At 59.8% G+C, this 114199-nt stretch carries 107 protein-coding genes, 1 tRNA gene and 3 pseudogenes (1 of these 111 cut by a window edge); 56 read left to right on the top strand and 55 right to left on the bottom strand.

Annotated elements, in window-relative coordinates:
• The 9 genes from PVW27_RS11080 to cysQ form a co-directional block, all read right to left on the bottom strand.
• A protein-coding gene (locus PVW27_RS11080; RefSeq protein ID WP_274557681.1) for a sulfotransferase domain-containing protein crosses the window boundary here: on the bottom strand, window positions 1-741 show its 5' portion. The gene continues 696 nt to the left of window position 1, outside the view; 741 of the gene's 1437 nt are visible here — the first part of the coding sequence; the start codon lies at window positions 739-741; the stop codon falls past the left edge of the window.
• Between the two features lie 2 nt (window positions 742-743).
• Window positions 744-2441 carry a DUF5927 domain-containing protein gene (locus tag PVW27_RS11075; protein WP_274557679.1) on the bottom strand — a complete coding sequence of 566 codons (1698 nt, stop codon included), beginning with the start codon at window positions 2439-2441 and terminating at the stop codon, window positions 744-746.
• Window positions 2438-3448, bottom strand: a complete 1011-nt coding sequence (locus PVW27_RS11070; RefSeq protein WP_274557677.1) for a glycosyltransferase family 2 protein — start codon at window positions 3446-3448, stop codon at window positions 2438-2440. Before PVW27_RS11070 ends, PVW27_RS11075 begins: the two co-directional genes overlap by 4 nt.
• Window positions 3449-3498: 50 nt before the next feature.
• Window positions 3499-4389, bottom strand: a complete 891-nt coding sequence (locus PVW27_RS11065; RefSeq protein WP_274557675.1) for a glycosyltransferase family 4 protein — start codon at window positions 4387-4389, stop codon at window positions 3499-3501.
• A gap of 334 nt (window positions 4390-4723) precedes the next feature.
• Window positions 4724-5707 carry a UDP-glucose 4-epimerase GalE gene (galE, locus tag PVW27_RS11060; protein WP_274557673.1) on the bottom strand — a complete coding sequence of 328 codons (984 nt, stop codon included), beginning with the start codon at window positions 5705-5707 and terminating at the stop codon, window positions 4724-4726.
• 21 nt (window positions 5708-5728) lie between these two features.
• Window positions 5729-6622: a UTP--glucose-1-phosphate uridylyltransferase GalU gene (gene galU, locus PVW27_RS11055; RefSeq protein WP_274557672.1), complete on the bottom strand. Its 894-nt coding sequence runs from the start codon at window positions 6620-6622 to the stop codon at window positions 5729-5731.
• A gap of 124 nt (window positions 6623-6746) precedes the next feature.
• On the bottom strand, window positions 6747-8000 hold the full coding sequence (locus tag PVW27_RS11050; protein WP_274557670.1) for a glycosyltransferase family 2 protein: 1254 nt from the start codon (window positions 7998-8000) through the stop codon (window positions 6747-6749).
• Window positions 7997-8797 (bottom strand): 3-deoxy-manno-octulosonate cytidylyltransferase, encoded by an 801-nt coding sequence (locus PVW27_RS11045; RefSeq protein WP_274557668.1) that lies wholly within the window; start codon window positions 8795-8797, stop codon window positions 7997-7999. The genes PVW27_RS11050 and PVW27_RS11045 overlap by 4 nt, the downstream gene beginning before the upstream one ends.
• On the bottom strand, window positions 8797-9594 hold the full coding sequence (gene cysQ, locus PVW27_RS11040) for a 3'(2'),5'-bisphosphate nucleotidase CysQ (RefSeq protein WP_274557667.1): 798 nt from the start codon (window positions 9592-9594) through the stop codon (window positions 8797-8799). The genes PVW27_RS11045 and cysQ overlap by 1 nt, the downstream gene beginning before the upstream one ends.
• 139 nt (window positions 9595-9733) lie before the next feature.
• Between cysQ and PVW27_RS11035 the strand changes: the two genes are divergently transcribed.
• A complete protein-coding gene (locus tag PVW27_RS11035) occupies window positions 9734-10558 on the top strand; it encodes an ABC transporter permease (RefSeq protein WP_274557665.1) in 825 nt (274 codons plus the stop codon).
• On the opposite strand, the gene PVW27_RS11030 is transcribed toward PVW27_RS11035, so the two are convergent.
• Complete coding sequence (locus PVW27_RS11030) at window positions 10559-11167, bottom strand: alpha-ketoglutarate-dependent dioxygenase AlkB family protein (protein ID WP_274557663.1); 609 nt, start codon at window positions 11165-11167, stop codon at window positions 10559-10561.
• 227 nt (window positions 11168-11394) lie between these two features.
• Here PVW27_RS11030 and dnaK point away from each other — a divergent pair, with 227 nt between their 5' ends.
• The 3 genes from dnaK to radC all read left to right on the top strand — a co-directional run bounded on the left by dnaK (window position 11395) and on the right by radC (window position 15409).
• Window positions 11395-13311, top strand: a complete 1917-nt coding sequence (gene dnaK / locus PVW27_RS11025) for a molecular chaperone DnaK (RefSeq protein ID WP_274557661.1) — start codon at window positions 11395-11397, stop codon at window positions 13309-13311.
• Between the two features lie 72 nt (window positions 13312-13383).
• Window positions 13384-14532: a molecular chaperone DnaJ gene (gene dnaJ / locus PVW27_RS11020; RefSeq protein WP_274557659.1), complete on the top strand. Its 1149-nt coding sequence runs from the start codon at window positions 13384-13386 to the stop codon at window positions 14530-14532.
• A gap of 145 nt (window positions 14533-14677) precedes the next feature.
• Window positions 14678-15409, top strand: a complete 732-nt coding sequence (radC, locus tag PVW27_RS11015; RefSeq protein WP_274557657.1) for a RadC family protein — start codon at window positions 14678-14680, stop codon at window positions 15407-15409.
• Window positions 15410-15427: 18 nt separating this feature from the next.
• Here radC and PVW27_RS11010 read toward each other — a convergent pair whose 3' ends face one another.
• The 3 genes from PVW27_RS11010 to secA all read right to left on the bottom strand — a co-directional run bounded on the left by PVW27_RS11010 (window position 15428) and on the right by secA (window position 20988).
• Window positions 15428-17023, bottom strand: coding sequence for a phosphate ABC transporter substrate-binding/OmpA family protein (locus tag PVW27_RS11010; RefSeq protein ID WP_432762052.1), 1596 nt, complete (start codon window positions 17021-17023; stop codon window positions 15428-15430).
• Between the two features lie 23 nt (window positions 17024-17046).
• Window positions 17047-18105, bottom strand: a complete 1059-nt coding sequence (locus tag PVW27_RS11005; RefSeq protein ID WP_274557653.1) for a hypothetical protein — start codon at window positions 18103-18105, stop codon at window positions 17047-17049.
• A gap of 162 nt (window positions 18106-18267) precedes the next feature.
• Window positions 18268-20988 carry a preprotein translocase subunit SecA gene (gene secA / locus PVW27_RS11000; RefSeq protein WP_274557652.1) on the bottom strand — a complete coding sequence of 907 codons (2721 nt, stop codon included), beginning with the start codon at window positions 20986-20988 and terminating at the stop codon, window positions 18268-18270.
• A 178-nt stretch (window positions 20989-21166) separates the two neighbouring features.
• Here secA and PVW27_RS10995 point away from each other — a divergent pair, with 178 nt between their 5' ends.
• From PVW27_RS10995 to PVW27_RS10980, 4 genes are all read left to right on the top strand, one after another.
• Complete coding sequence (locus PVW27_RS10995) at window positions 21167-22027, top strand: peptidylprolyl isomerase (RefSeq protein WP_274557651.1); 861 nt, start codon at window positions 21167-21169, stop codon at window positions 22025-22027.
• A 3-nt stretch (window positions 22028-22030) separates the two neighbouring features.
• The gene (argJ, locus tag PVW27_RS10990) at window positions 22031-23260 is read left to right on the top strand and encodes a bifunctional glutamate N-acetyltransferase/amino-acid acetyltransferase ArgJ (protein WP_274557649.1); all 1230 of its coding nucleotides are present in this window, start codon (window positions 22031-22033) and stop codon (window positions 23258-23260) included.
• A 12-nt stretch (window positions 23261-23272) separates the two neighbouring features.
• A complete protein-coding gene (locus PVW27_RS10985; RefSeq protein WP_274557647.1) occupies window positions 23273-23671 on the top strand; it encodes a (deoxy)nucleoside triphosphate pyrophosphohydrolase in 399 nt (132 codons plus the stop codon).
• Between the two features lie 171 nt (window positions 23672-23842).
• The gene (locus PVW27_RS10980; RefSeq protein ID WP_274557645.1) at window positions 23843-23980 is read left to right on the top strand and encodes a hypothetical protein; all 138 of its coding nucleotides are present in this window, start codon (window positions 23843-23845) and stop codon (window positions 23978-23980) included.
• 74 nt (window positions 23981-24054) lie between these two features.
• On the opposite strand, the gene infB is transcribed toward PVW27_RS10980, so the two are convergent.
• The 5 genes from infB to pip form a co-directional block, all read right to left on the bottom strand.
• On the bottom strand, window positions 24055-26559 hold the full coding sequence (gene infB / locus PVW27_RS10975; RefSeq protein WP_274557644.1) for a translation initiation factor IF-2: 2505 nt from the start codon (window positions 26557-26559) through the stop codon (window positions 24055-24057).
• Complete coding sequence (locus tag PVW27_RS10970; RefSeq protein WP_274557643.1) at window positions 26556-27188, bottom strand: RNA-binding protein; 633 nt, start codon at window positions 27186-27188, stop codon at window positions 26556-26558. The genes infB and PVW27_RS10970 overlap by 4 nt, the downstream gene beginning before the upstream one ends.
• A gap of 22 nt (window positions 27189-27210) precedes the next feature.
• Window positions 27211-28824, bottom strand: a complete 1614-nt coding sequence (gene nusA / locus PVW27_RS10965; RefSeq protein WP_274557641.1) for a transcription termination factor NusA — start codon at window positions 28822-28824, stop codon at window positions 27211-27213.
• 4 nt (window positions 28825-28828) lie between these two features.
• Window positions 28829-29410 (bottom strand): ribosome maturation factor RimP, encoded by a 582-nt coding sequence (rimP, locus tag PVW27_RS10960; RefSeq protein WP_274557639.1) that lies wholly within the window; start codon window positions 29408-29410, stop codon window positions 28829-28831.
• Window positions 29411-29562: 152 nt separating this feature from the next.
• Complete coding sequence (pip, locus tag PVW27_RS10955; protein ID WP_274557637.1) at window positions 29563-30534, bottom strand: prolyl aminopeptidase; 972 nt, start codon at window positions 30532-30534, stop codon at window positions 29563-29565.
• A gap of 48 nt (window positions 30535-30582) precedes the next feature.
• Between pip and ubiG the strand changes: the two genes are divergently transcribed.
• Window positions 30583-31329 carry a bifunctional 2-polyprenyl-6-hydroxyphenol methylase/3-demethylubiquinol 3-O-methyltransferase UbiG gene (gene ubiG / locus PVW27_RS10950; RefSeq protein ID WP_274557747.1) on the top strand — a complete coding sequence of 249 codons (747 nt, stop codon included), beginning with the start codon at window positions 30583-30585 and terminating at the stop codon, window positions 31327-31329.
• A gap of 33 nt (window positions 31330-31362) precedes the next feature.
• On the opposite strand, the gene PVW27_RS10945 is transcribed toward ubiG, so the two are convergent.
• From PVW27_RS10945 to PVW27_RS10930, 4 genes are read right to left on the bottom strand one after another with little or no spacing between them, the layout of a single operon-like run.
• Entirely contained in the window at window positions 31363-31803 is a 441-nt protein-coding gene (locus PVW27_RS10945; RefSeq protein ID WP_274557634.1) for a MarR family winged helix-turn-helix transcriptional regulator, read from the bottom strand.
• Window positions 31796-32632 (bottom strand): carbon-nitrogen hydrolase family protein, encoded by an 837-nt coding sequence (locus PVW27_RS10940; protein ID WP_274557632.1) that lies wholly within the window; start codon window positions 32630-32632, stop codon window positions 31796-31798. The genes PVW27_RS10945 and PVW27_RS10940 overlap by 8 nt, the downstream gene beginning before the upstream one ends.
• A gap of 6 nt (window positions 32633-32638) precedes the next feature.
• The gene (grxC, locus tag PVW27_RS10935) at window positions 32639-32896 is read right to left on the bottom strand and encodes a glutaredoxin 3 (protein WP_274557631.1); all 258 of its coding nucleotides are present in this window, start codon (window positions 32894-32896) and stop codon (window positions 32639-32641) included.
• Between the two features lie 41 nt (window positions 32897-32937).
• Window positions 32938-33669, bottom strand: coding sequence for a ComF family protein (locus PVW27_RS10930; RefSeq protein ID WP_274557629.1), 732 nt, complete (start codon window positions 33667-33669; stop codon window positions 32938-32940).
• A 17-nt stretch (window positions 33670-33686) separates the two neighbouring features.
• Between PVW27_RS10930 and PVW27_RS10925 the strand changes: the two genes are divergently transcribed.
• Both PVW27_RS10925 and hemH read left to right on the top strand, forming a co-directional pair.
• A complete protein-coding gene (locus PVW27_RS10925; RefSeq protein ID WP_274557627.1) occupies window positions 33687-34508 on the top strand; it encodes a methyltransferase domain-containing protein in 822 nt (273 codons plus the stop codon).
• Window positions 34509-34574: 66 nt separating this feature from the next.
• Window positions 34575-35657: a ferrochelatase gene (hemH, locus tag PVW27_RS10920; RefSeq protein ID WP_274557625.1), complete on the top strand. Its 1083-nt coding sequence runs from the start codon at window positions 34575-34577 to the stop codon at window positions 35655-35657.
• Between the two features lie 98 nt (window positions 35658-35755).
• On the opposite strand, the gene PVW27_RS10915 is transcribed toward hemH, so the two are convergent.
• Entirely contained in the window at window positions 35756-35938 is a 183-nt protein-coding gene (locus tag PVW27_RS10915; RefSeq protein ID WP_274557624.1) for a hypothetical protein, read from the bottom strand.
• Window positions 35939-36080: 142 nt separating this feature from the next.
• On the bottom strand, window positions 36081-36683 hold the full coding sequence (locus PVW27_RS10910; protein ID WP_274557622.1) for a L,D-transpeptidase: 603 nt from the start codon (window positions 36681-36683) through the stop codon (window positions 36081-36083).
• 164 nt (window positions 36684-36847) lie between these two features.
• Here PVW27_RS10910 and PVW27_RS10905 point away from each other — a divergent pair, with 164 nt between their 5' ends.
• Window positions 36848-37360, top strand: a complete 513-nt coding sequence (locus PVW27_RS10905) for a CAP domain-containing protein (protein ID WP_274557620.1) — start codon at window positions 36848-36850, stop codon at window positions 37358-37360.
• A 67-nt stretch (window positions 37361-37427) separates the two neighbouring features.
• Here PVW27_RS10905 and PVW27_RS10900 read toward each other — a convergent pair whose 3' ends face one another.
• From PVW27_RS10900 to hslO, 7 genes are all read right to left on the bottom strand, one after another.
• Entirely contained in the window at window positions 37428-37928 is a 501-nt protein-coding gene (locus PVW27_RS10900; RefSeq protein ID WP_274557746.1) for a L,D-transpeptidase family protein, read from the bottom strand.
• 84 nt (window positions 37929-38012) lie between these two features.
• Entirely contained in the window at window positions 38013-38792 is a 780-nt protein-coding gene (locus tag PVW27_RS10895; protein WP_274557619.1) for an ion transporter, read from the bottom strand.
• A gap of 34 nt (window positions 38793-38826) precedes the next feature.
• Entirely contained in the window at window positions 38827-40050 is a 1224-nt protein-coding gene (locus tag PVW27_RS10890; RefSeq protein ID WP_274557745.1) for a class I SAM-dependent RNA methyltransferase, read from the bottom strand.
• A gap of 39 nt (window positions 40051-40089) precedes the next feature.
• Window positions 40090-41925: an ABC transporter ATP-binding protein gene (locus tag PVW27_RS10885; protein WP_274557617.1), complete on the bottom strand. Its 1836-nt coding sequence runs from the start codon at window positions 41923-41925 to the stop codon at window positions 40090-40092.
• A gap of 104 nt (window positions 41926-42029) precedes the next feature.
• Window positions 42030-43184 carry a CCA tRNA nucleotidyltransferase gene (locus PVW27_RS10880; RefSeq protein WP_274557615.1) on the bottom strand — a complete coding sequence of 385 codons (1155 nt, stop codon included), beginning with the start codon at window positions 43182-43184 and terminating at the stop codon, window positions 42030-42032.
• On the bottom strand, window positions 43184-43798 hold the full coding sequence (locus PVW27_RS10875) for a CoA pyrophosphatase (RefSeq protein ID WP_274557613.1): 615 nt from the start codon (window positions 43796-43798) through the stop codon (window positions 43184-43186). The genes PVW27_RS10880 and PVW27_RS10875 overlap by 1 nt, the downstream gene beginning before the upstream one ends.
• Window positions 43788-44786: an Hsp33 family molecular chaperone HslO gene (hslO, locus tag PVW27_RS10870; RefSeq protein WP_274557612.1), complete on the bottom strand. Its 999-nt coding sequence runs from the start codon at window positions 44784-44786 to the stop codon at window positions 43788-43790. The genes PVW27_RS10875 and hslO overlap by 11 nt, the downstream gene beginning before the upstream one ends.
• A gap of 116 nt (window positions 44787-44902) precedes the next feature.
• On the opposite strand from hslO, the gene PVW27_RS10865 reads away from it, so the two are divergent.
• Window positions 44903-45355 carry an NUDIX hydrolase gene (locus tag PVW27_RS10865; protein WP_274557744.1) on the top strand — a complete coding sequence of 151 codons (453 nt, stop codon included), beginning with the start codon at window positions 44903-44905 and terminating at the stop codon, window positions 45353-45355.
• On the opposite strand, the gene PVW27_RS10860 is transcribed toward PVW27_RS10865, so the two are convergent.
• A complete protein-coding gene (locus PVW27_RS10860; RefSeq protein ID WP_432762051.1) occupies window positions 45323-46636 on the bottom strand; it encodes a PP2C family protein-serine/threonine phosphatase in 1314 nt (437 codons plus the stop codon). The two genes, PVW27_RS10865 and PVW27_RS10860, sit on opposite strands and share 33 nt — an antisense overlap.
• A 138-nt stretch (window positions 46637-46774) precedes the next feature.
• On the opposite strand from PVW27_RS10860, the gene PVW27_RS10855 reads away from it, so the two are divergent.
• Entirely contained in the window at window positions 46775-47107 is a 333-nt protein-coding gene (locus PVW27_RS10855) for an Hpt domain-containing protein (RefSeq protein WP_274557610.1), read from the top strand.
• 3 nt (window positions 47108-47110) lie between these two features.
• Here the strand turns inward: PVW27_RS10855 and PVW27_RS10850 are convergent, their stop codons facing one another.
• Both PVW27_RS10850 and PVW27_RS10845 read right to left on the bottom strand, forming a co-directional pair.
• Window positions 47111-47662, bottom strand: coding sequence for an ActR/PrrA/RegA family redox response regulator transcription factor (locus PVW27_RS10850; protein ID WP_274557608.1), 552 nt, complete (start codon window positions 47660-47662; stop codon window positions 47111-47113).
• Between the two features lie 102 nt (window positions 47663-47764).
• Window positions 47765-48394: an SCO family protein gene (locus PVW27_RS10845; protein ID WP_274557606.1), complete on the bottom strand. Its 630-nt coding sequence runs from the start codon at window positions 48392-48394 to the stop codon at window positions 47765-47767.
• 96 nt (window positions 48395-48490) lie between these two features.
• Here PVW27_RS10845 and regB point away from each other — a divergent pair, with 96 nt between their 5' ends.
• The 11 genes from regB to PVW27_RS10790 all read left to right on the top strand — a co-directional run bounded on the left by regB (window position 48491) and on the right by PVW27_RS10790 (window position 63653).
• A complete protein-coding gene (regB, locus tag PVW27_RS10840) occupies window positions 48491-49888 on the top strand; it encodes a sensor histidine kinase RegB (protein ID WP_274557604.1) in 1398 nt (465 codons plus the stop codon).
• Window positions 49889-50002: 114 nt separating this feature from the next.
• Window positions 50003-51595, top strand: coding sequence for a PAS-domain containing protein (locus PVW27_RS10835; RefSeq protein WP_274557603.1), 1593 nt, complete (start codon window positions 50003-50005; stop codon window positions 51593-51595).
• Between the two features lie 52 nt (window positions 51596-51647).
• Window positions 51648-52124, top strand: coding sequence for a tRNA (adenosine(37)-N6)-threonylcarbamoyltransferase complex ATPase subunit type 1 TsaE (tsaE, locus tag PVW27_RS10830; protein ID WP_274557601.1), 477 nt, complete (start codon window positions 51648-51650; stop codon window positions 52122-52124).
• Entirely contained in the window at window positions 52117-53136 is a 1020-nt protein-coding gene (locus tag PVW27_RS10825) for an aminoglycoside phosphotransferase family protein (RefSeq protein WP_274557599.1), read from the top strand. Before tsaE ends, PVW27_RS10825 begins: the two co-directional genes overlap by 8 nt.
• Complete coding sequence (locus tag PVW27_RS10820; protein WP_274557597.1) at window positions 53112-53804, top strand: nucleotidyltransferase family protein; 693 nt, start codon at window positions 53112-53114, stop codon at window positions 53802-53804. Before PVW27_RS10825 ends, PVW27_RS10820 begins: the two co-directional genes overlap by 25 nt.
• On the top strand, window positions 53797-56733 hold the full coding sequence (gene addB, locus PVW27_RS10815) for a double-strand break repair protein AddB (RefSeq protein ID WP_274557595.1): 2937 nt from the start codon (window positions 53797-53799) through the stop codon (window positions 56731-56733). Before PVW27_RS10820 ends, addB begins: the two co-directional genes overlap by 8 nt.
• The gene (gene addA / locus PVW27_RS10810) at window positions 56730-60110 is read left to right on the top strand and encodes a double-strand break repair helicase AddA (protein WP_274557594.1); all 3381 of its coding nucleotides are present in this window, start codon (window positions 56730-56732) and stop codon (window positions 60108-60110) included. The genes addB and addA overlap by 4 nt, the downstream gene beginning before the upstream one ends.
• A 56-nt stretch (window positions 60111-60166) precedes the next feature.
• Window positions 60167-60487: a thioredoxin gene (gene trxA, locus PVW27_RS10805; protein WP_274557592.1), complete on the top strand. Its 321-nt coding sequence runs from the start codon at window positions 60167-60169 to the stop codon at window positions 60485-60487.
• A 120-nt stretch (window positions 60488-60607) separates the two neighbouring features.
• Window positions 60608-61165, top strand: coding sequence for an ATP-dependent protease subunit HslV (gene hslV, locus PVW27_RS10800; RefSeq protein WP_274557590.1), 558 nt, complete (start codon window positions 60608-60610; stop codon window positions 61163-61165).
• A 25-nt stretch (window positions 61166-61190) separates the two neighbouring features.
• Window positions 61191-62498, top strand: coding sequence for an ATP-dependent protease ATPase subunit HslU (gene hslU / locus PVW27_RS10795; RefSeq protein ID WP_274557588.1), 1308 nt, complete (start codon window positions 61191-61193; stop codon window positions 62496-62498).
• Window positions 62499-62549: 51 nt separating this feature from the next.
• Window positions 62550-63653, top strand: coding sequence for an alpha/beta hydrolase (locus PVW27_RS10790; RefSeq protein ID WP_274557586.1), 1104 nt, complete (start codon window positions 62550-62552; stop codon window positions 63651-63653).
• 11 nt (window positions 63654-63664) lie between these two features.
• Here PVW27_RS10790 and PVW27_RS10785 read toward each other — a convergent pair whose 3' ends face one another.
• The 3 genes from PVW27_RS10785 to PVW27_RS10775 are packed head-to-tail and all read right to left on the bottom strand — an operon-like array spanning window position 63665 to window position 65957.
• A complete protein-coding gene (locus tag PVW27_RS10785; protein WP_274557585.1) occupies window positions 63665-64252 on the bottom strand; it encodes a Smr/MutS family protein in 588 nt (195 codons plus the stop codon).
• Window positions 64249-65259, bottom strand: a complete 1011-nt coding sequence (mltA, locus tag PVW27_RS10780; RefSeq protein WP_432762050.1) for a murein transglycosylase A — start codon at window positions 65257-65259, stop codon at window positions 64249-64251. The genes PVW27_RS10785 and mltA overlap by 4 nt, the downstream gene beginning before the upstream one ends.
• A gap of 38 nt (window positions 65260-65297) precedes the next feature.
• Entirely contained in the window at window positions 65298-65957 is a 660-nt protein-coding gene (locus tag PVW27_RS10775) for a Tim44/TimA family putative adaptor protein (RefSeq protein WP_274557582.1), read from the bottom strand.
• A 106-nt stretch (window positions 65958-66063) separates the two neighbouring features.
• Between PVW27_RS10775 and PVW27_RS10770 the strand changes: the two genes are divergently transcribed.
• Window positions 66064-66579 (top strand): FxsA family protein, encoded by a 516-nt coding sequence (locus PVW27_RS10770; RefSeq protein WP_274557580.1) that lies wholly within the window; start codon window positions 66064-66066, stop codon window positions 66577-66579.
• Window positions 66580-66638: 59 nt separating this feature from the next.
• Window positions 66639-67151, top strand: coding sequence for a protein-export chaperone SecB (secB, locus tag PVW27_RS10765; protein ID WP_274557578.1), 513 nt, complete (start codon window positions 66639-66641; stop codon window positions 67149-67151).
• On the opposite strand, the gene dnaQ is transcribed toward secB, so the two are convergent.
• The 4 genes from dnaQ to PVW27_RS10745 are packed head-to-tail and all read right to left on the bottom strand — an operon-like array spanning window position 67152 to window position 69868.
• Complete coding sequence (dnaQ, locus tag PVW27_RS10760) at window positions 67152-67841, bottom strand: DNA polymerase III subunit epsilon (RefSeq protein ID WP_274557576.1); 690 nt, start codon at window positions 67839-67841, stop codon at window positions 67152-67154.
• Window positions 67834-68427, bottom strand: a complete 594-nt coding sequence (gene coaE, locus PVW27_RS10755; RefSeq protein WP_274557574.1) for a dephospho-CoA kinase — start codon at window positions 68425-68427, stop codon at window positions 67834-67836. The genes dnaQ and coaE overlap by 8 nt, the downstream gene beginning before the upstream one ends.
• Window positions 68424-69272 (bottom strand): shikimate dehydrogenase, encoded by an 849-nt coding sequence (locus PVW27_RS10750; RefSeq protein WP_274557573.1) that lies wholly within the window; start codon window positions 69270-69272, stop codon window positions 68424-68426. Before PVW27_RS10750 ends, coaE begins: the two co-directional genes overlap by 4 nt.
• Window positions 69269-69868, bottom strand: coding sequence for a Maf family protein (locus tag PVW27_RS10745; RefSeq protein WP_274557572.1), 600 nt, complete (start codon window positions 69866-69868; stop codon window positions 69269-69271). The genes PVW27_RS10750 and PVW27_RS10745 overlap by 4 nt, the downstream gene beginning before the upstream one ends.
• Before the next feature lie 419 nt (window positions 69869-70287).
• Between PVW27_RS10745 and hemJ the strand changes: the two genes are divergently transcribed.
• From hemJ to PVW27_RS10710, 7 genes are all read left to right on the top strand, one after another.
• Window positions 70288-70737 (top strand): protoporphyrinogen oxidase HemJ, encoded by a 450-nt coding sequence (gene hemJ / locus PVW27_RS10740; protein ID WP_274557571.1) that lies wholly within the window; start codon window positions 70288-70290, stop codon window positions 70735-70737.
• A gap of 122 nt (window positions 70738-70859) precedes the next feature.
• Entirely contained in the window at window positions 70860-72149 is a 1290-nt protein-coding gene (gene rho, locus PVW27_RS10735) for a transcription termination factor Rho (protein ID WP_274557570.1), read from the top strand.
• Window positions 72150-72182: 33 nt separating this feature from the next.
• The gene (gene mnmE, locus PVW27_RS10730) at window positions 72183-73469 is read left to right on the top strand and encodes a tRNA uridine-5-carboxymethylaminomethyl(34) synthesis GTPase MnmE (protein WP_274557569.1); all 1287 of its coding nucleotides are present in this window, start codon (window positions 72183-72185) and stop codon (window positions 73467-73469) included.
• Window positions 73470-73471: 2 nt separating this feature from the next.
• Window positions 73472-75349, top strand: a complete 1878-nt coding sequence (mnmG, locus tag PVW27_RS10725) for a tRNA uridine-5-carboxymethylaminomethyl(34) synthesis enzyme MnmG (RefSeq protein ID WP_274557567.1) — start codon at window positions 73472-73474, stop codon at window positions 75347-75349.
• Window positions 75346-75963, top strand: a complete 618-nt coding sequence (gene rsmG, locus PVW27_RS10720; RefSeq protein ID WP_274557565.1) for a 16S rRNA (guanine(527)-N(7))-methyltransferase RsmG — start codon at window positions 75346-75348, stop codon at window positions 75961-75963. Before mnmG ends, rsmG begins: the two co-directional genes overlap by 4 nt.
• Complete coding sequence (locus PVW27_RS10715) at window positions 75956-76783, top strand: ParA family protein (protein ID WP_274557564.1); 828 nt, start codon at window positions 75956-75958, stop codon at window positions 76781-76783. Before rsmG ends, PVW27_RS10715 begins: the two co-directional genes overlap by 8 nt.
• The gene (locus PVW27_RS10710) at window positions 76780-77688 is read left to right on the top strand and encodes a ParB/RepB/Spo0J family partition protein (protein ID WP_274557562.1); all 909 of its coding nucleotides are present in this window, start codon (window positions 76780-76782) and stop codon (window positions 77686-77688) included. Before PVW27_RS10715 ends, PVW27_RS10710 begins: the two co-directional genes overlap by 4 nt.
• 5 nt (window positions 77689-77693) lie before the next feature.
• On the opposite strand, the gene hemW is transcribed toward PVW27_RS10710, so the two are convergent.
• The 3 genes from hemW to rph are packed head-to-tail and all read right to left on the bottom strand — an operon-like array spanning window position 77694 to window position 80161.
• Window positions 77694-78881: a radical SAM family heme chaperone HemW gene (gene hemW, locus PVW27_RS10705; RefSeq protein WP_274557560.1), complete on the bottom strand. Its 1188-nt coding sequence runs from the start codon at window positions 78879-78881 to the stop codon at window positions 77694-77696.
• Complete coding sequence (gene rdgB / locus PVW27_RS10700) at window positions 78844-79452, bottom strand: RdgB/HAM1 family non-canonical purine NTP pyrophosphatase (RefSeq protein ID WP_274557558.1); 609 nt, start codon at window positions 79450-79452, stop codon at window positions 78844-78846. Before rdgB ends, hemW begins: the two co-directional genes overlap by 38 nt.
• Entirely contained in the window at window positions 79445-80161 is a 717-nt protein-coding gene (gene rph / locus PVW27_RS10695) for a ribonuclease PH (RefSeq protein ID WP_274557557.1), read from the bottom strand. The genes rdgB and rph overlap by 8 nt, the downstream gene beginning before the upstream one ends.
• Before the next feature lie 115 nt (window positions 80162-80276).
• Here rph and hrcA point away from each other — a divergent pair, with 115 nt between their 5' ends.
• Together hrcA and PVW27_RS10685 are read left to right on the top strand one after the other, a co-directional pair.
• The gene (gene hrcA / locus PVW27_RS10690; RefSeq protein WP_274557555.1) at window positions 80277-81341 is read left to right on the top strand and encodes a heat-inducible transcriptional repressor HrcA; all 1065 of its coding nucleotides are present in this window, start codon (window positions 80277-80279) and stop codon (window positions 81339-81341) included.
• Between the two features lie 9 nt (window positions 81342-81350).
• Window positions 81351-81914 carry a nucleotide exchange factor GrpE gene (locus PVW27_RS10685; protein WP_274557553.1) on the top strand — a complete coding sequence of 188 codons (564 nt, stop codon included), beginning with the start codon at window positions 81351-81353 and terminating at the stop codon, window positions 81912-81914.
• A gap of 33 nt (window positions 81915-81947) precedes the next feature.
• On the opposite strand, the gene mutS is transcribed toward PVW27_RS10685, so the two are convergent.
• Window positions 81948-84563, bottom strand: a complete 2616-nt coding sequence (gene mutS / locus PVW27_RS10680) for a DNA mismatch repair protein MutS (RefSeq protein ID WP_274557742.1) — start codon at window positions 84561-84563, stop codon at window positions 81948-81950.
• Window positions 84564-84726: 163 nt separating this feature from the next.
• On the opposite strand from mutS, the gene PVW27_RS10675 reads away from it, so the two are divergent.
• The 4 genes from PVW27_RS10675 to PVW27_RS10660 are packed head-to-tail and all read left to right on the top strand — an operon-like array spanning window position 84727 to window position 89562.
• Window positions 84727-86982 carry an NADP-dependent malic enzyme gene (locus PVW27_RS10675; RefSeq protein ID WP_274557551.1) on the top strand — a complete coding sequence of 752 codons (2256 nt, stop codon included), beginning with the start codon at window positions 84727-84729 and terminating at the stop codon, window positions 86980-86982.
• Between the two features lie 19 nt (window positions 86983-87001).
• Entirely contained in the window at window positions 87002-87880 is an 879-nt protein-coding gene (locus PVW27_RS10670) for a ribokinase (RefSeq protein WP_274557550.1), read from the top strand.
• A 57-nt stretch (window positions 87881-87937) separates the two neighbouring features.
• On the top strand, window positions 87938-88846 hold the full coding sequence (locus PVW27_RS10665; RefSeq protein WP_274557548.1) for a D-amino acid aminotransferase: 909 nt from the start codon (window positions 87938-87940) through the stop codon (window positions 88844-88846).
• 2 nt (window positions 88847-88848) lie between these two features.
• Window positions 88849-89562 (top strand): HAD family hydrolase, encoded by a 714-nt coding sequence (locus tag PVW27_RS10660; RefSeq protein ID WP_274557546.1) that lies wholly within the window; start codon window positions 88849-88851, stop codon window positions 89560-89562.
• Window positions 89563-89616: 54 nt separating this feature from the next.
• Here the strand turns inward: PVW27_RS10660 and PVW27_RS10655 are convergent, their stop codons facing one another.
• Window positions 89617-90843: an argininosuccinate synthase gene (locus tag PVW27_RS10655; protein ID WP_274557545.1), complete on the bottom strand. Its 1227-nt coding sequence runs from the start codon at window positions 90841-90843 to the stop codon at window positions 89617-89619.
• Between the two features lie 120 nt (window positions 90844-90963).
• Here PVW27_RS10655 and ilvA point away from each other — a divergent pair, with 120 nt between their 5' ends.
• Window positions 90964-92202, top strand: coding sequence for a threonine ammonia-lyase IlvA (gene ilvA, locus PVW27_RS10650; RefSeq protein ID WP_274557543.1), 1239 nt, complete (start codon window positions 90964-90966; stop codon window positions 92200-92202).
• Window positions 92203-92204: 2 nt separating this feature from the next.
• Here ilvA and PVW27_RS10645 read toward each other — a convergent pair whose 3' ends face one another.
• Complete coding sequence (locus PVW27_RS10645; protein WP_274557542.1) at window positions 92205-92801, bottom strand: HD family hydrolase; 597 nt, start codon at window positions 92799-92801, stop codon at window positions 92205-92207.
• 176 nt (window positions 92802-92977) lie between these two features.
• On the opposite strand from PVW27_RS10645, the gene ahcY reads away from it, so the two are divergent.
• Both ahcY and PVW27_RS10635 read left to right on the top strand, forming a co-directional pair.
• Window positions 92978-94366: an adenosylhomocysteinase gene (gene ahcY / locus PVW27_RS10640; protein WP_274557540.1), complete on the top strand. Its 1389-nt coding sequence runs from the start codon at window positions 92978-92980 to the stop codon at window positions 94364-94366.
• A gap of 168 nt (window positions 94367-94534) precedes the next feature.
• Entirely contained in the window at window positions 94535-94876 is a 342-nt protein-coding gene (locus tag PVW27_RS10635) for a DUF2853 family protein (protein ID WP_274557538.1), read from the top strand.
• Window positions 94877-95096: 220 nt separating this feature from the next.
• On the opposite strand, the gene PVW27_RS10630 is transcribed toward PVW27_RS10635, so the two are convergent.
• The 4 genes from PVW27_RS10630 to tsaD are packed head-to-tail and all read right to left on the bottom strand — an operon-like array spanning window position 95097 to window position 97839.
• Window positions 95097-95516 carry an EVE domain-containing protein gene (locus PVW27_RS10630; protein WP_274557537.1) on the bottom strand — a complete coding sequence of 140 codons (420 nt, stop codon included), beginning with the start codon at window positions 95514-95516 and terminating at the stop codon, window positions 95097-95099.
• Window positions 95516-95788, bottom strand: coding sequence for a YciI family protein (locus PVW27_RS10625; protein ID WP_274557536.1), 273 nt, complete (start codon window positions 95786-95788; stop codon window positions 95516-95518). Before PVW27_RS10625 ends, PVW27_RS10630 begins: the two co-directional genes overlap by 1 nt.
• Window positions 95789-96745 (bottom strand): NAD(P)H-dependent glycerol-3-phosphate dehydrogenase, encoded by a 957-nt coding sequence (locus tag PVW27_RS10620; RefSeq protein ID WP_274557534.1) that lies wholly within the window; start codon window positions 96743-96745, stop codon window positions 95789-95791.
• Window positions 96742-97839 carry a tRNA (adenosine(37)-N6)-threonylcarbamoyltransferase complex transferase subunit TsaD gene (gene tsaD / locus PVW27_RS10615; protein WP_274557533.1) on the bottom strand — a complete coding sequence of 366 codons (1098 nt, stop codon included), beginning with the start codon at window positions 97837-97839 and terminating at the stop codon, window positions 96742-96744. Before tsaD ends, PVW27_RS10620 begins: the two co-directional genes overlap by 4 nt.
• A gap of 96 nt (window positions 97840-97935) precedes the next feature.
• Here tsaD and PVW27_RS10610 point away from each other — a divergent pair, with 96 nt between their 5' ends.
• The 6 genes from PVW27_RS10610 to PVW27_RS10585 all read left to right on the top strand — a co-directional run bounded on the left by PVW27_RS10610 (window position 97936) and on the right by PVW27_RS10585 (window position 103967).
• Window positions 97936-98649 (top strand): uroporphyrinogen-III synthase, encoded by a 714-nt coding sequence (locus PVW27_RS10610; protein WP_274557532.1) that lies wholly within the window; start codon window positions 97936-97938, stop codon window positions 98647-98649.
• A 98-nt stretch (window positions 98650-98747) separates the two neighbouring features.
• Complete coding sequence (locus tag PVW27_RS10605; protein WP_274557531.1) at window positions 98748-100046, top strand: COG4223 family protein; 1299 nt, start codon at window positions 98748-98750, stop codon at window positions 100044-100046.
• An 11-nt stretch (window positions 100047-100057) separates the two neighbouring features.
• Window positions 100058-101554, top strand: a complete 1497-nt coding sequence (locus PVW27_RS10600; protein ID WP_274557530.1) for a heme biosynthesis protein HemY — start codon at window positions 100058-100060, stop codon at window positions 101552-101554.
• Between the two features lie 44 nt (window positions 101555-101598).
• Window positions 101599-101674 (top strand) — tRNA-Thr (locus PVW27_RS10595).
• 163 nt (window positions 101675-101837) lie between these two features.
• Window positions 101838-103034 carry a tyrosine-type recombinase/integrase gene (locus tag PVW27_RS10590; RefSeq protein WP_274557529.1) on the top strand — a complete coding sequence of 399 codons (1197 nt, stop codon included), beginning with the start codon at window positions 101838-101840 and terminating at the stop codon, window positions 103032-103034.
• Between the two features lie 18 nt (window positions 103035-103052).
• Window positions 103053-103967, top strand: coding sequence for a hypothetical protein (locus tag PVW27_RS10585; RefSeq protein ID WP_274557528.1), 915 nt, complete (start codon window positions 103053-103055; stop codon window positions 103965-103967).
• A gap of 64 nt (window positions 103968-104031) precedes the next feature.
• Here the strand turns inward: PVW27_RS10585 and PVW27_RS10580 are convergent, their stop codons facing one another.
• Window positions 104032-105231 (bottom strand): IS256 family transposase, encoded by a 1200-nt coding sequence (locus PVW27_RS10580; protein ID WP_274557527.1) that lies wholly within the window; start codon window positions 105229-105231, stop codon window positions 104032-104034.
• A 266-nt stretch (window positions 105232-105497) separates the two neighbouring features.
• Here PVW27_RS10580 and PVW27_RS10575 point away from each other — a divergent pair, with 266 nt between their 5' ends.
• From PVW27_RS10575 to PVW27_RS10560, 4 genes are all read left to right on the top strand, one after another.
• Window positions 105498-105710, top strand: a complete 213-nt coding sequence (locus PVW27_RS10575) for a helix-turn-helix transcriptional regulator (RefSeq protein ID WP_274557526.1) — start codon at window positions 105498-105500, stop codon at window positions 105708-105710.
• A complete protein-coding gene (locus PVW27_RS10570) occupies window positions 105703-105933 on the top strand; it encodes a helix-turn-helix domain-containing protein (RefSeq protein ID WP_274557525.1) in 231 nt (76 codons plus the stop codon). The genes PVW27_RS10575 and PVW27_RS10570 overlap by 8 nt, the downstream gene beginning before the upstream one ends.
• 166 nt (window positions 105934-106099) lie before the next feature.
• On the top strand, window positions 106100-107797 hold the full coding sequence (locus tag PVW27_RS10565) for a site-specific integrase (RefSeq protein ID WP_274557524.1): 1698 nt from the start codon (window positions 106100-106102) through the stop codon (window positions 107795-107797).
• Window positions 107794-108846 (top strand): tyrosine-type recombinase/integrase, encoded by a 1053-nt coding sequence (locus tag PVW27_RS10560; protein WP_274557523.1) that lies wholly within the window; start codon window positions 107794-107796, stop codon window positions 108844-108846. The genes PVW27_RS10565 and PVW27_RS10560 overlap by 4 nt, the downstream gene beginning before the upstream one ends.
• 999 nt (window positions 108847-109845) lie before the next feature.
• Here PVW27_RS10560 and PVW27_RS10555 read toward each other — a convergent pair.
• The 3 genes and pseudogenes from PVW27_RS10555 to PVW27_RS10545 form a co-directional block, all read right to left on the bottom strand.
• Window positions 109846-109977 (bottom strand): annotated as a pseudogene (locus PVW27_RS10555) (transposase); the annotation flags it as partial.
• A gap of 197 nt (window positions 109978-110174) precedes the next feature.
• The gene (locus PVW27_RS10550) at window positions 110175-111338 is read right to left on the bottom strand and encodes a hypothetical protein (protein ID WP_274557522.1); all 1164 of its coding nucleotides are present in this window, start codon (window positions 111336-111338) and stop codon (window positions 110175-110177) included.
• Between the two features lie 42 nt (window positions 111339-111380).
• A complete protein-coding gene (locus PVW27_RS10545; RefSeq protein WP_274557521.1) occupies window positions 111381-111761 on the bottom strand; it encodes a hypothetical protein in 381 nt (126 codons plus the stop codon).
• 109 nt (window positions 111762-111870) lie between these two features.
• Between PVW27_RS10545 and PVW27_RS10540 the strand changes: the two are divergent.
• The 3 genes and pseudogenes from PVW27_RS10540 to PVW27_RS10535 form a co-directional block, all read left to right on the top strand.
• Window positions 111871-112257: pseudogene (locus PVW27_RS10540) on the top strand (IS5/IS1182 family transposase); the annotation flags it as partial.
• 987 nt (window positions 112258-113244) lie between these two features.
• Window positions 113245-113937, top strand: a complete 693-nt coding sequence (locus PVW27_RS21595) for a lysozyme inhibitor LprI family protein (RefSeq protein ID WP_432762056.1) — start codon at window positions 113245-113247, stop codon at window positions 113935-113937.
• A gap of 104 nt (window positions 113938-114041) precedes the next feature.
• Window positions 114042-114199 (top strand): annotated as a pseudogene (locus tag PVW27_RS10535) (IS5/IS1182 family transposase); the annotation flags it as partial.

The raw sequence follows: 114199 nt of genomic DNA, 5'->3' as shown, positions 1-114199 counted from the left end.
GGCCGCCCCGCGGCGTGGCTCGAAGTTCGGGGTGCGTGTCAGGTTGAACCGATCCAGCCGCGCCAGCGCATCGGCCATCTGATCAAAGTTCCGCACCTTCTCGGACAATGGCTCTGGGTTCTGCTTCTTGAGGCTTTCATCAAGGCTTTCAAGCTGGTGATCTATCCCCAGGAACCGCGCCAAGCCGTTCATCACAGACACGTCCTGCAGATCCTCATAGGCAACATAGAAAGCCGTCTGCCCGGTGGTCTGCAAGGCGTGCAGCAATCGGACTTGAAACTCTTGCAGGGCAGTCAGATGCGCTTCGAACTCGGCCCGGTCAAAGACGGCCATCGCATCCTTGCGCTTGCTCACATTGGTCAGCTTCCACTGACCCGTGGCCTGCGCGATCTTCCATGAAACATAGCTGTCCACGGGGTTTCTTGTCAGGATGATCTTGGCACAGCGTGGGTCCGGCAGCGACAGATCAAGAACCCGCGGGTCGTGGTCGTGGAAAAAACGGAATCCGCCAAGTCCATCGCTGCCATGCTTGACCGCTTCGATCAGCCGGGCAGGATTGGCATCACGCATGGGCTGCGTGATGCCCAGAATCTCGGTCCTGTTGGGATAGCCGATGAAATGGGGATTGAATGCTTCTCCATGACAGGCCAACCCGGCATAGGCATTCAGGTTCGTCTCAAGGAAATTCGAACCCGTCCGCATCTCGGCAAAAACGATGAAATAATCGAACCGATCTGACATCTTCATCGCACCAGATAAGGTTTGCGCGAGGACTGTGTCGGCGGCTGAATGTCACGCGCCACAGGGAAGTCACCCATCAGATAGGGGTGCATCCCTTGGTTCTTGAGATTTTGCAGAAACTGTCCGAAACCTTCAAGGTCTGCCATCTTGGGCACTTCGGACAGCCGGCGCAGACCACGGTTCCCGATTTCATCCAGGATGGTTTGCAGTGGCTCCATCGGGGCCTCGATGAACTCGGCCATGGTCCAGATCCGCACACGCGCCTTCACATAAGGTGAACGCAAAATATCCAGATGATCGCTTTCCACCTTCTGAAGAAGGGCTGCATCCTTGCGGATATCCGCGAAATTCCGGTTGGACCGAAACAGCGGCACCGCCCAAGCCCCCGAGATGACCGAGATCTGCGCGTTCGGGTCCTTGGCGATCTGCCAGCTGATCGCCTGCGTGTCAGCAGGTCCGAACTGGAAACACTGACGCTCGCCCCGGGTGTTCCAGATCAGATTGCAAAGAAAGGACCGCGGATTGTAGTCGCGCAGCTTTGCGCTGTCAGACAGGCCACCATTCATGACACTGTAACCACCGGCGAATTCGACGCGATCAGGTGCGAACAGATGGCCGTGGACCCGTGCGCCCGTTGCCTTGGTCAGCCAACTCTCGAAATCCTCGAAAAGGTCCGAGAAACCTTCGAACACCGAATAGGGGCCCGAAGTGACGCCATTCTCCCAACCTTCGTTTGGAAAGCGGCTTTGCATATAGAGACCCGCACGCCCGCGCGTCCGCCTGTCTACGGCCTTGGCGAAGATCCGGTCAATCTTGCCGGGGTTCGGTTCCGTCCTCTTCATTGCTCCTGCGGCATCTGTCAGGAACACTTCATAGAGGCGATTGGCATGTGGCCAGATCTTGCGCGCCACGAAACAGTCCGAGCGGCGCAGCAACTGCAAGTGATCATCATAGAAGATATGTGGCTTGCCCTGAAAATCGAACTTGCTCAGCGTCAGGGATCGGCTTTCGATCTGGCTGGAATAGAGCCTTGCGAGGGACTGGAAATAGCTTTCATCCGGGATCCACACGCGTTTGAAGAAACTGTCATAGGTGGCACGCTCAGGGTCCTGCAGAATGGCGGACAGCGTCTGTCGTGTCAGGCACCACCATTGGCTGCCCATATGAGGGACAAGACCGTTCGGCATCTTTCGCTTGAGGCCAAGCCTGCGTTGCAGCTTGACGAAACTGTCGAACAGAAAGCGATGACGTTTCCAAGAGAACGGAAATCGCAGGGTGAAGCGTTCCTGATCAAGACCGCCGACAGTCCAGGGAACATCCGCTGTCGTGGCGCTCTCGATGAAATCCGTCCGGGGGCGCGCTGCAAGGTAATCAATCAACTCCTGCACCGGGCGCAGCGGAAGGCAGGAGCCAGACGCGAGATAGACATGCCGCACGTCCGCAAACTCAGCCAACATCAGTTCCGATGCAGCCTGAGAGGCGGCCACGATCCCCCATGTGCCCCATTCACACCGGTGCCGTTTCGAGAAACGCACACGCGGTAGATCGGACAGGGATTCGACAAAAGCCGTGTAGGTCTTTTTGGGGACTGACCGATCCACATGGATAACCACCGGGCACCCGCTAGCCGACCAGTGCCGTGCCACCTGCTCGGCCCGGCCCAGCGCCGTGTGTACCAGCATCACGATCCCGACGGTCATGCCCAGTTTCCTTTGGACATGAGCCCCAGAATTTCAAGCTGGCGCCAGTTGATGTACTTCTCGGACCACTTGCACCACAGATCCGGGTTTGACTTGAGGTTTTCCGCATAGGCCTTGTATTCGACCGAAGCGGCATAGTGCTGTTTGCGCGACAGTTCCTCTGCCGCCTTGACCGAGAACGTGTCCAGGAACTTGGCATGCAGCAACACACCGCTGGCCTTTTCGCCACCCCATTCGTCATAGACAAGATTCAAGCCCCGCGGCAGCAACATGTGGGTCGAACTCACATAGGCGTAGCGCCGATCCCACTTCACCAGCGGGATCTTGTTCAGAGCGGGTGCTTTTTCCGGTTTGTCGGGAAAGAAGACACGACTGCGCGGCCCGCCCTGAATCCACAGGTTGCCGAAGCGCTTGTTCCGCGAGATGCTGTAATTGCCCGCGTCGAACCAGTTCGCGATTTCCATCGGGTCCTGGCCTGCCTGATAGGGTTGCGCGTCCAGAGGTCCCTTGGGATACATGTCCAGAAGCATGGCCGAAAACGACTTGATGGATGAGGCATCAAGCCAGTCCGTCAAAGCCCTGAGCGGTCGTGTATCGCAGAACGGATAGATCAGGAATTCGTCAGGGTCTACGACCAGCGACCAATGCCCGTGGGCATGGCGGGTCTGTAGCCAGTTGAGCCAATCCACCCCGAAACGCGCGCGCTTGTAGCTGTGCCGCGTGTGCCAGAGCGAGACATCTGGCTGATCCGCCAGATAATCATAGGAACCGTCCGTGCTGTCGTTGTCGACCAGCAGGAAGTGGTTCACCCCCATATCTCGGTAATATTGAAGGAAATACGGCAGACGGATCTGTTCATTCCGCATGGTCGAGAAGAGCAGGATATCACCTGGCTTGATTTTGCCTGTCCGGTCCGTGACAGGGCGCAGTTCCCGCCGCTTGCGCCAGGCACGCAACAGCCAGCGCTTGCGCTGAAGCCGCAGACGATATGACTGCCAGACGCCCAAACCGTGCCTTCCCTACCTCGACGTTGCCCATGTGGGCTCACGCCACTCAATCACAACCGGCTTAACACGGCCTTGAAGTGGGATCTCCAGCACGGCGGCTGGAACCCTTTGCCTGTGACCTGCCTGCCATTCTGGCCAATAGCCAGACGTTCTGTTTCTTGCATCCAAAGATACCTGTCATCGACGCTTGCGTAAACGGGATAATCACCAAGAATTTCAGTATAGATTTCAAGGTGATTGCAGATCACTGGCACACCCAGAGCCAAGGCTTCGGCAGGCGGCAGCCCGAAACCTTCCGCATGACTTGGAAACAGGGCGCCATGCGCGCGTTGCAATAGGGTCGCAATCTGCCCATCGCTCAGGTTTGGCATCTCGAACACATGGCGACCCATCATCGGATCAGAGTCGAGCCGCGCGAAGACATCTTCATTGTTCCAGCCACGCGCGCCGCAGATCAGCAGGTGTGGCACTGCTTCAGGCGGTTGCGTCCTGACCATGTCAGACCAGAGATCCAGCAAGAACATATGGTTCTTCCGCGGCTCTATCGTGCCAACAGTCACGAAATAGGGTCTGCTCCGGTCAAATCCCTTTGGCATTTCAACGGTGGGATCTGGTGTCATGCCCTCGATCCCCAACCATGACACCAGCGTTTCAGGAACTGGACCGCGCGGAGTCATATGGCGGAACACATCGGCGCGCGTGCAAGCAGAGTTGCACAGGATCAGGGTCGCATGACGCTGCACGCGGCCCAACATGGCACGAAAGGCCTCGACAGTGCCCGGTCGCTGATACTGCGGATAATCCAGCGGAATCGTATCGTGCACCATCACCACGATGCGCGCCGCGATAGCTTGTTCAAGGGCACCCAGCACGCGCTCCGTCAGATTTGTGTGCCCGACATTGACGTAAGCCGTGCCCCTCGGCATGTGCTGCTTCAGCATCCGCGCCAGCCCCGCAGGCAAGCAACGCGCTATGGCCACCTGCCGCAGATCAGATTCAGCGCACTGTCTTGCCGGGGAAAGATTTCTACGCAGACGCGACAGCAGATCAGCCTGTCCCCAAGACACATGCCCCGACACACGGTCCAGCAGGGCCTGACACCCCTGCCGGTCTAGCAGCAAGAATCCCCAGGCTGACCGGATCAAGCCGAAAACAGGCACTGTGTCTGCCAGAAACGCTTTCAGATAAGCGAGTTCGACCCGATCAATTCCTGTCGGGCGACGGCCAGCGCGACTGACAAGGCGCGACAGATCAAGAAGTCGCGCGGGGGCGGGATCACGCACTATAACGCCCGGACTGGTGCCAGCGCCAAGCATCGGCGATCATTGTCTGGAGGGTCGAGCGGGTCGGAGTCCAGCCCAGTTCTTCGTTTGCGCGGGAGGATCCTGATACCAATTTGGTACAATCACCAGCGCGACGCGGACCTTCCACGAAAGGGACATCGCGATTGGTCACGAAACAAGACTGCTCGATCACTTCCCTGACCGAAAATCCGGTGCCCGTACCAAGATTGAATACCCTGCTGCCGTGCCCTTGCTCCAGCCATGCCAAGCCCAGGACATGGGCCTCAACCAGATCGCACACATGCACATAATCGCGGATACAGGTGCCATCCGGGGTCGGGTAATCCGTACCATAGATGGTCAGCGCCGCCCGCTTGCCATCAATCGCATCCAGCATCAGGGGAATGAGATGGGTCTCGGGTTGATGAAACTCTCCGATCTCGGCCTCTGGATCAGCACCTGCCACGTTGAAATAGCGAAAGATCACATGGTTCAGACCATAGGCGATGCCGAAATCGTGCAGAATATCTTCGATCGCACGTTTGCTGGCACCATAGGCATTGATGGGACGCTGAATGCTGTCCTCGTCCAGCACGACGTTGTCCTGATCGCCATAGGTCGCGCAGGTCGAGGAAAAGACGAAATTCATGCATCCGGCCGAGACCGCGGCCTCAATCAGGCACAAGGACCCCGTGACATTGTTCGACCAGTACTTCCCTGGGTCTGACATGCTCTCGCCCACCTGACTCAGGGCGGCGAAATGCATCACCGCCACCGGCCTGTGCGTGGCAAACACCTCGTCCAACCGGGCCCTGTCGCGCAGATCACCCTGTTCGAAGGGTCCGAACTTGACGGCATCTCGCCAACCGGTGCTCAGGTTGTCAAAGGTCACGGGCAGGTATCCTGCCTGTCGTAGCGCCTTACACGCGTGCGAGCCGATATAGCCCGCACCACCCGTCACCAGTACTGTCTTCACCCTGACTCCCCCCGGCCGCGTCTACTCTGCGGCCAGATCTTGCGAAATGATCTCGCGCAGGTAGCGCGCCAGATCGTCCCGCAGATCATCGCGTGACAGACCAAAGGACACGGTCGCCTGCAAGAAGCCAGCTTTCGACCCGCAGTCGAAACGCTGACCGCGGAAGCGATAGCCATAGACCTTGCGACCGGCCTCGATCTCCTGCGCGATGGCGTCGGTCAACTGGATCTCTCCGCCCGCGCCGGTTTTCATCTTGTTAAGGTTGTTGAGGACATGCGGCGACAAGATATAGCGGCCGATCACCGCCAGGTTCGAAGGCTGGGTTCCGGCGGCAGGCTTTTCGACCATGCCTTTGACCGAAACGACCGACCCCATGTCCTCATCAATGTCCAGAATGCCATAGGACGAGGCTTTCTCGGGCGCGACTTCCATCGCTGCGACGATATTGCCGCCAGTTTCCGCGTAGGCTTCGACCATCTGCTGAAGGCAGGGTTTTTCGGCGGCAATCACGTCATCCGGCAGGATCACGGCAAAAGGCTCGTCCCCGATCAGACGCCGCGCGCACCATACCGCATGACCAAGGCCAAGCGCCTTGTGCTGACGGATATAGGCAATCGCGCCGCTGTCCATGTTGGTGGTCTTGAGGATATCCAGAAGCTCGGTCTTGCCCTTCTTGCGCAGTTCCGATTCAAGCTGGGGCGCGTGATCGAAGTAGTCCTCAAGTGCACCCTTGCCGCGCGATGTCACGAAGATGAATTCCTTGATCCCGGCGGCGCGCGCCTCGTCGATCGCGTACTGGATCAGCGGCCGGTCCACCAAAGTCATGATCTCTTTCGGGACCGACTTGGTCGCGGGCAGGAACCGTGTCCCAAGTCCGGCAACCGGAAAAATGGCCTTCGTTACTTTCTTTCTCATTACGCAATCCTCAGATCAAACCCGCATTCGTATGAGCGGTATGAGTCTGCCAATACCACTCTTTAGGAGAGGAAATCACGTCAAAAGGTAAAAAATAAGGCTGTCACCGGCGGATCTTCGTCGTTCAGCCGGAAACCGCCTTGTCAGGGTCCTCGAAGCGGACAGCGCCGATCCGTCGAACCTCATGCATGACCCTGCGTTTCAGTGTCCAGACCTGAAAAAACCGATCCTTTCTGTCGCTGCGCCCCCAAAGACCACCTGTCTGTTCCCAATATCCATCAGGATGAAAACGAACATGATGATAAAGCGTGCTATGCGACAGAAGAAACAACGAAACGGTCCGACCTTCGGCAGCGGCACGGGCGGCGTGATCCCGCATCTTGCGCGATTGGATCGCATGGCCGCTGATCACCACACTGTCGCCCGAACACAGACTCTGAAATGGCAAAAACTCTGATTGTGCCGACGGCAGCGGCAAGGGTTCTGTCAAAAGTCTGGCCCGTCCCTCCTCCAGTCCCGCTGCCCAACCGCGCAGCAGCCGTTTGACATCGCTGGGCTCCTGCAAACCAGCCACCATTTGCCTCAACAAGCGCGCCTTCTGCTCCTCGCGGGCCGAAGTCAGAACAGCCGCATGACGCGTGGCAGGACAGTGTTTACGCAGGAATACGACAGTCGAGGCAGCGATCTGGTGCAGATCACGAACAGCCCTGTCGGGCCGACGGATGGCACTGGCGGCATAGCCATGATGCACCACAGCCAATGGCACGATAGCCGTGGCATAGCCAAGCCGCGCCAGACGCATGTTCAGATCCGTCTCGTCCAAATAGAATCGGAAAGCCGGATCGAAGCCTCCGATCCCTGCCAGAATGTCACGGCGAACGGCCATGTTGGTGCCTTCGGTCTTGACCGCACGCCCCGGCGGTGGGGTCAGAACCGTCGGTTTCTGCCGGGATAGAGCCACAAACCGGGCATCGCCGGTATTGTCCACGACCCGGCCGGACCATTGGGTTGAAATGCCGTTGCGGCCCAGAACATAGCCGCCTGCTGCGGCGACACCGGGGTCCGCAAAGACACTCGCCAGATGATCCAGCCACCGTGTTTCCGGAACGGCATCGTCATCCAGAAAGGCCACGATGTCACCTGCGGCCTGCGCGATTCCACGATTCCTCGCCGCCGAAATATTAGCCTCATCAAAGGGAACGGCCTTGATCCGGTCGCCAAAGGGAAGATCCTCGATCTGGCGCAGACCGGCAGGGTCGGCAACGACGATAACTTCGTATCTGGGATAGGACAGCCGGGCGACGGCGGTCAGACACAGCTTCAAGGCAGCGGCGCGATGCCGGCTGACTATGACGATGCTGACCGAGTTTTGGGTCATTCCATGCCCATTTCCGCCATCATCGCCTCTAGTCGCGCGACATCCTCGGGGTTGTTCAATTCCCAGAACTGACGTCCGCGCGCCTCAACCTCGACGCACAGAATGCTGTGGTTGTTCTCGAGAAAGCGAAGCTGCTCCAGACCTTCAAGCATTTCCAATGGGCCAACCGACCAGCCCGTATAGGCGGCCAGTGCCGACGGTCGATAGGCATAGACACCAACATGGTGGAACACGGGCGTCTCATCATGATCCTCATAGCGTCGCGAGGTGAAGGGGATCACTTCCTTCGAGAAGTACAATGCGTGCCTGTTGCGGCTGAAAACGGCCGTTGTGCCACCAACCCGGCCATCCTTGCGGTCAGCCAGAAACCCGTTCAGCGCGCGCCCGTCGCAGCGCAACACGGGCGTCGCCACTTGTGCAGCCATGTCTGCGTCCAGACCTGCGATCAGGTCTTCGACGAACCACGGTGGGGTCAGTGGCGCATCACCTTGCAGGTTCACCACCATGTCGAACTTGCCGCCCAGCGCGGCATGCGCCTCGGCGCAGCGTTCCGTGCCGTTCTGGCAGGTGGTCGAGGTCATCACCACCTCGGCTCCGAAGCCCTCCGCCGCCTCACGAATACGGTGATCGTCGGTTGCTACCACGACCCGGTCCACGCCGCGCACCTGTATTGCAGCCCGCCATGACCGTTCAATCAGACTCTGTTCCTGCCCATTTGCCCCCGTGAGCAGAACAAGTGGTTTTCCGGGATAGCGGGTCGAGGCATAACGCGCGGGAATGACGATCAGAACAGACATCAGGGTTTCTTAAGCTCCACTCCGGGCGCATAGGCGATGAAGAACGGGTTGCCATATCCCGGCTTCCCATAAATCAGCGGGCTGTGATCATCGAACCGCACCACGCGGCCACCAGCACCGGACAGAACCGCATGACCGGCTGCTGTGTCCCATTCCATCGTGCGTCCAACACGCGGATAAAGATCAGCCTCGCCGGTTGCCACAAGGCAGAACTTGAGCGACGAGCCTGCACTTTTCATGTCCCGGACCGCGTATTTCGCGATGTAGTCATCAGTTGCCTGATCACGATGGGACTTTGACGCAACAACCATGAGGGCCGTGTTGTCCGGGGTCGAGACTTTGATCGGGGTCAATGCGCCCGCAGTTTCAAGGTCCAAGGCGCCCGTTTCCTCGACCGACTGACCATCGGCAAGCGTATAGAACATACGGCCCTGAGCAGGGGCATAGACGACACCACGGACCGGCACACCAGACTCGACATAGGCGATGTTCACGGTGAAATCGCCACGCCGGTTGATAAACTCCTTCGTTCCATCCAGAGGGTCGACGATCAGGAATCTGTCGGCCTGCGAAAGATGCGAGGCGGCCTGCTCCTCGGTCACAAGTGTCACGTCCGGAAAGGCGGCCTGCAAGCCAGCCGAGATCAGGGCATCCGCCGCCTCGTCCGCCTCTGTCACCGGGCTGGAGTCCGATTTCACCTTCACCTCGAAATCGTCAGCATCATAGATCTGCATGATCCGGGACCCGGCTTCGATCGCCAGTCGGCGCATGACATTGGTTAGTTTCTGGTAATCCAATCACATTCTCCAAGGAATCCGAGGGCGGGCCAGTTGAATTGTTGTCCTCTTAAGGTCTGACACTTATGGTCAACGAAGGGCAAAACGGCAAGTGTCCCACGATGGGACAAAGCCGGATCAGGCAGGCAGTAGCGCGGCGATGTTTCAGCAGTCCACATTCAGAAGTACGGGCCTTGGCGCGGCGGTCACCATCGCAGAGCTGATTTATCACAGCATTGTCCGCAACATCAGAAAGACCCATGGCAATGCGGTCCTGTCGATCCTGATGAACATGGTGCAAGCCGCGATTTTCGTGCTCGCCTTCTATGTCATGTTCATTGTCCTTGGCCTGCGCGGCGCGGCGTTGCGGGGTGACTTCCTGCTTTACATCATGTCCGGCATCTTTCTTTTCATGACCCATACCAAGACGCTGGGCGCGGTGGTCGGATCAGAAGGACCCGCCTCACCGATGATGCAACATGCTCCGCTCAACACGATCATCGTGATCGCAGCGGCGGCGTTGGGAACGCTCTATATCCAGGTGCTGTCTCTTTGCGTGATCCTGTTCGTCTATCATGCGCTCTTTACACCTGTGGTGATCGACCAGCCCATTCCGGCCTTCGGAATGTTGCTTGTCGCTTGGTATACCGGGTTGGGTATGGGTGTTGTTCTGCTTGCGTTGAAACCGTGGTTTCCCACGGCCGTCAACATGTTCAGCACGATCTACCAGCGGGTGAACATGATCGCGTCGGGCAAGATGTTCGTGGCCAACACCTTGCCAGCCTTCATGCTGGCCATGTTCGACTGGAACCCGCTGTTTCACGCCATTGACCAGTCGCGAGGCTTTGTGTTCATCAACTACACGCCACGCTACAGTTCTTATGAGTATGCGATAATCGTCGGAACGGTGCTTTTGATGATCGGACTTATGGGCGAGTTCTACACGCGCCGTCATGCCTCGGCCAGCTGGAGCGCGCGGCGCTGATCATCCCACGACACGGAGGGTCAGGTTGATGCGCCCACCACGCGGCAAGAGACGGGAAGATCCGAAACGGATCCTGTCCACGCCGTGATAGGCCAGCCGGGCATCGCCGCCCATCCGCAGAACATCTCCCGATTTCAGCCAGACCGAGGATGTCGAGCCACCCTTTTCGACACCTCCGACTCGAAACAGCCCTTCATCCCCCAGCGACAGCGACAGAACCGGCCAGGAAAAATCCACCTCGTCCCTATCCTGATGCAGCCCCATCCGCGCACCCTCTCCATAGAAATTGATCAGGCAACAATCAGGACCCCGCGTCTCGCTGACCAGCTTGCCCCACAAGCCAAGGACAGCCGCCGGGATCGCCGGCCAAGCAATCCCGTCGGGATGCCGCTCCTGATAACGATAGCCTCCCCTGTCCGACACCCAGCCAAGTCGCCCAGCGGATGTCATTCGGACCGACATGGCCTTGCCGCGCGCCGTGACTGGCGCGAAAAAAGGAGCCGCGCGGATCACCTCGCGCAAATCATCCACCAGCGCAGCCTGCGCCTGCGCATCCAGCAGCTCCTGAAAAATATCGATTCCACGCAACGTCATGCTGGGCTGAATCATCTTTTCTCCTTTCAACGGGCGACAGTTCCTAAAATTACCCGTGGAATCCTTAAAACGCTTCAGGTCCGGTGCTTGCAGCGTCTGTGACCCCTCCTTATATACGCTCGGAAGCGCGATGGACGAGCCCTGCCACAGGGTGCGGACATCGCTAACAGGATCGGGGTGCGGATGCCGGAACGGGTCTGAACCTCGTGTCATCGCCTTGAAGTCAGAAGGGATCGAAAAACATGGCCAAAGTCATTGGTATTGACCTGGGAACCACCAACAGCTGCATCGCCATCATGGATGGCAGCCAGCCCCGCGTGATCGAGAATTCGGAAGGTGCGCGCACCACGCCATCGATCGTCGCATTCACCGAAAATGAGCGTCTTGTCGGCCAGCCGGCCAAGCGTCAAGCCGTCACCAACCCCGACAACACGATTTTTGGCGTCAAGCGCCTGATCGGTCGCCGGTTCGATGACGCGGATCTGGCAAAGGACAAGAAGAACCTGCCTTTCGCCGTGATCGACGGTGGCAATGGCGACGCATGGGTGAAAGCCCGTGGCGAGAAGTACAGCCCCTCGCAGATTTCCGCCTTCATCCTTGGGAAGATGAAGGAAACCGCCGAGTCCTATCTCGGCGAAGAGGTGACGCAGGCCGTCATTACCGTGCCCGCCTATTTCAACGACGCCCAGCGTCAGGCCACCAAAGACGCAGGCAAGATCGCCGGTCTGGAAGTGCTGCGGATCATCAACGAGCCGACAGCCGCCGCGCTGGCCTATGGTCTGGACAAGAAAGACAGCCAGATCATCGCCGTCTATGACCTTGGTGGCGGCACGTTCGACGTCACGATCCTCGAGATCGACGATGGTCTGTTCGAGGTGAAATCCACCAATGGCGACACGTTCCTTGGTGGCGAAGACTTCGACATGCGGATCGTCAACTATCTGGCGGATGAGTTCAAGAAAGAGCACGGCGTCGATCTGACCCTCGACAAGATGGCGCTTCAGCGCCTGAAGGAAGCGGCCGAAAAAGCCAAGATCGAACTGTCCTCTTCCAGCCAGACCGAAATCAACCAGCCGTTCATCTCGATGAACAGCGCTACCGGCCAGCCGCTTCACATGGTGATGAAGCTGACACGTGCCAAGCTGGAAAGCCTTGTGAACGACCTGATCAAGGCGTCGATGAAGCCTTGCCAGGCCGCGCTCAAGGATGCGGGCCTGACCACGGCGGATATCGACGAAGTCGTTCTGGTCGGCGGTATGACCCGCATGCCCAAGGTCGTGGAAGAAGTGACCAAGTTCTTCGGCAAGGAACCCCACAAGGGCGTGAACCCTGACGAAGTCGTGGCCCTTGGCGCCGCCATTCAGGCCGGCGTTCTGCAAGGCGACGTCAAGGATGTGGTCCTGCTGGACGTGACCCCGCTGTCGCTGGGGATCGAGACGCTGGGTGGCGTATTCACCCGCCTGATCGACCGCAACACCACGATCCCGACCAAGAAAAGTCAGGTCTTCTCGACTGCCGAGGACAATCAGAACGCGGTGACCATCCGCGTGTTCCAGGGCGAGCGGGAAATGGCGGCAGACAACAAGATGCTGGGCCAGTTCAATCTTGAGAACATCCCCCCGGCACCGCGCGGCATGCCGCAGATCGAAGTGACCTTCGACATCGACGCCAACGGTATCGTGTCTGTTTCTGCCCGCGACAAGGGCACCAACAAAGAACAGAAGATCACGATCCAGGCTTCTGGTGGCCTGTCCGATGAAGACATCGAGAAGATGGTCAAGGACGCCGAGGAGAATGCCGAGGCGGACAAGAAGCGTCGCGAGCTGGTCGAAGCCAAGAACCAGGCGGAAAGCCTGATCCACTCGACCGAAAAGTCGGTGGAAGAGCACTCCGACAAGGTTGACCCGACCACTGTCGAAGCAATCGAACTGGCCATCGCCGCACTGAAGGACGAGCTGGAAACCGACAACACCTCCAAGATCAAGTCGGGCATTCAGAACGTCACCGAAGCAGCGATGAAACTGGGTGAGGCCATCTACAAGGCCAGCCAGGACGCTGAAGATGAGGATTCGATGTCCTCCAAAGGTCCGCGCAGCAGCGACGATGACGATATCGTCGATGCCGACTTCGAGGATCTGGGCGGCGACAAGCGCGCGTAAGCGTTTTACGGAACCTCTGGGGCCGGTCCCGACCGGGCCGGCCTTCACCGTTCCACATGAGGGGGATCCCCAATGGCAAAACGTGACTACTACGACGTGCTCGGCGTTGCGCGCGGGGCCTCTGCGGACGAGATCAAGAAAGCCTATCGCACCAAGGCGAAAGAGCTGCATCCGGACCGCAACGCCGACAATCCTGAAGCAGAGTCGCAATTCAAGGAAGCCAACGAGGCTTATGAAGTCCTGAAGGATGCCGAGAAGAAGGCAGCCTATGATCGCTTTGGCCATGCTGCGTTTGAAGGCGGCATGGGCGGTGGTGGAGGTCGGCCCGGTGGCTATGGTGCCAATCAGGGTGACTTCGCCAGCGCCTTTTCCGATGTGTTCGACGATCTTTTCGGCGACTTCATGGGCGGGCGTGGCGGTGGACGTGGGCGTGCCGCACGCGGTGCGGATCTGCGCTACAACCTGCGCGTGACGCTGGAAGAGGCTTATTCCGGGCTTCAGAAGACGATCAATGTGCCGACATCGGTGTCCTGTTCGTCCTGCAGCGGGTCAGGTGCCGAAGGCGGAGCCGAACCGCAGACCTGTCCAACCTGCTCGGGCATGGGAAAGGTCCGTGCGCAGCAAGGTTTCTTTACGGTTGAGCGGACCTGTCCGACCTGCGGCGGTCTGGGCCAGATCATCAAGAACCCCTGCAAGGCATGCGCGGGGCAAGGGCGTGTCCACAAGGACCGGGCCTTGTCCGTCAACATTCCGGCAGGTGTCGAAACGGGCACGCGGATCCGTCTTGCCGGCGAAGGCGAAGCGGGGATGCGGGGTGGGCCTTCCGGCGATCTGTACATCTTCATCGAGGTGACCAAACACGACCTGTTCGAGCGGGAGAACACCAATCTGTTCTGCCGTGTGCCTGTCTCGATGACGACAGCGGCCTTGGGTGGTGATATCGAGGTGCCGACTATCGATGGTGGCCGCAGCCGCGTGAAAATCCCGGCAGGGAGCCAGTCGGGCCGTCAGATGCGCTTGCGGTCCAAGGGGATGCCGGCGCTGCGCGGTGGGCAGGAAGGTGACATGTTCATCGAACTGGCCGTCGAAACGCCTGTGAACCTGACCAACCGCCAGAAGGAATTGCTGCGCGAGTTCGAGGCGATGTCCGAAGATAACAACCCGGAAAGCAAGAGCTTCTTCTCGTCAGTGAAAACATTTTGGGACAGCATGAAAGGTTAAAGCCTTTCGCAATCCTTGTGTATGGGCGCGCGACCTTGGGTCCCGCGCCCTTTTTTGTGTCCCACCGGTTTGGTTTAACTGTTCGACAACCTTTTCCCGCCATTCTGGCAGAATGCCCAGGTTTTCCACCTTTTCTGAATCCCCTATGCCGCTGTTTGACACTGATGAGGTGCATACAGTTGACGGACTGCCCAACGGCAAATTGCCGTCATATATCGCGGATCATCGCAAACGGTTGAGAGAGCGTTTTCTGACCGGCGGGGCAGCAGCCCTACCGGATTACGAGATGCTGGAACTGATCCTGTTTCGCGCGATCCCAAGACAGGATGTGAAACCTTTAGCACATCAGTTGCTTGATGTTTTTGGTGACTTCAATCGCGTTCTGTCAGCACCCACGTCACGGCTGGCCGAGGTGAAAGGCGTGGGCGACGCTGTCATTGCCGAGTTGAAGATCGTCGAAGCCGCTGCCCAGCGGCTGGCGCGCTCGCGTATCCTGCAACGCCATGTCATTTCAAGTTGGGATGCCGTGCTGGACTATTGCCACACGACCATGGCGCATCGCGACACCGAGCAGTTTCGCGTTCTGTATCTCGATCGGAAAAACGTCCTTGTCGCCGACGAAGCGCAGGCGCAGGGCACGGTGGACCATGTCCCTGTCTATCCACGTGAGGTGGTCAAACGCGCGCTGGAACTGAACGCCTCGGCACTGATCCTTGTTCACAATCATCCGTCGGGCGATCCGACACCATCCGACGCCGATATCGCCATGACGCGTCAGGTCCAGATCGCCGCCGAAGCATTGGGGTTGACCCTGCATGATCATCTGGTGATCGGTAAATCGCGCGAATTGAGTTTTCGTTCGCAAGGGCTTTTGTAGCCCAGCCGGGTTGAAGGGCTACCGCAACCAGACTTCAACCCGGCGATTGACCTGCCGACCCCAAGCCGTGTCATCGCAGGCCATCGGCATCGCCTCGCCAAAGGCTTCAGTCGTCATCTCAACCTGCGTGAAATCGGCGGTTTCAGCCGCCGTCATCACGGCCTGCCGGACAGCTACGGCGCGACGTTCCGCGATCATGCGATTGGCTGACGCCGCACCGTTACCATCGCTGAAACCGACAAACATCAGCTGACGACCATCATAAATTCCCTCTTCAAGGCGGCGCGCCAGTTGATCGACATTGGCACGGGACTGCGCATCCAACCGCGCGGACCCGGCTTCAAACCGAAAGGTCGTGCTCAAGCGCTGCATCTGGCCAAGCACTCCCACCATACGCTGCAACTCGCTCAAGCCCGTTTCCGTCCCCGCTTGCGCAATCGCGTTGACGAAACGGTCGCCCTGGGCTGCAACCGGAATAGCCTCAGGTGCGAGATCGACGAAACCGGCTCGACGCACCACAAGCTGCGCTGGCGCGCTTTGAGTGTAAAACAGAAACTCACGCGCCAGACGCGGAAGCCGGCGGGCCGGGACATAAAGGAACATGGGCGCGGTCAGTGGATAGTCCTCGGTCTTGACGGTTTGCCGCGTCGCGCGCAGCGCAAAACCACACTCCCCGGACAACCCAAGGCGCCGGGCGGGCCCTGTGTCCGCGGCGCTGGCCAGTCCGATGCCGAAAGGGTCGGCAGCCACGGCAAGCGCGAGGCTGATATCCGTATCATGCCGCTCGATCGTATCGCTTAGACCCTGACCCAGAGGTAGAAGGAGCTTGTCCACAGCAGCCTGTGCCAAGCCCGAATCCGCATTGCGCAGATGAAGGCTGATCGGCGCATCGGGGCCACCCAACGCCGACCAGTTGGTAATCTGACCGGCGAACACCCGCGCCAGATCTGCTGTGGCGATCCGATCCAGCGGAATGGTGGCCGGAACAATGGGCACCAGCGCATCAAGCGCCAGAACGCGAAACCGACCGCGCGTACGCAGATCGCCAAAGCCTGCATCTCTGGCCCGTTGCGCTTCTTCGGGACGAATCTCGCGAAGTGACATGGCGATGTCGGCTTCATTGGCCAGAAGATCGGCAAAGCCCTCATCCGAATTCGTCACCCGGAAGAGGAAACGTCCCAGATCCCGCCCGGTTTGGCGATCAAAGAGAAGATACTCGAAGTGACTGGCATCCAGGGATTCGCGCCGCAGGCCATAACCCTCACGCAGGGCAAACCCTTCGACAAGGGCGGGCATCAGCACCTGGGCCATGCTGGCCGCGCCAGAGATGGACAGGCGGGCTACATAGTCCTCAAGGTTGGGACAGGCTGGCCCATCGCAGAGCACGCCGCTGCCATCAACTGTCAACTCACCATAGACTGTCTCGATGCGGTAATATTCACCATCAAATCCGAGCAGCGTTCCTGTCAGGGCGACCGCCCCATCCCGCGAGGTGAGGGTGATATCCTGCGCTGCCACAGCTCCCACCATGCCAAGCCAGAGCCAAGCAGATAGTGTGAGACGAGCCGCAGATGCAAAAAGTGCGGCTGGTTTGGCCGCACAAACCTTGTACATGGAACTGCCCCGAATTCTGCGCGCTAGTTACGCGCGATCTTCAGGTCTTGAAGCAGGTTTTTCAACACAAGAAAACCGCCAGCGGCATCACATTCGGGAATATCAATGGTCAGATCCTTGACGCTCAAGGCTCCTCCGCCAGTAATCTGCAGCGCCTGACCCTCCAAGCGGCGTCCGCAGATCTCGGATGTGACTTCGGTTTCGACGGTCAAAGCGATATCTCCGGTCTGAGCCGTAGTACCCGAGGGAAATGTATAGACCTGCGCGCGCAGATCCTGATCCGGCATCGTCCGGCCATGCTCTGTGACAAAGCCTCCCTTACCGAGTGCGGCTACATCCATGCTGCGAGGTGCCTCAGACCAGACATGCCCTTCATCGCCATAATCAGCGCCAAACTCCAGCGCGTGAATTTGCATTTTGCCCGGACCTTGCCATTGCACGACAACACGGTCGTAGATGTCCAGCGACGTCACTTCGGTCTGCGCCATGGCGGTCATGCCACTGTCGAAGGCTGCCATGAAGATCGCGGTCTGAGACAATACCGGAAGTTGCAGGGTCAACTTGCCGTTCGGATCCATTTGCTCGGTGATCATCATGCCATTGTGGTGCAGGGTTACCCGCGCATTCGCCTCGCACGGGGCGGAGAGGGTCAGGTCCACCATCGCCGCCGCCATCGGGCGCGCGGCCAGTTCCGCCGCACAGGTCGCCGCATCACCTTCCGCAAGCTCTACGGGTGCGGAGGCGCGGGTCACCGTATCGGCCGGGTTTTCATACCTTGCAGTGTCATCCACCAAAAGATCAGGGGCAACACGCGGCAGAACAAGATCTGTTCCCGCTGTCAGCGCCCGCTGAACAGGTGCCGACGTATAGGCAATGGATGTCAGTTCAAGCGATGTGATCCCCGAGAAGGGATTCACGCCCGAATAACGCGGCTCGACAGGCGTGGGCGATGTCGTCGCCATATTCTTGGACGGAGCGCCATATCGTAGCTCGGCAACAGGTGAAGATTGCATCACAAAGCCTGTGCCCAAAGCGGCAAATATTGTCGCACTCGCCAGAAGCGTATTCTTAAATCGTGCCATGGAACTCTCCACAATCACACAAGGATTGCTGCATTCATGACAAATCAAGCTGGCATCACTGTGGCCAAGGTCTGGTCAGTTTCTGTCTGACGGCCTCATTTGCCCCCAAACATCAAGAATGACCTTAAAACACGCCAAACATTGCGGCGGGAGTATGACCAATCAAGCGAGACGACCGTGGCAATGTTTGAACTTCTTTCCAGAGCCGCAAGGACACGAATCGTTCCGACCGGGGTTACCCCAGGTCGACGGGTCGGCCTCGTCAAAGCCTTCCAGAGCGGTTCCAGCCGCCTCTGACTCTGCTTGCGGCATCGTTGCGGCGTCCTGTGCTGCCTTCATCTGAGCGGCAAGCGCCGCCTGCTGAGCCGCGTACTGGCGAACCATCTCCTGCTGTTCTTCTTCGGTCAGGGGACGGATCTGGGCCAGTTTGCGGGTCACATCCTCGCGCAGGCTGTCCAGCATCGACTCAAACAGTTGGAAAGCTTCGTTCTTGTACTCGTTCAGCGGATCGCGTTGCGCATAGCCGCGGAAGCTGACGACCGAGCGCAGATGTTCCAGCATCAGCAGATGCTCTCGCCATTTCGCGTCGATGGTCTGCAACAGGATCTGCTTTTCGATCTGGCGCATGTTTTCCGCACCAAAAGCTGCGGCCTTCTCGTCCATCGCCTTTGTGGCGGCGGCTTCAAGGCGCTCGGTGATCTGCTCGTCGTCGACGCCTTCCTCGGCGGCCCAATCGACGACGGGCACATCAATACCCAGCTTGTCGATGCAAGCGGCGTGAAGACCCTCGACATCCCATTGATCTGCATAGGTCTTGGGCGGCATGAATTCTTCGATCAGGTCGTCGATCACCTGACTGCGCATGTCGCTGATCGTCTCGGACAGGTCCTGCGCTTCCATGATCTCGCGGCGCTGGCCAAAGATGACCTTGCGCTGCTCGTTCATGACGTCGTCGAACTTCAAAAGCTGCTTGCGGATATCGAAGTTGCGGCCTTCAACCTTGGCCTGCGCGCGTTCCAGCGACTTGTTTACCCACGGGTGGACGATCGCCTCACCTTCTTTCATGCCAAGGCTGGACAGAACCTTGTCCAATCTCTCGGACCCGAAAATACGCATCAGGTCATCCTCAAGGCTGAGGAAGAAGGAGGACCGGCCCGGGTCACCCTGACGGCCCGAGCGGCCGCGCAGCTGGTTGTCGATCCGACGGCTTTCGTGACGCTCGGTGGCCAGAACGAACAGGCCCCCGGCTTCTTTGACGCGGGCTTCCTCGTCGGCGTGCTCAGCCTCGATCCGGGCGCGCAATTCGTCGGGATGCGCCTCGGGATTGGCGGCCAAAGCCTCCATGACCTTGAAGTCGACATTGCCACCCAGCTTGATGTCGGTTCCGCGGCCCGCCATGTTGGTGGCGATGGTCACTGCGCCGAACTTGCCCGCATCAGCGACGATCTGGGCTTCTTTCTCGTGCTGGCGCGCGTTCAGGACGTTGTGCGGAATGCCCGCGTCCTTGAGCAGATTGGAAAGCGACTCCGATTTCTCGATCGAGGTGGTGCCGACCAGAACCGGCTGACCCTTGGCATTGGCCTCGCGGATGGTTTCGACGATGGCATCATACTTTTCACGCGCCGTCCGATAAACCGCGTCATCCTCGTCCTTCCGGGCGATGGGGCGGTTTGTCGGCACTTCGACCACACCCAGACCGTAGATTTCCGCGAATTCATCGGCTTCTGTCAAGGCCGTGCCGGTCATGCCGGCAAGCTTGTCATAAAGACGGAAGTAGTTCTGGAATGTCACCTGCGCGAGTGTCACGTTTTCGGGCTGGATCTTGCAGCCTTCCTTGGCCTCGATCGCCTGATGCAGACCGTCCGACAAACGCCGTCCAGACATCATGCGCCCGGTGAATTCGTCGATCAGGACAACTTCATTATCGCGAACGATGTAGTCCTTGTCCTTGGTGAACAGCTTGTGCGCGCGCAGGCCCTGATTGACGTGGTGCACGATGGTCGTGCTTTCGGGGTCATAAAGCGATTGATCGGCGGGCAAGATACCCCGTTCTTGCAACAGTTGCTCCAACGCCTCGTTGCCCTCGTCGGTGAAGGTCACGTTGCGCGTCTTTTCATCAAGCGTGAAATGCTCGTCGTTCAGCGTCGGGATCAGCTTGTCCACAGCCTGATAGAGTTCGGATCTGTCCTGCGATGGTCCCGAGATGATCAGAGGAGTCCGCGCTTCGTCGATCAGGATGCTGTCCACCTCGTCGACGATGGCATAGTAGTGTTCGCGCTGGTTCATCTGATCCAGGCTGGATTTCATGTTGTCGCGCAGATAATCGAAGCCAAGTTCGTTATTGGTGGCATAAGTAATATCCGCACCGTAGGCGATCTTCTTGTCAGCTTCGGGCTGCTGGGGATAGACCACACCTGTCGTCATGCCCAAGGCACCATAGACCTTGCCCATCCAGTCTGCGTCGCGGCGGGCCAGGTAATCGTTCACGGTCACGATATGCACACCGCGCCCGGTCAGCGCGTTCAGATAGGCCGGAAAGGTCGCGACAAGGGTCTTGCCCTCACCAGTCTTCATCTCGGCGATATTGCCTTGGTGCAGAAAAATGCCACCCATCAACTGCGTATCGAACGCACGCAGGCCCAGCGCGCGGCGGGCCCCCTCACGGCAGTTGGCAAAAGCTTCGGGCAGGATCGCATCAAGCGTTTCGCCCTGTGCAATCCGCTCCTTGAACGCGGCTGTCTTGTCGATCAGCCCTTGATCTGACAGGGCCTGAAACTCTGGTTCCAGCGCGTTGATCTTTTCGACAAGCGGACGCACCGATTTGATCTTGCGGTCATTGGGGGTGCCGAACACCTTCTTGGCAAGAGTTCCGAGTCCCAGCATATCAGTTCCGTTCCGCTCATTGACAGAGTTGTGCAAGCCATCTGCTTGCCCGCTCTTTCCGCAGCACATATGAAGAGGCGGGAAAAGACAGCCAAACCTGGCCTCAGGGCGATGTAAGGGGCGGCTTCATGACTGTCAACGCCGGGGGCCGGATGCGCCCGTTACAAAGGACGAATCCATGCGGAAACCGAACCGAAACACCTTCACTTCATTGTCAGCGGCCATTTTCGCGGTCTGGGCCGCAAGTCCAGTGCTGGCACAGGACACACCGGATGCCGATAGCGTGGTCGCAACCGTAAACGGAACCGAGATTACACTTGGTCAGATGATCATGGCGCGCACGACCTTGCCACAGCAGTATCTGTCGCTGCCTGACGATGTGCTGTTCAACGGGATCCTCGATCAGTTGATCCAGCAATCCGTTCTGGCCCAGACCATGGGCGAAGCAGCCCCCCGCCGGGTCGAGATCGCGCTTGAGAATGAGCGGCGCGCGCTTCTGGCTGCCGCTGTGGTCGATGACATCCTGGAAGGTGCCGTTACGGACGAAGCCTTGCAGAAGGCCTATGACGAGACTTTCGCGAACGCTGAACCTGCCCGCGAATGGAATGCCTCGCATATCCTCGTCGAGACCGAGGAAGAGGCGACCGCCCTGATTGATCGGCTGAACGCTGGCGAAGAATTTGCAGCACTTGCGCAAGAGGCATCCAGCGACTCCTCGGCCGCCAATGGCGGCGAGTTGGGCTGGTTCGAGTCCGGCATGATGGTGCCTGATTTCGAAGCGGCTGTCGTTGCTTTGGAGGTCGGTGCCGTTTCTGCTCCTGTGCAGACACAGTTCGGCTGGCATGTCGTCAAGCTGAACGAGACGCGCCTGCGCGACGTGCCGACGCTGGAGGAGGTGCGCGACGAACTGCGCCCACAAGTTGAACGTGCCGCTGTGCAAGCCCGTCTGGACGAGCTGACAGCCGCCGCAACCGTGGACCGGGCAGATTCCGAGATTGATCCTGCCCTGATCAAGAACCTCGACCTGCTGGAGAATTGAAGCATGGGAAAGATCACCAAGGTCTCACCGTTGGCGCCTAAGGCCTTTCCGAGCCTTCCGGTGATCGAAGGCGTGGCATTTTCTGCCGCGCAAGCCGGTGTCCGCTATCAGGGGCGGACCGATGTGATGTTGGCACGGCTTGCGCCGGGCACTACCATGGCGGGCGTGTTCACACGCTCGGCCACGCGGTCGGCCCCGGTGCTGGATTGTCAGGCCAAGATCGGTCTGGACAGCGCAGACGGGGCCGCGATCATCGTGAACTCCGGCAATTCCAACGCGTTCACCGGCAAGAACGGCGTGGTGTCGACCCGCGCTGTCACCTCTGCCGTAGCCGAAGTTCTGGGTCTGCCCGAGACGCGGGTGTTTTCCTCGTCCACGGGTGTGATTGGCGAGCCGTTGCCACATGAGCGCATCACGGCCAAGCTGGCTGAACTTGCAGGCGGGCTGGACAAGGGGGCCATTGCCTCCGCCGCGCGGGCGATCATGACGACGGATACCTTTCCCAAGGGGGCTTCGGCCGAGGTCGTGATCGACGGAAAACCCGTCAAGATCGCAGGCATCGCCAAGGGCTCGGGGATGATTGCGCCAGACATGGCCACGATGCTGGTCTACATTTTCACAGATGCGGCGGTGGAACGTAGCGATCTTCAGGCCATGTTGTCGGAGCTGACCGATGTGACCTTCAACTGCATCACCGTGGACAGCGACACCTCGACCTCGGACACACTACTGCTGGCGGCAACAGGGGCATCCGGTGTGCAGGTGACACAAGAGTCCGGCGCATTCCGAGAGGCGCTGCACAGCGTGATGCTGGATCTGGCGCATCAGGTGGTGCGGGATGGCGAGGGTGCCACCAAGTTTGTGGAAGTGGCCGTGACCGGCGCGGCATCGGATGCTGATGCCAAGACTCATGGCATGGCCATTGCCAATTCTCCCCTCATCAAGACGGCCATTGCAGGCGAGGATCCGAACTGGGGACGTGTTGTCATGGCCATCGGCAAGTCGGGTGCTGCGGCTGACCGTGATCTCTTGACGATCCGCTTCGGTGATCTGCTGGTGGCCGAGAACGGCTGGGTGTCACCCGCCTATGACGAGACGAAGGCTGCGGCTTATATGAAAGGTGAATACCTGCGGATCAGTGTCGATTTGGGACTGGGGCAAGGCAAATGCACCGTTTGGACCTGCGACCTGACGCATGGCTACATCGACATCAACGCAGACTACCGGTCCTGACGGGTGACGGCGGTGAAGGTTGTTCTTGTTTCTGCGGTCGCACTGATTGATCCAGACGGACGCGTGCTTCTGGCGCAGCGTCCCGAAGGCAAATCCATGGCCGGCCTGTGGGAATTTCCGGGCGGGAAGGTAGAGCCTGGCGAAACCCCCGAGGCGGCCTTGATCCGTGAATTGCACGAGGAGTTGGGGATCGACACCTGGGCCAGTTGCCTTGCCCCGTTGACCTTTGCCAGTCACAGCTATGACGACTTCCATTTGCTGATGCCGCTGTTCGCCTGTCGGAAGTGGGAGGGGATCGTCACTGCGCGCGAAGGGCAAGGCTTGAAATGGGTCAGGGCCGCAGACCTCAAATCCTATCCGATGCCCCCTGCCGACATCCCTCTGATTCCCATTCTTCGGGACTGGCTTTGATCGAAAACACGCTTGGGTTGGGCGCATCGAGCCAAAGGCCACCGTTCGCAGCAACTGCTTTAAGCCGAGACGCAATTTTCGGTCAGTTTCCGGTTACAATGCATAAATTATATTACACATTGTTAACAAAATTGATGTAGCTTTCAATTGTGCATTCTTGGGAGGATGTGAATGCTGCGTACAATCATTTTGGGAAGCTGCGTCTCGGTTCAGGGCACCTATGTCCGCACTTTGTCGGATGGTCGTGTCTTGGTTCGCGTCGGAACGCGTGAGTTTGCCGGTCTTCCGGTGATCAAACAGGCGGCCTGACAGGCTGGTTCGAAAAAGAAAAAGGGGCAGCTTAGGCTGCCCCCTTTTTTTGTTCGTGCGCTGTGGGCTCTGACTTACGTCAGGTTCCGCACAACTTCCTCGCGCTCGAAAATTTCGATGACGTCGCCTGGGCGCACATCTTCGTAATTCTCGAATGCCATACCGCATTCCTGGCCGGAGGTAACTTCCTTGACCTCGTCCTTGAAACGCTTGAGCGTCTTGAGGTTACCTTCGTGGATCACGACATCGTCGCGCAGCAGGCGCACGCCTGCGGACCGGCGCGCGATGCCTTCGGTCACCAGACAGCCGGCAACCTTGCCAACGCCCGAAACCTTGAAGACTTCCTTGATCTGCGCATAACCGATGAACTTCTCGCGGATTTCGTTGCTCAGCAGACCGCTCGCGGCCTTTTTCACATCATCCACAAGATCATAGATCACCGAGTAATAACGGATCTCCACACCCTTCTGGTTCGCGGTGTTGCGAGCCGACGCATTGGCACGGACGTTGAAACCCATGATCGGCGCACCTGACGCTTCGGCCAGACCGACATCGGTTTCCGTAATGGCGCCGACACCGGAATGAAGCACGCGAACGCGTACCTCGTCGTTCCCGATCTTCTCCATCGCCTGCACGATCGCTTCGGCAGAACCCTGCACGTCGGCCTTCACCACGATCGGCAGTTCGGCCACCGACTGATCCGCCTTGGCCTTGGCCATCAGCTGATCCAGAGTCGTCGCAGCACCCACGGCGGCGCGCTTCTCCTTGGCGGCATTGGCCCGATACTCGGCGATTTCACGCGCCTGGGCTTCCGTCTCGACCACGTTCAACACGTCACCGGCTTCAGGTGTGCCGTTCAGGCCCAGAACCTCAACCGGAACCGATGGGCCGGCTTCGGTGATCCGTTCGCCCTTGTCGTCGATCAGCGCACGCACCTTGCCCCACTGTTCGCCGACAACGAAGATATCGCCCTGCTTGAGCGTGCCTTTCTGGACCAGAACCGTTGCCACGGGGCCACGGCCAACATCCAACTTGGCTTCGATGACAGCGCCTTCGGCAAAACGGTTCGGGTTGGCCTTGAGTTCAAGGATCTCAGCCTGAAGCGCGATGGCCTCCAGCAGTTCATCCAAACCAAGCCCGGTCAGCGCGGACACTTCAACATCCTGCACATCGCCCGACATCGCCTCGACGACGACCTCGTGCTGCAACAGGTCTGTGCGCACCTTGGTTGGGTTGGCTTCCGGCTTGTCGATCTTGTTGATCGCGACAATCATCGGGACCTTGGCAGCCTTGGCGTGATTGATCGCTTCAACCGTCTGCGGCATCACAGCATCGTCCGCTGCGACCACCAGAACCACGATATCTGTCACATGCGCGCCACGCGCCCGCATGGACGTAAAGGCCGCGTGTCCGGGCGTATCAAGGAAGGTCAGCAAGGCACCCTTGTCGGTTTTCACCTGATAGGCACCGATATGCTGCGTGATCCCGCCCGCTTCCGAGGCAACCACCTTTGCATTACGGATGGCGTCCAGAAGGCTGGTCTTGCCGTGATCGACGTGACCCATGATCGTTACGACCGGGGGACGCGGTTTCAGGTCTTCGGAACGATCCTCGACCGATGCGATCACGTCCTCCACATCCGAGTCAGACACACGGACGGCACGGTGACCGAATTCCTCGATGATCAGTTCGGCGGTATCAGCGTCGATGGTCTGGTTCTGCGTGACCATCATACCGTTCTGCATCAGCGCCTTGACGACGGCACCCACACGCTCGGCCATGCGGTTCGCCAGTTCCGACACCATGATGGCTTCGGGCAACTGGACATCGCGCACGATCTTTTCCCGCTCGACATTGCCACCCATTGCCTTTTGACGCGCACGCTCCTGCTTGCGCTTCATGGCGGCCATGGACTTCGTGCGACCGCCTTCACCACCAGACAGAGCCTGGTTGAGGGTCAGTTTGCCCGAGCGGCGGCTGTCTTCACGCACCTTGGCGGCGCGTGCGTCACGCTCCTGCGCCTCGGTCTCGCGTTCCTTCTTGCGCGGCGCAGCGGCCGGCGCCTTGGAGGCAGCACGGCCGACCGGCGCGTCGTCTGCCGGAGCAGCCGCAGCAGCGGCGGCGCGTTTGGCCGCCTCTTCGGTTTCACGAGCCTTGCGCTGCTCTTCCTCGGCCTTGGCCTTGAGGGCTTCCTCGCGCTCGCGCTCTTCGCGCTCCTTGGCCTCGGCCTCCTCGCGGCGGCGCGCGCGCTCTTCTTCGCGGGCCTTCTCTTCGGCTTCGCGTTGAATGGCTTCCTCGCCTTCACGGGCCTTGGCGGCCTGAAGTGCCTTCAGGCGGCGCTCCATCTCGGCGTCAGAGATACCCGCGGGACGCTTTGCCGGATCGCCCAGCGCCGGGTTGGGCACCGCTCCGCCAGCCGCGGGCTTGCCCGCGCCGGGTTTCGGCACCACAACGCGCTTGCGCTTGGTTTCCACGACGACATTCTTGGTGCGCCCGTGGCTGAAGCTTTGCTTCACATTACCCGGACGCGCGCCGGGGCCTCGTACGCCCAATGTCTTCTTACCGTCGTTGTCGTTCATATGGCTCTTCTATCCTTCTTGACGGTCTTGCCGCCTTCCGGGGCGCGCAGACCTTTCAGTCTTGCCGCCTCCTCTACAACACGCGGGGCCAAACCTCCAGCGGCAAGCACAACGTGTATGACAGTTTGTCGGCCAAAGGCCAAACCCAGTTCATCTGCTGTAAGCCACCCGATAAACGTCCCATCGGATGGGGTACTCAGTTTCGACTTGCCGCGCTCGGACCCGTCGCTGGCCTGGATCAATACCTCGGCATAATCCTTGACCAGCCAGTCCTTCACCTTCTCATAACCGCTGACAGCCTCACCACCCTTGCGGGCCAAGCTGATCAGTTCGACGATACGCCGCACCAGCTGCGCCTCGACCTGAGCGAGCAGATCATCGGGCACGATCACAGCCTGTTTCGCGGCGCGGGCAAAGAGACCCTTTTTCACCGCTTTCTCAAGCGCCGACCGTTCTGCCGACACCCAGATACCACGCCCAGGCAGCTTGCCCATGATATCGGGCACGACCTGCCCATCCGGGCCAATGACAAAGCGGATCAACCCGAACTTGGGCTGCACCTCGCCCGTGGCGATACATTTCCGTTCTGGACCGTCTTCCCGATCCTTGGTGTGTCCGCCACGTGTCATTCCGTCAACCGGACGCCTGATATCAGGCGTCCGCCTCCTCTTCGTCGCTGCCGTCAGCGTCCGCATCACCTTCAAGCTCGGTCGGGTCGACCCAGCCCAGCATCACGCGCGCCGTCATGATGAGGCTCTGCGCCTCGCTCAGGGACATGTCAAATTTCTCCAGCAAGCCTTCGTCCTTGACGCGCTCGCCGTTCACCGTGGTCCAGCCACCGGCAAGTTCCCAATCCGCGCAGGTTGCGAAATCTTCCAGCGTTTTCACGCCATCTTCGGCCAATGCTTCGATCATTTGGGGTGTCAGACCCTCGAATTCAACCAGGCTGTCCTCGACGCCCAATTCGCGGGCGTGGTCAAGGGCGGCCTTGGCGGCGGCTTCCAGATACTCGCGGGCGCGCATCTGCAACTCTTCGGCGGTGCTTTCATCCACACCGTCGATCACCAGAAGTTCGTCGCGGTCCACATAGGCCACTTCTTCAAGGTTCGTGAACCCTTCAGCGACCAGAAGCTGTGCAAAGAACTCGTCCAGATCCAGCGTGTCCATGAACAGGCGTGTGCGCTCTTCGAATTCCTTCTGGCGACGCGACGATTCCTCGGCTTCCGTCAGGATGTCGATGTCCAGACCTGTCAACTGGCTGGCCAGACGCACGTTCTGACCGCGGCGACCGATGGCAAGCGACAGCTGCTCGTCGGGCACGACGACTTCGATCTTGCCGGCTTCCTCGTCGATCACGACCTTGGACACTTCAGCGGGCTGTAGCGCGTTCACAAGGAAGGTCGCCTGATCCTCATTCCACGGAATGATGTCGATCTTTTCACCCTGAAGCTCGTTCACGACGGCCTGCACACGGCTGCCGCGCATACCGACGCAGGCACCCACGGGGTCGATCGAGTTGTCATAGGAGATCACGGCAATCTTCGCACGCGAGCCCGGATCACGGGCCACGGCCTTGATCTCGATGATGCCATCATAGATCTCGGGGACTTCCATCTTGAACAGTTCCGCCATGAACTGCGGGTCGGTCCGGCTAAGGAAAATCTGCGGTCCGCGCTGTTCGCGGCGCACATCCTTGATGTAGCAGCGGATACGGTCGTTCGGGCGATAGGATTCGCGGCCGATCTTCTCGTTCCGGCGCAGGATGGCTTCCCCACGGCCCACATCAACGATGACGTTGCCGTATTCCTCGCGCTTGACCACGCCATTGATGATGGTGCCCTTGCGGTCCTTGAATTCTTCGAACTGGCGGTCACGCTCGGCTTCACGCACCTTTTGCAGGATCACCTGCTTGGCGGATTGCGCGGCAATCCGGCCCATGTCCACGGGGGGCACTTCCTCCACGAACTCATCACCGATCTTCGGGTCGGCCATGTATTGCTTGGCCTGCTCCACGGTGAACTGTGCCTGATAATTCTCAAGCTCGTCATCAGCCACGACGGTGCGCACGCGGGTAAAGGTGGCGCGACCGGTCTTGCGGTCGATCTTGACCCGGATGTCCATTTCCGAGCCGTAGCGGGACTTGGCCGCGCGGGCGAGGGACTCTTCCATCGCCTCGACCACCAGACCGGGGTCGATCATCTTTTCACGGGCAACGGCCTCTGCGGTCTGCAAAAGCTCCAGCTGGTTGGCGGAAGTGATTGCCATTGTCTCAGTCCTCCTCGGAACCGGTGTCGGTGTCTGTTTCTATCTCGTCAAATTGCTCTTCATCGATGATGCCGGCCGCCTTGCGCTGCCGCAGCATCTCGCGGATCAGCTCGTCGGTCAGGATCAGCTTGGCGTCGGACAGCCAGTCGAACTTCAACCCGACAGTGCCTTCTTCGATGTTGATAAGGACTTCATCACCCTCGACACCCGCCAGGACGCCTTTGAAGCGGCGGCGCCCGTCGATCAGCTCATCTGTCTCGATCCGCGCTTCATATCCTTCAAAGGTCTCGAAATCTTTCAGGCGGGTCAGGGGGCGGTCGATGCCGGGGCTGGACACTTCAAGCGTGTACTCGTCCACGATCGGGTCCTCCACATCCAGAATGGCGCTGACGGCGGTGCTGATCTCGCCGCATTCGTCGACGGAAATCCCGCCTTCGGGGCGCTCTGCCATGATCTGCAGGGTCGAGGTCTTGCCACCCATCAACCGGATTCGCACCAGTTCGAACCCCAGATCCTCGATCACGGGGGTCACGATCTCGGCCAGACGTCGGTCTATGGCGGCTTTGGCGATCAAGTCGTTGGTCATCAGTCAGGCTTGCCTTTCAGGCACAAAAAAACGGGCGCGCGGCCCGTTGATCTTTCCCGGTGGTACGGTGGGAGTGGACCCCAGCGCGCCGCTGTTGAGGGCCATATACGCCGCATGGCCCGAGTCTGCAAGGGGCAATGGGTGCGGCGCAATCAGCCTTCGCCGATGCGGTCCATCACGCGGACCAGTTCGGCGCTGATACCCGGCTCGGACAGCGCGTGGCCCGCGTTGCGGACCATGTGCAACTCGACGTTGGGCCAGCGCGCGGCAAGGTTCCACGCAGATTCCGGCGGGCAGATCATGTCATAGCGACCCTGCACGATAGCGCCGGGGATATGGGCAATGCGATCCACCCGGTCCATGATCTGGCCGTCATAGTCCAGAAAGGCACCGTTCATGAAGTAATGGTTTTCAAGCCTTGCAAAGGCGCGGGCATATTCGCCGGGACTGTCTCCACCGACGCCGTTGGAGTGGAACGACGCCAGAGCATTCTCCCATGACGACCAGGCGCGGGCATATTTCGTCTCGACCATCAGGTCGCCGGAAAACAGGCGCTTGTGATAGGCGGCGATTAGGTCGCCGCGCTCGTCCTCGGGGATCAGGTCCACGAAACGGGCCCAGGTTTCGGGCCAGAACTTTCCTGCACCGCCCCCATAGAACCAATCCAACTCGGCCTTTGTCGCCAGAAATACCCCACGCAGGACAAGCCCTGCCACGCGGTCCGGGTGTTCCTGCGCATAGATCAGGGCAAGGGTCGCCCCCCAGCTACCGCCGAAAACCGTCCATTGGTCGATGTCCAGATCGCTTCTGATCCGCTCGATATCGCGGACCAGATGCCATGTGGTGTTGTCCTTGACCGAGGCATGAGGACGCGAGCGCCCACAGCCGCGTTGGTCAAACAGGATTACCCGGAACACCTTGGGATCGAAATACCGCCGCATCGCCGGGCTGCATCCGCCACCCGGCCCGCCATGCAGAACAACGACCGGCATTCCTTGAGGATTGCCAGACTGCTCCATATAGACGGTATGGCCATCGCCCACGTCGATCATTCGCTGGTCGAAAGGATCGACCGGCGGGTGCAGATAGTGGACTGCGCTTTTTTGGCCCAAGTATTTGTCCATGACGATCCTATATACCGGATGGAGGTAAAAGAGCACATGGAGAGCAGAATGCAAGCCGGTCAGACCACAGTTGATCCTGCGGAAGTCGCCAAGTTCGAGGCAATGGCCGCTGAATGGTGGGATCCGAAGGGCAAGTTCAAGCCGTTGCACATGCTGAACCCATGCCGTCTTGACTATATTACCCGGCAGATCGCGGGCGAGTTCGGGCGCGATCTGAATGGACCGGCGCCTTTCAGCGGACTCAGAATTCTGGATATCGGCTGCGGTGGAGGGCTTTTGTCGGAACCGATGGCGCGACTTGGCGCCGATGTGGTGGGCGCGGATGCCGCGCCGCGCAACATCCCGGTGGCGCAGGTGCATGCGGAACAATCCGGCCTGACCATCGACTATCGTCACACGACGGCCGAAGATCTGGCTGCCGCCGGCGAACAGTTCGACGTGGTGCTGAACATGGAAGTGGTCGAGCATGTCGCCGATCCGCTGGCCTATCTGACTGCCTGCCGGGAATTGCTCAAACCCGGTGGTCTGCACATCTGCTCGACCATCAACCGCAACCCGAAAAGTTTCGCCATGGCGATTGTCGGGGCGGAATACGTGATGCGCTGGCTGCCCAAGGGCACGCATGAGTGGAACAAGTTCATCACGCCGGATGAACTGTTCGATCTGCTGCGGAACGCGGGTCTGGATCCGGTGGATCGCAAGGGCTTTGTCTTCAACCCGATCCTGTGGACATGGTCTCTGTCCGAGCGCGATCTCAGCGTGAACTACGTCACGGCCAGCCTGAAACCGGCCTGAGCATGAGTATTTGGGGAACGATGAAAGGCAGGTTCAGTCTTCTTCCAGTTTGAGCCTTAATTCGCGCAGGATCGGAATGGCGGCGCGGACCTTTTCGTCACCCAGCTCCGAAATCAGCTCGGCAATCATGGGTGAAATCGCATCCAGTGCCGCATCCCGCGCGCGTCGTCCGGCCGGGCTGATCGCCACCATCTTGCGGCGCGCGTCATCCCAATCGGGGCGGATATGGACATATCCGGCCCATTCCAGCTTGCCCAATGTATTGGTCATGGCACCGCGCGTGACGTGAAAACTTTTCGCCAATTGCGCGGGCGTCCTTTCTGCACCGTAACGGGCCAGATGGTTCAGCACCGAGAAATGCGAAATCTCCATCCCTTTGGGCAATACCTTGGACAGACGATTCCGGACCAGTTGATCTGCGGTCAGGATCTCGCTGAACAGGGCTACGGCAAGGGAATTGCTGCTGTCAGACATCTGGCGGAGTGAACTTTCGGTCATGCATCAGCGCAGGAACGCGCGCCCGTGCTTGTGCCACGGTGTCCATGTCCAGATCAACAAATGTGATGCCGGGTTTCGTTCCCGCATCAATCAGAACTTCGCCCCAGGGCGAAATCGCCATACTGTGCCCATAGGTGCGGCGAGTCCCGCCAGTTGCGGAGGGATGCTGCCCGGTCTGCGCGGGGGCCAGGACATAGCAGCCTGTCTCGATCGCGCGGGCGCGCAGCAGCGGCTCCCAATGGGCGGCACCTGTCACCGGCGAAAAGGCGGCTGGCACCGTCAGGATCTGTGCCCCGGCCTGCGCCAGCCCGCGATGCAGGTGAGGGAAGCGGACATCATAGCAGACGGTCATACCGATCCGGGCGAACCCGGCATCCGCCAACACCGCGCGTTCACCGGGGCGAAAGCCTGCGGATTCGCGATAGGTCTCGGTCTCGGACACCTGCACATCGAACATATGGATCTTGTCATACCATGCCCGGATGGTCCCATCCGGCCCAATCAGAAACGAACGGTTGGCAAATCGCCCGTCCGCATCTGTGGTTTTGAGCGCAAGAGACCCGATCAACAGCCACAGGCCCAAGCGTGCCGCCTCGTCACGCAAACCGGCCAAGGTTGGGTCATCATCTTGCGTGGAAAGCACGCGTGACTGATGCGCGCGATCGGACGAGACGCAGTTCGTCACTTCAGGAGTCAGCACGAACCCTGCGCCCTGTTCCGCCGCCTGCCGCATCATCTTCTGCACGATCCCGAGGTTCTCGGCCGGATCGTCGCTTGACGTCAGTTGCAGCAAGGCAGCCTTCATCGGGTGTTATCCTTTGAGCAGCGCGTCAAGCTTGCCCGCGCTTTCCAGCGCAAAAAGATCATCACAGCCGCCCACATGGGTGGTGCCGATAAAGATCTGCGGCACGGTGCGCCCGCCATTGGCGCGCTGGATCATCTCGGGTTTGCGATCAGGCTGGGCCAGAACGTCAATCTCGGAAAAGCTTACACCTTTCTGGGTCAGCAGGCGTTTGGCCGCGTGGCAATAGCCACACAGCGGCGAGGTGTAGATTTCAACGGATTGCATTTTATTGGTTGTCCTTTGATCACGTCCAACTTGTCCGTGATTTAAGCGTCCTTTGCAACGCGCGCCAGTGTAAGCACGAAAACTTGCGCGGCTCCGGACGCCAGACACGCCTCCGCACAGGCGGCCAGAGTCGCGCCCGATGTCATGACATCATCCACAATCAGGACCTTGCGACCGATGACCCGGTGTCTGCGCGCGGGTGTGACGCTGATTGCTGCATTCAGGGTGGCAAAGCGGGTGTCCCGGCTGGCCCCGTCCAGCGATGGTGTCCGGCGAATGCGTGTCAAAAGATCGGGGCAATGGGACAAACCCGTTGCACGCGCCACAGAATCTGACAGCAGTACAGACTGGTTGTAGCGTCGCTTGAGAAGCCGCATCCAGTGCAGCGGTACTGGCGCGACCAGCATGTCAGGCAAAAGAATGGGCCGCGCCGCTTTTGCCATCCATGCGGCCACGGGTTTTGCAATATCAAGTCGGTCCCCATGTTTCAGAGACAGCACCAGTTTGCGCGCCGTATCGCGGTAAAGGAACGTGGCCCTTCCGCGCGACCAAGGGCGTGCGATGGTCATGCAATCGTCGCAATGCACGACATCGGTCGGATGCGCCTCACCGGGCAGCGGCGTGCCGCAGAGATCGCAGACCAGCCCGGTAATGAAAGCCGCGTCACGCCAGCATGTGGCGCAGAGGCCGAACTCGGTCTCCACAAGCCCGCCACAGCACAGGCAGCGCGGCGGATAGACAAGGCGCAGTGCCGTTTGAAACTTCGCCACCATCCGCTTATATGCCGCCCATGACCCAGACTCCCAAGTTGACCGACCGCGCAGCCCTGATCCGCAACCGTGCCCGCGCGGCGCGGGCACCTGCATTGTTCTTGCAGGAAGAAGCTGCCCTCGAGGTCAAGGATCGTCTGGAACTGGTTAACAGGTCATTTACGAAGCCTGCCGTGGTGACCGGATTTCCGCAGCTTTGGAAATCCGTTCTGCCGGATGCGCAAATTGTCGCGGATAACGAGGTTCTGGAGCTTGAGGAAGGTGCCCATGATCTTGTGATCCATTCGCTGGCATTGCACTGGTCCAGCGATCCGGTGGGTCAGCTTATTCAGGCGCGCCGGGCTTTGCGACCTGATGGATTGTGTCTTGTGTCGCTGTTTGGCGGGCAGACCCTGCACGAGTTGCGCAGCGCCCTCGCCGAAGCCGAAGTGCGTGTGAATGGCGGCCTGTCGCCGCGTGTCCTGCCGATGGGCGAAATCCGGGATCTGGGCGGTCTATTGCAGCGTGCGGGCCTTGCTTTACCTGTTGCCGACAGCATCAGCCTGACGGCGAGCTATAGCGATGCCTTCGCTCTGATGCGCGATCTGCGCGCGATGGGCGAGGGCAATGCCCTGCACGCGCGCTTGCGCCGCCCCACAGGTCGCGGTGTCCTGCATGAAGCGGCGCGGATCTATGCCGCCCAGCATGCCGATGCCGATGGTCGTATCCCTGCGACCTTCGAAATGATCTTTCTCAGTGGCTGGGCACCTGATGCCAGCCAACCCCAACCACTGCGCCCAGGATCTGCACAGACACGGCTTGCAGATGTTCTGGGAAGCGTCGAATCGAAGCTGCAAGATTGACGATCCGTTCAGAACCTTTATGTCCCGTGCTGACCCATTCAAAAAACACTATGAACGAGGGCCCAGATGCTGGATGCCACCGCGACCGAAACGACTGATGCGAACGCCGTAAGACCACCCATGTCGCAGCCCGACCATCCCCGCGTTGCGATGGGTAAAGTGGGTATCCTGCTGGCCAACCTTGGAACGCCGGACAATTACGACTACTGGTCGATGCGCCGCTATCTGAACGAGTTCCTGTCGGACCGCCGGGTAATCGACTACAGCCCGTGGCTCTGGCAGCCACTGTTGCAGCTGATCATTCTCAGCAAGCGGCCCTTCAGCAGCGGCAAGAACTATCAATCGATCTGGAACCACGACAAGGGTGAAAGCCCCTTGATGACGATCACCAAGGATCAGACCGCCAAGATCACCGAGACGATGAAGGCGCGTTATGGCGATCAGGTCGTTGTGGATTTCTGCATGCGATACGGCAATCCGTCCACCAAGTCGAAGGTGCGCGCGATGGTGGATGCCGGTTGCCGCAAGATCCTGTTTTTCCCGCTTTATCCGCATTATGCCGGGGCAACGTCCGCCACCGCGAACGATCAGTTCTTCCGCTCCCTGATGGAGGAGAAGTGGCAGCCGACCGCCCGTGTCGTCGATCCCTATTACGAGCATCCGTTGTATATCGAGGCGCTCGCGCAGTCGGTCGAACGGGCCTATGCCGCCGAAGAACACAAACCCGAGGTTCTGGTCTGCTCTTACCACGGGGTGCCCAAGCGCTACCTGCTGGAAGGTGACCCCTATCATTGCCAGTGTCAGAAAACGACGCGCCTTTTGATGGAGCGGCTGGGATGGGACAAGACGCAGATCGTGACGACCTTTCAGTCGCGTTTCGGCCCTGAAGAATGGCTGAAACCCTATACGGTCGAAGAAGTGGCGCGTCTGGCCAAGGAAGAGGGCAAGAAGCGCATCGCGGTCATCGCGCCAGCCTTTTCAGCCGACTGCATCGAAACGCTGGAAGAGATCAACGAAGAGATCAAGGAAAGCTTTGAAGAGGCGGGTGGTGACCATTTCACCTATATTCCCTGCCTGAACGATGACGATGCGCATATCGCGGCGCTCAGTGCGGTCATCGAGGACAACCTCAAGGGGTGGCTGGACTGACAGCCTCTCTTCGTAACTGTCTCGGTGCATGAGACAATCGCAGACATAAAAAAAGGCGGTGAAACATCACCGCCTTTTTCTATTACACGTTGGTCAGATCAGCTTGCGACAGCTGCTGCAACCACTGCCAGGATCAGCAGGGGAATCAGAACGCCGCCACCGGACGAACCAGCGGTTTCTTCAACAACAACAGGTGCTTCGATGACGGGCTCAGCCAGGTTGCCAGCGTAAGCGGTCGAAGCGGCAGCAGTCACGGCAGCTGCGAGAACGAGTTTCTTCATATTAACCTCCAGATATTCGGCCGGCGTGTCACCAGTACACGCCAAGCGCCCAAGACGTACCTCGTATTATTGTCTAAAGCAGTAATCCGAAGCAAATGCAAATCCACTCGCAAGCGTTTTTCCCACCAGCGAGAGAATGTCGTCAAATTAGCAACACCTGCGTGCCGACCTGCGTCATTGCATACAGTTCAGCGATATGTTCGTTGTACAAACCGATGCATCCGTTGGAGGATCGCCGCCCGATTTTGCGCGTGTCATGAGTCCCGTGGATCCGATAATAGGTCCAGCTCAGATACAGGGCATGAGTGCCAAGCGGGTTGTCCGGCCCCGGCGGCACGAAGTCCGGCCATTCGGGATTGCGCTGCTTCATCGAGGGCGTGGGGGCCCAACTTGGACCCTCAACCTTGCGAATCACCGACGTGCGCCCGCGACGCGTCAGGTCCTCGGAAAGAGGAACGCTGGACGGGTAAAGCTTGTAGGTCGAGCCGTCCGCAGACCAGTAGTGCAAGGCGCGCGAATCGATATCCACTAGGACCGCGCCATTGCGCAGATCCGAGAAATAGGGCCGCCAATCCAGCGTGCGGAAGCTCGAGGCGTTGCGCCGCACAACTTGCGACAGGTCGCGTTCAACCTCGACAGTATCGGCTCCGTTCACATTCTGGGCGAAGGCCGGTGCCGCCAGAACCGCAGCGCTTCCGGCAAGGAATGCACGCCGATTGAAGGCATTGTTGTATTTATCAGTCATCGTACTACTCCACGACAGGGCTACTGCCAATCGGACTCGAATTTATTGCGTGAAAGACGCAGTCGCAAATCAAACCGGCGTCATTTGGCGTACTCACGCCGAAGTGGGTTTAATATAGCACCTGACCGGGATAAAGCATGCTCAACTGACCAGGATTATGCCAAATGCTTCGAATTCCCGCTCTTTTTGCCGCAATTGCACTTGTGCTCGCAGGGTGCGCGACCCCTCCACCCCCGACCATGGGTCCAGATGGACGCCCGTTGCCGCGAGTCTATCGCATTTCAGCAGGCGAGACGGCTGAAGTTCAGTTCCGCATGCTCGATTCGGTCAATGCGCTGCGGCAGGCTGCCGGTGCCGCACCTGTCGAGTTGAACGCACAGTTGACGGCAGCGGCCGCAACGCATTCTCGTGACATGTCGGTGCAGAACCGGCCTTGGCACTTCGGTTCGGATGGCTCGTCGCCGATCGACCGGGTGCAGCGCTCCGGATATGCCGGGCAACTTGTTGGTGAGACGATCTCGGAAACCTACGAGACCGAGCTTGAAACATTGGCGGCCTGGATGGATCAGCCCGACACACGCCGTGTCATTCTTGACCCTCAGGCGCGCAGTATGGGTTTCTCCTGGTATCAAGAAAACAATGGCAAGCTGTGGTGGACTCTGATCCTGGCCAAGTAAGCCCGAGGCTCTGTGATCTACAAAAACCCCGGACGCTGATCCGGGGTTTTGTGTGCCGCCAAACCTTTCAGGGAAAGATCGAGATCGGCGTGCCGTCCTGCACCATCGAATAGATGACCTCCATTTCCGCGTCAGTCACCGCAATGCAGCCCCAGGTCCAGTCTCTTTGGCCGTTCTGATACAGGCGCGGACGCCCATGGATGAAGATGTCACCGCCAGGTTTCTTGCCTGCGGCCAGCGCACGGGCGATGTCTTCCTCGTTGGGATAAGAGATGCCCAGCGACAAATGAAAACGGCTGTTCGGATTGCGACGGTCGATCAGATACTCACCTTCGGGTGTGCGCCCGTCACCCTCAAAATTCTTGTGACCGACCGGCGCGAAACCCAGATCAATCTCGAAAGACGCAAGTGCTCGGTCGAAATGCATCAGATGCATGCGCCTGGCCTCCTTGAAGACCAGAACACGAGTCACCTGAGGCCCCCTGTAGACAAGGAACTTGCTCGGGGTGCGCCCGCACGCCGCCGCCACCAAAGGCAGCGCGAGTAAAAGAAAACGCCTGTTTATCATGTCCGCTCGATCATGTTTTTTGTCCATGGAATACACGGAAAACGATCAGGCAGATAGGTTAAACTTCTCTCTTTGAAGAATCCGTTACACCTTGTCGCGGGCGTTCATGCGCTCTTCGATCGCCCTCAGACGGGCCAGAACCTCTTCGCGGTAGACATCCGTCTTCTCGTTGCTTTCCTCGGCATGGGCGTCCTGCATCGAGTTCACGACCAGACCGACCAACAGGTTGACCACCGCGAAAGTCGTCACAAGAATGAAGGGCACGAAAAAGGCCCAGGCATAGGGGTAGACTTCCATCACGGGGCGCACGACCCCCATGGACCAGCTTTCCAAAGTCATGATCTGGAACAGCGAATAGGCGCTGGCACCCAGAGTGCCGAACCATTCGGGGAAGCTGTCACCGAACAGCTTTGTGGCCATGACAGAGCCGATATAGAAGATGATCGCCATCAGCAGAAAGACGCTGCCCATGCCGGGCAGCGCGGTAATGAACCCTTCCACGACCCGACGCAGACGCGGCGCGACCGAGATGACCCGCAGCACCCGCAGGATCCGCAACGCCCGCAGAACGGACATGCCCTGGGCATTGGGAACAAGGGCGATACCGACGATCACGAAATCAAACAGGTTCCACGCCGACCGGAAAAAATGTCGTCCGTGCGCGATCAGCTTGAGGATGATCTCGACCACAAAGATCGACAGGCAGATACGGTCTATCATCAGGATCATCGGGCCCGCCGCAGCCATGGCCGTATCCGAAGTTTCAAGTCCCAGCGTGACAGCGTTCACAAGAATGACGGCAATCACAAAATTGGTCACAATAGGGCTGGCCAGCCAATCGGCCAGACGGGTCTGAAAAGTCATCACATGCTCCGGTTGGAAACGATCCTGCGCGGCGTCAGATATGTGGGGCGGCAAAGAAGGCTGCAAGCTCTACATGCGTGGACCAGCGAAATTGATCCACAACCTGCACCCATTCAAGGCGATAACCTGCGTCCAGCAGGATTTTCGCATCTCTGGCGAACGTCACGGGGTTGCAGGAGACAAAGGCAATCCGCCCGATCCGGGCCTTGGCCAGCTCGGCCACTTGCGCCTCGGCCCCGGCGCGGGGCGGGTCAATCACCGCAGCGTCAAAGCGCTTCAACTCGTCCGGCAGCAGGGGCCGGCGGAACAGATCACGCGTCTCGGTCGTCACGCGCTTCAACCCTTCGGCCTGCCGCCAGCCCTGATCCAACGCCTTCAGCATGGCTGAATCGCTTTCCACGGCAAGAACTTCAGCATTTGACGCCAATGGCAACGCAAAGGTGCCACAGCCCGCGAACAGATCCACAACCCGTGCGGCACCGCCGACAGCTTCGGTCACGGCCGCCAGCAAGGCCGCCTCCCCCTCGGCCGTGGCTTGCAGAAAAGCACCGGGCGGCGGCACGACACGGGCTGCACCAAAGCGCTGCATCGGGGGTTGGCGCATCCCGACCAGCTCATCCTCCCAGACCAGACGGGCCAGGCGAAAACGCTCCGCCTCGGCGGCAATCGCGATGCGCAGGGGTCCATCCAGCGGCTTGCCGCCTGTGACCAACACATCCAGACCATTGTCGCTCTGCGTGACTTGAACCGTTAGCTCACCCTTGCGGCTGCCGCCCGCCACGGCCAGTGCTTCGGCCAAGGGCAGGGCGACCATCAATTCAGGCAACAGCAACTGGCAATCGGGGATTTCGATCAAAGTGTCCGAGGCGCGGGCATGAAAACCAGCCATGGCGCCTTTCTTGGTGCGTCGCACGGACAGGGACGCGCGCCGTCGCGACCTCGGAGAAGAGGTCAGGATCGGACGAAACTCCGCCTCGATCCCCTGCGCGAACAAGGCCGCCCGCACCACATCGGTTTTCCAGCTGGCCACGAAGTCGTCAGAGGCATGCATGACCTGACAGCCACCACAGGCCTTGTAGTGACGGCACGGCGGGGCGACGCGTGACGAAGACGGTTTGACGATCCGCACCTCGCTCAGCCGGTCACCGTCAAGCGTGCCAGTCACAACCTCGCCGGGCAGGGTCAAAGGGGCAAAGACCGGACCTTGGGCGATCCCGTCGCCCTGATGTCCCAGCCTGATGATGCGATGCTCTGTCATGTTGCGGGGGATACCCCGCCGCAGGGTCTGCATAAAGCCCTATTCGGCGGCATCCTTGAGGCCGATGAACCCACCTGACTGCCGATCCCAATAGCGCGCATAAAGCCCGCCTGCCGCCAACAGGTCATCATGAGTGCCCTGCTCGACGATCCGGCCCCGGTCCAGCACCACGATCCGGTCCATCTGACTGATGGTGGACAACCGATGCGCCACGGCCAGAACGGTTTTGCCTTCCATCACGCGCTCCAGCGCCGTCTGGATCGACGCCTCGACCTCGCTGTCCAGTGCGCTTGTCGCCTCGTCCAGCACAAGGATCGGCGCGTCCTTGAGGATGGCGCGGGCCAGTGCGATCCGCTGGCGCTGACCGCCCGACAGTTTCACACCACGTTCGCCCAGATGCGCGTCATACCCGCGCCGGCCCTTGTGATCCTGAAGCTCCTTGATGAATTCATGCGCTTCGGCCTTGGTCGCAGCGGCGATCACCTCATCCTGCGTGGCATCAGGGCGCCCATAGAGGATGTTGTCGCGGGCCGAGCGATTGAACATCGCGGTTTCCTGCGTCACCATCCCGATCTGGCGGCGCAGGCTTTCCTGCGTCACGTCGCGGATGTCCTGCCCATCAATGGTGATCCGCCCTTCTTCGGGATCGTAAAGCCGCAGCAGCAAAGCCACGAGCGTGGATTTCCCTGCCCCCGAAGCCCCCACGATGCCCAGCTTTTCCCCCGGCTTCACCTCCAGATCAATGCCACTGATCCCGCCCGCATCACGGCCATAGGCAAATCCAAGACCTTCAAACCGGATACGGCCCTCAGGCACCTGCAGGGCGGGGGCCGTTTCTGCATCATCGACACGGGTCCGCGGCGTCAAGGTGCGGATACCGTCCTCGATCTCACCGATGTTGGAATAGATGGCCATCAGCGTGAAACTGACCCAGCCGGTCATCTGCGCGATGCGGATCGACACGGCCCCGGCGGCGACGATATCGCCTTCCGTGGCTGTGCCTTGGGACCAGAAGATCAGCGTGCCACCGATCAGCAGAACCGGCAGAATACCGGCCAGCGTCATCAGGGCCACCCGGAACACCGCTGACAGCTTGCCGAAATGCAGCGAGCTGTCCCTGAACTTCTGCATCGCGCCCAGTGCTGCGCGATCCTCGTGGTCGGCATGGGCGAACAGTTTCACTGTCTTGATGTTGGTGATCGTATCCACAACCTGCCCCGACACCATCGCCCGCGCTCCCGCGCGCTTCCCCGCCAATGTGCGGATTCGCGGCAGGAAGACGCGGATCAGAATGAAATACGAGGCAAGCCACAGCACGAACACCAGTGCGACACGGGTATCAATGGCCAGCAAAAGGAAGATCGACCCGATCAGCGAGGCCAGCGCAAAGGCAACGACGTTGATCATCTCGACAGCGACATCCGTGATCGCTCGGGCCGTCTGCATCTGTTTTTGCGCGATCCGCCCCGCGAAGTCATCGTCGAAGAACTTGACCGACTGTCCCAATGTCCAACGATGCAGACGGCTGAGGACCAGCGGATTCACGTTGGGTTGCACGATGATCGAGTTTGCCGCCGAAGACAGACCAAAGGCCAGTGGGCGCAGGATGATGAAAAAGCCCAGCGCAACAAGGATCGTCACCACATTCGACATCGAAAAGAAGGCATCGGGTCCGCTGGCGATCGCGCCGTCGATCACCATGCCAAGGATCAGTGCCGTCCCTGCCTCCAGCGCCCCGGCCGCGGCCGACAAGACTGTCGCCAGCCACAGCGCAGGCCATGATCCAGAAAGCGCCCAACGGAAGAATGCGCCCAGCGATTGCGGCGGCGGGCCCTCGGCAGGGCGAAACGGGTCGATATGGGTGGCGGCGTTCATCATGGGTCTTTCTGGGTCTGTCATGTCCTGGGTCTGAACCTAGCCCGCAGGAGTGGTGGTCAAGAAAGACCCGATTGCCCCGGACCGCAAGGGCAGGGGAGGCATCAGCAGCCTTTCAGCAGATCTTCGCGTGAAAGGCGGAAACCCGACTCGATCCAGAGGGACTTGAGCCTCTCAAGCTCGCGACCCAGCGCGGGTCCGGTAAAGCCGGGCATCAGATCGGCGGCGGCAACAGGAAAAACAGCCGCCGCGCCCTCTTCAGCAGCGTGCAGGCTGGACGGATCAATCGGTATGCCCATCACGGCTGCGCGCAACAGAAGAACTGCACGCGCATCATCATACCCCAGACGGAAACCCAGTTCACCCGCCCCGCGCATCGAGCCTATGCCGTCGCGTAACGTGCAAAGCCGGGCTTCCTCTGATCGGGACAGCCGCAACCGGGGCGCAGCCTCCGGACCGGACAGCGCGGCCAGCCGTGCCAGCCAATCCGGCTGAAGGCCGCTCTCGACCTCAAGATGAATCAGGGGTGCCAGCGCGCGATCATCTGCGCCCGGCAGGATACGGGTCAGAACCCCACAGGCCCGCATCGCCGCAACGGATGGCGCGGGATCGGGTGCCGCCAGCAATTTGCGAACCTCTGCGCCGACCCTTTCGCGTGACAGTTGGGCCAGACCCTCGGTGGCCGCAGCAATCGCAGCAAGCGCCTGCGGATCAAGCCCTTCTGCCTCGTCACCATACCACGCGTGAAACCGGAAAAAGCGCAGGATACGCAGATAATCTTCCGCAATGCGCGCAGAGGCATCCTCGATAAAACGGACGCGACGTGCCATCAGGTCAGGCAGCCCACCCAGCGGATCAAGCACCGTTCCAGCCGCATCCGCATAGAGCGCATTCATGGTGAAGTCACGTCGACGCGCGTCATCCTCGACCCGAGTCGAAAATGCGACCACCGCGCGGCGTCCATCCGTTTCCACGTCGCGCCGAAAGGTCGTGACCTCATGCGGCACACCGCCCGCAATGACTGTGACGGTGCCATGTTCTATTCCGGTCGGAACGGGGCGCAGTCCCGCGTCCTTGGCCAGTTCCATCACCACTTCGGGACGGGCGTCGGTGGCGATGTCAATATCCGTTACGGGCGCGCCGATAATCGCGTTGCGCACACATCCTCCGACGAACAAGGACTTGTAACCTGCCTGGATCAGCATCTGGCAAACGGCCTGCGTGTGGTCCGCCACGATCCAGTCTGCCGCGATCCGCATCAGCCGTCCATCCTGTCTGCCAACGCGCGCAGGATGCGGGCGGTTGCACCCCAGATGTAATAGGGGCCGTAGGGCACGGTGAAATAGTGCCGCCGCTGCCCACGCCAGCGCCGCGACTGGATGATGAAGCGCGCGGGATCGGTCACATGGGACAGCGGAGCCTCGAACACCTCGGCGACTTCGCCGGGTTCCGGGCGAGGCTGAAACGGCGCGCGGACCCGCGCCAGAACCGGGGTCACGATGAAACCTGTAACGGTTTCATGCGCGGGCATCGTGCCCAGAACCTCGACATTGGCACGATCCAGCGCGATCTCCTCTTCGGCCTCGCGCAGCGCCGCCGCGATCACATCCGCATCCCCTTCGTCTTGCTTACCACCCGGAAAGGCAATCTGACCGGGATGATGCTTGAGCGCGGAAGACCGTTTTGTCAGGATCACCTGCATCCCGAAGGGCCGCGCGATCAGCGGCACAAGCACGCCCGCCGCCCGAAGACGACGACCTTCGGGCAGGACAACATCCGGGTTCAGGTCAAAATCCGACGAGGGCCGCCCTTCGCGGCCCAGCGCCTTGATCACATGCGCCAGAGGATCGGCAGAGATGGTGTCATTGGCCATCCCCGTCAGCCCCTTTGGCATCGAAGCCCAGCGTTTTCGGATCTAGAACGTAATGAGCCCCACAATACTGGCAATCGGCCGTGACAAGACCGTCGTCGGTTGTCATCGTCTCGATGTCCTTGGCCGAATAGATCGACAGGCTTTGCCGCACGCGATCCTCGGAACAGGTGCAGCCGAACCGAACGGGCTGCGCATCGAAAACGCGCGGCGCTTCCTCGTGGAACAGCCGGATCAGCAAGTCTGTCGGTGCCACACGCGGACCGACCAGTTCCAACTCCTCGACTGTATCGAGCAGCAGGTTGGCGCGGTTCCAGTTCTCGCCATCCTCGCCATCGACAAGGTCGCGAGCATGCAAAAGACCATCATGTCCCGTCGCCTCGACCCCTTTGGCAAAGGGCGACGCCTTGGGCATGTGCTGCAACATGACACCACCCGCACGCCAGTATTCCCGGCCACCACGTTCCGTGGATTTGCCGAAACTGAGCGCGAACCGCGTTGGCAACTGCTCGGACTGGGCGAAGTAAGCCTCGGCGCAGGCCGCCAGTGACCCGCCCGCCAATGGGGTGATCCCCTGATAGGGAGCCATATCCCGACCCTGGTCAATCATGATCGCGAAATAGCCCGTGCCGACCTGATCAAATGGTTTCCCGTCCGACAGGCGGTCCGCGTCATAGCTGGCATAGGCGCGAATCCGCGCCGGCTCGCCTTCCTCGGTCGGGCCATAATAATCCGTGGCGATCATTCTCACCGGACCCTTGGACTGCACCTGAAGCTGCAATTTCCAGCGCAGCTTGACGGTCTGGCCGATCAGCGCGGTCAGCAGGGCCATTTCGGCCACCAATGCCTCGACCACGGGCGGATAGTCGTGCTGCTTGAGGATGCCGTCCAGCACCCCGTCCAGCCGCGCCACGCGGCCACGTATATCCGAGTTGTCCAGCTGGAACGGCAATACCGTATCGTCCCAGGCGATTTTCGATCCAAGTGTCATGGGGTTTCCTTAAGCGCCGTCTCTTGGCATACCGCGTGTATATAGGCGGGGCAAGGCGGGCACCAAGGGAATGGCTGCCATCACCACCGCGCATGGCCTGTGCATAGGGTGACATGATGATCAGACGGTTCGGCGAGTCGCCCCGGCACGGGCAGGTCTACAAACGCAGGCCGGGGGCCTATGCAATACTGACGCGGGGCACGGATCTGCTGTTGACGCATCAGTCTGAACCATTGCCAGAGTTTCAGCTTCCCGGCGGCGGGATTGATCCAGGCGAATCACCGCTGGCAGCCTTGCACCGCGAGGTTTTCGAGGAAACCGGATGGACCATCGCTGCACCGCGTCGGGTCGGAACGTTCCGTCGGTTCACCTATATGCCCGAGTATGACCTTTGGGCCGAGAAGCTCTGCATGATCTATGTCGCACGGCCTGTCCGTCAGATCGGACCACCTAGCGAGCCGGGACATATGGCCTTGTGGATGCCACCCGACGTCGCCGCACAGAAACTTGGCAACGCGGGCGACCGGCACTTCGTATCACGGCTGATGGGCGCGCCGCGGTATCGGTGACGCCGTCTGCCCCGTGTACTCCAGCAGGATTGCAGATACATCGTCTGGAAAGTCCCCTCCACCGGCATGTTCCGTCAGATGCCAGATCATCGCTTCCAGAAATGACGTGCCGCTCATGTCGCGCAGCCGGTCCAGAATCCCGGCAATCCCGTCGCTTCCCAGCAGCGTGGTCTGGGGGTCCGGACATTCCAGCACACCATCGGACAGGATGACCAACCGATCGCCGGGGCCAAGCGTGCAACTGAACTCGTGAAAGGCGGCATCATCAAGCAAGCCAACCGGCAAGCCACCCTGGCCCAGCACTTCGATCCGCCCATCAAGACGCTGGATCAAAGGATGCGGATGGCCAGCCTGCACCATCACCACGCGACCCGTGGTCAGATCCAGATCTGCCAGCAGCATGGTAAAGTAATGCTCTGTCTGCAACTCCTCCAGCACCAGCCTGTTCAGGGTTGCGACAACCCGCGATGGCGGCAGCGGTGCGTGGCCCCCTTCAGGGTCGCGTATCAGGGCCACGTTGTATTCCGGTGAGGACGACGAGAGGTAGCCTGCCAACCGGGCAGTCATCAATGCGGAACTGATCCCATGTCCCGACACGTCGATTGCGAAAAGACCGACCCGCGATCCGCCCGCCGGATAGAATCCCACCAGATCGCCACCGACATGACCACTGGGCCGCAGCATCAGCGAAACTTGTGCCGGCCCAAAATCGCGGAACCTTTCCCGCACCAAAGATTGCTGCAACTTCCGGGCCTCGATCAGGTCGCTGTCAAGCGCATCGTAAAGGGCCTGCAATTCCTGAAGAGTGCTGCCGATCAGCCGATTCTTTTCGGTCAGTTGTCTCTGCATCCCGATAATCCGGGTGCCCGCACTCATCCGGGCGCGCAGTTCCGCCGGATTGACCGGCTTTGTCAGGAAGTCATCTGCCCCGCAATCAAGACCCAGAGCAACCTCCTCCTTCTCGCTTTTCGACGTCAGCAAGATGAAATAGCCATAGCCATCGCGCGGCAGGACGCGGAACGCCTTGCAGAATTCCAGCCCGTCCATACCGGGCATCATCCAGTCACTCAGCACAAGATCAGGCGGATCGGACAGGCAAATGCCCAGCGCGTCCTGCCCGCTTTCCGCCTCGGACACGCGATAACCCCAGCGCGCCAGCGAGGCGGTCAGGATTCGTCGCTGCAGACCGCTGTCATCGACCACGAGCACATGCATCGGTTCATCGCCAGAACCCGCGGCGGAATGAGGCTCCCTCAACGACTGTTTTACATGGGCGGACACCAGACCTTGCCTTTTTCAAACTTGCGTCCGCCGGATTACCAACCAATCCTTTATGCAGTCTGAACCTTAAATTTTTACATGTTCACAATGTTTTAAGGGGATCCTTCTAGCCTGCGTCGCAGCCGGAAGGGGATGGTCATGATAGACTGGATGCGGGTGCAGGACTTGCATGACGAAATCGGGGCAGAGGCTTTTTCCGATGTCATTGATCTGTTTCTGACCGAAATCGGCAATGCGATCGCGCAGGTCAGGGAAAGCCCTGATCCCGAACGGCTGGAGGTGGATCTCCACTTCCTCAAGGGCGGCGTTCTGAATCTCGGCTTTACCGACGTCGCTGCACTCTGCCACCTCGGCGAAAAGATGGCCGCTCAGGGGCAAGGGGCCAAGGTCGATACAGGGGCCATCGTTCAGGCTTATGACAAATCCTGTCAGCAATTCCTGTCAGAAATCGCCTATCGCTTTGGCCCATAGGCTTTAGCGGGGCGAGCGTTTCGCAAGAATGCGCTGCAACGTGCGCCGATGCATGTTCAGGCGCCGGGCCGTCTCGGACACGTTGCGATCACACAATTCATAGACCCGCTGGATATGCTCCCAACGGACCCGATCCGCACTCATGGGGTTCTCGGGCGGTGGCGGCAGTTCCGCACCGGTCGCCAGCAGCGCATTGGTGATATCCGTCGCATCCGCAGGCTTGCTAAGATAATCGGTCGCGCCGATCTTGACCGCCGCCACTGCGGTGGCAATCGCACCATAGCCTGTCAGAACAACAATCCGGCAGTCGGGACGCTTCTCGCGCAGCACTTCCACCACGTCCAGACCATTGCCGTCTTCAAGCCGCAGATCGCACACCGCATAGGCAGGAGGGCGGGCCGTGGCTATGGCTTTCCCGGCCGCAACCGAGCCTGCCATCTCGACGTCGAAACCGCGCTTTTCCATTGCTTTGGCAAGGCGTTTCAGAAACGCATCGTCATCATCGACCAGTAGAAGCGTACGGTCCTCTCCGATATCGTAAAGGTCTTCGGCCACGCGATACTCCCCCGATCAATTGAACGATCACACAAGGGTATTATAGCGCGTCCCCGCAAGCGTCAAACCGGACTGTCATCTCCGTGATGTCAACGTGACCTGTCAACTGGCTTCAAGAAAGCACTGGACGCGGTCAGCCACGTCTTCCGCGCGCAGCGAGCGCTGGAAAACCTCGATGAAACCTTCCTCGGGAAAGACCAGATAAGTCATGGTTGAGTGATCCACGAGGTAGTAGTCCTCGTTACCCTCACTCGGTTCCTGCTTCTGATAGAAGGTCCGATAGGCGCGGCTGGCCTCGCGCACCTGCTCGGGCGTGCCTGTCAACCCCAGCATCCGCTCGTGAAGGTTGGCGGTAAAGGCATCAACCACCTCGGGTGTGTCCCGCTCCGGGTCGATCGAGATAAAGACCGGCTTCACCATCAGACCACGTTCTTCAAGGATGTCGATCGCCTCGGCATTGCGGGCGGTATCAAGCGGGCAGACATCGGGGCAGAACGTATAGCCGAAATAGATCAGCGCAGGCTGGTCGATCACCTCGGCATCGGTCACGGTCGCGCCGGTTTCGTCGATCAGGGTGAAAGGGCCGCCGATCTGCGAACTGCCCCCGGCAATGGCCGTGCTACGGCACTGGGCATACTTGTCGGGCTCTCCGGCCAGTTGCGTGTAAATATACACGCCGGCAGTCATGGCGACCACAAGACCAGCGGCACCGATGGCATAGATCCGAAGCATGGCAGTTTCTCCTTTTCGCGGCAGGGCTGGCTATTCATCCGTCGGGGTGCATATTTACGACTTGAGCCTGACATGCAACGGGACGAAGGCGCACATATGAGTGATAGTCAACTAGGCGTCCTCAAGGGTCACGAACGCGGGAACTGGGTGCGCCTGCGCACGATCATCCTGCTGCGCTGGGGTGCTGTCGTGGGTCAGCTTGTGGCGCTTTTCGTCGCCCAGCAAGCCTACAACCTCCAGATCGAGATGGCACTCTGTCTTTTGGTGGTGAGTGTTTCGGTCATGGGCAACCTGATCGCAATGTTCATCTTCCCCGAGAACAAGCGCCTGTCCGAGACCGAAAACCTGCTGATGGTCCTGTTCGATCTGCTGCAACTTGCGCTGTTGCTGTATCTGACCGGTGGTCTGCACAACCCGTTTTACATCCTGATCCTTGGACCGGTAACCGTGTCCGCATTGGTGCTTACCCTGCGATCCACGGTGTTTCTGGGGATCACAGCCATTCTGGCCGTCACCCTTCTGGCCGAATTCCATCTGCCCCTGCGCACGGATCAGGGGTTTCTGCTCCGGGTGCCGGATATCTTCGTGTTCGGCAACTGGGTGGCCATTACCATCGCCGTCGTGTTCCTCAGCTTCTACTCGCGCCGGGTGACGCAAGAGATGCACTCGATGTCCGATGCGTTGCAGGCCACGCAGATGGCACTAGCGCGCGAGCAGAAACTGACCGACCTTGGCGGGGTTGTGGCCGCCGCAGCGCATGAGTTGGGCACGCCTCTGGCCACGATCAAGCTGACAAGTGCCGAACTGATCGAAGAGCTTGAGGACTTCCCCGAGTTGCAGGAAGACGCGCGACTGATCCGCCAGCAGGCAGACAGGTGCCGGGATATTCTGCGCTCCATGGGCCGGGCCGGAAAAGACGACCTGATGCTGCGGCAAGCCCCCTTGGGCACCGTCGTGCGCGAGGCGGCGGCTCCGCACATGAACCGGGGCAAGGATATCCATTTTCAGGACGGTCAGAACAGCGAGGACAGCCAGAACCAGCCAGTCGTCCTGCGCCGTCCAGACCTTGTGCACGGTCTGCGCAACCTGTTGCAGAACGGTGTTGATTTTGCGCGGGCGAATGTCTGGGTCGAAACGACATGGGATGAAGACACGGTTTCTGTCCGGATCATGGATGACGGAATGGGTTATCCGCCCAGCATGATGGGCCGGATTGGTGATCCCTTCATGCGTCTGCGCCGCACCGAACCTGAACGCAGCCAAAGGCCCGAATACGAAGGCATGGGTCTGGGACTCTTCATCGCCAAGACCCTGCTGGAACGGTCGGGCGCCGAGTTGAGCTTTGCCAACGGGCGCGATCCCTATCTTGTCAGTGGCGAGCAGCCCGAGAAATGCGGAGCCATTGTCGAGGTTGTCTGGCCACGCGCCAAGATCGACGCGCGCAGCGCCGAGAATGCGGTGCCAATGGGTGAAAACCAGCGCCTCGATTACTGATCCCCCGCGACGGCCTTCTTGGTAAAGCCATCCAGCATTTCTCGCTACGTTAACGGGCCATTAACGATTTCGCGTTCAAAGTGTATTCTGCGCGATGTTGCAGGGGATAAGCGAATGGATCTGCTCAGCCAACTGCAAATTGGCAGCGCCGTCACGGCGGGGCTGGTCCTGGGCACTCTGGTTCTGATCCTGCTCTTGCTGTCGGATGCCTCAAAAGTCGGTAATTCCAGTCTTGACCGTGCCGCGTCAAACGATCCTCCGGATGCCGACGTGGCTGTTTTCCTCTTCGCCGGGCACAATCTGGTGCAATCCACCAAACCGGCCGAGAGGCTTCTTGAGACTGTCCGCGAAAATGCTCCGCCCGGCAACCTGGACGCTTGGCAAAACGACTGGTCCATGGTGATGCAAGCCCTGAGCCACAGGTTTGCGGACATGCCAACCTCGCCGGACATGGCAAGCAATCAGGGGCGCGTTACGCTGAAGCCCGTTCTGCAAGGTGACGGCGGGCAGCTCGTGATAGATTGGTGGGACGGACACACCCGCCTGACCCTGTCCGAATGCGGCGGGATTCCTTTTCAATCTTCCCTTCAGGACGAGGCCGGGTGGCTGCGGCAAGCCGTGACCGGCGCGCCCTATCCGATCTGGCAATCCGACAGAACCGGGCAAGTCATCTGGGCCAATACGGCCTACAGGGAGCTTGTCGCCCGCTTCAAACCTGATCCGCCACCAGACGCCGATTCCCCTGCCTTGTTCGAGATCCCGTACACGACCGATAGCGACAGTACATCCTACCGGATGTCAGTCACTCCCCTAGGTTCGGTGCAGCCCTATTGGTTTGATGTGCGTTCGCTGCGTCTGGACACGGGATGGATGAACTATGCCACCGATGTGAATGCGGTGGTCAACGCCGAAATCGCCCAACGGAACTTTGTCCAGACGCTGACCAAGACCTTCGCACAACTATCCATTGGCCTTGCGATCTTTGACCGCAAACGCCAGTTGGCGCTGTTCAATCCGGCACTGATCGACCTGACATCCCTGCCTGCCGAGTTTCTCAGCGCGCGACCCAATCTTTTGTCGTTCTTCGACAGGCTCCGGGATCGGCAAATGATGCCGGAACCCAAGAACTACCGGTCCTGGCGAGATCAGATCGCCGATCTGGTGGCTGCCGCGGACAATGGCCAATATCGCGAGACATGGTCCCTTCCGTCAGGATTGACCTACAGGATCAGCGGACGCCCCCATCCTGACGGCGCGGTTGCTTTCCTTTTCGAAGATATCAGCGCCGAGATTTCCCTGACCCGGCGGTTTCGGTCCCAACTCGAACTGGGTCAATCGGTGCTGAACACGCTGGATCAATCCATCGCTGTGTTCTCGCCGTCCGGCGTTCTGGCATTCTCGAATACCGCTTACCGCCAGATGTGGGGAATCGATCCCGACAGCAGCTTTGCGGACATCTCGGTCACCGAGGCATCGCGCCATTGGCAAGCGGGCAGTCTGCCAACGCCGGTCTGGGGCGACTTGCGCGACTTTGTGGTGCAGTTCGGCGAACGCAGCGACTGGCAGGCCGATGTGACCTTGCGTGACGGTCGGAGGGTGACCTGTCAGGTCGTGCCAATGGCGGGCGGGGCCACGATGGTCATGTTCCAGACCAGCGAAACCCTTGCCGTTCCCACGCTGGGCGATCTTTTGCACAGCCCTGCCTGACCGCAGGTCGGATGGCCCTTGCAGGCGGTGACGGTCGCGTTACTCTGCCCCGATGTTGCAAGAAACCGCCCGGATCACTCTGTCCTCACCTGAACAAACCGCCGCTCTCGCGGTGCGTCTTGGCGCCCGCCTGAAACCCGGTGACACGGTGTTGCTGGAGGGTTCGATCGGTGCAGGCAAGACCCATTTCGCGCGCAGCCTGATCCAGTCCCGCCTTGCTCTGCCCGAGGATATTCCCTCGCCGACCTTCACACTCGTGCAGACCTACGACGCGGATGGGGTCGAGATCTGGCACGCTGACCTGTATCGCCTCACATCGCCAGACGACGTCATCGAACTGGGCCTGATAGACGCCTTCGACACGGCCATCTGTCTTGTCGAGTGGCCCGACCGTCTGGGTTCGCTAGAGCCGGGAAATGCACTGAAACTACGTTTCTCGCAGGGACTGGCCGAAGATGAGCGCGAGGTATCAATGACATGGACAGCCCCCGGATGGGCGGCCCGCTTGAATGGGATTTTGCATGACTGATCGGAACACTCTTGCGGGCAATTTCATCGCCGGGACCGACTGGTCCGGGTCGGTGCGCAAGCCTCTGGCAGGGGACGCCTCGAACCGCAAGTATGAACGGCTCCATCTGAACGGCAGATCCGCCGTGCTGATGGATGCGCCGCGTGAAAAAGGCGAAGATGTCGGACCTTTCATGCAGATCGCCCGCTTTCTGAAAGGTCTGGGTCTCAGCGCGCCAGAGATTCTGGCCGAGGATGCCGCGCATGGATTTCTGCTTCTCGAGGATCTGGGAGACGACCTTTTCGCGCGCGTGATCCCACGCGAACCGGAACTGGAGCGACCGCTTTACGAGGCCGCGACAGATGCCTTGATGCACCTTCATCAGGCGACGCCACCGACAGATCTCAAGCCCTATGATCCAACCGTCATGCTGGACATGGCGGCACTCGCATGGCGTTGGTATCTGGGCGGCGCGGTGGCCGAAAACCCCGCGTCCGAGCACGCTTTTCGCGCCGCCTTCGCCCCGATCCTGCAAAAATATGCCAGCGAAACCCCGGTGCTGATCCAACGCGATTATCATGCCGAGAACCTCCTCTGGCTGCCCGACAGACAAGGCCCCGCCCGCGTGGGACTTCTGGATTTTCAGGACGCCATGAAGGGACATCCGGCCTATGATCTGGTGTCAGTGCTTCAGGATGCACGGCGCGATGTGCCCCCGGTGATCGAGGAGGCGATGATCGCCCGCTACATCGCGACAACAGGTCAGGACGATGCGACTTTCCGTGCGGCCTATGCCGTGCTGGGCGTGCAGCGAAATCTGCGGATTCTGGGGGTATTCGGCAGACTTTGCCTGATGGGCGGCAAACCCCATTACGTTGATCTGATCCCCCGCGTCTGGGACCTCATGCTGCGGGATCTGGCACATCCCGCCCTGTCACCCGTCGCCGATCTGATCACGGATGCCCTCCCAACGCCAACCCCCGCCATTCTGAAAAGGCTCAAGGAAAAATGCGCGACGATCCCCAAGCCGTGATGCTGTTCGCGGCCGGCTTCGGCACGCGGATGGGTGCGCTGACCGCCGACCGGCCCAAACCGCTGATCCCCGTGGCGGGGCGGCCGCTGATGGATCATGCGCTGGATCTTGTCACCGCGGCGGGGATCGGGCGCAAAGTGGTCAATCTGCACTACAAGTCCCAGATGCTGGCATCACATCTGGCCGGCCAAGACATCGCACTGTCCCTTGAAACCCCCGAGATCCTCGAAACAGGGGGCGGATTGCGGCAGGCCCTCCCGCTTTTGGGCGATGGGCCGGTCTTCACGCTGAACACGGACGCAATCTGGCATGGTCCCAATCCGCTGACGCTGGCGCGGGCGGCATGGGACCCGACACGCATGGATGCGTTGCTCGTCTGCATTCAGCCGCAATTGGCAGTGGGTCACACGGGCCGAGGCGATTTCGTTCTGGATGCAGCAGGTCGCATGACTCGCGGACCCGGCCTGATCTATGGTGGGGCGCAGATCATCAGAACCGAGGGATTGTCCAGCATCACTGACAAGGCATTTTCCCTGAATATCCTGTGGGACAGGATGCTGGCGGACGGACGGTTGTTCGGCCTCAGCTATCCGGGGCAATGGTGCGATGTGGGCCACCCCGACGGGATCGCCATGGCGGAACGGATGATCGGATACGGCGATGTTTGACTCCACGGACAAGGCCCGCGTCTTTGGTCTGCCGCCGGGGGTCGATTTCCCGAAGGCTCTGGTGCAAGGCCTGATGACACGTCACGCCGGGCACCCTCCAGACGCTTTGGCCCGCGTGCAGCTGATCGTGAACACACGCCGGATGGCCCGACGGATCCGCGATCTGTTCGACGCGGGGCCAGCCCTGCTCCTGCCGCGAATCCAGCTTGTGACCGACCTTGGAGATCACGCCGATCTTGCCCGGATCGCACCAGCCGTTTCACCGTTGCGACGCCGTTTGGAGATCTCGCAACTGGTGGCAAGGCTGCTGGATAGCCAGCCCGATCTGGCACCACGCGCCTCGCTATATGATCTGTCGGACAGCCTGGCGAACCTGCTGGACGAGATGCAGGGCGAAGGCGTCAGCCCTGACGTCATCCGCGCGCTGGACGTGACAGACCAGTCCGGTCATTGGGCGCGGGCGCAGCAATTCCTTGGGATCGTGCAGCAGTTCTTCGACGGCTCATCCGACTCACCCGACCGCGAAGCGCGCCAACGCCGGGTGATCGAAGGCTTGATCGCCCGGTGGGACCTGAACCCGCCACAGCATCCGGTGATCGTGGCCGGATCGACCGGATCACGCGGCACGACCCGGCTGTTGATGTCTGCTGTGGCGCGCCTTCCGCAAGGGGCGATTGTCTTGCCGGGATACGATTTCGACATGCCGGATCAGACATGGTCCGAGCTGAACGAAGCGTTGACCGCCGAGGATCATCCCCAGTTTCGTTTCCGCTTGCTGATGCGCGATATGGAGCTCGAACCGTCCGATATTCAGCGATGGTCCGACCTGCCGCCACCATGTCCACCCCGCAACGCCGTGATGTCGCTGGCGCTCCGGCCCGCGCCCGTGACGGATCAGTGGTTGTCCGAAGGGCCTGCCTTGCGCGACATTCCCGATGGCTTCGCCAATGTCACCCTGGTCGAAGCCCCCTCACTCAGGACCGAGGCTATGGCGATTGCCCTGCGGTTGCGGCAGGCCGCAGAGGAGGGGATCACCGCTGCCCTGATCACTCCCGACCGGATGCTGACACGACAGGTCACCGCCGCGCTGGACCGGTGGAACATTCTGCCCGACGACAGCGCCGGGACGCCGCTGAACCTGTCACCGCCTGGCCGGTTTCTGCGGCATGTCGCGGCTCTGTTCCAGCACAGGCTGACCGCCGAGGCGCTGATCACCCTTCTGGGCCACCCCTTGACCCATACCGGGGCCAACCGGGGCACGCATCTGCGCCTGACCCGCGAACTGGAGTTGAGCATACGCCGCTATGGCCCGCCTTTTCCCGATGCCGCGCGCCTGCGGGCTTGGGCAGCGGCGCGCAAGCAAGCGGATGCCGCGGACTGGATCGAATGGGTCATTTCCTGCTTCATCGACAAATGCGATCCCAGCGAGAAGCCCCTGCAAGATCGCTGCGTGGCGCATGTGACCCTTGCCGAAAAGATCGCTCAAGGTGGCGAGGGCGAGGGAACGGGCACCCTGTGGGAAGAAAAACCCGGGCGCGAGGCGCGGCGCGTGGTCGATATGCTCCGACAAGAAGCCGGGTTCGGCGGCGAGATGGACGCCACCGACTATGCCGATCTGTTCGGTGCCATCCTGTCCGGGGCCGAGGTCCGCGACCGCGACGCGCCACATCCACGCATCCTGATCTGGGGCACGCTCGAAGCGCGGGTGCAGGGCGCAGATCTGGTGATTCTGGGCGGTCTGAACGAGGGAAGCTGGCCCGAAATGCCCTCTCCAGACCCTTGGTTGAACCGCCGGATGCGTCATGATGCGGGTCTTTTGCTGCCCGAAAGGCGGATCGGGCTGTCGGCGCATGATTTCCAGCAGGCGATCGCGGCGCCAGAGGTCTGGCTGACCCGTTCGATCCGCTCCGACGACGCGCAGACCGTCGCCTCACGCTGGTTGAACCGGATGATGAACCTTCTGGACGGCCTGCCGGATCAGGGTGGCCCGACTGCACTCAGGAAGATGCGGGAACGCGGCGGCGCATGGCTGAATCGCGTGGCCCAACTGGAAACGCCCATACGCCAGAAGCCAGCGGTCCGGCCATCCCCCCGCCCGCCGGTTACGGCGCGGCCGAAACAGCTTTCGGTGACCGAGATCAAACGCCTGATCCGCGACCCTTACGCGATCTATGCCCGGCATGTTCTGGGTCTGCGGCCCCTCGACAGTCTGATGCAGGCACCCGACGCCTTGCTGCGGGGTATCGTGACCCATGATGTTCTCGAAACTTTCATCAAAACGGTCCGCGATGACCCGGATAGCCTGACCGAAGACCGTCTGATGACTCTGGCAGAGGCCATTCTTGCGCAGAATGTGCCTTGGCCCGAAATGCGTGTGCTGTGGAAAACGCGCTTGGCCCGCGCTGCCCCGTGGTTCGTCAGTAGTGAGAAGGACCGCCGCGCCGCCGCCCTGCCAATCCTGTTCGAACAGAAGGGTGCGGCAGAGCTGCCCGAGCTTGGCTTCACCCTGACGGTCAAAGCTGATCGGATTGATCAGGACGACACCGGCGCGCTGCATATCTACGACTACAAGACCGGCAGCCTGCCCTCCAAGGATGAGCAGCGCTATTTCGACAAGCAGTTGCTGCTCGAGGCCGCGATGGCGGAACGCGGCGCGTTTCTTGGGCTTGATCCTGCCCCCGTTGCGAAAGCCGCCTATATCGGTGTCGGCAGCACGCGAAAGGAACAACTCGCCCCTCTGGACGAGGAGCCGCCGGAAAAGGTCTGGCAGGAGTTCGCAGCCCTGATCAGAGCCTATTCCAGCCCGAAGCAGGGTTATACCTCGCGCCGCGCCGTATTCAAAGAGGCCGACAAAGGCGATTACGATCAACTGGCCCGCTTTGGCGAATGGGATGCCACACAGGACCCGACGCCCGAGGATCTGACATGATCCGCGATGACGCCACCGAACGACAAGTGCAGGCCGCGCGACCGGATGGGTCGACATGGCTTTCGGCCAACGCAGGATCAGGCAAGACCCGCGTTCTGACCGACCGGGTGGCGCGCCTGCTTCTGTCCGGGGTCGAACCGCAGCACATCCTCTGCCTCACCTACACCAAAGCCGCCGCCAGCGAGATGCAGAACCGCCTGTTCAAGCGGCTGGGTGGCTGGGCGATGCTCCCGGATCAGTCGCTGCGGGATGCCCTGCGCGAACTGGGCATCGACGGCGCGATCCACGACGATGCCTTGCGGCAGGCAAGAACCCTGTTCGCCCGTGCCATCGAAACCCCCGGCGGGCTGAAGATCCAGACGATCCATTCCTTCTGCGCCTCGCTTCTGCGACGTTTCCCGCTGGAAGCCGGCGTAACCCCCCAATTCACCGAGATGGAGGACCAGACCGCCAAACGCCTGCGGGCCGAGATCGTGCAGGCAATGGCGGATGGCGATCAGGCCGGTCTGGTCGAAGCGATGGCACGGGTCTATTCCGGACAAGACTTCGACGATCTGACCCGCGCCATTACCGGCAACCGAACCGCATTCGAGGCTGACGTGACCCGCGACGCGGTGCTGGACTGGTTCGGCCTGCCGCCCGGTTACAACCGCGACGATCTGGCCCGAGACGTCTTTCAGGGCGACGAACCGGAAATCCTGCGCCAACTTCTTCCCGCGCTCAAACAAAGCAGCACGAATGATGTGAAGGCGGGTCTGCGGCTGGCAGGTTTAAATAGCGCCGACATCGCAGAACTGCCCGAGTATGAGGGCGTATTCCTGACGGGATCGGGCGCCAAGGAACCCTATACCGCCAAGACCGGCACTTTCCCGACAAAGGCATGCCAAGGAACGCTCTCCGACATCATGCCAGCGCTGGACGCATGGATGATCCGCGTCGAACAGGCCCGCGACTCCCGGATCGCGCTGGATGCCGCCGACAAAACCCTTGCGCTGCACCGTTTCGCCCGCGCTTTCCTGCCCGCCTATGAGCGGCAAAAGACCCTGCGCGGCTGGCTGGATTTCGACGACCTGATCGTCAAGGCGCGCGACCTTCTGACCGATCCGGCGGTCGCCGCATGGGTCCTCTACCGTCTGGACGGAGGAATCGACCATATTCTGGTGGATGAGGCGCAGGATACCAGCCCCGTGCAATGGCAGGTGATCGAACGTCTGGCGCAGGAGTTCACCAGCGGCGCAGGCGCCCGCGCCGATGTGCCGCGCACCATCTTTGTCGTGGGCGACAAGAAGCAGTCGATCTATTCCTTCCAAGGGGCCGATCCACGCGAATTCGACAGGATGCAGGCCGAATTCGCCCAGCGCCTTGAAGCCACAGACAGGCCGCTGTCGTCGATGGAGCTGGAATTTTCCTTCCGTTCTGCCGATGCGATTTTGCGTCTGGTGGATCAGACCTTTGTCGGGCGGGCCAATTCAGGGTTCTCGGTCACGTCGCGGCACCGTGCCTTCAAGGCCCAGATGCCCGGCCGCGTCGATCTCTGGCCTGCCATCGACAAACCCGAAGCGCCAGAAAAGGGCGATTGGCATGATCCCGTGGACCGCCGTGGCGAACAGGATCACATGGTTCTGCTGGCCCAGCGCATCGCGCGTGAGATCCGGCGGATGATCGACAAGGGTCAGCGTATCCCGGTCGAGGCTGGCAACAGCGGCACCTACGGGATGCGCCCCGTGCGCGAAGGCGATTTCCTCATCCTCGTGCAGCGTCGGTCCTCTCTGTTTCACGAGGTGATCCGCGCCTGCAAGGAAAACGGGCTGGAAGTGGCCGGGGCAGACAGGCTCAAGGTCGGGGCAGAACTGGCCGTGCGCGATCTGGCGGCACTGCTGTCCTTTCTGGCAACGCCCGAGGATGATCTCTCGCTGGCCGTCGCGCTGAAATCGCCCCTGTTCGGCTGGAGCGAGCAAGAGCTTTATTCATTGGCGCATGGGCGAAAAGGCTATCTCTGGGAGGCGTTGCGAGGACAGCAGGAGATTCGTCCTGAAACATTCGCAATCCTGAACGATCTGCGGGGCCAGACCGATTTCCTGCGCCCCTATGACTTGATCGAGCGCATCCTGACGCGGCACGACGGGCGCAGGCGTCTGCTTGCCCGTCTGGGACAAGAGGCCGAGGATGGGATCGACGCCTTTCTGGCGCAGGCGCTGGCCTATGAACGGGGCAATATACCCAGCCTGACCGGGTTTCTGGTCTGGATGGAAACCGACGAGCTTGAAATCAAACGCCAGATGGACGCTGCGGGAAACCGGATCCGCGTCATGACCGTGCACGGGGCCAAGGGGCTCGAAGCGCCGATCGTGATCCTTCCCGATGCCGGGCGGCGCGACAACACGATCCGCGACATGATGCTGGTGCATCAGGGCCGTGCGCTCTGGAAAACCGCCAGCGGCGATGCACCGAGCCTTTTGGTTTCTGCACAGGACGCGCAAAAGGCAGCACAAGAGGCCGAGCGGGACAGGTTGCTTTACGTGGCGATGACCCGGGCCGAGAAATGGCTGATCGTCGCGGCGGCGGGCGATCTGGGTAAGGATGGCAGCAGCTGGTTCCACCGGGTCGAGGCCGCGATGCAATCCGTGGGTGCCGTGGGTCATGATTTCGGGTTCGGTGGTGGGCTTCGGCTGGAAAGCGGTGACTGGACACTTCCTCTGGCAGAGACTGTTTCTGCGGAAAATGCCGATACGATACTGTTGGAGCCTTTTTTTCACGCTCCGGCGCCGTCGGCCGACCACCCGCTCGAAACCCTCAGCCCGTCAGATGATCTGGGGGGCGCCAAGGCCCTTCCCGGCGACGCGGGCCTGACCGAGGATGCCGCCAAACTCAGGGGCAGCCAGATCCATCTGCTGCTCGAGGTTCTTCCGACCATGGACCCTGCGGATTGGCATGAACGGACTCAATTGATCCTGTCGCAAGGCGAGTTGCGCGCCACACCGGACGAGGCGCTCACCCTCCTTCAAGAGGCACGGGCAGTCCTGTCCATGCCGGAGCTGACATATCTCTTCGGTCCCGAGACTTTTGCGGAAGTGGCGATCTCAGCCAGTCTTGACGCATTGGGCGGGCGACGCATTCATGGGGTGATCGACCGGCTGATCATCGGCCCCGACCATGTCCTGGCAGTTGATTTCAAGACAAATGCCGTCGTTCCGCCAGATGTTCAAACCTGTCCGGAAGGCATCCTGAGGCAGATGGGTGCCTATGCCGCCGCGTTGACGCAGCTCTATCCGAGTCGCAGGATCGAAACGGCTGTCCTCTGGACCCGCAATGCCTCTCTGATGTTCCTGCCGAACGATCTCGTGATGGAAGCGCTGCGACGCAGCACCCTCCCTTGACGCTGACGCGCCGTGTCCATAGGTTCTGGGCCAACCATTCCTACAGGAGAAAGCCAATGGCCACTGTTGCTGTGACGGACGAAACCTTCGATGCCGAAGTCAAGAATTCCGATATCCCCGTTGTGGTGGATTTTTGGGCCGAGTGGTGTGGCCCCTGCAAGCAAATCGGCCCGGCTCTGGAAGAGCTGTCGGCTGAATTCGCTGGCCGCGTGAAAATCGCCAAGGTTGATGTGGACAGCAATCCCAATGCCGCCGCCGCCATGGGCGTGCGCGGCATCCCGGCGCTGTTCCTGTTCAAGGACGGTCAGGTCGTGGCGAACCGTGCAGGCGCTGCCCCCAAGGCCGCGCTGCAAAGCTGGATCGAAAGCGCGATCTGATCCCTTTGATATCAATCTTATTCAGGGCGCCAATCTTGGCGCCCTTTTTCATGACCAATGCCCGCCCTTGTGCCCCTCTCCATCAAGTTCCATATATTCCGCAACAGAAGGAGCAGACTGATGGCAGACAAGGACTTCCCCGGATGGCACGGCACGACAATCATCGGCGTCAAGAAGGGCGGCCAGGTGGTGATCGCCGGGGACGGGCAGGTCAGTCTGGGACAAACCGTCATCAAGGGTACGGCCCGCAAGGTCCGGCGGCTGTCACCCGGCGGCTTTGACGTGGTCGCAGGTTTCGCCGGATCAACGGCCGACGCCTTCACCCTGCTGGAACGGCTGGAATCCAAGCTGGAGGCGACGCCCGGTCAATTGGCCCGCGCCTCGGTCGAACTGGCCAAGGACTGGCGGACGGACAAATACCTGCAAAAGCTGGAAGCGATGCTGATCGTCAGCGATGGGGCCGATATCTATGTGATCACCGGCGCGGGCGATGTGCTTGAACCCGAACATGACGTGACGGCCATCGGATCAGGCGGCAACTACGCCCTCGCCGCCGCGCGCGCCCTGATGGACAGCGATCTGGACGCCGAGGCTATCGCGCGCAAAGCGATGGCGATTGCCTCCGACATCTGCGTCTACACCAACGGCAACCTGACCGTTGAGACGATCCGCAAATAACTCCGATTTTCCCGGAAGGACGAATATGTCAGACCTGACCCCCCGCGAAATCGTGTCCGAACTGGACCGCTTCATCATCGGGCAGAAGGACGCCAAGCGCGCCGTCGCCGTGGCCCTGCGCAACCGCTGGCGGCGCAAGCAACTGGGCGACGATCTGCGCGACGAGGTATATCCCAAGAACATCCTGATGATCGGGCCGACAGGCGTGGGCAAGACCGAGATCAGCCGCCGTCTGGCAAAACTCGCCCGCGCGCCCTTCATCAAGGTCGAAGCCACCAAATTTACCGAAGTCGGCTATGTGGGCCGCGACGTGGAACAGATCATCCGCGATCTGGTGGATATCTCCATCGCCATGACGCGCGAACATATGCGCGACGATGTCCGCGCCAAGGCGCATCTGGCCGCAGAAGAACGGGTCATCACCGCCATCGCAGGCGAGGATGCGCGCGAAGGCACGCGCGAGATGTTCCGCAAGAAACTGAAATCCGGGGAATTGGACGATACGTTGATCGAACTGGATATCGCCGACACCTCCAGCCCCTTTCCGATGATGGATATTCCGGGCCAACCCGGCAGCCAGATGGGCATGATGAATATCGGAGATCTGTTCGGCAAAGCCTTCGGCCAGCGCAAGCAGCGCAAGCGGCTGAGCGTCGCGGAAAGCTACGAGATCCTGATCGGAGAAGAAGCCGACAAACTGCTCGATGACGAAATCGTCAACCGCGCAGCGATTGAGGCGGTAGAGCAGAACGGGATCGTCTTTCTGGACGAGATCGACAAGGTCTGCGCCCGCTCGGACGCCCGCGGTGCCGATGTCAGCCGCGAAGGCGTGCAGCGTGACCTGCTCCCTCTGATCGAAGGCACGACCGTCAGCACGAAACACGGACCCGTAAAGACCGATCACGTCCTCTTCATCGCTTCGGGCGCGTTCCATATCGCCAAGCCATCCGACTTGCTGCCCGAACTGCAAGGCCGCCTGCCGATCCGCGTCGAACTGCGCGCGCTGACCGAAGATGACTTCGTCCGCATTCTGACAGAAACCGAAAATGCCCTGACGCGACAGTATTCGGCCCTTATGGCGACCGAAGAGGTCACGGTGACTTTTACCGCCGAAGGGATCGCTGCACTGGCGAAAATCGCCGCCGAAGTGAATCACACGGTCGAGAATATCGGCGCAAGGCGGCTTTATACCGTGATGGAACGTGTCTTCGAGGAACTGTCCTTCACCGCCCCTGACAAGGCGGGGCAGAGTGTTACCGTGGATGCAGCTTTCGTGGATGCAAATCTGGGCGAGTTGATGCGTTCAACCGATATCAGCCGGTATGTCCTATAGCGTCGAACCGGAAGTGCCGTTACACCATCCTTGATCTTTCCGGATGGTCTCATGCGCTTGATTTTGATCTTGGCCCTTTCCCTGGCGCTGGCAGCTTGTGCCGAACGGGGATTTTCGCCTTTGCGCCCGGATGCCGAACGTGTCGGGACAGCTCACGAAATCTTTGTCGCGACGCATCGCGCACCGGATGCTGAGGGCTGGTATAGCGCGGATCGTGCAAGTTCGCTCAGCTATACCAAGCTGTCCGTGATCGTCCCGCCCGCCCATGTGCCGGGACAAATCAGCAACGGACTGACCAATCCTGATCCGCAGACCGATTTCACCATTGCCACCAAGCAGGACTTTACCGCGCCCGCCCCGTTCCATGGCGCGATTGCCGCAAGGCTGGCCGCGCTGCCGCGCGATCAGCGCGAGGTTCTTGTCTATGTCCATGGCTACAACAACAGCTTCTTCGACGGCGTCTTTCGCACCGCGCAGATGAAGCATGATTATGACCTTCCGGGCGTGACGCTGCATTATTCATGGCCCAGTGCGGCAAATCCCCTCGGCTATACCTATGACCGCGACAGCGTTCTCTTCGCGCGTGACGGGCTTGAGAAAGTCCTGCGCGATCTGGGTTCAGCGGGGGCCAACAGGATCGTCTTGGTCGGGCATTCGCTGGGCACGATGCTCGTGATGGAAAGCCTGCGTCAGATCGAGATCAGGACCCCCGGATGGAGCAAATCAGCCCTCAACGGTGTGGTCTTGGTCTCACCAGATCTGGATGTCGATCTGTTCAAGGCCCAAGCCTCCCGCTTCCAGAGCCTGCCTGAACCTTTTGCGATCTTCGTGTCCAGCCGTGACAGGGCATTGATGTTGTCGTCCCGGATCAACGGAGCGGTCGAGCGGTTGGGAAGCCTGACCGACCCTGGCCGCCTGTCAGAGTATCCCGTCACCATCATTGATGTCAGCAGCTTCTCGGACGGGGATGGTGCGCGGCATTTCACGCTGGGGTCCTCACCCTTGCTGATCGGATTGTTAAGTCAGAGCGACGATCTGAACACCGCTTTCCAACGCGATACGGCTGGTCGTTCCGGTCTGCTTTCGGGAACGGTTCTGACTGTAAGGAATGCGACGCAACTGATCCTGTCGCCCGGACTGGTGACTCAGAACTAGCGCGGGTCCAGCTATCGGCTCCGGCGCAGATACACGTAGTAGGCCCCGGCACCCCCGTGCGAGATATGCGCCTCTGTGATCTGTAGCACCGCTTGCGCAAGGGGCGGTGTCGCAAGCCATTGGGGCACCTGATGCTTGAGGATGCCGCGGGGCACAGGGATAGGTCCGCCTTCGTCCCGGTCGCGACCCTTGCCTGTGATGACCAGAACCAACCGCTTGCCACCTGCCTGCGCGCGCAGGATGAAGGACGTCAGCGCCGGATGAGCGCGATCCATCGTCATGCCATGCAGGTCGATGCGACCTTCGGGAACAAGTTTGCCCCGCTTCATGCGCGCAAAGGCTTTGCTGTCCATACTGACCGGCGCAGTCCGCAGCCGGTCGCTGAGGGCTGGCTTCAGATCGACTGCCGCAGTCGCAGGCCGCGTCGCCTGACCGATGGAAAAATCCGGAAGACGCGGCTTCGGTGTCTTGTGAGGTTTCGGCTTGGGGCGCGCGACAGGGTCTTCGGCGCGCGGCAATTCTGGGTGCAGACGGTCTGTGGTCGCGGCGATCTGGCGCCAAAGCTCGACCTCGTCCGGCCGCAGGCGACGGCGTGTCATTCCAGGGTATCCACCGAAGCAAGCGCATAGGCGCGCTGTATCGGCATCAGAACGATCATCCGCCCCGGGTCTTTCAACTGACCGGCGGCCCGCCCCGCCTCATCTCCGGTTCCGAAAAACACATCCGCGCGTTGCGCGCCTTTGATGGCAGAGCCTGTATCCTGTGCGATCATCAGACGCCGCATCGGCGTGATGCCGTCCTTCTCGATCCAGACCGGCGCGCCAAGCGGTGTAAAGGCCGGGTCCACGGCGATGGTCCGCAGATCGGTCACCGACCGGTTCATCGCACCCAGCGGGCCCTCTTCGGCAGGAACGTGGCTGACCTCACGAAAAAAGACAAACGACGGGTTGTGCCGCAGCAATTCCAGCCCCTCATCGGGATTGCGCCGCACCCAGTTCTTGATCACCTCCGCCGACACCTGATGGGCCGGAAGAGTTCCGCGACGGATCAATTCTGCACCGATCGAACGATATTCATGCCCATTGGCACCCGCATAGCCCACACGGATACTCCGCCCGTTCGGCAGCTTGATCCGACCAGAGCCCTGGATCTGAAGGAAGAACAGTTCTACCGGATCATCGACCCATGCGATTTCAAGCCCACGACCTTGAAGGGCGCCTGTTGTTTCGATCTCGGACCGGGACAGCCAGACCGAAGCCTCGCGCGCCTCGGGCGGCATCCGATAGACGGGAAAACGAAACCGATCTGATGGGGAAAGCGAGCCGCTCAATTCGGGCTCGAAATACCCGGTGAAAAGCCCTTCCTTGCCGTCTTCGATCAGGACAGGCCGGAAAAACAGTTCAAAGAAGGACGCGGCATTGCTGTGAAGCCGCGCCTCTGCCTGAGCGACAGCACAAAGGCTGGACCAATCCGGGTCCTTCATGTCGGCACAGGTGTTCAGGAACACACGAAGGGCCGCAGCGTGATCATCGTCGGCCCAGCCATTCAACTGGCTGAAATCAAGGACCCGGTAGGTTGGTTCGGACTGTGCAGGAAGTGCGGTCATGACGAACCAACCCAGGGCCAGGGCTTTCAGCGCCCGGATCATTCGCCCGTGGCGACAAGCTGCCAGTTCGGATCGTCAGTCCCCAGAACGCGGGCGAAGGTCCAGATATCCTTCTGGCGCTTCACTTCGTTCGGTTTGCCCTCGACGATCTCGCCGGCGCTGTTGCGCACAACCGAGGTCAGCTCCCCGGTAAACTTCACCGAAATCTCGGCAAGGTTGCTGTCCTTGTCGAAAGTCGCGTTGCTCAGCGCCATCTCGCGGATACCGATGAACTCCGCTTCGATCTTCAGGCCCTGTTCGTTGCGGATAGCCACGACCTCCGCAAAAGTCTCATAGACGTCATCGGCAAGGAATGGCTTGATGCTGTCCATGTCGCCCCGCTCGAACCCCATGAGGATCATCTCATAGGCATAACGCGCGCCTTGCAGAAATTCTGCCACACTGAAGGCAGGCTCGACCCGCTTCATCGCAGCAAGGGTCTTCGCCGTCTCGCTGCCGGCTTCCACATTGTCGGTGATGTCGTGATCAGGTCCACCCTCGATCACCTCGAATCCACGGCGACGATCGGGCTGCGGTCCTTCTTTCGGGACTGCCGGTTTCTCAAACCCTTCCCGTGTGCCCAGAACACTTCTCAGGCGCAGGATCAGGAAGACAGCGATACCGGCCAGAACCAGAAGCTGAAGGATGGGCGAATTCATTTGAACCTCTCGTGGGGTCAGGGCATGGAAAGGGGCAGTGACTGCTCTTATGTAGGTGAGGGGGTGGGCCAAGTCCACCTTGCCGAAGAATGAAAGGAGCGGCCCCATGTGGCTTTTCGCTGCATTTATTGCAATACCGATGATCGAGATCGCCCTGTTCATTCAGGTCGGCGGCTGGATAGGGCTTTGGCCGACACTCGGAATCGTGATCCTGACAGCCATTCTCGGGACCATGCTGGTCAAGGCACAAGGCCGTCAGGCCCTCATGAACCTCCAGCGCTCATTCTCGGAACTGAACGATCCGACAGAGCCTTTGGCGCACGGGGCCATGGTCCTGATTGCAGGCGTTCTGCTTCTGACCCCCGGATTCTTTACCGACGCGATGGGATTTGCCCTGCTGATCCCCACCGTCAGGACCGCCGTCTACCAGTATCTGCGTGCCCGGATCACCGTGGCGCGGTTCCAGATGGGACCGCAGCACCCATTTCAGGATCGCGGGCGTGATCCCTTTGGTGCACGCCCTCAGGGCCCGCACCGGCCGGACGTCATCGACGGAGAGTTTCACGAGGTCGACCCGGACAAGCGGCCAACCCATCGCCCGTCCGGCTGGACCAGGCATTGAGGCTTTCGCGGCACCCTGCTAGATACCAGCGCAGTCAATAATTCATCCGGAGAGATCACATGGCCGAGAATGGCGCCGCCGACACTTCCGCCCAGCCCGCTGCGCAGGCTCAGGCCACGCAAATGAAAATGAGCATCCTCAGCCAGTTCATCAAAGACATGTCTTTCGAGAACGTGCTGGCCCAGAAGGGCGTCAGCGGAGAGGTGCAGCCCGACGTCAAGGTGCAGGTCAACCTGGATGCCAAAAAGCGCACGGCCGAGCATCAGTACGAGGTTACGCTGAAACTGGTCGTGGACAGTTCCGTCAAGGACAGCACGTCCAAACTGTTCCTGCTCGAACTTGAATATGCTGGCGTCTTCCACATCGAAGGTGTCCCGACCGAGCAGATGCACCCGTTTCTTCTGATCGAATGCCCGCGGATGCTGTTTCCCTTCGTGCGGCGCATCGTGTCGGACGTGACACGCGATGGCGGCTTCCCACCGCTGAACATGGATATCATCGACTTTGTTCAGCTTTACCGCAGCGAACTGGCGCGCCGTCAGGCCGAACAGGCCCCCACGCCGAACGCCTGATCAGCCCTGCTTCAGCCACAATGCGCCGTCGCCCATCGCCTTGACAAAGGCCTCATGGGCGGCGGCTTCTTCTTGCGTGATCCTTGATGGCAAGGGCGTGGGTCTGGGCTTGGCCCGCCATGTTTCGCTCGAACTCACATTGACCGAGGTGTTCGATTCCGTCGCCAGCCCGAAATCAGGCTGTCGCCCGCCAATCAACTCCAGATAAACTTCCGCCAGAATTTGACTGTCCAGAAGTGCGCCATGCAGCGTCCGCTCGGTCTCGATCCCGAACCGGCGGCACAACGCATCCAGCGACGCAGGCGAACCGGGAAACTTCTTGCGCGCGATCAGCAAGGTATCAATGGCCTGATCCATCGGCAAAAGCGGCAATTTGATCCAGCCCAGCTCCGCATTCAGAAATTTCATGTCGAAGGCTGCGTTGTGGATCACCAGCTTGGCATCCCCGACAAAATCCAGAAACTTCGGGCCGATCTGCGCAAAGACCGGCTTGTCGCGCAGGAAATCATCGCCCAACCCGTGCACCTCAAAGGCGGCCTGCGGCATCGCCCGCTGCGGGTTGATGTATTCGTGAAACGTCCGACCCGTCGGCATGTGATTATACAGCTCGACAGCCCCGATTTCGACGATACGGTCCCCTTCCGACGGTTCAAAACCCGTGGTTTCGGTATCCAGAACGATCTCACGCATGGGTTATCCGCTTCCTGATATCGGCCAGAACGTCGCGCACCTGCCGGGCCGCGTGTTCTGGTGTGTCGGTGATGATGACATAATCCGCGCGGGCCCGTTTGTCAGCATCCGGCATCTGCTTCGCGCGGATCGCTTCGAACTGATCCTCGGACATCGTGCCGCGCGCCATGACCCGCGCCTTCTGCGTCTCCGCATCGACCGAGACACAGACGGTCGCATCCACCCGTGCCTCTCCGCCGGTCTCGAACAACAAGGGGATATCCAGAACAATAATCTCGGCCTCGGCCTCGGCAATGAACTGCGCCCGATCCTTGGCCACCAGCGGATGCACGATCTGCTCGATCCGGCGCAGGGCCTGCGGATCACGCCCGATAATCGCCTTGAGCACCTCGCGCGAGACTGAGTCGTCCAACACAGCTTCGGGGAAAACTGCCGCCATCGGCGCCACGGCCGCGCCTCCCTTGGCATACAAGCGATGCACGGCTGCATCTGCATCCCAAATGGCGCAGCCCTCGGCGGCAAAGAGCTTGGCCGTCGTGGATTTGCCCATTCCGATGGAACCGGTCAGTCCAATCAGAAAGGTCATTTCAGAACGGCAGCCCGGGTCGCCGCATCCACCACGGGGCGCTGCCCGAACCAGCGCTCGAAACCGGGAACGGCCTGATGTAAAAGCATTCCCAACCCGTCCACAGTGACGCAGCCCATCTCCTGTGCCACGCGCAACAATCGGGTTTGCAGCGGCGCATAGACCAGATCCGTGACAAGCGCGCCCTTTTGCAACCCATCCAGGGGAACCCGCAGTTCCGGCTTGCCGATCATCCCCAGCGACGTCGTATTCACGACGGTTGCGGCATCTTCCAGCATATTGCCCGCCTGCACCCAATCCACCACACGCAGACGGTGACCGAAGTCATGCTGCAAACCTTCCGCCCGAATGCGGGTGCGATTCGAGATCATGATCTCGGGCACCCCGACATCCAGCAACGAGGCGATCACAGCGCGCGCCGCCCCACCCGCACCCAGAACAGCCGCCGGCCCGGCGGCAGGGTTCCATTGCGGCGCGTTCTGGCGCAGGTTCTCGATGAAACCATACCCGTCCGTATTGTCCGCATGGATCTTTCCGTCCTTGCGAAAAATCAGCGTGTTCGCGGCGCCGATCAATGTCGCCCGATCAGTGACCAGATCGGCAATCTCAAGAACCGCGACCTTGTGGGGCACGGTCACATTCACTCCGACAAAACCCGCTTTCGGAAGAGCCCGCAAGACGTCGGCCAGGTTCTCGGTCGCAACCTCCATCGGAATGTAGAATCCGGGGATACCCAAGGTCCTGAGCCAATGACCGTGCAACGCCGGAGAGCGCGAATGCGCAATGGGCGATCCAATGACGCCGGCCAATGGAATTCTGGGCAAAGGATTGGAATCCAAAGTCATGTTTCAATATCCCCTCTGAGAGAAAGATAGGACAGAAGATCCAGCAACGGGAGTCCCAGAACGGTGAAGTAATCGCCATCGACCCTGGAAAAAAGGCGGACGCCCTCCTTCTCCAGCTTGTAGGATCCGACAGCTTCGGCGATGTCCGGCCAGTTTCGATCCAGATAGCCGTCCAGCCAGGCTTCGCTGAAGTCCCGCACCATCAGCCGAACCTGTCCGATATGCCGCCAGATCGGCTTGCCGCCTTCACAGATCACGACCGCTGACAAAAGGCTGTGCCTCTTGCCGCGAAGATCCATCAATTGGGCACGGGCCGCGTCACGGCTCTCAGGTTTGGACAGAACCTTTCCCTGAAGATCAAGCACCTGATCACACCCGATCACCAAGGCGGCGGGGTGTTTTTCGCTGACCCGCAGTGACTTCATCTCGGCCAGAGCATCAGCCAGATCGCGTGGACTGGCGCCTTCGGACAGAAGGGCATCACGCACCATCTCTTCGTCCACTCTGGGGCGCACCACCTCGAACGCCAGCCCCGCCTGAGTCAGCAGTTGGGCCCGGATCGACGATCCGGAGGCAAGGATCAGAGGTTGTGGCATGTGGATAATCCAGTGGAGGAGCTTAAGGACTTGTTAGGGAGGATTACTGTGGAATTTTGTATCCCGATGCAAGGTCGCGAAGTTCACCGCCGTTCAAGTCCCGCCCGCGTCTTTTCTCCACATGTTGACGGGATGAATGACGGGGTGTGGACGAACCCGGATATCAAGCGACAGTCCAACATTTGATCCACAGTTTGGCATTTACATTAACTGACGTTATTTCTTTGAAAATAAAAGATTTAATATCGAAAAATCCAACGTAGGCACGGTTTTTCCCGGGTTTTTCCACAGTGCCTCGGCCCTCTGTGCGGTTTCTGAGTAACCCTGTAATCCCCAGTCGGCATCGCCCCCTACATAATCATCATCCTTTTCTCTTATATATTTATTTTTTAAGAGGGGTCAGGGTTCACGAGGATCACATGACAGACTTACTGGCGCTGGCTTACCCCTGGATCAAAGCGATCCACATCATGGCAGTCATCACCTGGATGGCGGGTATCTTCTATCTGCCACGCCTTTTCGTCTATCACGCAGAACAGTCGCAGCCCGGCGACAGTCGCGATCAGGTGTTCACGGTGATGGAGTTCAAACTTTACCGCTACATCATGAACCCTTCTCTCATAGCGGTTTGGATCTTCGGCCTCTTGCTGGTCATGACGCCGGGCATCGTCGATTGGTCAGCGATATGGCCTTGGGCCAAGGCCATATCGGTCATTGCTATGACCTGGTTCCACATGTGGCTGGGCAAAAGGCGCAAGGACTTCGCCGCCGGCTCCAACATGCGGTCGGGTCGCAGCTACCGGATGATGAATGAAGTCCCGACCATCCTGATGTTCGTGATCGTCATCGCCGTGGTCGTGAAATTCTGATGCGAATTGACTTGGCGACAGGTTTTACCTAAAGAGCAAGGCATGCCACCCGTCCGGGTGGATGTTTCCACCTCAGACAAGACCATGTGCCGCGGTTGCGCCCGGTCTTCAGGATATTTCCCATGAACGACGATCTTGCAGAACCCATTGAACGCCTCAATCTGGCGGAGTTGAAAGCCAAAAGCCCGAAAGACCTTCTGGCCATGGCAGAGGATCTTGAGATCGAGAACGCCTCGACCATGCGGAAAGGCGACATGATGTTCGCCATCCTCAAGGAAATGGCGGAAGAGGGATGGGAAATCGGCGGCGATGGGGTGCTGGAAGTCCTGCAAGACGGATTCGGTTTCCTCCGCTCGCCGGAGGCGAACTATCTTCCGGGTCCTGACGATATCTATGTCTCGCCTGAGATGATCCGCCAATATGCACTGCGCACAGGTGATTCCATCGACGGTGTCATGAAGGCGCCCGAGGAAACCGAACGGTATTTCGCGCTGACCAGCGTCAATACAATCAATTTCGAAGACCCCGAGAAAGCGCGCCACAAGATCGCCTTCGAAAACCTGACTCCGCTCTATCCTGACGAGCGGCTGAAAATGGAAATCGAAGATCCGACGATCAAGGACCGCTCGGCCCGGATCATCGACCTTGTCGCACCGATTGGCAAAGGCCAGCGGTCGCTGATCGTGGCCCCCCCGCGCACGGGTAAAACCGTGTTGTTGCAGAACATCGCCCACTCGATCGAACGCAACCACCCGGAATGCTATCTGATCGTTCTTCTGATCGACGAACGCCCTGAAGAGGTCACCGACATGCAGCGCTCCGTCAAGGGTGAGGTGATTTCCTCGACCTTCGACGAGCCGGCCACGCGCCACGTCGCCGTCTCCGAAATGGTGATCGAAAAGGCCAAGCGTCTGGTCGAACACAAGCGCGACGTCGTGATCCTGCTGGACAGCATCACGCGCTTGGGCCGTGCCTTCAACACGGTCGTGCCGTCCTCAGGCAAGGTCCTCACCGGCGGTGTGGACGCCAATGCGCTCCAGCGCCCCAAGCGTTTCTTCGGTGCTGCCCGTAACGTTGAGGAGGGGGGATCGCTGACCATCATCGCCACCGCTCTGGTCGATACCGGCAGCCGGATGGACGAGGTGATCTTCGAAGAATTCAAAGGCACCGGTAACTCGGAAATCGTGCTGGATCGCAAGGTCGCCGACAAGCGCGTCTTCCCTGCGATGGACATCCTCAAATCAGGGACCCGGAAAGAGGATCTGCTGGTCGACGCCAAGGATCTTCACAAGACCTTCGTCCTGCGCCGCATCCTGAACCCGATGGGCACGACCGACGCTATCGAGTTCCTGATCTCGAAACTGAAGCAGACCAAGACCAATGGCGAGTTCTTCGACTCGATGAATTCGTAACTTTATGTTTTAAAACAAAAGGTTACATGTTTCATGGATACGGTTTACGCGCTTGCGACCGCGCAGGGTCGGGCGGGGGTTGCGGTCATTCGCATCTCTGGCCCGCAGGCGCATCAGGCCTGTATCCAGCTTTGCGGTGATCTGCCAGAACCCCGCCGTGCCGCGCTGCGTGTCGTGACCGATGCAGAAGGCGTTCGGCTTGACGAGGCGCTTGTTCTGGTTTTTCCGCAAGGTGCCAGCTTCACAGGCGAGCAGGTGGTCGAATTTCATCTGCACGGCAGCACGGCTGTTGTCACTGCCGTATTGCGAGTGCTGTCCACGATCCCCGGATTGCGTGCAGCCGAAGCCGGTGAGTTCACGCGACGCGCGCTGGAAAATGGTCGTCTTGATCTGGCACAGGTTGAAGGTCTGGCGGATCTGATTGACGCGGAAACCGAGGCGCAGCGCCGTCAAGCCTTGCGTGTCCTCTCAGGCGATCTTGGGCGCGTGGCCGAGGGGTGGCGCAGGGATCTGATCCGCGCAGCTGCCCTTCTGGAAGCCACCATAGACTTTGCCGACGAAGATGTTCCGATTGACGTCACCCCGGAAGTGTCCGCATTGCTCACGTCAGTCCAAGCCGACCTCCGCCGTGAATCTGCCGGGGTGTCGACAGCAGAACGGGTGCGTTCCGGGTTCGAGGTGGCGATTGTCGGTGCCCCGAATGTGGGTAAATCCACCCTGCTGAACGCACTTGCAGGCCGTGAAGCTGCTATTACATCCGAATATGCGGGCACAACCCGCGACGTGATCGAAGTGCGGATGGATCTGGGCGGCTTGCCCGTGACCCTCCTTGATACCGCTGGATTGCGTGACACCACAGATGTGGTTGAAGAGATCGGCATCAAGCGCGCGCGGGAAAGAGCTGCTTTGGCGGATCTGCGCGTGTTTCTTGTCGATCAGGGCGAGACGCCGGATATGGAGCCCGAGGCCGATGATATTGTCCTGCGGGCCAAAGCGGATCTTCTGGACGAGAAGTCCGGAGCCGTGTCCGGGATCAGTGGCGAAGGGATCGAATCTCTGGTAGGGGAGATCACGTCGAGATTATCGGGTCGTCTGGCAGGTCTGGGCATCGCCACGCGAGAGCGGCACAGGGTTGCGATGCTGCGGGCGGTGTCATCTCTGGATGATGCTGCGCGGCATTTGGCGCTTGGGCCGGATACCTATGATCTGACGGCCGAAGAGTTGCGACAGGCCATTCGTGCACTTGAGTCCCTCGTCGGGCGTGTGGATGTCGAAAATTTGCTGGATGAAATCTTTGCCAGCTTCTGTGTTGGGAAATAGGAATGTTTCACGTGAAACAATCTGAGTTCGATGTCATCGTCGTCGGCGGTGGCCACGCTGGTGCGGAAGCGGCCCACGCTTCCGCGCGCATGGGTGCGCGGACGGCCCTCGTTACATTGACGCGCGCCAGCATTGGTGTGATGTCCTGCAATCCTGCCATCGGCGGGTTGGGCAAAGGCCATCTTGTGCGCGAGATCGACGCGATGGATGGTGTCATGGGCCGTGTGGCGGATCAGGCGGGGATACAGTTCCGCCTCCTGAACCGCAGGAAAGGCCCAGCCGTTCAGGGTCCGCGCGCGCAGGCCGACCGTAAGGTCTATAGAACCGTCATGCAATCCGAACTGTCCCGCCTGGAAGGCCTGACCATTTTGGAGGGGGAGGTCATCGATTTCCTCATGAAGGGTGATCAGGTGCTGGGTATCAGGCTTGCCGATGGCAGCGACCTGTCCGCCAGGGCTGTTGTCCTGACCACCGGGACCTTCTTGCGCGGCGTGATTCACATAGGTGATGTGTCACGCCCCGGCGGACGGATGGGAGACAAGCCCTCGATACCTCTGGCTGAACGGATCGACAGCTTCGGGCTCCCGCTCGGGCGTCTGAAAACTGGCACACCGCCCCGCCTCGACGGACGCACGATCAACTGGGATGCGCTGGAAGAACAGCCCGGCGATGATGAGCCTGTCCTCTTCTCCTTTTTGTCCAAGACGCCGTTCCTGCGCCAGGTGCCGTGTGGCATCACCCATACAAACGAGCGTACGCATGAGATCATCCAGCAGAACCTCGCGCGCTCGGCGATGTATGGCGGCCATATCGAAGGCATAGGGCCGCGCTATTGTCCGTCGATCGAGGATAAGGTGGTCCGATTCGCAGACAAAACCTCGCATCAGGTGTTTCTTGAGCCTGAAGGGCTGGACGATCACACTGTTTACCCCAATGGCATTTCAACATCTTTGCCCGAAGATGTTCAGCACGCGTATGTGCGATCTATGCTTGGCTTGGAGAACGCGGTCATCCTTCAACCCGGCTATGCGATCGAATACGACTATGTCGACCCGCGCGCGCTCGATATGCGTCTGGCTGTGAAGTCGGTGCCGGGTTTGTTCCTCGCCGGCCAGATCAACGGGACAACCGGTTATGAAGAGGCGGCGGCACAGGGCCTCGTCGCCGGACTGAACGCGGCCGCGGCCGCTTTGGATCGCGAGCCGGTGCATTTCAGCCGGTCTGACAGCTATATCGGGGTGATGATTGATGACCTTGTCTCACGCGGCGTGTCGGAACCTTACCGCATGTTCACGTCGCGGGCCGAGTTTCGGCTGTCCCTGCGCGCGGACAACGCGGATCAACGGCTGACACCAAAAGCCTTGGCGCTTGGTTGCGTCGGTCAGCAACGAGAGGCTGTCTTCAAACGCAAGATGGACGCACTCTCGTCCGGCCGGGCTCTTCTGGATTCCAGCACACACACACCCAAGGCACTGATATCTCTCGGATTATCCATGAACCAGGACGGATCCCGGCGCAGCGCCTTCCAGCTTCTGGCGTTTCCGGAGGTGACCTTTGATCACCTCTTGCAACTCGACCCGGCGTTGTCTGCAATCGACCACGAGGCGCGCGAGCAACTCGCCAAAGACGCGCTCTACGCGAATTACATTGATCGGCAGCAGCGCGACATTGATGTGATGCGCCGAGATGAGATGCAGGAGATCCCGGCGGATTTCGAATTTGCCGGAATCGACGGTCTCTCGAACGAGTTGAAGATGAAACTTGGGCGGGTGCGCCCGTCCAATCTGCATCAAGCGGCAAAGATTGACGGCATGACCCCTGCGGCTCTGACGCTGCTTCTTGCCAAACTTCGGCAAGCCAGACGGGAGCGGTCGGCGTGACCAGACCCACCGCAGAGCAGTTGAATGTTTCACGTGAAACATTCGCGCGGTTGGAGATCTTTGTCGATTTGCTCGAAAAGTGGACCCCCAAGATCAACCTGATCTCGAAGGGGAGTGTCCCCGCCATCTGGTCGCGGCACGTTATTGATTCCATGCAGGTCTATCGTCACGGCCCTGAAACGTTCGATCACTGGGTCGATCTGGGCAGTGGCGGTGGACTGCCGGGGCTTGTGATTGCGATCATGGCTGCCGAAAACCCTGCGCAGAAAATGGTGACTCTCGTTGAAAGCGATGGCCGCAAGGCCGCCTTTCTGCGCACCGCTCTCAGAGAGACGGCCGTGCCTGGCCGGGTTGTGTGCGAAAGGATCGAGTCGCTGCCGCCGCAGAAGGCCGATATCGTTTCGGCACGGGCGCTGGCAGACCTCGGGGTGCTGCTGGGCTATGCGCAGCAGCATCTTTCCGCAGGGGGCGTCGCCTTGTTCTCGAAGGGCGTCAGCTGGGAAAAAGAGGTCGAATTGGCACGCGGCGAGTGGTCATTCGATCTGCAGGTCCTTAAAAGTGAAACGGAAGAAGGGTCCGTTATCTTGAGAATCGGAGATATTGCGCGTGTCTGATCCGTTGCGCCCGCATGGGCCGAGAATTATCGCCATTGCCAACCAGAAGGGCGGCGTCGGAAAAACGACCACGACCATCAATCTGGGCGCGGCACTGGCGCGGCTGGGGTGCAAGATCTTGATTGTCGACCTCGATCCGCAGGGCAACGCATCGACAGGCCTGGGAATCGCGACAGATGATCGGGAGTACACGACCTATGAGCTTTTGCTCGATGATGTCTCTTTGTCAGAGGTCATCAAACCGACGGAAACGCCCGACTTGCACATCGTTCCGGCAACCGTCGATCTCAGCTCGGCAGATGTTGAACTTGTTTCGAACGAAAAAAGAAGCTTTCTGCTGCACGATGCCTTGCGGCAGTTCACGATGGACGATCTGGGCTATGACTACATCCTGATTGACTGTCCGCCTTCGCTCAATCTGTTGACGGTCAATGCGATGGTCGCGGCCCATTCGATCTTGGTGCCGCTGCAATCAGAGTTTTTCGCGCTTGAGGGTTTGTCGCAGCTGATGTTGACGATCCGCGAGGTTCGGCAAACGGCGAATTCCGCGCTGCGAATCGAAGGTGTTGTGCTGACCATGTATGACATACGCAACAACTTGTCCCAGCAGGTTGAGGCTGATGCCAGAGAAAACCTTGGCGAGCTGGTATTCCGCACCGTGATCCCGCGAAATGTGCGGCTGTCCGAGGCGCCGTCCTTTGCGAAATCGGTTCTGGATTATGATCCCGAGTCGAAGGGGGCACGTGCCTATGTCGCGCTTGCCGAAGAATTATTGAAGAATCATGGCCGCGTGGCCATAGCGGAAGGGGTCGCCACATGAGTGATAACAAACCCAAAACGCGTGGGCTGGGGCGCGGCTTGTCCGCGTTGATGGCCGATGTCGCGGCGCAAGACGAGCGGATCTCGGATGCCGGGCAGCCGCGCCGGCCTGACCTTCTGGTTCCGATCGAGAAAGTTTTCCCGAACCCGCAACAGCCACGGCGCAGCTTCGGGGCCGAACAGCTCGAAGATCTTGCCGCCTCGATTCGTGAAAAGGGCGTCATTCAGCCATTGATCGTGCGCCGTCGCGCAGGCGAAGATGGCACGTTCGAGATCGTGGCCGGTGAACGCCGGTGGCGTGCCGCGCAAATGGCGCAACTTCACGAGTTACCGGCTCTGGTGCGGGATTTCGATGATACCGAAGTTCTGGAAATTGCGATCATCGAGAATATCCAGCGCGCAGACCTCAATCCAGTGGAAGAGGCTGTCGGCTACAAGCAGTTGATGGAAAAGTTCGGGCACACACAAGATAAGCTATCTGCAGTCCTTGGGAAAAGCCGAAGCTACATCGCCAATCTTGTGCGCTTGCTGCAATTGCCCGAGGAGGTCCAGACCTATCTTCGCGACGGTCAGCTGTCCGCCGGCCACGCGCGGGCCTTGATCACGGCACAGGATCCAGCCGCCCTGGCGCGCAAGGTGATTCAGCTTGGACTATCCGTGCGCGATACAGAGCGTCTGGCCAAGAAGGCGGCCGGCGACGCTGTCGCGCAAGACGATGCACAGCCCAAGGCGCGCAAAGCCACCGAAAAGGACGCAGATACGCGGGCCCTTGAGGGGGATCTGTCGGCCAATCTTGGGATGAAAGTCACGATCCAGCATGACAAGGGGCAGGAATCGGGTCTGATCTCGATCCGATACACGTCCCTGGATGAGCTGGACGATCTTTGCCAGAAACTGGGCTCCTGACCGGATCAGTCGGCCAGAAGGTCTGACAGGATCGCGTTCAGGACCATCCGCCCTTGGCGTGTCACTTTCAGCGCGGTGGCTGTTGTTTCGACCATGCCAATCTCTTGCAGATGTGTGAGTCGGGCAGCGGGCAAGTCACGACCGGCCAGCGCAGCATACCGCGACGGATCTATGCCTTCCGACAGGCGCAGACCCATCATCAGGAACTCGCTGGCCTGATCTTCGCCGGTCAGCGCCGTTCTCTCTTTCTCACCAAAGCCATGATCGACAGCGTCCAGCCATTTGCCCGGATTGCTCCATGCCTCTGTGGCGTGGCGCTGGCCATTCAGGGTCAGCCGACCATGGGCACCCGGTCCGATCCCGATATAGTCCCCATACCGCCAATAGACCCTGTTGTGCCGCGACTCGGCCCCGGATCGTGCATGATTTGACACTTCATAGGAAAGAAAACCTGCATCCTCGCAGATATCCTGCGTCACCTGGTACATGTCCGCTGACAGATCATCCTGCGGCAGACCTTTGAGCTTCCCCCGGGCATAACGATCACCAAAGGCAGTGCCTTCCTCGATCGTCAGCTGATACAGGGACAGGTGATCTATTGCCATCCCAAGTGCTTGTTTCAACTCGCTTTTCCAAGACTCAAGCGTCTGATCCTGCCGCGCATAGATCAGGTCGAAACTCACTCGTTCGAACTGTTGGCGGGCAACGTCAAACGCAGCCAACGCCTCGGCAGTAGAGTGAATGCGTCCCAAACGCTGCAGATCACGATCGTTAAGTGCCTGAATTCCCATGGAAACCCGGTTCACGCCCGCCTCTGCATAGGCTTTGAACCGTCCCGCTTCGACCGAGCCGGGATTGGCCTCCAGCGTCACTTCCAGATCATTGGCGCGCGGCCAATGTTGTCTGATCCGGTCCAGCACACCATGCACGACCTCGGGATTCATCAGGCTGGGTGTGCCGCCCCCAAAAAAGACCGAGGTCAGCACACGGCCGGGTGTCAGCGCAGCATAGCGATCAATCTCGGCCAGATAGGCGCGCAGCCAGCGAGATTGGTCAATCTCGCGGGCAACATGGCTGTTGAAATCGCAATAGGGGCATTTGGCCTGACAAAACGGCCAGTGCACATAGATGGCGAAGCCGCCCTTTTGCCAATCCTCAGGCAAAACAGCCTGCAACCAGTTTTCTGAAGGCATCGGCGCGGTGGCTGATGCGGTTCTTTTCCCAACGGTCCATCTCGCCAAAGGTGATGTCATATCCATCCGGCTGGAAAATCGGATCATAGCCGTGACCCTGATCGCCCCGCATGGGCCAGACAACCTGACCCGGCATCACGCCCTCGAACACCTCGTCATGACCATCCGGCCAAGCCAGAACCAGGGTGCAGCAAAACCGCGCGGTTCTGGGATGGGGTGCGGCAATAGCCTCCAGTTCGTCATGCGCGCGGGTCATCGCCATCACGAAATCCCGGCCCTGTGGGGTTTCAGCCCAATCAGCGGTATAAACCCCCGGCGCACCGTGCAGCGCATCAATGGCAATACCTGAATCATCAGCCAAAGCCGGAAGGCCCGTGGCCTGCGCGGCGGCATGGGCCTTGATCCGGGCATTCCCGATGAAATTGTCCTCGGTCTCGGCCGGCTCGGGGAGGTTCATCTCGGCAGCGCCGACAACCGCAACGCCGAAAGGCGCGAGAAGATCGGCGATCTCCTCAAGCTTGCCCTTGTTGTGCGTCGCGACAAGCAGACGGCTGCCCGAGAATTTACGCATCGACCGCAGCCCGCTGTGCCGCCACCAGATCCTTGACGCCAAGTTCCGCCAGATCCAGCAGTTCGTTCATCTGGGCGCGCGAATAGGTGGCGCCCTCTGCCGACATCTGCACTTCGATCAATCGGCCACTGGCCAGCATGATGAAGTTTCCATCCACACCCGCTTCGCTATCTTCGGGGTAATCCAGATCCAGAACCGGCTGACCGGCATAAATCCCGCAGGATACGGCCGCCACGGGCTCGATCAGCGGGTCACTGATCACGGCACCGGATTTCATCAGCTTGTCCACGGCAAGGCGCAACGCGACCCAACCCCCGGTGATCGACGCGCAACGGGTGCCGCCATCGGCCTGGATGACATCGCAATCCACGGTGATCTGCCGTTCGCCCAACGCCACGCGATCCACGCCAGCGCGCAACGAACGCCCGATCAGGCGCTGAATCTCGACTGTGCGGCCACCTTGCTTGCCGGTCGTCGACTCGCGGCGCATCCGGCTTGTGGTCGACCGCGGCAGCATGCCATACTCGGCCGTCACCCAGCCAAGCCCGGTTCCCTTGATGAAAGGCGGGACGCGATCCTCAATAGTCGCTGTACACAGGACATGGGTATCCCCCATGCGGATCATGCAGGAGCCTTCCGCATGTTTCGTGACGCCCGTTTCGATTGAAATCGGACGCATTTCGCTTAATTTTCTGCCAGAGGGGCGCATGTCGGAACCTTTCCTGAGTTGACCGAGGGGATACAGCCCGCAGCGCCCGAAACGCAAGCATGATTGACCTTTGACCCCCATGCTCTTTAATGGCGATCCATCAGGGAAGCCCGACATGAAAGAAGGAACCTCCATCCTCGACGAGATGAACGACCGGTCGCGCGAAGTGTTCCGTCGCGTCGTCGAAGGCTATCTGGAAAGCGGCGACCCCGTCGGAAGCCGCACCCTTACCCGCAGCATGAGCGAAAAGGTCAGCGCCGCGACCATTCGCAACGTCATGCAGGATCTGGAGTATCTGGGCCTTCTGGGCAGCCCCCATGTCAGCGCGGGCCGGATACCGACTCAGCGTGGTTTGCGAATGTTCGTGGATGGTCTGCTTGAAGTCGGCGATCTGAACGCGCAGGACCGTCAGAAGATAGACGAGACGATGGGCAGCAACACCTCCGATGTGGGCGGCATGCTGGACCGGATCAGTACCGCGCTGTCCGGTGTCACCCGCGGTGCATCCTTGGTGCTGGCCCCGAAACACGAGGCCCCGATCAAACATGTGGAATTCGTCAGCCTCGGGCATGACCGTGCCCTTGTCGTGCTGGTCTTTGCCGACGGACATGTGGAGAACAGGATCTTCACACCGCCCGCAGGTCAGACTCCCTCGTCGATGCGCGAGGCCGCGAACTTCCTGAACGCCCTGATCGAGGGCAAGACCCTGTCCGACCTGCAAACGGCGATCCGCCGAGAGATCGACGCCCGTCGTCAGGAAATAGACGGTCTGGCACATGCCATGGTCGAAAGCGGTCTGGCCGTCTGGGCCGGTGAAGGCGAGGCGCCTGAACGCCTGATCGTGCGAGGGCGCGCCAATCTGCTGCATGTCGCTGGCGGGGATGAGGAGTTGGACAGGATTCGCACCTTGTTCGATGATCTGGAGCGGAAGAAGGATATTGCCGAATTTCTTGATCTGACCCAGCAAGGCGAAGGAGTCCGCATTTTTATTGGCTCAGAGAACAAACTTTTCTCACTTTCGGGTTCCTCTTTGGTTGTCAGTCCATATATGAACGCTGATCGTAAGATCATCGGCGCGGTTGGTGTCATCGGACCCACGCGCCTGAACTATGGACGGATTGTGCCGATCGTGGACTACACGGCACAGCTGGTCGGCAGAATGATATCCGACCGGAGCTAGAGGTGAGTGATGGCAGAGCCGAAAAAAGACGATTTCCTTGACGACATCGAAGCCGCCGAGGCCGAGGAATATGCCGAGGATTCGATGGAATACAGCGATGAGGCGATCGAGCTGGACAGCCTTCGGGCTGAACGTGATGAGCTGAAAGATCGGTTCATGCGTGCTCTGGCCGATGCCGAGAATGCGCGCAAACGGTCTGAAAAAGACCGCCGCGAAGCCGAGCAATATGGCGGGTCCAAGCTGGCACGCGATCTGTTGCCGGTGCATGACAACCTCAAGCGGGCACTTGAAGTCGCAACCGAGGAGCAGCGCGCCGCCTTCGGACCGCTTCTGGAAGGTGTCGAGCTGACCCTGCGCGAATTGCTCAGCGTGTTCGGCAAGCACGGGATCACCGTGATCACGCCGCAAGTGGGCGACAGGTTCGACCCGCAACTGCATCAGGCAATGTTCGAAGCACCAGTCCCCGGCACCAAGGCGGGTGACATCATTCAGGTTTCGGGCGATGGGTTCATGCTCTACGACCGCCTTCTGCGTCCCGCGCAGGTTGGTGTGTCGTCAATGCCCGCGAACTGACCGCGACTCGATCAGAAGACAAAGGCGTCGCGGTCAGGACTGCGACGCCTCTTTCAATTCATAGAGCAGCTGCAACGCCTCACGCGGACTCAGCTCGTCCGGATGAATGGCGTTCATCCGCTCCTCCAGCTTCGACACTTTCGGCTTTGCCGGCGGAGGAGGGGGTGCCGCCATCGAAAACAGCGGCAGGTCGTCGATGATCGCCTTCTGTTTGCCCGCACCCTCGCGCTCGCCCTTCTCCAAGGCATCCAGAACCACGCGGGCACGGTTCACCACCGCCTCGGGCAGACCTGCCAGTTTGGCCACCTGCACGCCATAGGATCTGTCCGCCGCACCCTTTCGCACCTCATGCAGAAAGATCACGTCACCCTCGAATTCCTTCACGGTCACCGTGGCGTTATCCACCCGTGGCAACTTGCCCGCCAGCGCAGTCAATTCGTGGTAGTGGGTCGCGAAAAGCGCGCGGCAGCGGTTCGCGTCATGCAGATGTTCCAGCGTCGCCCATGCGATGGACAACCCGTCATAGGTCGCGGTGCCGCGCCCGATTTCGTCCAGGATCACCAGCGCATGATCATCGGCCTGATTCAGGATCGCGGCAGTCTCGACCATCTCGACCATAAAGGTGGACCGCCCCCGCGCCAGATCGTCAGACGCTCCCACGCGACTGAACAACTGGCTCACCAGTCCGATCTCGGCCCGTGTTGCAGGCACGAAACTGCCCATCTGCGCCAACAGCGCGATCAACGCGACCTGTCGCAGAAAGGTGGACTTGCCCGCCATATTCGGCCCGGTCAGCAGCCAGATATCCGACCCATCGCCCAGGTCGCAGTCATTGGCCACGAACGGCACGCCACCTTGCTTGCGCAGGGATTGTTCCACAACCGGATGCCGCCCACCTTCGATCAAAAGACGGCGTGATCTATCGACATGAGGCCGCGTCCAGTTCTCGCCCCGCGCCAGATCGGCCAGGGCGCTGGCCAGATCCAGGTCCGACAAGGCCCGCGCCGTGGCGCTGATCCGGGCTGCACTGTCCAGAATGGCTTGCCTCAGCACGGAATAGAGCCGCTTTTCAATCTCAAGCGCGTGGCCACCGGCATTGAGGATGCGGGTTTCCATCTCGGTCAGATCCGGCGTGGTGAACCGCAACTGGTTCGCCGTGGTTTGGCGGTGACGGAACATATCCGACAAGGGTTCCGACAGCATCCGCTCGGCATGGGTGGCGGTGACTTCGATGAAATAACCCAGCACGTTGTTGTGCTTGATCTTCAGCGACGGAATTCCGGTCTGCCCTGCATAATCCGTCTGCATCCGCGCGATGACCGACCGCCCCTCATCCCGCAGGCTGCGCATCTCATCCAGTTCGGCGTCATACCCCGCCGCGATGAAGCCGCCATCCCGCACCAGAAGCGGCGGTTCCGCGACAAGGGACTGTCCCAACAGATCCAGCAACTCCCCATGGCCACGCAGATCGGTTGCCGACTCCGCGAACAGCGTTGGCAATTCCTGCCTATCGATCAGCCCCGCGATGCGGTCTGCTTGCTCCAATCCGTTGCGGATCGCCGCCAGATCGCGCGGCCCGCCCCGATCCAGCGCCAGTCGTGACAGGGCACGGTCCAGATCAGGCACTTTGCGCAGCGCGTCCCGCAAATCAGCACAAAGGCGACCGTTCTCAAAAACGAAAGCAACCGAATCAAGCCGATCCTGCACGATCTGAAGATCCCGCGACGGGCTGGACAGCCGCCGCTCCAGCAACCGCGCACCCCCTGCCGTCACGGTCCGGTCGATGGCCGACAACAGCGATCCCGCCCGCCCGCCTGACAGGGCGTGTGTCAGTTCCAGATTGCGCCGCGTGGCTGCGTCAATCTGCATTACCCCCGCCTCGGCCTCGCGCAGGGGTGGGCGCAGAAGCGGAAGTTTGCCCTTCTGCGTGATGTCCAGATATTCAACCACGGCCCCGAGAGCCGAAACTTCAGCACGGCTGAAGGTGCCAAAGGCATCCAGCGACCCGATTCCATACAAGGCGCAAAGCCGCTTCTCCGCGCCCGTGCTGTCAAAGGCCGCGCGGCCCAAAGCCGTCAGGGACGCGCCAGATTCAGTCACGATTCCCGCCAGATCAGCCTCGGCGGCTTCGGATACAACGACTTCCGATGGCATCAGGCGGGCCAGTTCCGGCCCCAACCTGACCGGTGACAAGGGCATCACATGACATTCGCCGGTCGAAATATCGACCCATGCCAGCGCCGCTTCATCACGCACCAGCGCATAGGCACAAAGATAGTTGTTCCGCCGCGCTTCCAGCAAGGTTTCCTCGGTCAGCGTGCCCGGAGTCACCAGCCGGACTACATCGCGTTTCACGACGGATTTCGCGCCGCGTTTCTTGGCCTCGGCCGGGTCCTCCAGTTGTTCGCAAACCGCAACCCGGAATCCTTTACGGATCAGGGTCAGCAGATACCCTTCCGCGGAATGAACCGGCACGCCACACATGGGGATGTCCTGCCCCTCATGCTGCCCACGTTTTGTCAGCGCGATGTCCAGCGCCTGCGACGCGGCCACCGCATCGTCGAAGAACATCTCGTAAAAGTCGCCCATCCGATAGAATAGCAAGGCACTCGGATACTGTGCCTTGATCCCCAGATACTGCGCCATCATCGGCGTCGCGGCGGCATAATCAGATGTCACGGAAGCTCCCTCGGTTGCCCGCCAGACCTTACAAATCCCGCCCATGTGGTGAAAGCCGAAAACGCAAAAGCGTTGAGGCGCGCGGACGGGCAGGATATGACGCCTAGACCCGCAAGATAAACAGGCCAGGCACATGACAAAGACCAGATTGACCCGCGAAGAGGCTTTGGCCTTTCACATGGAGCCGACCCCCGGCAAGTTCGAAGTGACGGCGACCGTCCCGATGGCGACCCAACGGGATCTGTCTCTGGCCTATTCTCCCGGCGTCGCCGTTCCCTGCGAAGAGATCGCGGCAGCGCCGGAAACCGCCTATGACTATACCAACAAGGGCAATCTTGTGGCTGTGATCTCCAACGGCACAGCCGTTCTGGGATTGGGAAACCTTGGGGCGCTGGCCTCCAAGCCTGTGATGGAAGGCAAGGCGGTTCTGTTCAAACGCTTCGCCGATGTGAACAGCATCGACATCGAACTGGACACCGAAGATCCCGAAGCCTTCATCAACGCCGTGCGGCTGATGGGCCCGACCTTCGGGGGTATCAACCTTGAAGATATCAAGGCGCCTGAATGTTTCATCATTGAACAGCGCCTGAAAGAGGTGATGGATATTCCCGTCTTTCACGACGATCAGCACGGCACCGCCGTAATCTGTGCCGCCGGCCTGATCAACGCACTGCATTTGTCCGGCAAGAAGATCGAGGATGTGCGCATCGTCCTGAACGGGGCAGGGGCCGCGGGGATCGCCTGTCTGGAGCTGCTCAAGTCCATGGGCGCAAAGCAGGACAACTGCATCATGTGCGATACCAAAGGCGTGATCTATCAAGGCCGCACTGATGGCATGAACCAGTGGAAATCGGCCCATGCCGCGCGCACCGATCTGCGCACGCTGCAAGAGGCGATGAAGGGCGCGGATGTGTTTCTTGGTGTGTCAGCCAAGGGTGCGGTGACGGCGGCGATGGTCGAATCCATGGCCCCCGATCCCGTGATTTTCGCCATGGCCAACCCTGATCCCGAAATCACCCCCGAAGAAGCCCACGCCGTCCGCCCCGATGCAATCGTTGCGACGGGGCGTTCGGACTACCCCAATCAGGTCAATAACGTCCTTGGTTTCCCCTATCTTTTCCGGGGTGCGCTGGACATCCACGCCCGCGCCATCAACGACGAGATGAAAATCGCCTGCGCCGAAGCACTGGCCGCCCTCGCGCGTGAGGATGTGCCGGACGAAGTCGCCATGGCCTATGGCAAGAACCTCAGCTTTGGACGGGATTACATCATCCCGACGCCCTTCGATCCGCGTCTGATCTATCGCATTCCGCCCGCCGTGGCGCGGGCCGGGATGAAGACGGGCGCGGCGCGCCGTCCCATCATCGACATGGATGCCTACGAAGTCAGCCTCAAAGGACGCATGGACCCCACCGCCAATATCCTGCGCGGCATCCACGCCCGCGCGCGGGCCAATCAGGCGCGCATGATCTTTGCCGAAGGCGATGATCCGCGTGTTCTGCGCGCTGCCGTCACCTATCAACGCTCCGGTCTGGGCAAAGCGCTGATCGTCGGCCGCGACTATGATGTGAAGGCCAAGCTGGAAGCCGCCGGAATGGCCGACGCCGTGGCCGAGCTTGAGGTGGTCAACGCCGCCAATACCCCGCATCTCGAGGTTTACAAGGAATTTCTGTATCAACGCCTGCAACGCAAAGGCTTTGACCGGCACGACGTGCACAGGCTGGCCGCGCGCGATCGCCACGTGTTCTCCGCCTTGATGCTGGCCCATGGACATGGGGATGGTCTTGTCACCGGTGCCACGCGAAAGGCGGCCCACGTGATGGACCTCATCAACCACGTTTTCGACGCAGATGCCGCGCATGGGGCGGCGGGTGTGACGGCGCTGCTTCACAAGGGGCGGATTGTCCTTATTTCGGATACGCTGGTGCATGAATGGCCGGACGAAAACGATCTGGCCACCATTGCCGAACGCGCCGCCGATGTGGCGCGTGATCTGGGGCTGGAGCCGCGCGTGGCCTTCGTCAGCTTCTCGACCTTCGGCTATCCCCGCTCTGAGCGGGCGGAAAAGATGCATCGCGCGCCGAAGGTTCTGGAAACCCGCGGTGTCGATTTCGAGTTCGAAGGCGAGATGACCGTCGATGTTGCATTGAACCCGCGCGCGCAGGCAGCCTATCCGTTCCAGCGGCTTACGGGCCCCGCGAACATTCTGGTCGTGCCCGCCCGCCATTCCGCCTCGATTTCGGTCAAACTGATGCAGGAAATGGCCGGGGCGACAGTAATCGGGCCGATCCTGTCTGGCGTGGATGCATCCATCCAGATCTGCTCGACCAGTTCGACGGCGAATGACATCCTCAACATGGCGATGCTGGCCGCCTGCAAGACAGGCTGACCGGCGAAACGGGGGCGATATGGCAATCTACAATCTCGGCTCGATCAACGCCGATCTGCTGTATTCCGTCCCGCATTTGCCACGACCGGGCGAAACCCTTGCCGCAACCGGATTTCGGCGGGGCCTGGGCGGCAAGGGTGCGAACATGTCCGTCGCAGCAGCCCGCGGCGCGGCGCGGGTTGTCCACATCGGCGCAGTTGGCGACGATGGGCGCTGGGCGCGTGACGTGCTGACCGAATACGGGGTGGATACGCGGCATATCGCGGTAGTCGCGCAGGCCACCGGCCACGCGATTGTCCTTCTGGACCCTGTAGGAGAGAACACGATCGTCATCTCTCCGGGTGCCAATCATACGCTGACCGAGAATCATATCGGTCTGGCGCTGGCCGAGGCATCGCCGGGTGACATTCTTCTGATGCAGAACGAAACCAATTTACAGGCGTTTTGCGCCAGAACAGGCTCCGATCTTGGCCTGCGTGTCGTCTATGCTGCGGCTCCGTTCGACGCGGATGCGGTGCGGGCCGTGTTGCCGCGTATCGACATGCTGATCCTGAACGCGGTCGAGGCGGATCAACTGACAGTGGCACTGGGCAAAAGGCCCGAAGACCTGGGTCTACCCGATGTGATCGTGACGCTGGGGGCGCAGGGCTGCCGTTGGTATCATGCGGCCACACGGCAGATACGCGATTTTCCGGCACTGCCGGTTACCCCTGTCGATACTACTGGCGCTGGCGATACCTTTACCGGATACCTGTTGGCCGGTCTGGATCGTGGCATGCCGATGGAGCAGGCGATCGCTCTTGCAACCCAGGCCGCCGCGCTGATGGTGATGCGGGTCGGCACCGCCGATGTGATCCCAGACCTGCTCGAGATCCAGCAGATGAAACTCTCGCGTTAAAGCCGTCTTTCCGCCGCCCCTGTTCCGGTCTACCCTGACTGAAAACAGGAGAGGCGGATGACCGATCACGTAACCACCCATCAAGCGGCCGAGGATGCCCGGAACGAAACCATCCGGATCTGGCTGAACGGTCGCATCGTGCCCAAGGCCGAGGCCGTGGTCAGTGTCTATGACAGCGGCTTCATGCTGGGTGACGGCGTGTGGGAAGGGATCCGCCTCTATAACGGCAAATGGGCCTTTATCGGCGAACATATGGACCGTTTGTTCGAAGCAGCCAAAGCCATTGATCTGGATATCGGACTGACGCGGGAACAGGTGATTCAAGCCGTATTAGACACACAGTCTGCCAATGGCATGAACGAGGATGCCCATGCCCGCCTGATGGTCACACGCGGTGTCAAGACGCGCCCCTTCCAGCACCCCAAGCTATCGCAGCAAGGGCCGACGGTCGCGATCATCATGGAACATTCCAAGCCCAGCATTCCGCGCCCGATCCGGCTGGCGACCGTGCCGCATCTGCGCGGATTGCCGATGACACAAGATCCAAAGCTGAACAGCCACTCCAAGCTGAATTGTATCCTTGCCTGCATTGCCGCCGAAAAGGCCGGCGCCGATGAGGCGTTGATGCTGGATGTGCATGGCTTCGTGAACACGACCAACGCCTGCAACTTCTTCATCGTCCGCAAGGGCCAAGTCTGGACCAGTACCGGCGACTATTGCATGAACGGAATCACGCGGCAAAAGGTGATCGACCTGTGCCGTGAAAACGGAATCCCGGTGTTCGAGAGGAACTATTCGCTTGTCGACACCTACGGCGCGGATGAGGCGTTTCTGACCGGCACATTCGGCGCGCAGACTCCTGTCGGCATGATCGACGGACGGCAGATCGGTGACGGGCAGATGGGGCCACTCACCAAGCATATCAGAATGCTATATCAGGCACTGATCCAGCGGGAAACGGCCTGATCATGCGGATCGCCATGTGGTCGGGTCCACGCAATCTATCGACGGCGATGATGTATGCCTTTGGCGCGCGCCCTGATTTTGCGGTGGTGGACGAACCTTTCTACGCCGCTTATCTGGCGCGGACGGGTCTGGATCATCCGATGCGCGATCAGATCATCGAGTCGCAACCAACCGACCCCAATACGGTGGCAGCGACTCTGACAGGGCCGGTTCCGGGCGGAAAGCCTCATTTCTACCAGAAACACATGACCCAGCACATGATCCCCGGCGTTCCACGCAACTGGTTCGGACAGGTGCGCCATGTGTTTCTAATCCGGCACCCCGCGCGGGTCGTGGCCAGTTTTGGCGCGAAATACGACAACCCCACGCTGGCCGATATCGGCTTCGCCCAGCAGACCGAGATCTTCGATGAATTGACCGCGCAAGGTATCGTTCCGCTGGTGATCGACTCCGCCGATATCCGCCGCGACCCGCACGGGATGCTGGCACGGTTATGCGCTGCGCTCGATTTGCCCTTCGATCCCGCGATGCTGTCCTGGCCCAAAGGCGGGCACCCTTCGGACGGGGTCTGGGCGCCGCATTGGTATGGGGCCGTCCATGCCTCAACCGGGTTTGCCCCGGCCGAAGGTCCGCCACCGACCCTGACAGGTTCCGCTGGCGATCTGGTCGCGCAAGCCCTGCCATATTACCATCGCCTTGAGGGGCTCAAGCTCTGACCCCAAGCAAAAGGGCGGCCGAAAGCCGCCCTTCACGCCAAATCAGTGTCTAATTCAGCCTTTGACGCGGCGGTTCCGCGTGGCGATCAGCTTCAGCCGCAGCGCGTTCAACCGAATGAACCCCTGCGCGTCCTTCTGATCATAGGCCCCGGCATCGTCCTCAAACGTCACATGCGCTTCGGAATACAGGCTGTGATCCGACCAACGCCCCACGCAGGTCGCCAGACCCTTGTAAAGCTTCAGCCTGACGGTCCCGGTCACGTGTTCCTGGCTCTTGTCGATCAAGGCTTGCAGCATCTCACGCTCGGGGCTGAACCAGAACCCGTTATAGATCAGCTCTGCATAGCGCGGCATGATGCTGTCCTTCAGGTGGCCCGCACCGGCATCCAGCGTGATCTGCTCGATCCCGCGATGCGCCTCAAGCAGGACAGTGCCGCCGGGCGTTTCATAGATGCCGCGCGATTTCATGCCGACAAAGCGGTTCTCCACGAAATCCAGCCGCCCGATGCCATGCTTGCCGCCCAGTTCGTTCAGCTTGGTCAGGATCGTCGCCGGGCTCATCGCCTCGCCATTGATCGCCACGGCATCGCCCTTTTCGAAGCTGACTTCGATGTATTCGGGCGTATCCGGCGCATCCTCGGGCGCAACGGTGCGCTGATAGACATATTCCGGGGCCTGCTCGGCCGGGTTCTCCAGCGCCTTACCCTCGGACGAGGTGTGCAGCAGGTTCGCATCCACGCTGAACGGCGCCTCGCCGCGCTTGTCCTTGGCAATCGGGATCTGGTTCGTTTCGGCAAATTCGATCAGCTTGGTCCGGCTGGTCAGATCCCAGATGCGCCAAGGCGCGATCACCTTGATCTCGGGGTTCAGCGCATAGGCGGACAGTTCGAACCGCACCTGATCGTTCCCTTTGCCTGTCGCGCCATGCGCCACGGCGTCGGCCCCGGTTTCGGCGGCAATCTCAACCAGACGCTTGGAAATCAACGGCCGCGCGATCGAGGTGCCCAGCAGATACAGCCCCTCATACAACGCGTTGGCGCGGAACATCGGAAAGACGAAATCGCGCACGAATTCTTCGCGCACGTCTTCGATATAGATGTTCTCGGGCTTGATCCCCAGAAGCTCGGCCTTGGCGCGGGCAGGCTCCAACTCCTCACCCTGACCCAGATCGGCGGTAAAGGTCACGACCTCGCAACCATACTCTGTTTGCAGCCATTTCAGGATGATCGAAGTATCAAGGCCGCCGGAATAGGCCAGCACGACTTTCTTGGGCGCGGACATGTGTTTTTCCCCACTGAATGCGTTTTGCGGCGATTACCGGGTTTTGTGACGCAGGGCAAGGTGGCGACACGGGCGCAGCTTTGGCTTGCGCCACGGGGCAAGCTGCGCCAGAGATCGCTTATGACCCAGTTTCAAGATCAGGCCCGCGCAGCCGAACGCGCCATGCGCGAGGTTTTCCCCGCAACGCCGCTGCTGCGCAACGCGCATCTGTCCGACCGGTTCGAGGCCGATATCTGGCTCAAGCGCGAGGATCTGTCCCCCGTCCGCTCCTACAAGCTGCGCGGCGCCTTCAACGCGATGCGCAAGGTTCTGGCCGCTGATCCGGGCAGGCGGCTGTTCGTCTGCGCCTCGGCAGGCAACCACGCGCAGGGCGTGGCCTTCATGTGCCGCCATTTCGGGGTGAAGGGCGTGATTTTCATGCCCGTCACCACGCCGCAGCAGAAAATTCAGAAAACCGGCATGTTCGGCGGCGACGCGGTCCAGATCAAACTCAAGGGAGACTATTTCGACGATACGCTTGCCTCGGCGCAGAAATTCTGTGCCGAACAGGGCGGTCACTTCCTGTCCCCCTTCGACGATGCTGACGTGATCGAAGGGCAAGCCTCCGTCGCCGTCGAAATCCTCGAAGAACTGGGGCAGGTGCCCGATCATATCCTGCTGCCCGTGGGCGGCGGCGGTCTGTCCGCCGGCGTCCGCAGTTTCTTTAGCACCCAGCCGGGTTACACCTTCGTCGAACCTTTGGGCGGCGCCAGCTTTCAGGCGGCCCTTTCCGCCGGACGACCCGTGATGCTGGACAAGGTCAATACCTTCGTCGACGGCGCGGCGGTCGCCTGTATCGGCACCCAGACCTTTGCCCGGCTCAAGGATGTCGATCCGCATGACGTTGTGACGGCACCCGAAGACCGGATCTGCACCACCATCCTCGAAATGCTCAATGTCGAAGGTATCGTGCTCGAACCCGCAGGCGCGCTTGCGGTCGATGCGCTTGTCGATGTCGCGGATCGGATCAAGGGCAAGACCGTCGTCTGCGTCACCTCGGGCGGCAACTTCGATTTCGAACGCCTGCCGGAAGTCAAGGAACGGGCGCAGCGCTATTCCGGCGTGAAGAAATACTTCATCCTGCGGATGCCGCAGCGACCGGGCGCCCTCAAGGAATTCCTCAACATCCTTGGCCCTGATGACGACATCGCCCGCTTCGAATATCTCAAGAAGTCGGCGCGCAACTTTGGATCGGTCCTGATCGGGATCGAAACCACCGAGGCGCAGAATTTCACCTCGCTTCTGTTCAAGCTGAACAAGGCGGGCTTCACCTATCGCGACATCACCAATGATGAAACGCTGGCCGAGTTCCTGATCTGACGTCAGCCGATCTCGGCCAAAAGCGCATGATGCCGCGCGGTATAGTCATTGCGCACAGACACGGGCGGGCGCAAATGGATCGAAAGCCCACGGATCAGTGACTGTTCCGGCCTACTGAAAAGCTTATCCGCCTCCGCCTCGGTGAACCCCGCAATGGCCACGGCCTCCATCCACGCGCTGATGCGGTCCGCCTGCTTGATCTGCTTCTTGATCGCCGCGGGGATCGTGGCCGGCAGCCCGAAGCGGATATGAATCGCGGCGGTCAGCCGGGTGTCCAGATCCTCATAGCCCGGACCGACAGCCGATTTGACCGGGCTGATCATGTCGCCGATCACATATTCCGGCGCATCATGCAGCAGCGCGGCCAACTGCCATCTGGGCGAAATGCCCGGTGTCATCCGGCTGAACAGCGTTTCGACCAGCAATGAATGCTCCGCGACGGAATAGGCATAATCCCCCCGCGTCTGCCCGTTCCAGCGCGCCACGAAAGCCAGCCCATGTGCGATATCCTCGATCTCGATATCCACCGGGGTCGGGTCCAGCAGGTCAAGGCGGCGACCCGACAGCATCCTTTGCCAGGCACGTGGTGGTTTCGGCATCTTGCGGCTCCTGTAGGGGTGCGTCGTCTTTATGGTCCGCTTGCGCGATCCGGTGCAAGTCGATGCCTCTCAGAGCATGACATCTTCGCAAGCCGGGCTATGTTGCAGCAGCGTTGTGGCACGGATCAAAGAATGATACGGCCAGCCGCAAAAGAGTTCTGATGAAGGGTGCCCAGATGGCCAAAGATTACATCGTCAAGGATATCGCGCTTGCCGCTTATGGCCGCAAAGAGCTGGATATCGCTGAAACCGAAATGCCGGGCCTGATGGCCTGCCGTGCCGAATACGGCGACAGCAAGCCGCTGAAAGGCGCGCGGATCGTCGGTTCGCTGCACATGACGATCCAGACCGCAGTTCTGATTGAAACGCTCGTGGCGCTGGGCGCAGATGTGCGCTGGGCGTCCTGCAACATCTTCTCGACCCAGGATCACGCGGCGGCGGCGATCGCGGCTGGCGGCACGCCGGTTTTCGCGGTCAAGGGTCAGACATTGGAAGAGCATTGGGATTACCTCGACAAATCCTTCATGTTCCCCGAAGGCGCGAACATGATCCTCGACGATGGCGGCGACGCGACGCTCTACGTCCTTCTCGGTGCGCGCGCCGAGGCGGGTGAGGACATCATCCCCGTCCCGCAATCCGAGGAAGAAGAGGTCATCAAGGCCCAGATCAAGAAGCGCATGGCCGCAAGCCCCGGCTGGTTCACCAAGACCCGCGCAGCGATCAAGGGCGTGTCCGAGGAAACGACGACCGGCGTTCACCGCCTCTATGATCTGCACAAGAAGGGCCTGCTGCCCTTCCCCGCAATCAACGTGAACGACTCCGTGACCAAGTCCAAGTTCGACAACAAATACGGCTGCAAGGAATCGCTGGTCGACGGCATCCGCCGCGCGACTGACACCATGATGGCTGGCAAGGTTGCCGTCGTCTGCGGTTACGGCGATGTGGGCAAAGGCTCCGCCGCCTCGTTGCAGGGTGCGGGTGCACGGGTCAAGGTGACCGAAGTCGACCCGATCTGCGCGTTGCAAGCCGCCATGGACGGGTTCGAGGTTGTTCTGCTGGAAGACGTGGTCAGCACAGCGGATATCTTCATCACCACCACCGGCAACCGCGACGTGATCCGCATCGAGCATATGCGCCAGATGAAGGACATGGCCATCGTCGGCAATATCGGCCATTTCGACAACGAGATTCAGGTGGCCGCCCTCAAGAACCACAAGTGGACCAACATCAAGGAACAGGTCGACATGATCGAGATGCCCTCGGGCAATCGTATCATTCTGCTCTCCGAGGGTCGTCTGCTGAACCTTGGCAACGCAACCGGCCACCCGTCCTTCGTGATGTCGGCCAGCTTCACCAATCAGGTTCTCGCCCAGATCGAGCTCTGGACAAAGGGTCACGACTACAAGCCCGGCGTCTATATCCTGCCCAAGGAACTGGACGAAAAGGTGGCGCGCCTGCATCTGGACCGGATCGGCGTGAAACTGACCAAGCTGGACCCTGAACAAGCCGCCTATATCGGCGTGTCGCCAGAAGGCCCCTTCAAGTCCGAGCATTATCGCTACTGATCTGCGCGACCATACCTCTGCCAACGGCCCGCTGAAATGCGGGCCGTTTTGCTTTGGACCATTCGATAAAATCGTTGTGTGTTGTCACAGACTCGGTAACGTTCTCGTGGGGCCGAGGGGCCGCGCCGTCCTTTGGACTGACATGATTATCGAAAAGGGAGCTTGAGTATGGGAAAGCGTGACGATCTGATTGCCAAATATGCTGACGATCTGAAGAACAAATGTGGCATGCAGCCCGATATGGACTTGTTGACCAAAGTCACCATCGGCTGCGGCCCGGCGATTTATAACGCGGATTCCTCGACCGTCGCGGGGACGCAGGAAGGCGAGCTGGAAACCGTCAAGACCAACTTTCTGATGAAGAAGCTGGGCCTGCCGGATAGCCCCAAGCTGATGGAAGCGATCCATTCCGTCATCGAAACCTATGGCAAACCCGAACGGAACAAATACCGGGTCGTCGTGTATTACATGCTGACCAAGCATTTCGGCAAAGAAGCCGTCTACAAATAAGGGTCTGACGGACCACAAGAAAGCGCCTGCCAACCGGCAGGCGTTTGTTTGAGGCAAATTTTCGGCACTTCGGATTTGCCGGGTCTTTGCGTCCCGTGTAGTCTCGACCTATCGGGCCAGTATGGCCGGAGCCTTTTCTAAAGTTCACGTGTGGTGTGTAGGGAGCACGTGGGGTCGCGGGGGGTTCTGGCTTTGGCCGGTTCTCCCCGCGTATTTCGGATCAGGGATCGATCCCTGCCAACGCGCAGACAATGTTCCATTCATCGGCGCTCACCGGTTGAACCGACAATCTGGAATTCTTGACCAGAACCATGTCCGACAAACGCGGATCGGATTTGATCTGCTCCAGCGTCACAGGCGTTTTCACCGGCTTGATCGCCTTGATGTCGACGCATTCCCATCGCGGATCATCCGTCGTGCTGTCCTGATGTGCAGGCGCAATCACCTCGACCACACCCACAACGGCCTTCTCCTCCTGCGAATGATAGAAGAACCCCCGATCACCCACCTTCATGTCGCGCATGAAGTTCCGCGCCTGATAATTGCGGACGCCGTCCCATTCCTCCCCCTTGTCGCCGCGCGCTACCTGGTCTGTCCATCCCCAGACCGAAGGTTCGGATTTGAACAACCAATAGCGCATCAGCCAATCACCTTCTTCCAGGGGATCAATTCAACGTCCTGAAACAGACCAGCCTTGGCATAGGGATCACCGGCCGCCCAGCTTTCCGCAGCCGCCCTGTCCTCGACGTCAAGGATCAGCAGAGAGCCGATCATTTCCTCATCATTGTTCAGCAATGGCCCGGCCTGACGGACGACACCGCTTTGCGTGACATAGTCCAGATGGGCGGCCCGATTGGCCAGACGGGTCTCGATGGCGCCGGGTTTGTCACGGGCGATCAGGGCGAAAAGCATTCATTCCTCCTTCAGGGGACGCGAGAGCAGCAAGTCCATGGCTTGGCGCAGGCTGACCTTTCCGTCAAGCATCGCCACCACTGCGGCAGTGATCGGCATATCAATCCCAAGAGCGGTGGCACGATCAAGCGCGGCGCGGGCGGTCGCCGCACCTTCGACCGTGACGCTGGGGTCAAAGCTTTCATGCCGCCCCAATGAAAGACCAAACCGCATGTTCCGGCTTTGGGGGCTCGCGCAGGTCAGCACCAGATCACCGAACCCCGCCAATCCCGAAAGAGTCTCTGGCCGCGCGCCGAGTGCAAGGGCAAGGCGTTGCATCTCGGCGAAACCCCGTGTCATCAGAGCGGCGCGGGCACTCTCGCCCAAGCCTGCGCCGATGACGGCACCAGCGGCAATGGCGATCACGTTCTTCAAGGCACCACCCAGTTCCGCCCCGGTGGTATCCGTCGTGCGATAGACCCTGATATTCCGTGTTGTCAGTGTCTGTTGCAGGGCTTTTCCACGTTCCGCATCGCTGCAGGCCAGCGTCAACGCCGTCGGCAGACCCTTGGCGATATCCTCTGCGAAACTGGGGCCCGTCAGGATGGCGGCCGTGTTGTCGGGCATCAGCTCGGCCAGAATGGCCACCGGCCCCAGCGTTGTCGTCAATTCGATCCCCTTGCAGCAAGCCACCAGATCGCGCTTACGCAGGGCCGCACCGTGGGTCTGCAACAGATCCCGCAATCGTTGCATCGGCGCCGCCAGCAGAACCGGACCCTCACCCTTGGGGATCGTTGTGCTGGGCTGCAATCTGTCCGGAAACGCGATCCCTGCAAGGCGGGTTGCGTTCTCGCGGCGGTCTCGCATCGCCTTGACCTGATCCGCATCACGGGACCACAGGACGACATCCTGCCCGGCCTCTGCCAAGGAAATCGCCAAGGCCGTGCCGAATGCCCCCGCCCCCAAGACCGTGATCATGCCTTCGCCCCCTTCTTCCCACCGCCCAGAATCGCCGGGCTCGTCCGATCCAGAGGCCAGCGCGGCCGCGCGGCCAAGGTCATGTCGTCTTGCTCGCCCGCGCGAAAACGCTCCAGCCCGGCATAGGCGATCATGGCCGCGTTGTCGGTGCACAAGGGCAGCGGTGGTGCGACAAAGGAAACGCCAGCCTCCGCCGCAACAGTCTCTAGTTTCAGCCGGATCAGCCGGTTCGCCGCAACACCCCCGGCCACAGCCAGAACGGGGTCCGCGACCGGGTCTGCCAGATAGATAGCCAGGGCGCGTCGCGTTTTTTCGGCCAGAACATCGGCCACGGCCATCTGAAACCCTGCAGATAGATCCGCCCGGTCACGCGGTGTCAGCCCGCCCTTTTCTGCAATCACCTTGTCCCGCAGCCGCAGCAATGCGGTTTTCAGCCCCGAGAATGACATGTCACACCCGTCACGATCCAGCAGGGGCCGTGGAAATGAGAACCGCGCCGGATCTCCGCGCTCCGCCTCGGCCTCGACCGAAGGGCCACCGGGCTGTGGCAATCCCAACAGACGGGCCGTCTTGTCAAAGGCTTCTCCGGGCGCGTCGTCGATAGTGCCGCCAAGTCGCGTGAAATCATCGGTCCCACGCACCAGCAGAAACTGACAATGCCCGCCCGAGACAAGCAGCATCAGATAAGGAAAGGCGACCTGATCCGTCAGTCGCGGCGTCAACGCATGCCCTGCCAGATGATTGACCCCGATCAGCGGCAGCCCAGCCCCCATCGCAAGACCCTTGGCGCACATCACGCCCGCCAGAACGCCGCCGATCAGGCCGGGTCCTGCTGTCACGGCGACAGCATCCATATCAGCCAGCCCCAGCCCCGCCTGATCCAAAGCCTGTTTCACGGCGATATCCAGTTTTTCTGCATGGGCGCGCGCAGCGATTTCGGGCACGACACCACCAAAGGCCGCGTGCAGATCCGCCTGATCAAGAACAACCGAAGACAGGATTTGCGCCGGATCAGAGCCTGTTTGCCGCACGACAGCCGCAGCGGTGTCGTCGCAACTGCTCTCCAGCCCCAGTATCGTCAGCGTCTTGACCATCGGTCGTTCAATCCTGCCATGCCTGGCCCTGACCGTTGCAAGACCACCCGTTGCGAGGTAACACCAGTCAAGGATGCAAACAATCCCGGGGCAACCATGACACGGCCTGTCATCCTGCTGACCCGACCCGAGGCGTCGTCGCGCAGGATGGCGTCGCTTCTGGCTGCAAAGCTCGGGGACAGGGTCGGTTTCTGTATCTCGCCCCTGATGGAGATTGTCCTTGATCCCCGCCTGCCGGATCTCGACGGTATTCGCACCTTGATCTTCACCTCCGCCAACGGGGTAGCGGCCTATGTCGCCGCCAATGGGCCAAGAACGTTGCCCTGCTATACAGTGGGCGATGCCACGGCCCATGCCGCGCAGGACGCGGGACTGCGTGCGATGTCCGCCGGTGGCGACGCCGAGGCTTTGATCGACCGCATCACCGCGGATGGTGCGACAGGTCCGATGCTGCATCTGCGCGGCGCCCATGCACGCGGCGACATCGCAGAGCGCCTCAGCGCGCAAGGCTGCCCGGTGTCTCAGGCGATCGTCTATTCCCAGAACGCCCGCCCCCTGACCGAAGAGGCATTGGCGCTGCTGCATGGCACCGATCCGGTCATCCTCCCGCTTTTTTCGCCGCGCAGCGCCGCCTTGATGGGGGATGGTCCGGTGTCCGCTCCGCTCTATGTGATCGCAATGAGCCGAAACGTGGCCGATGCGCTGCGTTTTGAGGTTGAACACTGCACCGTTGCGGCCCACCCTGATTTCGAGGCTGTGACCGAGGCAATCGGTGCCTTGCTTGAGTCGACCCCTTGGCAGGGGTCATAACACCTGTCCGGTGAGTGGCTTGAGACAAGGACCCGCGCGCGGTAGGCTTTTCCGCCAAGTGGCGTGATTTGGATATAGATTCGAAAGGGTGACGACCGGTGGCGGACAAGAAAAAGACTTCCGACAAGCAGGCACCCTCCGGCGACGAGATCGAGGATGCCGTTATCCTGAACACCCCCGAGGGCCCTCTACCGTCTGACGACACCGTCGGGCAGGACAGGGAAAACCCAAATGATCCTGTGGACGACCCGTCGCCAACCGGACCCGAAACCGTCGAGCCCTCGCAAGACGCAGAGTCGCCGCCCGACACCCATCCGATGGAACAGGACAGTGCCGCGCCTGCGGATCAACCTGACAGCACGGCCGATGACACGCACGAACCTGCCCCAAAGCCGCACGACACGCCCGCCAGACAGACCGAAACAGTGATCGTCCGCAAAGGTGGTTTCCTGCCGATGCTTCTGGGTGGTGTCGCCGCCGCCGCGATAGGGTTCGGCGCGGCTTACAGCGGTGCGCTCGACGGGCTGCCCCTGCCGGGTCTCGGGCAGACACAGGATCGCATGACGGCGCTGACCGATCAGATCGCGGCACAAGACAGCACCTTGTCGGATCTGAACGGGCGCCTCGCCGCTCTTGAGCAGGCACCTGCGCCTCAGGAACCTGCCTTTGCAGACCCCACGCCGCGCCTTGAGGATCTCTCGACCCAGATCGGCGTTCTGGCGCAACGCATCGACGCACTGGAGGCCAGGCCCTCGACCGGCGCATCTGCCAACGATCCGCAGACACAGGCTGCGCTGGAAACCGCTCGCGCGGAACTGGATCAGATCCGGCAGGCTTTGGACGCGCAACGCAGCGAAATCGCAGCCCTCACCGATGCCGCCGCGCAAGAAGAACAGGCCGCACGCGACACTGCCCAAGGCGTCATGCAGCGCGCTGCCCTGACCCGGATCCAGACCGCTCTCGATACAGGTTCACCCTTTGCCGAGGCAGTCACCGAATTGCGTGACAGCGGTGTTGATGTGCCGGAAACCCTGGTCCAGCAGGCGAACGATGGTGTCCCATCTCTCGCTGCGTTGCAGTCCAGCTTTCCTGATCTTGCCCGCGATGCCCTGCGTGCAGCCCGCCAACAGGGTGGTGCAACGGGGTTTGGCGGATTTCTGGAAACTCAGCTTGGGCTGAGGTCGTTGCAACCCCGTGAGGGCGATGACCCTGATGCGGTTCTGTCGCGTGCCGAAGCTGCCCTGCAATCCGGTGATCTGAGCGGCGCACTGACCGAACTCGATGCCCTGCCGGACGCTGCGACAGCGGTCCTTGCGGATTGGCGCAGCCAGGCCGAAACCCGCCTCGCGGTGCTGACCGCCTCGCAAGACCTGTCGCAAGCGCTGAACACGAACTGAAGGATAACGGAATGCTCTGGTCGCTTATCAAGATTATCCTGTTCGTGGTTCTGGTCGCCGCAGCGACCATGGGCGCCGCCTATCTGATGGAGCTGGAAGGCGGCGTGCGTATCGCCGCCGGTGGATATGAGGTGAATCTCACGCCGCTTTATGCGGTGATCCTGCTGATCGCGCTGGTTTTCGCGGTGTGGCTGATCCTGCGTCTGGTCACGTTGCTTGTCGCGATCCTCAAGTTCATCAATGGCGACGAGACAGCGATCACCCGCTATTTCAACCGCAATCGCGAACAAAAAGGCTATCAGGCCCTTTCTGAGGGCATGATGGCGCTGGCTGCGGGCGAAGGCCGTCTGGCCATGGCCAAAGCCAGCAAGGCCGAACGCTACCTGCACAAGCCCGAATTGACCAACCTGCTGACAGCGCAGGCCGCCGAAATGACAGGTGACCGCCGCAAAGCCGAAGAGGTGTACAAACGCCTTCTCAAGAATGATGCGACACGTTTCGTCGGTGTCCGCGGGATCATGAAGCAGAAACTCGCGGACGGTGACATGACCACCGCGTTGAAACTTGCCGAGAAAGCGCTCGACCTGCGTCCCAAGCACGAAGAGACGCAGGATGTGCTGCTGCGGCTTCAGGCCAGCGCCCATGACTGGGCCGGCGCGCGGCGCACATTGGGGGCCAAGCTGAAATACGGCTCACTGCCGCGCGACGTGCACAAACGCCGCGACGCCGTGCTGGCCCTGTCCGAGGCCAAGGATGTGCTGCAGGAGGGCAATGACATCAGCGCCCGCGAAGCCGCGATCGAAGCCAACAAGCTTTCCCCCGACCTGATCCCCGCCGCCGCCTTTGCCGCGCGCGGCTATATCGACCAGGGCAATGCGAAATATGCGACGCGCGTGATCAAGAAGGCCTGGGCCGCGCAGCCGCATCCCGACCTGGCCGCCGCCTTTGCCGCCATCGTGCCGGATGAAACACCCGCTGCGCGCTTGAAGCGGTTCAAGCCGCTGATCGCACAGCACCCGGATCATGTGGAATCCCGACTGCTGCTGGCCGAGCTGCATATCGCCAACGAGGATTTCCCCGAAGCGCGCCGCGCGCTGGGCGATCTGGTGGATACCGCCCAGGACGCACGGATCCTGACCGTCATGGCCGCAATCTCCCGCGGCGAAGGCGCCTCCGATGTGGTGGTCAAAGGTTGGCTGGCCCGTGCCCTCACCGCACCGCGCGGCCCGCAATGGGTCTGCGAGAAGTGCCACAACATCCATGCCGAATGGGTGCCGATCTGCGAGAACTGCAAGTCCTTCGACACGCTGGCATGGACCGCGCCCCCGGCTGGCGCACCGACAGCACCGACCGGCTCCGAGATGCTGCCCCTGATCGTCGGCTCCATCGAGGACAAGTCCACGGACGACCCCTCCGACGTTCCCGATGCCGAAGTCCTGCCGGACGAAGAAACCTTGCACCGCCCGATAGATGCAACCTGGACAGAGGGTGACGAGGCCCGAAAATAGGTCTTTTCCAACCATAGGCGGGGTGCTATAGCCCCGCCCCAAGGGCCGCTGTAGCTCAGCTGGTAGAGCACGTCATTCGTAATGATGGGGTCGGGGGTTCGAGTCCCTTCAGCGGCACCACTTTCTCATCCAAAATCATCCAATGACATCCAGAAAGCTCTGGTTTATAAGGGTTTTGCGATGCTGGTTGTCCGATGTTGTTCGGTCCCGTCCGACAGAATGCCCCCGGTTTGGGGGCATCTACGGGGGCTTCGCGAGTGATGCAGAAAAGCGATGCCCCCAGATGCCATTGACCGATACCCAGATTCGAAGCCTGAAACCCAAGGACAAGCCCTACAAGGTCTCAGATTTCCAAGGCCTCTATGTGACCGTAGCCCCCTCAGGCTCGCGGCTGTGGCATATGAAGTACCGGATCGATGGGCGTGAGAAGCGTTTGTCCTTTGGGGCCTATCCGGCGATCTCTCTCGCACAGGCAAGAAAGCTGCGAGACGAGGCCCGTGCACGGCTTGCTGCAGGTGAAGATCCCGGTGAGGTGAAGAAGGAAGACAAGCGGCAGAAGTTGCTTGTGCAGGAAACAACCTTCGCAAAGTTCGCGGAAGCCTACAAGGCCAAGGCCGAAAAGGAAGGGCGCGCGGACGCCACTAAAACCAAGACCGAATGGCTGTTGGGAATGGCAATTGATGCTTTCGGCAATAAGCCTATCGCTGAGGTGACGTCACCTATGGTTCTTGCCTGCCTGCGAAAGGTCGAGGCCAAGGGTAATCACGAAACTGCCAAGCGACTGCGCGCCAAGATCGGTGCGGTCTTCCGCTATGCGATTGCATCCGGTGTTGTCGAGCACGATCCTACCTTTGCATTGCGGGATGCCCTTATTCGACCCAAGGTCAAATCGCGCTCTGCCATCACGGACCCTAAAGAACTTGGTGGCTTGTTGCGTTCGATAGACGGGTTTCAGGGGCAGGTAACGACACGTATCGCGTTGCGGTTACTCGCCATTCTCGCCCAGCGACCAGGTGAGTTGCGGCAGGCGACATGGGCAGAGTTTGATCTTGAAAAGGCGATCTGGTTGATCCCTGCCGAGAGGATGAAGATGCGCATGCCGCATTCGGTGCCACTGCCTGCGCAGGCTTTAGCTTTGCTGAAAGACTTAAAATGCATCACCGGCAATGGCGTCTTCCTGTTTCCCTCCCTGAGGTCGGTGTTTCGTCCGATGAGTGAAAATACTCTGAACGGCGCACTTCGTCGCTTGGGCTATGATGGGGATGAAATGACGGCGCACGGTTTCCGCGCAACATTCTCAACTTTGGCCAATGAAAGCGGGCTGTGGAACCCCGACGCTATTGAGCGTGCCTTGGCCCATGTCGATGGTAACAAGATCCGCCGGATCTATGCCCGTGGCGAGTTCTGGGAAGAACGTGTCAGACTGGCCGATTGGTGGGCTGGATATTTGGATGAGGTAGAGGCAGGATCGCCCAACTAACGGTAGAAGGGTGGTCATGTGTCAAACGAACCGTCGCGGGCGTATATCACGACGAAGATCTTGCAACGTCGCTATGGCAGGCTTCTGATATGGAGAAGACCTGTCATCCACAACATCAGGGGTCCGTACCATCCGGACGTCTTTGATGGCTTTGCTTTTGATTTGGCTCTTTCAATCAAGGTCTGCAAGGAAACCTTGCAGGACATGACGGACGCGGAGTTTTTCGAGCGCTTCGATCTCAGAGGAGAGGTCAGCAACCCAGCGCATACCATGGCAGAACGCCTCACGCTCACTGAGTTGAGAGCGGTGTTCAGGCAGGAACCAGTCTGGTTTGCGGGCGGTTTCGGCGTGGAAGGCCGCGAGGCAGATGTGCAGCACTGGGCAAGAATGCAAAGGTGGTCCTTAGACGAAGCTGCCGCTCTTTCCATTGGATTTGAACCCTGTGGCGACTTGCTGGAGGGGACCGACGGGATGCCGGTTCAAAGCGATGTTCTCGCCTTCTACTTCAAAAGACGCGCTTTGATTGAAGACAACTTCGATTGGTGCAGTGTCGCTGCGCCAGGCCGGAACAGCGTGCCGGACTTGGTGCGATGGTTTGACAAAGTTGAACTGGATGTGCCGGAACAGCTTTTGGCAGCGGCTGACAAATACCACGCTCTCGGCATTGGAAAGAAATCAAAGCTGGGCCGTTCTAATGCCGCTGATGACAAGCCGCTGGACCCAAGGGAAAGGTCCACCATGCTGAAGATGATCATCACCATGGCTATGGAAGGGTATCGATACGATCCCAAGGCAGAGCGTAGCACAATACCTTCTGAAATCGAATCAGACATGAATCTTCTTGGCGTCGGGATCAATCTCGAAACGATCAGAAAGCACCTCAGGAGCGGTTCAGCGTTGCTTGATGATGAGGTGCTGGAGGATATCGGATAGTGCCCCATTGCGTGGTGTAGCTGGCTCTGATCGTCACCGTGATATTCGGTGCAGGCCTGCTTGATCAGGATGCCACGGCGGGCAGGCTGATGACGGGATCATCGCCCATTGGCGCGATGGTTTCCAGTGTCATGTAGCGGGCGCGCTGGACGGCCCATTCATCGTTTTGCTCCAGCAGCAACGCTCCGACCAGGCGGACGATGGCGCCATCGTTCGGGAAAATACCGACGACATCAGTGCGCCGCTTGATTTCGCCGTTCAGGCGTTCGATGGGGTTCGTCGAGTGCAACTTGGCGCGGTGTTCCTTGGGAAAAGTCATGTAGGCCAGCACGTCGTGCTCAGCGTCGTCCATGATCGTCGCAAGCTTCGGCACCTTGGGCCGGATCTGGTCGGCGACGCTGCGCCATTGGATGCTGGCGGCTTCCGCGGTGTCCTGGGCGAAGGCTGTTGCGATGAAGGCGGAGACCACTCTGCGCCCGCTCTTGCCGGCATGGGCCGCAGTATTCCTTTGAAAATGGACGCGGCAGCGCTGCCAGGTGGCGCACAGCACCTTCGACACCGCGGCCTTGATGCCCTCGTGAGCATCCGAGGTCACCAGCTTCACGCCACGCAGGCCACGCCGCGTCAGCTTGCGCAGGAACTCGGTCCAGATCGGCTCGGCCTCGGAAGTCCCTATTTCCAGGCCCAGAACCTCGCGCCGGCCGTCGGTGTTGACGCCGATGGCGATGATGACCGCCACCGACACGATCCGCCCGCCACGCCGGACCTTGAGATAGGTCGCGTCGATCCACAGGTAGGGCCAATCGCCTTCAAGCGGGCGGTTGAGGAAGGCCTTCACCTTGCCGTCGATCTCTTCGCATAGGCGACTGACCTGGCTCTTGGAGATGCCCGACATGCCCATCGCCTTGACGAGGTCGTCAACGGATCGCGTCGAGATGCCTTGAACATAGGCTTCCTGGATCACCGCCGTCAGGGCCTTCTCTGCCATCCGCCGCGGTTCGAGGAAGCCTGGAAAGTAGCTGCCTTTGCGCAGCTTCGGGATGCGTAACTCGACCGTCCCAGCTCGGGTCTCCCAGTCCCGGTCGCGGTAGCCGTTGCGCTGCGCCCGCCGCATGTGATCTTTCTCGCCATAGGCTGCGCCAGTCGCGGCGCCGACCTCCAGTTCCATCAGCCGTTCGGCGGCAAAGCCGATCATCTCGCGCAGCAGATCCGCATCGGGGGTCTTCTCCACGAGGTCGCGCAGGTTCATCATGTCATTGGTCATCGGTGGAATCTCCAGTCCGGGTTGGTGTCAGCAACCAGACCTTACCGGAACTTCGCCGGTGACCACCTCAGCCAGAACCTACACCACCCCGTGGGGCACTATCGGATATCGGGGCCTCTGGGCGGATTAAGAAGGATTAGAACCCGCGTTAAGACGGAATAAGTCGGGCCAGATCCCTATTTGGTTAGCGAAAACGCTGATCGCCCTCCGACTTGTTCGGACTTGGCAACATTACCTCAGACGCAATCGCTATGAGGTGCACAAAAATGGCCAACCTTCCTTTTCCCCGGACAGGCTACGTTCGCTTGTCGTCCATTCTGGCCCCGAACGGGCCGATCCCCGTTTCCAAATCGACCTGGTGGCAGGGCGTGAAGGACGGCCGCTTCCCCAAGCCTCGCAAGTTGGGGCCGCGCACCACTGTCTGGAAGGCAGAGGATATCCGCGCTTTGTTCGAAGCAGAGGGTAAAGCCTATGGCTAACAGCTTGAAGCAGAATACACCTATGGAATCCATGATTGGCAAAGATGATCGCCAGCTTCTGACGGTCCGGCAGATCGCGGCGCTCGATAGCTGCTCCGAGAAAACTGTGTACCGCGCGATCAAAGCGGGCCTGCTTCCGGTCGTCCGAGTTGGACCCGGTGGGAAGCTTATCCGCATCACCAAAGCGGCCCATATGGCTTATCGCCAGATGGGAGGGCTGTGACCCACCATGAACCACAATGTCCATAAAAATCAGTGCTTTGATGATCTGTCGGGAAAAGGCCATGCCCGAAATGGGGACACTTTCTGTGTTATCCTTTTCCCGAATCTGACGCTCTGTCCCCACCTGTCCACCCGAGACCACGCATGTCCCAAAGGAGTAGATCTCGATGTTGCGCATTAACCCTCAAAACCTGGAGACCGCCTTCCTTTGCCCCGGCACGACGATGTTCGCGGATCTGATCGCAAAGTTGCATGCGGATGCCGGCCTGACGCCGGGGCGGCAGCGCGATCTCGTCTCCGCGATCCGTCGCACCTCCAAAGCACTCGGGCACGCGCCAGAAACCGTTCCGGCTGATCCCACGTGGTTGCGCCCGCGCATTGAACGCATCGTGCCTGCCGCTATCGGCCTTACCCCGAAATCGTGGAGCAACGTGCGCAGCGATCTGCAGGCGGCACTGGCGCATGCCGGCATCACCAAGCGGCCGGTCAATCGCAAATGGCATCTGTCGCCCGAGTGGGCGCCGCTCTGGGACAAGGTATTGGCTTCGGGCGACCGCACGCTCTGCGCCTCGCTGTCGCGGTTCGTGTACTTCCTGAACGGGCAGGGGGTGCGCCCTGAAGAGGTGGGCAACGCGCACGGGCTGGCGTTCCAGGAGGCTCTGGCGCTGAACGAACTGAGCCGCTCGCCCGAGAAGAGCCTGACCAATACGGTGAGCGCTTGGAATCTGGCGACGGCACGCATTTCTGGCTGGCCGCAGCAGCGATTGTCTGCGCCCCAACGCCAAAAGGTCATCAAGATCCCCCTTGATCAGTTGCCGGAGCCGTTCCGGCAGGATCTGGATGCCTATGTCACCTCTCTGGAGGCCCCCGATCCCTTTGCCATTGATGGCCGGCTCGTGCCGCTGCAGCCGATCAGCATCAAGATCTATAAAGCGCGGCTCTTGCGCTTTGCGGGCGCGCTGGTGCGCTCGGGGCTGCCTGTCGATGCGCTGCGCAGCTTGTCGGATCTGGTAACGCCTGCCCGCATGGAGCAGGGGCTGCGCTGGATGCTGGCGCAGAATGATGGGGAAACAACGGCCTCAATCTCGGAGACCGGGCAATTGCTCAGCGGCATTGCCCGCCGCTATGTCAGGCTGCCTGAGGAGGAGCAGAAGCGCGTCGACATGCTGGCGCAACGGATTGCCATGAAGCCGCAGCAAGGCTTGACGGAAAAGAACCGCGCCCGCCTGCGCCCGCTTCAGGATCCCGCGACCCGTCGTAAGTTGCTGACGCTGCCGGAACAGCTTTTTGCGCAAGCGGATCAGAAGAATGATTTCCAATCTGCGGCGTTGCTCAGAGAACTGGCCGTGGCAGTTGGCATCCTGCTCTATTGCCCGATCCGCGTGAAGAGCTTGGCGTCGATCCATCTGGAGCGGAACCTGCAGCGTCCGGGCGGCGGGCGGTCGTTTCTCGTGTTTACCGGCCCCGAGGTCAAGAACCGTCGCCCGATCGAACTGGAACTGCCCAAGCGTGTGGCTGATCTCATCGACAAACACTGTGCCACCCGCAGCCCCTGGCTCTGCACGCCGAACAGCGCCTGGCTGTTTCCGGCGCGGCAAAGCCAAGGCTCGATGGATCCCAATACGCTGTCGCGGGCGATCTTCCGAATGATCCGCAAATCCATCGGGTTGGACGTGAATGCGCATCTCTTCCGCCATCTGGCCGCGATGCTGTATCTGCAAGCTCGGCCCGGGGAGTACGAGGCCGTCCGGCGTCTGCTGGGGCACACGCAGCTGAGCCGCACCCTCAACTTCTATGCCGGCTTCGAAGCCGGCACCGCGACCCGGCTCTTTGCTGACGTGATCGACGAGGAGCGCCTGAAATGACCACGCCCCTTGCTTTACCCTTCGACGCCTGGCCGGATTCCGACAAGCGGATGTGGCACGCCCTGTTCCATCATGGCGGATTGCTCGATGATGCAGGCGCCCTGTCGCATCTGCGCCTGACGACGCAGGAGATGCTGTGTAAGCACTATGCGCGCTGGATTGGGTGGGTGGGCAGGGAAGATACTGCAGCCTTGCTGCAGCCGCCGCCACAGCGCCTCACAGCAGGTCGATTAGCGGCATGGCTGGAGGCTCTGGCCCACACCAGTTCCGTCACCCAGCACATGTACGTCAGCTCTGTCTTCTGGATACTTTCCAGCGCGGATCCGGACCAGGACTGGGCCGTACAGGACCGCGCCATAAAATGGCTGGATTATCGGGCCAAAAACCACCAGAGCCACCGCAAGGATGGCCGGGTGCTGTCCAGCGCGGTGCTGTTTGAGGCCGGGCTGCGCTATGCCGGCCCCGATGCCGATGCCGCGAGCACCCCGTTGAAAGCCGCCAAATTCCGGCGGGACGGGGCGATGGTGGCCTTGCTCACCATGATGCCGATGCGCCGCCGGTCCTTCATCGAGCTTGATCTGGAAAAGTCGTTCGAGGTGGCCAAGGATCACATCACAATTCGCCTTTCCGGCGACATGACGAAGAACAAGCTGCCATGGGAGGCGCCTGTACCGAAGACGCTGGAGCCAGTTATGCGCCGTTATGTGGAGGAAGTCCGCCCGTGGTTCCTGTTACGCGGCGGCCAGTCGCATAGCCTGCTCTGGATCGACGACCGCGGCGCGCCCTATCAAGCTAACTACTTTGCCCATCGGATCGGTCAGATCACCAAGCGCCTGACAGGCGTGCAGGTGTCCCCGCACCTGTTCCGGGATGCCGCCGCCACAACCCTGTCCCGCGCATCGCCCAAAGATGCCCGATTGATCCGTCCTCTGCTGGCGCATGCGTCCTTTGGCACCGCAGAGCGGCATTACATCCATGCGTGCACCATCGAGGCAGGTAGAAGCTATGCGGAGATCCTGGAGATGGAGTTAGTTGAGCGGCCCAAGTGACTAGGCCGCTCATTCTATTTATTCAACCGAAATGGACGGTCCATTTCCTTTCGTAAACCCAAATCTTATCGTGCGGCTGTTGTTGTTCTGGTTTGGGTTTGTAGATGTAGTTTGTGAATGTTGCGGCCAAGGAGGGGTCTGTCCAAAGATAGGCGGTGACGCGAAAGGGCCACTTTGCGAATGTTGCGGCCAAGGATTAGGAGCCGGCCAAAGAGGGGTCTGTCCAAAGATAGGCGGTGACGCGAAAGGATCACTTTGAACAGTTCCAGGAAAGGTCGGGTTTGTGTCACGACGAATATATTGCTGGTTCCCTTCGTAAAGAGCCCCTAGTCCAGGGTGAACAGCACCAAGAGCAGCGCCTGGAACCCGATCGAGGGGAGAGCCCATGTTAGCATGTACGCGGTCAAGCGCACGTGCATCTTGCTGGCTAATAATCCCAGCCCTGCAAGCGAGATCTGCGAGAAAGCCAGAAGAGCAAGCGGCCGCCGGGCCAGCCAGTGCGTTTGCCAGAACGAAGAGAACAATGGATTTGCGAAGTGTGGGTTTCATGAGTTTTGCTCCGTGTCAAAGGGTGAAGTTCAGATATATGTCTAATATACACAAATATTAAATGTTGTAAAGACATTTTTTATCCTTGTTCGCCCTCAACAGTGACCATCAGACTCTAAGGGGTTGCCTGCGACCCCAAATATGCCTGCCGCTCATGCACTGATGGTGCGACCCAAGCCCCTGCACCTGCACGGTTGAGGGCATGACCACCCTGTTGTAACCTGCTGACTCCGGTGCAAAGGGGGAGTGTGAGAAGACGATGACCTGAATGGGCGCAACGATCGAACAGGATCGGGGAAACTAGCATAATCCCATGAGCATCAGAACTCTCATAGTAGATTTGGACCCGACCTGCTGATCACCATACCGGCCCGCGGCTTCTGGAAGCGCCGCACATCGAGGCCTGAAAGAAGACCGCACATGGAGCCTCTTGCATTACGGGCGGCAACCAAAGAAGGGATTCTCAACCCAGCGTGCGACGACCGCCTCGTCTGACAGACGGTAGGCGTGCTGGAGGTAAAGCAACCCGGGGACCAGCCGCGATGGTGTCGCCGGACGCCCCGTCGTTGAAGGGAAGAAGCCGACCTACTCTTGCTCGTTTGCAGCTCTGACGGCGTGCGTGGTCGCGGCGCTCCCGTGACGAACTTGTCCCATAATGCTTCCTTCCATTCCTCAGAAAGGATCGCACCATCAAACCATGGGATCAAACACCTAGCCTATCGTATCTCAAAACCACGCTCCAAAACTTCGTCGTCCTCCAATAAGTAATCAAGCTGAGGCTAAGTATCCCCGCCCAGGTCAAGATATGAGCGCATCATTAACCGGACAGATCTTGTTGTGCGAATCCCGCGCTTTTCGACAAGGGCAAACAGCTCCGCCTGATGATCGTATTCCACAGGCTTGTTGTCCGCGAGCCGAGCGTCAGAAAGTCGCCATCCGAAAGGAGTATCGTTCACAATCGAGACTATCGCCTCGCGTGCTCCTGGCTTGTTCCAAACATAGTATTGATGATCACCCTTTAGGGCTTGCTCTACATAGTCTCGAAGACAATTTCTGAATTTCTGCGCCACGTCGAGGAGCTCATAGCCATTAGAAACGTAATGGAAGGCAGGCATATTGATGACGGGGTCATTAAAGGGTATACTGAGATAAACATCATTTATTACTCGTGCAGGAGACTCGCCAATGCAAATGCGGTAGCTGTGTTCTTCGCTCATTATCGTATTGCCGGTAATCGTGCTATATAACTGCATGAAATTATCGAAACGCGATGAAGTGCCAAAGCACTTTGCCAGTCGTACAGATTGCTTCGTACGAGGAAGTTGAAATATCAACTCCACGATTTCACGATGCAGTGGATCTCTGAGATCTCCTTCGACTGCGTTGAATATATGTTGCGAAAGAGATGGAGCTTCCGACAAGAGAGTAAAAAGTCCAAGGTAAAAGTCCGGATCTGCCGCCTCTTCTCCTATCCGAGTAACGAGACGGAGGTAGCCATCAGGGCATGATCCGTATACGCCACTAATCAGATCTTCATTACTCTGCATCAGCAACCGCTCAAGCAGAGCCTGTCTTGCGACATCATTAGTGGCTATTTCATAAAGCTGATTTGCTTTCTGGAGGTATGCAAGAACTGCAAAATAGACTTGTCTACGTCGCGGCTCAGTCAGAGTTAGGACAAGAGTAGCCGACCCAAAGACGACTTGTGCAGCGCGCATCAAACAGTGCGCCATGGATCTTAATAAGTATTCGTTCTCTGGATCAACTTGACAAACTTTCAATACATCAAAGAGTTCAACCTTGAAGTCTTGTACAGAATTAATTGGCAGATCCGTTTGACAAAGCTTAGCAAGTCGTGGATAAAGCGCATCACGCATAGTTGTTCTCATGAATAATTGAACAAAATCCCGATAGGACACGAGCGGCACTTCAAGCTCGGTCACTGTTCTAACCTGATGCATATAATGCTATGCCTGATATTTTATTCAATTCAGGGATATTGTCATCCTTTCATTTTCGCTATTAAACTGGAAGTTCGGGCTCACGCTGTTGTTGTTCTGGTTCGGGTTTGCAAATCCAGTTTGCGAGTGTTGCGGCCATTCATTAGGAACCAGTAGCGGGATAAAGGCGTTGGTCTGCCCAAAGAAAGGCTGTGACGCGAAAGAACCACCTAGAACTGCTAGAGGATAAGTTCGATGGGGCGTCCCCATCTGACGTGCCTGTTCCTGGAGTTCCTGGATACTAGTCCCCATCCTGCAATAAATTTCTGCGATAAAGCCAGAGCTAGAAGAGCAAGCGGCCGCCGGGCCAGCAAGTGTGTTTGCCAGAACGAAGAGAACAATGGATTTGCGAAGTGTGGGTTTCATGAGTTTTGCTCAGTGTCAAAGGGTTGAAGTCCAAGTATATGTCTATTATACATAAATATTAAATGTTGTAAATACATTTTTTGATATAGCTTGACCTGGGAAATCCTAAGATGGCCACACGCTGGCCAATCCCTTGGAACAGTGAAAAATCCTGACGGGCCAACGCCATGAACTGGCTGTTGTCGGCGGAGGCTATCGCGGTCATGGCGTGGAGGCGACCCGCGTTCTGGCCAGCAGCACCCGCCGCGGCCTGACGCCAAAGCTGATCTCAGACCTTCGCCGACGCAGCTCGATTAAGACAGAGATCGGTCACGTGAAGACCGACGGCCGCCTGTCACGCTGTCCGCTGACGGGCAGCTTTGGCGACACCCGCTTTGCGGTCCTTTGTGGCTGCGGCCATAACATCCGCAAGATCCTGGCCCACCTCCGGGCTTTGTTTGCCTGCATCATCGGCATGCTCCTGAACACGCGTTCGGGCGTTGGGCCAGATCATTAGGCCATCAAAGCCGCCTGATCTCGTTGTTCAGGACGAACTCGGTAACTTGGACTGTTGATTTCCACCGGCTCTGATGATGTGCCCCCCCGACGGCATCTTTATGCCAAGGTGGGTCTGCGAGGCTCCACAAAGGAGGACGGTCATGTCATCAGAGCCTCTCACATGCGATCATATACTTGATCGAAAATTGGTTTTATGGGACGATGAGAATCGTAACCAATATGTGGGGAAGTAATTTCCACATGTGGGATGAATTTCTTTTTTGAACTGATCGGTGCGAACTTATTGCGTTAGCAAGCATAAGGGAGATAATAAATGTTCAAAATATTTGCTCAAGCTCTAGGCCTTATCATCATCACTTTGTTTATCCAGCCAGTGGCGGCCCAGTCGGAAAGTTTGGTGAGCAATATATCCTACACCCCCTACATAGGATTTGATATCGATACGCCCGCTGAGCAATCATTCATAAACTGCGCATCAACAAATGTGAAGACTCAGGAAGGTTGGGTGCAGATGTCACAGATAAATTGTGGCGATTATTATTGTAATGGCTGTACGCAACTGCGTTGCAATGATTGTATTGTAACCGATTGGCAAGGGCAATGTGCGCGGTGGCGTGTTGGATGCGAAAATGTATACATTCCGTGCTGCACCTGCAGTAACATCAGGAGATTCTGATGGCATGAACAAGGATATGCGTGAACGGCTCCATTGTGTAAATCGGCTGATGGCCGGCGTCCCCCCCTTCCCCGGACGGACTTATCCCACGACCTCTGTGACGGGAATGCCGAGTGTGGTGTAGCCGTTCAGGACGGCAATGCGGACCTGGATCTCCGCGACCGCGACAACACCAGCGGCAGGCCATTTGGGGGATGTCGATTTGAACTGCAACCAAGTTCTGTTTAGCCTTCGGTTAGTTTGGAATGTCAGGTGGAGTGTCTTCTGAGGGATTTTTTGTTGAGACTTTTTTGGCTTCTCTCGATCTTTATGCTTCCCGCGCCAGTTGTCCATGCTCAGGCGAGCTTCGACTGCAGCCTCGCAGCAACCCCTGTCGAGATTACAATCTGCGCTCACGACGAACTCTCGCGGCTCGACAGGGAGATGGCCGCCGCCTATCGCTCCGCACGCGGGTCCGCAGGACAAGGCCGGAGCGACCAGGTACTTGCGGACCAGCGAGCGTGGATCGTCCGACGGGATGCCTGCGGTCCGGATAGGAATTGCCTTTCGCGACTCATGCGTGACAGGATCGCCACACTCTCTGTGTCCACACCGGCCCAAAATGAAACATCATTAATGGCGGACAATGCCCAGCGTTTTCAGTACTGCCTGAGTTCTTGTTGGCGCAATGCGGAACTGGTTATGGCTCTTGAAACGTTTCGGGGGCGGCCTTCGAATATGATAATACAATCTCAATCGGGTGTTCTGTATAATTGTCAACAAAATTGCCATTCCGCAACTGCACCTACGGTCCATAACCCTTCTCAAGCTGCAATTGCGATAGATTTAAACGCCGTCATACGAAGCAATTTTGGTACCGCCCGGCGCTTGCAACAGGAAATTAGAAGCATAGGTCGAACCCCGTGGCCAACAAAAATATCGCAACTGCCAAACTGCAGACCACGCGATGTAACATGTCAGCATGACAATGACTGGTGTGGTCGCGTTCCCCCATGTCGATGAGGCTAAATCAAGTGATAGCAAGCCTTTGAGTACTTCAACCGGGCTCTGTTGCACAAATCCTGTGAGGGATTCATCTCGTGAATCCAGCGTGGTAGCTGGGATGCATGAGCAGACACATACCCCCGACCTACAAGACCAGGAACTGGCCAGCCTACAATGAAGCGCTCAAGCGCCGGGGCTCGCTGACAATCTGGTTCGACCCAGAGACAATCTGGGAGGCCTCACCGACAGGCAAGCGTGGCCGCCAGCGGAGCTACAGCGA

It is taken from the genome of Seohaeicola sp. 4SK31, from assembly GCF_028802875.1.
In the GTDB taxonomy this organism is placed as follows: Bacteria; Pseudomonadota; Alphaproteobacteria; order Rhodobacterales; family Rhodobacteraceae; genus Seohaeicola.
The sequence above is the reverse complement of the archived record's forward strand: the minus strand, read 5'-3'. Positions and strand labels throughout refer to the sequence as shown.

Excerpts from the sequence above, each read along its gene's own strand:
- PVW27_RS11075 (WP_274557679.1), bottom strand. The coding sequence starts at position 2,441 with ATGACCGTCGGGATCGTGATGCTGGTACACACGGCGCTGGGCCGGGCC.
- PVW27_RS11065 (WP_274557675.1), bottom strand. The coding sequence starts at position 4,389 with ATGCTGAAGCAGCACATGCCGAGGGGCACGGCTTACGTCAATGTCGGG.
- galU (WP_274557672.1), bottom strand. The coding sequence starts at position 6,622 with ATGAGAAAGAAAGTAACGAAGGCCATTTTTCCGGTTGCCGGACTTGGG.
- PVW27_RS11050 (WP_274557670.1), bottom strand. The coding sequence starts at position 8,000 with ATGACCCAAAACTCGGTCAGCATCGTCATAGTCAGCCGGCATCGCGCC.
- PVW27_RS11045 (WP_274557668.1), bottom strand. The coding sequence starts at position 8,797 with ATGTCTGTTCTGATCGTCATTCCCGCGCGTTATGCCTCGACCCGCTAT.
- PVW27_RS11035 (WP_274557665.1), top strand. The coding sequence starts at position 9,734 with ATGTTTCAGCAGTCCACATTCAGAAGTACGGGCCTTGGCGCGGCGGTC.
- PVW27_RS11030 (WP_274557663.1), bottom strand. The coding sequence starts at position 11,167 with ATGATTCAGCCCAGCATGACGTTGCGTGGAATCGATATTTTTCAGGAG.
- dnaK (WP_274557661.1), top strand. The coding sequence starts at position 11,395 with ATGGCCAAAGTCATTGGTATTGACCTGGGAACCACCAACAGCTGCATC.
- dnaJ (WP_274557659.1), top strand. The coding sequence starts at position 13,384 with ATGGCAAAACGTGACTACTACGACGTGCTCGGCGTTGCGCGCGGGGCC.
- radC (WP_274557657.1), top strand. The coding sequence starts at position 14,678 with ATGCCGCTGTTTGACACTGATGAGGTGCATACAGTTGACGGACTGCCC.
- PVW27_RS11010 (WP_432762052.1), bottom strand. The coding sequence starts at position 17,023 with ATGTACAAGGTTTGTGCGGCCAAACCAGCCGCACTTTTTGCATCTGCG.
- PVW27_RS11005 (WP_274557653.1), bottom strand. The coding sequence starts at position 18,105 with ATGGCACGATTTAAGAATACGCTTCTGGCGAGTGCGACAATATTTGCC.
- secA (WP_274557652.1), bottom strand. The coding sequence starts at position 20,988 with ATGCTGGGACTCGGAACTCTTGCCAAGAAGGTGTTCGGCACCCCCAAT.
- PVW27_RS10995 (WP_274557651.1), top strand. The coding sequence starts at position 21,167 with ATGCGGAAACCGAACCGAAACACCTTCACTTCATTGTCAGCGGCCATT.
- argJ (WP_274557649.1), top strand. The coding sequence starts at position 22,031 with ATGGGAAAGATCACCAAGGTCTCACCGTTGGCGCCTAAGGCCTTTCCG.
- PVW27_RS10980 (WP_274557645.1), top strand. The coding sequence starts at position 23,843 with ATGCTGCGTACAATCATTTTGGGAAGCTGCGTCTCGGTTCAGGGCACC.
- infB (WP_274557644.1), bottom strand. The coding sequence starts at position 26,559 with ATGAACGACAACGACGGTAAGAAGACATTGGGCGTACGAGGCCCCGGC.
- PVW27_RS10970 (WP_274557643.1), bottom strand. The coding sequence starts at position 27,188 with ATGACACGTGGCGGACACACCAAGGATCGGGAAGACGGTCCAGAACGG.
- nusA (WP_274557641.1), bottom strand. The coding sequence starts at position 28,824 with ATGGCAATCACTTCCGCCAACCAGCTGGAGCTTTTGCAGACCGCAGAG.
- rimP (WP_274557639.1), bottom strand. The coding sequence starts at position 29,410 with ATGACCAACGACTTGATCGCCAAAGCCGCCATAGACCGACGTCTGGCC.
- pip (WP_274557637.1), bottom strand. The coding sequence starts at position 30,534 with ATGGACAAATACTTGGGCCAAAAAAGCGCAGTCCACTATCTGCACCCG.
- ubiG (WP_274557747.1), top strand. The coding sequence starts at position 30,583 with ATGCAAGCCGGTCAGACCACAGTTGATCCTGCGGAAGTCGCCAAGTTC.
- PVW27_RS10945 (WP_274557634.1), bottom strand. The coding sequence starts at position 31,803 with ATGTCTGACAGCAGCAATTCCCTTGCCGTAGCCCTGTTCAGCGAGATC.
- PVW27_RS10940 (WP_274557632.1), bottom strand. The coding sequence starts at position 32,632 with ATGAAGGCTGCCTTGCTGCAACTGACGTCAAGCGACGATCCGGCCGAG.
- grxC (WP_274557631.1), bottom strand. The coding sequence starts at position 32,896 with ATGCAATCCGTTGAAATCTACACCTCGCCGCTGTGTGGCTATTGCCAC.
- PVW27_RS10930 (WP_274557629.1), bottom strand. The coding sequence starts at position 33,669 with ATGGTGGCGAAGTTTCAAACGGCACTGCGCCTTGTCTATCCGCCGCGC.
- PVW27_RS10925 (WP_274557627.1), top strand. The coding sequence starts at position 33,687 with ATGACCCAGACTCCCAAGTTGACCGACCGCGCAGCCCTGATCCGCAAC.
- hemH (WP_274557625.1), top strand. The coding sequence starts at position 34,575 with ATGCTGGATGCCACCGCGACCGAAACGACTGATGCGAACGCCGTAAGA.
- PVW27_RS10915 (WP_274557624.1), bottom strand. The coding sequence starts at position 35,938 with ATGAAGAAACTCGTTCTCGCAGCTGCCGTGACTGCTGCCGCTTCGACC.
- PVW27_RS10910 (WP_274557622.1), bottom strand. The coding sequence starts at position 36,683 with ATGACTGATAAATACAACAATGCCTTCAATCGGCGTGCATTCCTTGCC.
- PVW27_RS10905 (WP_274557620.1), top strand. The coding sequence starts at position 36,848 with ATGCTTCGAATTCCCGCTCTTTTTGCCGCAATTGCACTTGTGCTCGCA.
- PVW27_RS10900 (WP_274557746.1), bottom strand. The coding sequence starts at position 37,928 with ATGATAAACAGGCGTTTTCTTTTACTCGCGCTGCCTTTGGTGGCGGCG.
- PVW27_RS10895 (WP_274557619.1), bottom strand. The coding sequence starts at position 38,792 with ATGACTTTTCAGACCCGTCTGGCCGATTGGCTGGCCAGCCCTATTGTG.
- PVW27_RS10890 (WP_274557745.1), bottom strand. The coding sequence starts at position 40,050 with ATGACAGAGCATCGCATCATCAGGCTGGGACATCAGGGCGACGGGATC.
- PVW27_RS10885 (WP_274557617.1), bottom strand. The coding sequence starts at position 41,925 with ATGAACGCCGCCACCCATATCGACCCGTTTCGCCCTGCCGAGGGCCCG.
- PVW27_RS10880 (WP_274557615.1), bottom strand. The coding sequence starts at position 43,184 with ATGCGGATCGCGGCAGACTGGATCGTGGCGGACCACACGCAGGCCGTT.
- PVW27_RS10875 (WP_274557613.1), bottom strand. The coding sequence starts at position 43,798 with ATGGCCAATGACACCATCTCTGCCGATCCTCTGGCGCATGTGATCAAG.
- hslO (WP_274557612.1), bottom strand. The coding sequence starts at position 44,786 with ATGACACTTGGATCGAAAATCGCCTGGGACGATACGGTATTGCCGTTC.
- PVW27_RS10865 (WP_274557744.1), top strand. The coding sequence starts at position 44,903 with ATGATCAGACGGTTCGGCGAGTCGCCCCGGCACGGGCAGGTCTACAAA.
- PVW27_RS10855 (WP_274557610.1), top strand. The coding sequence starts at position 46,775 with ATGATAGACTGGATGCGGGTGCAGGACTTGCATGACGAAATCGGGGCA.
- PVW27_RS10845 (WP_274557606.1), bottom strand. The coding sequence starts at position 48,394 with ATGCTTCGGATCTATGCCATCGGTGCCGCTGGTCTTGTGGTCGCCATG.
- regB (WP_274557604.1), top strand. The coding sequence starts at position 48,491 with ATGAGTGATAGTCAACTAGGCGTCCTCAAGGGTCACGAACGCGGGAAC.
- PVW27_RS10835 (WP_274557603.1), top strand. The coding sequence starts at position 50,003 with ATGGATCTGCTCAGCCAACTGCAAATTGGCAGCGCCGTCACGGCGGGG.
- tsaE (WP_274557601.1), top strand. The coding sequence starts at position 51,648 with ATGTTGCAAGAAACCGCCCGGATCACTCTGTCCTCACCTGAACAAACC.
- PVW27_RS10825 (WP_274557599.1), top strand. The coding sequence starts at position 52,117 with ATGACTGATCGGAACACTCTTGCGGGCAATTTCATCGCCGGGACCGAC.
- PVW27_RS10820 (WP_274557597.1), top strand. The coding sequence starts at position 53,112 with ATGCGCGACGATCCCCAAGCCGTGATGCTGTTCGCGGCCGGCTTCGGC.
- addB (WP_274557595.1), top strand. The coding sequence starts at position 53,797 with ATGTTTGACTCCACGGACAAGGCCCGCGTCTTTGGTCTGCCGCCGGGG.
- addA (WP_274557594.1), top strand. The coding sequence starts at position 56,730 with ATGATCCGCGATGACGCCACCGAACGACAAGTGCAGGCCGCGCGACCG.
- trxA (WP_274557592.1), top strand. The coding sequence starts at position 60,167 with ATGGCCACTGTTGCTGTGACGGACGAAACCTTCGATGCCGAAGTCAAG.
- hslV (WP_274557590.1), top strand. The coding sequence starts at position 60,608 with ATGGCAGACAAGGACTTCCCCGGATGGCACGGCACGACAATCATCGGC.
- hslU (WP_274557588.1), top strand. The coding sequence starts at position 61,191 with ATGTCAGACCTGACCCCCCGCGAAATCGTGTCCGAACTGGACCGCTTC.
- PVW27_RS10790 (WP_274557586.1), top strand. The coding sequence starts at position 62,550 with ATGCGCTTGATTTTGATCTTGGCCCTTTCCCTGGCGCTGGCAGCTTGT.
- PVW27_RS10785 (WP_274557585.1), bottom strand. The coding sequence starts at position 64,252 with ATGACACGCCGTCGCCTGCGGCCGGACGAGGTCGAGCTTTGGCGCCAG.
- mltA (WP_432762050.1), bottom strand. The coding sequence starts at position 65,259 with ATGACCGCACTTCCTGCACAGTCCGAACCAACCTACCGGGTCCTTGAT.
- PVW27_RS10775 (WP_274557582.1), bottom strand. The coding sequence starts at position 65,957 with ATGAATTCGCCCATCCTTCAGCTTCTGGTTCTGGCCGGTATCGCTGTC.
- PVW27_RS10770 (WP_274557580.1), top strand. The coding sequence starts at position 66,064 with ATGTGGCTTTTCGCTGCATTTATTGCAATACCGATGATCGAGATCGCC.
- secB (WP_274557578.1), top strand. The coding sequence starts at position 66,639 with ATGGCCGAGAATGGCGCCGCCGACACTTCCGCCCAGCCCGCTGCGCAG.
- dnaQ (WP_274557576.1), bottom strand. The coding sequence starts at position 67,841 with ATGCGTGAGATCGTTCTGGATACCGAAACCACGGGTTTTGAACCGTCG.
- coaE (WP_274557574.1), bottom strand. The coding sequence starts at position 68,427 with ATGACCTTTCTGATTGGACTGACCGGTTCCATCGGAATGGGCAAATCC.
- PVW27_RS10750 (WP_274557573.1), bottom strand. The coding sequence starts at position 69,272 with ATGACTTTGGATTCCAATCCTTTGCCCAGAATTCCATTGGCCGGCGTC.
- PVW27_RS10745 (WP_274557572.1), bottom strand. The coding sequence starts at position 69,868 with ATGCCACAACCTCTGATCCTTGCCTCCGGATCGTCGATCCGGGCCCAA.
- hemJ (WP_274557571.1), top strand. The coding sequence starts at position 70,288 with ATGACAGACTTACTGGCGCTGGCTTACCCCTGGATCAAAGCGATCCAC.
- rho (WP_274557570.1), top strand. The coding sequence starts at position 70,860 with ATGAACGACGATCTTGCAGAACCCATTGAACGCCTCAATCTGGCGGAG.
- mnmE (WP_274557569.1), top strand. The coding sequence starts at position 72,183 with ATGGATACGGTTTACGCGCTTGCGACCGCGCAGGGTCGGGCGGGGGTT.
- mnmG (WP_274557567.1), top strand. The coding sequence starts at position 73,472 with ATGTTTCACGTGAAACAATCTGAGTTCGATGTCATCGTCGTCGGCGGT.
- PVW27_RS10710 (WP_274557562.1), top strand. The coding sequence starts at position 76,780 with ATGAGTGATAACAAACCCAAAACGCGTGGGCTGGGGCGCGGCTTGTCC.
- hemW (WP_274557560.1), bottom strand. The coding sequence starts at position 78,881 with ATGCCTTCAGAAAACTGGTTGCAGGCTGTTTTGCCTGAGGATTGGCAA.
- rdgB (WP_274557558.1), bottom strand. The coding sequence starts at position 79,452 with ATGCGTAAATTCTCGGGCAGCCGTCTGCTTGTCGCGACGCACAACAAG.
- rph (WP_274557557.1), bottom strand. The coding sequence starts at position 80,161 with ATGCGCCCCTCTGGCAGAAAATTAAGCGAAATGCGTCCGATTTCAATC.
- hrcA (WP_274557555.1), top strand. The coding sequence starts at position 80,277 with ATGAAAGAAGGAACCTCCATCCTCGACGAGATGAACGACCGGTCGCGC.
- PVW27_RS10685 (WP_274557553.1), top strand. The coding sequence starts at position 81,351 with ATGGCAGAGCCGAAAAAAGACGATTTCCTTGACGACATCGAAGCCGCC.
- mutS (WP_274557742.1), bottom strand. The coding sequence starts at position 84,563 with ATGATGGCGCAGTATCTGGGGATCAAGGCACAGTATCCGAGTGCCTTG.
- PVW27_RS10675 (WP_274557551.1), top strand. The coding sequence starts at position 84,727 with ATGACAAAGACCAGATTGACCCGCGAAGAGGCTTTGGCCTTTCACATG.
- PVW27_RS10670 (WP_274557550.1), top strand. The coding sequence starts at position 87,002 with ATGGCAATCTACAATCTCGGCTCGATCAACGCCGATCTGCTGTATTCC.
- PVW27_RS10665 (WP_274557548.1), top strand. The coding sequence starts at position 87,938 with ATGACCGATCACGTAACCACCCATCAAGCGGCCGAGGATGCCCGGAAC.
- PVW27_RS10660 (WP_274557546.1), top strand. The coding sequence starts at position 88,849 with ATGCGGATCGCCATGTGGTCGGGTCCACGCAATCTATCGACGGCGATG.
- PVW27_RS10655 (WP_274557545.1), bottom strand. The coding sequence starts at position 90,843 with ATGTCCGCGCCCAAGAAAGTCGTGCTGGCCTATTCCGGCGGCCTTGAT.
- ilvA (WP_274557543.1), top strand. The coding sequence starts at position 90,964 with ATGACCCAGTTTCAAGATCAGGCCCGCGCAGCCGAACGCGCCATGCGC.
- PVW27_RS10645 (WP_274557542.1), bottom strand. The coding sequence starts at position 92,801 with ATGCCGAAACCACCACGTGCCTGGCAAAGGATGCTGTCGGGTCGCCGC.
- ahcY (WP_274557540.1), top strand. The coding sequence starts at position 92,978 with ATGGCCAAAGATTACATCGTCAAGGATATCGCGCTTGCCGCTTATGGC.
- PVW27_RS10635 (WP_274557538.1), top strand. The coding sequence starts at position 94,535 with ATGGGAAAGCGTGACGATCTGATTGCCAAATATGCTGACGATCTGAAG.
- PVW27_RS10630 (WP_274557537.1), bottom strand. The coding sequence starts at position 95,516 with ATGCGCTATTGGTTGTTCAAATCCGAACCTTCGGTCTGGGGATGGACA.
- PVW27_RS10625 (WP_274557536.1), bottom strand. The coding sequence starts at position 95,788 with ATGCTTTTCGCCCTGATCGCCCGTGACAAACCCGGCGCCATCGAGACC.
- PVW27_RS10620 (WP_274557534.1), bottom strand. The coding sequence starts at position 96,745 with ATGATCACGGTCTTGGGGGCGGGGGCATTCGGCACGGCCTTGGCGATT.
- tsaD (WP_274557533.1), bottom strand. The coding sequence starts at position 97,839 with ATGGTCAAGACGCTGACGATACTGGGGCTGGAGAGCAGTTGCGACGAC.
- PVW27_RS10610 (WP_274557532.1), top strand. The coding sequence starts at position 97,936 with ATGACACGGCCTGTCATCCTGCTGACCCGACCCGAGGCGTCGTCGCGC.
- PVW27_RS10600 (WP_274557530.1), top strand. The coding sequence starts at position 100,058 with ATGCTCTGGTCGCTTATCAAGATTATCCTGTTCGTGGTTCTGGTCGCC.
- PVW27_RS10590 (WP_274557529.1), top strand. The coding sequence starts at position 101,838 with ATGCCATTGACCGATACCCAGATTCGAAGCCTGAAACCCAAGGACAAG.
- PVW27_RS10580 (WP_274557527.1), bottom strand. The coding sequence starts at position 105,231 with ATGACCAATGACATGATGAACCTGCGCGACCTCGTGGAGAAGACCCCC.
- PVW27_RS10575 (WP_274557526.1), top strand. The coding sequence starts at position 105,498 with ATGGCCAACCTTCCTTTTCCCCGGACAGGCTACGTTCGCTTGTCGTCC.
- PVW27_RS10570 (WP_274557525.1), top strand. The coding sequence starts at position 105,703 with ATGGCTAACAGCTTGAAGCAGAATACACCTATGGAATCCATGATTGGC.
- PVW27_RS10565 (WP_274557524.1), top strand. The coding sequence starts at position 106,100 with ATGTTGCGCATTAACCCTCAAAACCTGGAGACCGCCTTCCTTTGCCCC.
- PVW27_RS10560 (WP_274557523.1), top strand. The coding sequence starts at position 107,794 with ATGACCACGCCCCTTGCTTTACCCTTCGACGCCTGGCCGGATTCCGAC.
- PVW27_RS10545 (WP_274557521.1), bottom strand. The coding sequence starts at position 111,761 with ATGAAACCCACACTTCGCAAATCCATTGTTCTCTTCGTTCTGGCAAAC.
- PVW27_RS21595 (WP_432762056.1), top strand. The coding sequence starts at position 113,245 with ATGCTTCCCGCGCCAGTTGTCCATGCTCAGGCGAGCTTCGACTGCAGC.